The 112133-nt window shown below is 63.7% G+C and carries 118 protein-coding genes, 3 tRNA genes and 1 pseudogene (2 of these 122 cut by a window edge); 50 read left to right on the top strand and 72 right to left on the bottom strand.

Annotated elements, in window-relative coordinates; translation table 11 throughout:
• The 6 genes from B5X69_RS03055 to B5X69_RS03085 all read left to right on the top strand — a co-directional run.
• Positions 1-456, top strand: partial view of an NAD(P)H-dependent flavin oxidoreductase gene (locus B5X69_RS03055; RefSeq protein ID WP_079637244.1) — the final stretch only. The gene continues 525 nt to the left of window position 1, outside the view; only the last 456 of its 981 coding nucleotides appear in the window; its start codon lies off the left edge, out of view; its stop codon occupies positions 454-456.
• 380 nt (positions 457-836) lie between these two features.
• A complete protein-coding gene (locus tag B5X69_RS03065) occupies positions 837-2834 on the top strand; it encodes a DNA cytosine methyltransferase (RefSeq protein WP_079637246.1) in 1998 nt (665 codons plus the stop codon).
• Positions 2831-3208 (top strand): hypothetical protein, encoded by a 378-nt coding sequence (locus tag B5X69_RS03070; RefSeq protein ID WP_079637247.1) that lies wholly within the window; start codon positions 2831-2833, stop codon positions 3206-3208. The genes B5X69_RS03065 and B5X69_RS03070 overlap by 4 nt, the downstream gene beginning before the upstream one ends.
• Complete coding sequence (locus B5X69_RS03075; protein ID WP_079637248.1) at positions 3205-3414, top strand: hypothetical protein; 210 nt, start codon at positions 3205-3207, stop codon at positions 3412-3414. Before B5X69_RS03070 ends, B5X69_RS03075 begins: the two co-directional genes overlap by 4 nt.
• 4 nt (positions 3415-3418) lie before the next feature.
• Positions 3419-4513, top strand: coding sequence for a DNA-methyltransferase (locus B5X69_RS03080; protein WP_079637249.1), 1095 nt, complete (start codon positions 3419-3421; stop codon positions 4511-4513).
• Between the two features lie 288 nt (positions 4514-4801).
• Positions 4802-5371 (top strand): MT-A70 family methyltransferase, encoded by a 570-nt coding sequence (locus B5X69_RS03085; RefSeq protein ID WP_217699094.1) that lies wholly within the window; start codon positions 4802-4804, stop codon positions 5369-5371.
• Here the strand turns inward: B5X69_RS03085 and B5X69_RS03090 are convergent.
• The 30 genes from B5X69_RS03090 to B5X69_RS03235 form a co-directional block, all read right to left on the bottom strand.
• The gene (locus B5X69_RS03090; RefSeq protein ID WP_079637251.1) at positions 5361-5666 is read right to left on the bottom strand and encodes a hypothetical protein; all 306 of its coding nucleotides are present in this window, start codon (positions 5664-5666) and stop codon (positions 5361-5363) included. The genes B5X69_RS03085 and B5X69_RS03090 overlap by 11 nt on opposite strands.
• A 47-nt stretch (positions 5667-5713) precedes the next feature.
• A complete protein-coding gene (locus tag B5X69_RS03095; RefSeq protein WP_079637252.1) occupies positions 5714-18763 on the bottom strand; it encodes an LPD3 domain-containing protein in 13050 nt (4349 codons plus the stop codon).
• Positions 18760-19599: a hypothetical protein gene (locus B5X69_RS03100; RefSeq protein ID WP_079637253.1), complete on the bottom strand. Its 840-nt coding sequence runs from the start codon at positions 19597-19599 to the stop codon at positions 18760-18762. The genes B5X69_RS03095 and B5X69_RS03100 overlap by 4 nt, the downstream gene beginning before the upstream one ends.
• Position 19600: 1 nt before the next feature.
• Positions 19601-20215 (bottom strand): hypothetical protein, encoded by a 615-nt coding sequence (locus B5X69_RS03105; protein WP_079637254.1) that lies wholly within the window; start codon positions 20213-20215, stop codon positions 19601-19603.
• A 2-nt stretch (positions 20216-20217) separates the two neighbouring features.
• Positions 20218-21057 carry a hypothetical protein gene (locus B5X69_RS03110; protein WP_079637255.1) on the bottom strand — a complete coding sequence of 280 codons (840 nt, stop codon included), beginning with the start codon at positions 21055-21057 and terminating at the stop codon, positions 20218-20220.
• Positions 21057-21569, bottom strand: coding sequence for a GNAT family N-acetyltransferase (locus B5X69_RS03115; RefSeq protein ID WP_079637256.1), 513 nt, complete (start codon positions 21567-21569; stop codon positions 21057-21059). The genes B5X69_RS03110 and B5X69_RS03115 overlap by 1 nt, the downstream gene beginning before the upstream one ends.
• Positions 21566-22141, bottom strand: a complete 576-nt coding sequence (locus tag B5X69_RS03120; RefSeq protein ID WP_079637257.1) for a hypothetical protein — start codon at positions 22139-22141, stop codon at positions 21566-21568. Before B5X69_RS03120 ends, B5X69_RS03115 begins: the two co-directional genes overlap by 4 nt.
• 164 nt (positions 22142-22305) lie before the next feature.
• Positions 22306-22638, bottom strand: coding sequence for a hypothetical protein (locus B5X69_RS03125; RefSeq protein WP_079637258.1), 333 nt, complete (start codon positions 22636-22638; stop codon positions 22306-22308).
• Positions 22639-22938: 300 nt separating this feature from the next.
• Entirely contained in the window at positions 22939-23127 is a 189-nt protein-coding gene (locus B5X69_RS03130) for a hypothetical protein (RefSeq protein ID WP_079637259.1), read from the bottom strand.
• Positions 23128-23167: 40 nt separating this feature from the next.
• Complete coding sequence (locus tag B5X69_RS03135) at positions 23168-23410, bottom strand: hypothetical protein (protein ID WP_079637260.1); 243 nt, start codon at positions 23408-23410, stop codon at positions 23168-23170.
• A 2-nt stretch (positions 23411-23412) separates the two neighbouring features.
• Complete coding sequence (locus B5X69_RS03140; protein WP_079637261.1) at positions 23413-23721, bottom strand: hypothetical protein; 309 nt, start codon at positions 23719-23721, stop codon at positions 23413-23415.
• Between the two features lie 16 nt (positions 23722-23737).
• A complete protein-coding gene (locus B5X69_RS03145) occupies positions 23738-24364 on the bottom strand; it encodes a TIGR02594 family protein (protein ID WP_079637262.1) in 627 nt (208 codons plus the stop codon).
• A gap of 1 nt (position 24365) precedes the next feature.
• Entirely contained in the window at positions 24366-24788 is a 423-nt protein-coding gene (locus tag B5X69_RS03150; protein ID WP_079637263.1) for a hypothetical protein, read from the bottom strand.
• Positions 24785-25039, bottom strand: coding sequence for a hypothetical protein (locus tag B5X69_RS03155; protein ID WP_079637264.1), 255 nt, complete (start codon positions 25037-25039; stop codon positions 24785-24787). The genes B5X69_RS03150 and B5X69_RS03155 overlap by 4 nt, the downstream gene beginning before the upstream one ends.
• Complete coding sequence (locus B5X69_RS22205) at positions 25036-26481, bottom strand: hypothetical protein (RefSeq protein WP_079637265.1); 1446 nt, start codon at positions 26479-26481, stop codon at positions 25036-25038. The genes B5X69_RS03155 and B5X69_RS22205 overlap by 4 nt, the downstream gene beginning before the upstream one ends.
• Positions 26478-28574 carry a hypothetical protein gene (locus tag B5X69_RS03165; RefSeq protein WP_079637266.1) on the bottom strand — a complete coding sequence of 699 codons (2097 nt, stop codon included), beginning with the start codon at positions 28572-28574 and terminating at the stop codon, positions 26478-26480. The genes B5X69_RS22205 and B5X69_RS03165 overlap by 4 nt, the downstream gene beginning before the upstream one ends.
• Before the next feature lie 3 nt (positions 28575-28577).
• Positions 28578-29270: a phage adaptor protein gene (locus tag B5X69_RS03170; RefSeq protein WP_079637267.1), complete on the bottom strand. Its 693-nt coding sequence runs from the start codon at positions 29268-29270 to the stop codon at positions 28578-28580.
• A 2-nt stretch (positions 29271-29272) separates the two neighbouring features.
• Positions 29273-29899 (bottom strand): hypothetical protein, encoded by a 627-nt coding sequence (locus tag B5X69_RS03175; protein ID WP_079637268.1) that lies wholly within the window; start codon positions 29897-29899, stop codon positions 29273-29275.
• On the bottom strand, positions 29896-30423 hold the full coding sequence (locus B5X69_RS03180; protein ID WP_079637269.1) for a hypothetical protein: 528 nt from the start codon (positions 30421-30423) through the stop codon (positions 29896-29898). Before B5X69_RS03180 ends, B5X69_RS03175 begins: the two co-directional genes overlap by 4 nt.
• An 85-nt stretch (positions 30424-30508) precedes the next feature.
• Entirely contained in the window at positions 30509-30829 is a 321-nt protein-coding gene (locus B5X69_RS03185; protein ID WP_079637270.1) for a hypothetical protein, read from the bottom strand.
• Positions 30830-30892: 63 nt separating this feature from the next.
• Complete coding sequence (locus B5X69_RS03190; protein ID WP_079637271.1) at positions 30893-31912, bottom strand: N4-gp56 family major capsid protein; 1020 nt, start codon at positions 31910-31912, stop codon at positions 30893-30895.
• A gap of 44 nt (positions 31913-31956) precedes the next feature.
• Positions 31957-32946 carry a hypothetical protein gene (locus tag B5X69_RS03195; RefSeq protein WP_079637272.1) on the bottom strand — a complete coding sequence of 330 codons (990 nt, stop codon included), beginning with the start codon at positions 32944-32946 and terminating at the stop codon, positions 31957-31959.
• A 26-nt stretch (positions 32947-32972) separates the two neighbouring features.
• Positions 32973-33173 carry a hypothetical protein gene (locus B5X69_RS03200; RefSeq protein ID WP_079637273.1) on the bottom strand — a complete coding sequence of 67 codons (201 nt, stop codon included), beginning with the start codon at positions 33171-33173 and terminating at the stop codon, positions 32973-32975.
• Positions 33170-35533 carry a coiled-coil domain-containing protein gene (locus B5X69_RS03205; RefSeq protein WP_079637274.1) on the bottom strand — a complete coding sequence of 788 codons (2364 nt, stop codon included), beginning with the start codon at positions 35531-35533 and terminating at the stop codon, positions 33170-33172. The genes B5X69_RS03200 and B5X69_RS03205 overlap by 4 nt, the downstream gene beginning before the upstream one ends.
• Before the next feature lie 3 nt (positions 35534-35536).
• Positions 35537-36289 (bottom strand): phage terminase large subunit family protein, encoded by a 753-nt coding sequence (locus tag B5X69_RS03210; protein ID WP_079637275.1) that lies wholly within the window; start codon positions 36287-36289, stop codon positions 35537-35539.
• Between the two features lie 37 nt (positions 36290-36326).
• Positions 36327-37622: a hypothetical protein gene (locus B5X69_RS21300; protein WP_079637276.1), complete on the bottom strand. Its 1296-nt coding sequence runs from the start codon at positions 37620-37622 to the stop codon at positions 36327-36329.
• Positions 37619-38002, bottom strand: coding sequence for a hypothetical protein (locus B5X69_RS03220; RefSeq protein ID WP_079637277.1), 384 nt, complete (start codon positions 38000-38002; stop codon positions 37619-37621). Before B5X69_RS03220 ends, B5X69_RS21300 begins: the two co-directional genes overlap by 4 nt.
• Before the next feature lie 81 nt (positions 38003-38083).
• Complete coding sequence (locus tag B5X69_RS03225; RefSeq protein ID WP_245798557.1) at positions 38084-38902, bottom strand: terminase large subunit domain-containing protein; 819 nt, start codon at positions 38900-38902, stop codon at positions 38084-38086.
• Positions 38903-38914: 12 nt separating this feature from the next.
• Entirely contained in the window at positions 38915-39478 is a 564-nt protein-coding gene (locus B5X69_RS03230; protein ID WP_079637278.1) for a DUF2280 domain-containing protein, read from the bottom strand.
• 1 nt (position 39479) lies between these two features.
• Positions 39480-40082: a putative metallopeptidase gene (locus tag B5X69_RS03235; protein WP_079637279.1), complete on the bottom strand. Its 603-nt coding sequence runs from the start codon at positions 40080-40082 to the stop codon at positions 39480-39482.
• 63 nt (positions 40083-40145) lie between these two features.
• On the opposite strand from B5X69_RS03235, the gene B5X69_RS03240 reads away from it, so the two are divergent.
• Together B5X69_RS03240 and B5X69_RS03245 are read left to right on the top strand one after the other, a co-directional pair.
• Positions 40146-40219 (top strand) — tRNA-Met (locus tag B5X69_RS03240).
• A gap of 239 nt (positions 40220-40458) precedes the next feature.
• A complete protein-coding gene (locus B5X69_RS03245; protein WP_139375649.1) occupies positions 40459-40731 on the top strand; it encodes a hypothetical protein in 273 nt (90 codons plus the stop codon).
• A 79-nt stretch (positions 40732-40810) separates the two neighbouring features.
• Here the strand turns inward: B5X69_RS03245 and B5X69_RS03250 are convergent, their stop codons facing one another.
• The 14 genes from B5X69_RS03250 to B5X69_RS03310 all read right to left on the bottom strand — a co-directional run bounded on the left by B5X69_RS03250 (position 40811) and on the right by B5X69_RS03310 (position 48337).
• Entirely contained in the window at positions 40811-41080 is a 270-nt protein-coding gene (locus B5X69_RS03250; RefSeq protein WP_079637281.1) for a hypothetical protein, read from the bottom strand.
• Positions 41081-41082: 2 nt separating this feature from the next.
• Entirely contained in the window at positions 41083-41616 is a 534-nt protein-coding gene (locus tag B5X69_RS21855) for a hypothetical protein (RefSeq protein ID WP_245798558.1), read from the bottom strand.
• Positions 41613-41747 carry a hypothetical protein gene (locus tag B5X69_RS22210; RefSeq protein ID WP_281250915.1) on the bottom strand — a complete coding sequence of 45 codons (135 nt, stop codon included), beginning with the start codon at positions 41745-41747 and terminating at the stop codon, positions 41613-41615. Before B5X69_RS22210 ends, B5X69_RS21855 begins: the two co-directional genes overlap by 4 nt.
• Positions 41748-41765: 18 nt before the next feature.
• On the bottom strand, positions 41766-42605 hold the full coding sequence (locus B5X69_RS03260; protein WP_079637282.1) for an adenine nucleotide alpha hydrolase family protein: 840 nt from the start codon (positions 42603-42605) through the stop codon (positions 41766-41768).
• Positions 42602-42892 carry a hypothetical protein gene (locus B5X69_RS03265; RefSeq protein ID WP_079637283.1) on the bottom strand — a complete coding sequence of 97 codons (291 nt, stop codon included), beginning with the start codon at positions 42890-42892 and terminating at the stop codon, positions 42602-42604. The genes B5X69_RS03260 and B5X69_RS03265 overlap by 4 nt, the downstream gene beginning before the upstream one ends.
• Entirely contained in the window at positions 42885-43163 is a 279-nt protein-coding gene (locus tag B5X69_RS03270; protein WP_079637284.1) for a hypothetical protein, read from the bottom strand. Before B5X69_RS03270 ends, B5X69_RS03265 begins: the two co-directional genes overlap by 8 nt.
• 466 nt (positions 43164-43629) lie before the next feature.
• Positions 43630-44262, bottom strand: coding sequence for a hypothetical protein (locus B5X69_RS03275; RefSeq protein WP_079637285.1), 633 nt, complete (start codon positions 44260-44262; stop codon positions 43630-43632).
• Positions 44262-44507, bottom strand: coding sequence for a hypothetical protein (locus B5X69_RS03280; protein WP_079637286.1), 246 nt, complete (start codon positions 44505-44507; stop codon positions 44262-44264). The genes B5X69_RS03275 and B5X69_RS03280 overlap by 1 nt, the downstream gene beginning before the upstream one ends.
• Positions 44508-44517: 10 nt before the next feature.
• Complete coding sequence (locus B5X69_RS03285; protein ID WP_079637287.1) at positions 44518-44952, bottom strand: hypothetical protein; 435 nt, start codon at positions 44950-44952, stop codon at positions 44518-44520.
• Between the two features lie 165 nt (positions 44953-45117).
• Complete coding sequence (locus tag B5X69_RS03290; protein WP_079637288.1) at positions 45118-45600, bottom strand: hypothetical protein; 483 nt, start codon at positions 45598-45600, stop codon at positions 45118-45120.
• Positions 45554-46456 carry a hypothetical protein gene (locus tag B5X69_RS03295; protein WP_079637289.1) on the bottom strand — a complete coding sequence of 301 codons (903 nt, stop codon included), beginning with the start codon at positions 46454-46456 and terminating at the stop codon, positions 45554-45556. The genes B5X69_RS03290 and B5X69_RS03295 overlap by 47 nt, the downstream gene beginning before the upstream one ends.
• 83 nt (positions 46457-46539) lie before the next feature.
• On the bottom strand, positions 46540-47628 hold the full coding sequence (locus B5X69_RS03300) for a DUF2303 family protein (RefSeq protein WP_079637290.1): 1089 nt from the start codon (positions 47626-47628) through the stop codon (positions 46540-46542).
• Between the two features lie 35 nt (positions 47629-47663).
• Positions 47664-48092: a hypothetical protein gene (locus tag B5X69_RS03305; protein WP_079637291.1), complete on the bottom strand. Its 429-nt coding sequence runs from the start codon at positions 48090-48092 to the stop codon at positions 47664-47666.
• Positions 48089-48337 carry a helix-turn-helix domain-containing protein gene (locus tag B5X69_RS03310; RefSeq protein ID WP_079637292.1) on the bottom strand — a complete coding sequence of 83 codons (249 nt, stop codon included), beginning with the start codon at positions 48335-48337 and terminating at the stop codon, positions 48089-48091. Before B5X69_RS03310 ends, B5X69_RS03305 begins: the two co-directional genes overlap by 4 nt.
• Before the next feature lie 97 nt (positions 48338-48434).
• Between B5X69_RS03310 and B5X69_RS03315 the strand changes: the two genes are divergently transcribed.
• The 17 genes from B5X69_RS03315 to B5X69_RS03390 all read left to right on the top strand — a co-directional run bounded on the left by B5X69_RS03315 (position 48435) and on the right by B5X69_RS03390 (position 58966).
• Positions 48435-49034 carry a LexA family protein gene (locus B5X69_RS03315; RefSeq protein WP_079637293.1) on the top strand — a complete coding sequence of 200 codons (600 nt, stop codon included), beginning with the start codon at positions 48435-48437 and terminating at the stop codon, positions 49032-49034.
• 85 nt (positions 49035-49119) lie between these two features.
• The gene (locus B5X69_RS03320; protein WP_079637294.1) at positions 49120-49467 is read left to right on the top strand and encodes a hypothetical protein; all 348 of its coding nucleotides are present in this window, start codon (positions 49120-49122) and stop codon (positions 49465-49467) included.
• The gene (locus B5X69_RS21305) at positions 49464-49625 is read left to right on the top strand and encodes a hypothetical protein (protein ID WP_176141500.1); all 162 of its coding nucleotides are present in this window, start codon (positions 49464-49466) and stop codon (positions 49623-49625) included. Before B5X69_RS03320 ends, B5X69_RS21305 begins: the two co-directional genes overlap by 4 nt.
• Positions 49622-49948: a hypothetical protein gene (locus tag B5X69_RS03325; protein ID WP_079637295.1), complete on the top strand. Its 327-nt coding sequence runs from the start codon at positions 49622-49624 to the stop codon at positions 49946-49948. The genes B5X69_RS21305 and B5X69_RS03325 overlap by 4 nt, the downstream gene beginning before the upstream one ends.
• Positions 49945-50334 carry a hypothetical protein gene (locus B5X69_RS03330; RefSeq protein ID WP_079637296.1) on the top strand — a complete coding sequence of 130 codons (390 nt, stop codon included), beginning with the start codon at positions 49945-49947 and terminating at the stop codon, positions 50332-50334. The genes B5X69_RS03325 and B5X69_RS03330 overlap by 4 nt, the downstream gene beginning before the upstream one ends.
• An 18-nt stretch (positions 50335-50352) precedes the next feature.
• Positions 50353-51135 (top strand): hypothetical protein, encoded by a 783-nt coding sequence (locus B5X69_RS03335; protein ID WP_079637297.1) that lies wholly within the window; start codon positions 50353-50355, stop codon positions 51133-51135.
• 27 nt (positions 51136-51162) lie between these two features.
• On the top strand, positions 51163-51729 hold the full coding sequence (locus B5X69_RS03340; protein ID WP_079637298.1) for a 3'-5' exonuclease: 567 nt from the start codon (positions 51163-51165) through the stop codon (positions 51727-51729).
• A gap of 2 nt (positions 51730-51731) precedes the next feature.
• Positions 51732-52985 (top strand): recombinase RecT, encoded by a 1254-nt coding sequence (locus B5X69_RS03345; RefSeq protein WP_079637299.1) that lies wholly within the window; start codon positions 51732-51734, stop codon positions 52983-52985.
• Between the two features lie 195 nt (positions 52986-53180).
• Positions 53181-53846 carry a hypothetical protein gene (locus tag B5X69_RS21860; RefSeq protein ID WP_079637301.1) on the top strand — a complete coding sequence of 222 codons (666 nt, stop codon included), beginning with the start codon at positions 53181-53183 and terminating at the stop codon, positions 53844-53846.
• Entirely contained in the window at positions 53843-54238 is a 396-nt protein-coding gene (locus B5X69_RS03360) for a hypothetical protein (RefSeq protein ID WP_079637302.1), read from the top strand. The genes B5X69_RS21860 and B5X69_RS03360 overlap by 4 nt, the downstream gene beginning before the upstream one ends.
• A 40-nt stretch (positions 54239-54278) precedes the next feature.
• Positions 54279-54920, top strand: a complete 642-nt coding sequence (locus tag B5X69_RS03365; protein ID WP_079637303.1) for a hypothetical protein — start codon at positions 54279-54281, stop codon at positions 54918-54920.
• Positions 54917-55237 carry a hypothetical protein gene (locus tag B5X69_RS03370; protein ID WP_079637304.1) on the top strand — a complete coding sequence of 107 codons (321 nt, stop codon included), beginning with the start codon at positions 54917-54919 and terminating at the stop codon, positions 55235-55237. The genes B5X69_RS03365 and B5X69_RS03370 overlap by 4 nt, the downstream gene beginning before the upstream one ends.
• Positions 55237-56283, top strand: a complete 1047-nt coding sequence (locus B5X69_RS03375; RefSeq protein WP_079637305.1) for a DUF5131 family protein — start codon at positions 55237-55239, stop codon at positions 56281-56283. Before B5X69_RS03370 ends, B5X69_RS03375 begins: the two co-directional genes overlap by 1 nt.
• Positions 56280-57095, top strand: a complete 816-nt coding sequence (locus tag B5X69_RS03380) for a hypothetical protein (RefSeq protein WP_079637306.1) — start codon at positions 56280-56282, stop codon at positions 57093-57095. Before B5X69_RS03375 ends, B5X69_RS03380 begins: the two co-directional genes overlap by 4 nt.
• Positions 57088-57489, top strand: a complete 402-nt coding sequence (locus tag B5X69_RS03385; protein WP_079637307.1) for a hypothetical protein — start codon at positions 57088-57090, stop codon at positions 57487-57489. Before B5X69_RS03380 ends, B5X69_RS03385 begins: the two co-directional genes overlap by 8 nt.
• A 51-nt stretch (positions 57490-57540) precedes the next feature.
• Complete coding sequence (locus B5X69_RS20855; RefSeq protein ID WP_139375650.1) at positions 57541-57789, top strand: helix-turn-helix domain-containing protein; 249 nt, start codon at positions 57541-57543, stop codon at positions 57787-57789.
• Positions 57782-58966 carry a tyrosine-type recombinase/integrase gene (locus B5X69_RS03390; RefSeq protein ID WP_139375651.1) on the top strand — a complete coding sequence of 395 codons (1185 nt, stop codon included), beginning with the start codon at positions 57782-57784 and terminating at the stop codon, positions 58964-58966. The genes B5X69_RS20855 and B5X69_RS03390 overlap by 8 nt, the downstream gene beginning before the upstream one ends.
• 59 nt (positions 58967-59025) lie before the next feature.
• On the opposite strand, the gene B5X69_RS03395 is transcribed toward B5X69_RS03390, so the two are convergent.
• Positions 59026-59101, bottom strand: a tRNA-Lys gene (locus B5X69_RS03395).
• A 43-nt stretch (positions 59102-59144) separates the two neighbouring features.
• Positions 59145-59681 carry a 2-amino-4-hydroxy-6-hydroxymethyldihydropteridine diphosphokinase gene (gene folK / locus B5X69_RS03400; RefSeq protein ID WP_079637308.1) on the bottom strand — a complete coding sequence of 179 codons (537 nt, stop codon included), beginning with the start codon at positions 59679-59681 and terminating at the stop codon, positions 59145-59147.
• 23 nt (positions 59682-59704) lie between these two features.
• Here folK and B5X69_RS03405 point away from each other — a divergent pair, with 23 nt between their 5' ends.
• The gene (locus B5X69_RS03405) at positions 59705-60394 is read left to right on the top strand and encodes a uracil-DNA glycosylase (protein ID WP_079637309.1); all 690 of its coding nucleotides are present in this window, start codon (positions 59705-59707) and stop codon (positions 60392-60394) included.
• Here the strand turns inward: B5X69_RS03405 and B5X69_RS03410 are convergent.
• Positions 60355-60831, bottom strand: coding sequence for an RNA pyrophosphohydrolase (locus tag B5X69_RS03410; protein WP_079637310.1), 477 nt, complete (start codon positions 60829-60831; stop codon positions 60355-60357). The genes B5X69_RS03405 and B5X69_RS03410 overlap by 40 nt on opposite strands.
• Complete coding sequence (locus tag B5X69_RS03415; protein ID WP_079637311.1) at positions 60828-61769, bottom strand: alpha/beta hydrolase; 942 nt, start codon at positions 61767-61769, stop codon at positions 60828-60830. Before B5X69_RS03415 ends, B5X69_RS03410 begins: the two co-directional genes overlap by 4 nt.
• Before the next feature lie 199 nt (positions 61770-61968).
• Between B5X69_RS03415 and B5X69_RS03420 the strand changes: the two genes are divergently transcribed.
• Genes B5X69_RS03420 through B5X69_RS03440 form a run of 5 tightly spaced genes read left to right on the top strand, consistent with a single transcriptional unit; the run spans position 61969 to position 68408 of the window.
• Complete coding sequence (locus B5X69_RS03420) at positions 61969-63831, top strand: 2-oxoacid:acceptor oxidoreductase subunit alpha (protein ID WP_079637312.1); 1863 nt, start codon at positions 61969-61971, stop codon at positions 63829-63831.
• Positions 63828-64865 carry a 2-oxoacid:ferredoxin oxidoreductase subunit beta gene (locus B5X69_RS03425; RefSeq protein WP_079637313.1) on the top strand — a complete coding sequence of 346 codons (1038 nt, stop codon included), beginning with the start codon at positions 63828-63830 and terminating at the stop codon, positions 64863-64865. Before B5X69_RS03420 ends, B5X69_RS03425 begins: the two co-directional genes overlap by 4 nt.
• Before the next feature lie 40 nt (positions 64866-64905).
• A complete protein-coding gene (locus B5X69_RS03430) occupies positions 64906-65931 on the top strand; it encodes a metal-dependent hydrolase (protein ID WP_079637314.1) in 1026 nt (341 codons plus the stop codon).
• Complete coding sequence (locus B5X69_RS03435; protein WP_079637315.1) at positions 65928-67208, top strand: SAM-dependent methyltransferase; 1281 nt, start codon at positions 65928-65930, stop codon at positions 67206-67208. Before B5X69_RS03430 ends, B5X69_RS03435 begins: the two co-directional genes overlap by 4 nt.
• Positions 67209-67226: 18 nt before the next feature.
• Positions 67227-68408, top strand: a complete 1182-nt coding sequence (locus B5X69_RS03440; protein WP_139375652.1) for a serine hydrolase domain-containing protein — start codon at positions 67227-67229, stop codon at positions 68406-68408.
• Positions 68409-68490: 82 nt separating this feature from the next.
• Here the strand turns inward: B5X69_RS03440 and B5X69_RS03445 are convergent, their stop codons facing one another.
• From B5X69_RS03445 to purF, 3 genes are all read right to left on the bottom strand, one after another.
• Entirely contained in the window at positions 68491-68877 is a 387-nt protein-coding gene (locus B5X69_RS03445; RefSeq protein WP_079637316.1) for a hypothetical protein, read from the bottom strand.
• Positions 68878-68938: 61 nt separating this feature from the next.
• Positions 68939-69673 (bottom strand): SDR family NAD(P)-dependent oxidoreductase, encoded by a 735-nt coding sequence (locus tag B5X69_RS03450; RefSeq protein ID WP_079637317.1) that lies wholly within the window; start codon positions 69671-69673, stop codon positions 68939-68941.
• A 4-nt stretch (positions 69674-69677) separates the two neighbouring features.
• Positions 69678-71135, bottom strand: a complete 1458-nt coding sequence (gene purF, locus B5X69_RS03455) for an amidophosphoribosyltransferase (protein ID WP_079637318.1) — start codon at positions 71133-71135, stop codon at positions 69678-69680.
• A 132-nt stretch (positions 71136-71267) separates the two neighbouring features.
• On the opposite strand from purF, the gene hisI reads away from it, so the two are divergent.
• From hisI to B5X69_RS03480, 5 genes are all read left to right on the top strand, one after another.
• Entirely contained in the window at positions 71268-71648 is a 381-nt protein-coding gene (hisI, locus tag B5X69_RS03460; protein ID WP_079637319.1) for a phosphoribosyl-AMP cyclohydrolase, read from the top strand.
• Positions 71635-72174, top strand: coding sequence for a hypothetical protein (locus tag B5X69_RS03465; protein ID WP_079637413.1), 540 nt, complete (start codon positions 71635-71637; stop codon positions 72172-72174). Before hisI ends, B5X69_RS03465 begins: the two co-directional genes overlap by 14 nt.
• 68 nt (positions 72175-72242) lie before the next feature.
• Positions 72243-72674 (top strand): MerR family transcriptional regulator, encoded by a 432-nt coding sequence (locus B5X69_RS03470; protein WP_053554452.1) that lies wholly within the window; start codon positions 72243-72245, stop codon positions 72672-72674.
• 56 nt (positions 72675-72730) lie between these two features.
• Positions 72731-74530: an acyl-CoA dehydrogenase C-terminal domain-containing protein gene (locus tag B5X69_RS03475; RefSeq protein ID WP_079637320.1), complete on the top strand. Its 1800-nt coding sequence runs from the start codon at positions 72731-72733 to the stop codon at positions 74528-74530.
• Between the two features lie 46 nt (positions 74531-74576).
• Positions 74577-76064: a phospholipase D-like domain-containing protein gene (locus tag B5X69_RS03480; RefSeq protein WP_079637321.1), complete on the top strand. Its 1488-nt coding sequence runs from the start codon at positions 74577-74579 to the stop codon at positions 76062-76064.
• A 15-nt stretch (positions 76065-76079) separates the two neighbouring features.
• Here the strand turns inward: B5X69_RS03480 and B5X69_RS03485 are convergent, their stop codons facing one another.
• Genes B5X69_RS03485 through B5X69_RS03510 form a run of 6 tightly spaced genes read right to left on the bottom strand, consistent with a single transcriptional unit; the run spans position 76080 to position 81609 of the window.
• A complete protein-coding gene (locus tag B5X69_RS03485) occupies positions 76080-76931 on the bottom strand; it encodes an HpcH/HpaI aldolase/citrate lyase family protein (RefSeq protein WP_079637322.1) in 852 nt (283 codons plus the stop codon).
• Entirely contained in the window at positions 76931-77383 is a 453-nt protein-coding gene (locus B5X69_RS03490; RefSeq protein ID WP_079637323.1) for a MaoC family dehydratase, read from the bottom strand. The genes B5X69_RS03485 and B5X69_RS03490 overlap by 1 nt, the downstream gene beginning before the upstream one ends.
• Positions 77383-79224 (bottom strand): acetyl/propionyl/methylcrotonyl-CoA carboxylase subunit alpha, encoded by a 1842-nt coding sequence (locus tag B5X69_RS03495; protein ID WP_079637324.1) that lies wholly within the window; start codon positions 79222-79224, stop codon positions 77383-77385. The genes B5X69_RS03490 and B5X69_RS03495 overlap by 1 nt, the downstream gene beginning before the upstream one ends.
• Positions 79221-79526, bottom strand: a complete 306-nt coding sequence (locus tag B5X69_RS03500; RefSeq protein ID WP_079637414.1) for an antibiotic biosynthesis monooxygenase — start codon at positions 79524-79526, stop codon at positions 79221-79223. Before B5X69_RS03500 ends, B5X69_RS03495 begins: the two co-directional genes overlap by 4 nt.
• Entirely contained in the window at positions 79523-79999 is a 477-nt protein-coding gene (locus B5X69_RS03505) for a hypothetical protein (protein ID WP_079637325.1), read from the bottom strand. The genes B5X69_RS03500 and B5X69_RS03505 overlap by 4 nt, the downstream gene beginning before the upstream one ends.
• A gap of 11 nt (positions 80000-80010) precedes the next feature.
• The gene (locus B5X69_RS03510; protein WP_079637415.1) at positions 80011-81609 is read right to left on the bottom strand and encodes a carboxyl transferase domain-containing protein; all 1599 of its coding nucleotides are present in this window, start codon (positions 81607-81609) and stop codon (positions 80011-80013) included.
• A gap of 148 nt (positions 81610-81757) precedes the next feature.
• Between B5X69_RS03510 and B5X69_RS03515 the strand changes: the two genes are divergently transcribed.
• Positions 81758-83845, top strand: coding sequence for a M13 family metallopeptidase (locus B5X69_RS03515; RefSeq protein ID WP_079637326.1), 2088 nt, complete (start codon positions 81758-81760; stop codon positions 83843-83845).
• A 21-nt stretch (positions 83846-83866) separates the two neighbouring features.
• On the opposite strand, the gene B5X69_RS03520 is transcribed toward B5X69_RS03515, so the two are convergent.
• The 4 genes from B5X69_RS03520 to B5X69_RS03535 are packed head-to-tail and all read right to left on the bottom strand — an operon-like array spanning position 83867 to position 86083.
• On the bottom strand, positions 83867-84154 hold the full coding sequence (locus B5X69_RS03520) for a hypothetical protein (RefSeq protein WP_079637327.1): 288 nt from the start codon (positions 84152-84154) through the stop codon (positions 83867-83869).
• Positions 84151-84564 (bottom strand): VOC family protein, encoded by a 414-nt coding sequence (locus B5X69_RS03525; protein ID WP_245798567.1) that lies wholly within the window; start codon positions 84562-84564, stop codon positions 84151-84153. Before B5X69_RS03525 ends, B5X69_RS03520 begins: the two co-directional genes overlap by 4 nt.
• Positions 84565-84566: 2 nt before the next feature.
• Positions 84567-84917, bottom strand: coding sequence for a hypothetical protein (locus B5X69_RS03530; RefSeq protein ID WP_079637329.1), 351 nt, complete (start codon positions 84915-84917; stop codon positions 84567-84569).
• Positions 84914-86083, bottom strand: coding sequence for an isovaleryl-CoA dehydrogenase (locus B5X69_RS03535; protein WP_079637330.1), 1170 nt, complete (start codon positions 86081-86083; stop codon positions 84914-84916). The genes B5X69_RS03530 and B5X69_RS03535 overlap by 4 nt, the downstream gene beginning before the upstream one ends.
• 101 nt (positions 86084-86184) lie before the next feature.
• Between B5X69_RS03535 and B5X69_RS03540 the strand changes: the two genes are divergently transcribed.
• The 5 genes and pseudogenes from B5X69_RS03540 to B5X69_RS03560 all read left to right on the top strand — a co-directional run bounded on the left by B5X69_RS03540 (position 86185) and on the right by B5X69_RS03560 (position 92019).
• The gene (locus B5X69_RS03540) at positions 86185-87087 is read left to right on the top strand and encodes a LysR family transcriptional regulator (RefSeq protein WP_079637331.1); all 903 of its coding nucleotides are present in this window, start codon (positions 86185-86187) and stop codon (positions 87085-87087) included.
• Between the two features lie 82 nt (positions 87088-87169).
• Positions 87170-88075: pseudogene (gene cysD, locus B5X69_RS03545) on the top strand (sulfate adenylyltransferase subunit CysD).
• Positions 88075-89976, top strand: a complete 1902-nt coding sequence (gene cysN / locus B5X69_RS03550; RefSeq protein WP_079637332.1) for a sulfate adenylyltransferase subunit CysN — start codon at positions 88075-88077, stop codon at positions 89974-89976. The pseudogene cysD and the gene cysN overlap by 1 nt, the downstream one beginning before the upstream one ends.
• Before the next feature lie 86 nt (positions 89977-90062).
• Positions 90063-90806 carry a 3'(2'),5'-bisphosphate nucleotidase CysQ gene (locus B5X69_RS03555; protein WP_079637333.1) on the top strand — a complete coding sequence of 248 codons (744 nt, stop codon included), beginning with the start codon at positions 90063-90065 and terminating at the stop codon, positions 90804-90806.
• A 76-nt stretch (positions 90807-90882) separates the two neighbouring features.
• On the top strand, positions 90883-92019 hold the full coding sequence (locus B5X69_RS03560) for a zinc-binding dehydrogenase (protein WP_079637334.1): 1137 nt from the start codon (positions 90883-90885) through the stop codon (positions 92017-92019).
• 32 nt (positions 92020-92051) lie between these two features.
• On the opposite strand, the gene B5X69_RS03565 is transcribed toward B5X69_RS03560, so the two are convergent.
• From B5X69_RS03565 to B5X69_RS03585, 5 genes are all read right to left on the bottom strand, one after another.
• Positions 92052-92543, bottom strand: coding sequence for a GNAT family N-acetyltransferase (locus tag B5X69_RS03565; RefSeq protein WP_079637335.1), 492 nt, complete (start codon positions 92541-92543; stop codon positions 92052-92054).
• Positions 92544-92685: 142 nt separating this feature from the next.
• Complete coding sequence (locus B5X69_RS03570; RefSeq protein WP_079637336.1) at positions 92686-93837, bottom strand: cell wall hydrolase; 1152 nt, start codon at positions 93835-93837, stop codon at positions 92686-92688.
• A 9-nt stretch (positions 93838-93846) separates the two neighbouring features.
• Positions 93847-94767: a cysteine synthase A gene (cysK, locus tag B5X69_RS03575; protein WP_079637337.1), complete on the bottom strand. Its 921-nt coding sequence runs from the start codon at positions 94765-94767 to the stop codon at positions 93847-93849.
• On the bottom strand, positions 94764-95435 hold the full coding sequence (locus B5X69_RS03580; protein ID WP_079637338.1) for an RBBP9/YdeN family alpha/beta hydrolase: 672 nt from the start codon (positions 95433-95435) through the stop codon (positions 94764-94766). Before B5X69_RS03580 ends, cysK begins: the two co-directional genes overlap by 4 nt.
• A 130-nt stretch (positions 95436-95565) precedes the next feature.
• Positions 95566-96870 carry an MFS transporter gene (locus tag B5X69_RS03585; protein ID WP_079637339.1) on the bottom strand — a complete coding sequence of 435 codons (1305 nt, stop codon included), beginning with the start codon at positions 96868-96870 and terminating at the stop codon, positions 95566-95568.
• A 127-nt stretch (positions 96871-96997) separates the two neighbouring features.
• Between B5X69_RS03585 and B5X69_RS03590 the strand changes: the two genes are divergently transcribed.
• A complete protein-coding gene (locus B5X69_RS03590; protein ID WP_079637340.1) occupies positions 96998-98728 on the top strand; it encodes a DUF885 domain-containing protein in 1731 nt (576 codons plus the stop codon).
• Between the two features lie 29 nt (positions 98729-98757).
• Here the strand turns inward: B5X69_RS03590 and B5X69_RS03595 are convergent, their stop codons facing one another.
• Positions 98758-100050 carry an RsmB/NOP family class I SAM-dependent RNA methyltransferase gene (locus tag B5X69_RS03595; RefSeq protein ID WP_079637341.1) on the bottom strand — a complete coding sequence of 431 codons (1293 nt, stop codon included), beginning with the start codon at positions 100048-100050 and terminating at the stop codon, positions 98758-98760.
• An 82-nt stretch (positions 100051-100132) separates the two neighbouring features.
• Between B5X69_RS03595 and B5X69_RS03600 the strand changes: the two genes are divergently transcribed.
• Positions 100133-100339: a DUF1674 domain-containing protein gene (locus B5X69_RS03600; protein ID WP_176141501.1), complete on the top strand. Its 207-nt coding sequence runs from the start codon at positions 100133-100135 to the stop codon at positions 100337-100339.
• A 17-nt stretch (positions 100340-100356) separates the two neighbouring features.
• On the opposite strand, the gene B5X69_RS03605 is transcribed toward B5X69_RS03600, so the two are convergent.
• From B5X69_RS03605 to B5X69_RS03615, 3 genes are all read right to left on the bottom strand, one after another.
• Positions 100357-100917, bottom strand: coding sequence for a cytochrome b (locus B5X69_RS03605; protein WP_079637342.1), 561 nt, complete (start codon positions 100915-100917; stop codon positions 100357-100359).
• Between the two features lie 13 nt (positions 100918-100930).
• Complete coding sequence (locus B5X69_RS03610) at positions 100931-101710, bottom strand: SapC family protein (RefSeq protein WP_079637343.1); 780 nt, start codon at positions 101708-101710, stop codon at positions 100931-100933.
• Positions 101711-101818: 108 nt separating this feature from the next.
• Entirely contained in the window at positions 101819-103243 is a 1425-nt protein-coding gene (locus tag B5X69_RS03615; protein ID WP_079637344.1) for an FAD-binding oxidoreductase, read from the bottom strand.
• A gap of 183 nt (positions 103244-103426) precedes the next feature.
• Here B5X69_RS03615 and B5X69_RS03620 point away from each other — a divergent pair, with 183 nt between their 5' ends.
• Together B5X69_RS03620 and B5X69_RS03625 are read left to right on the top strand one after the other, a co-directional pair.
• Complete coding sequence (locus B5X69_RS03620) at positions 103427-103954, top strand: hypothetical protein (RefSeq protein WP_079637345.1); 528 nt, start codon at positions 103427-103429, stop codon at positions 103952-103954.
• A gap of 114 nt (positions 103955-104068) precedes the next feature.
• A complete protein-coding gene (locus tag B5X69_RS03625) occupies positions 104069-105430 on the top strand; it encodes a DEAD/DEAH box helicase (protein ID WP_079637346.1) in 1362 nt (453 codons plus the stop codon).
• A 14-nt stretch (positions 105431-105444) separates the two neighbouring features.
• Here B5X69_RS03625 and B5X69_RS03630 read toward each other — a convergent pair whose 3' ends face one another.
• The gene (locus tag B5X69_RS03630) at positions 105445-106461 is read right to left on the bottom strand and encodes an NADP-dependent oxidoreductase (RefSeq protein WP_079637347.1); all 1017 of its coding nucleotides are present in this window, start codon (positions 106459-106461) and stop codon (positions 105445-105447) included.
• A gap of 95 nt (positions 106462-106556) precedes the next feature.
• Between B5X69_RS03630 and B5X69_RS03635 the strand changes: the two genes are divergently transcribed.
• A tRNA-Ala gene (locus B5X69_RS03635) sits at positions 106557-106632 on the top strand.
• Between the two features lie 224 nt (positions 106633-106856).
• On the opposite strand, the gene B5X69_RS03640 is transcribed toward B5X69_RS03635, so the two are convergent.
• A complete protein-coding gene (locus tag B5X69_RS03640; RefSeq protein WP_079637417.1) occupies positions 106857-109190 on the bottom strand; it encodes an ATP-dependent helicase in 2334 nt (777 codons plus the stop codon).
• Between the two features lie 632 nt (positions 109191-109822).
• Here B5X69_RS03640 and B5X69_RS03645 point away from each other — a divergent pair.
• The 3 genes from B5X69_RS03645 to B5X69_RS03655 form a co-directional block, all read left to right on the top strand.
• Complete coding sequence (locus B5X69_RS03645; RefSeq protein WP_079637348.1) at positions 109823-111019, top strand: mechanosensitive ion channel; 1197 nt, start codon at positions 109823-109825, stop codon at positions 111017-111019.
• Positions 111020-111501: 482 nt separating this feature from the next.
• Positions 111502-111972, top strand: coding sequence for a DUF2269 family protein (locus tag B5X69_RS03650; RefSeq protein ID WP_079637349.1), 471 nt, complete (start codon positions 111502-111504; stop codon positions 111970-111972).
• Positions 111966-112133 carry the start of a saccharopine dehydrogenase family protein gene (locus tag B5X69_RS03655; protein WP_079637350.1) on the top strand. It continues 948 nt past the right edge of the window, so the window shows 168 of its 1116 coding nt (coding positions 1-168); the start codon lies at positions 111966-111968; its stop codon lies beyond the right edge, outside the window. The genes B5X69_RS03650 and B5X69_RS03655 overlap by 7 nt, the downstream gene beginning before the upstream one ends.

Here is a 112133-nt window from a genome sequence, read left to right on the forward strand (position 1 = left end):
CTCGCCTCGGGCGGTTTCGGCGATGGCCGCGGGCTCGTTGCAGCACTGTCGCTGGGCGCGGAGGGCATCAACATGGGCACCCGCTTTTGTGCGACCAAGGAAGCGCCGATCCACGACAATGTGAAGCAGGCCTATATCGACAATGACGAGCGCGGCAGCTTTCTCATTTTCCGTAGCCTCAAGAACACCGCGCGCGTCGGCAAGAGCTCGGTATCGGAAGAGGTAGTGCGCCGGCTGTCGGTCCCGGGGGCGACCTTCGCCGACGTTGCTGAACTGGTGAACGGGAAGGCTGGCCGCGAACTTCTTGAAACCGGCGATCTTTCGAAAGGCGTCTTCTGGGCGGGCATGGTACAGGGGCTGATCCACGACATCCCAAGCTGCCAGGAACTGATCGACCGGATCATCGCCGAAGCAGACGCCATCATCAACGAGCGACTCGCGGGCTTTCGACGGTAAATGGGGAAAGTTTGATGGTGAGCCCTGCTGGGTTCGAACCAGCGACCTACTGATTAAAAGTCCACCGGAAATCGTTTATTTTCAACGCGCGTTCCGACAAGTTTCCCGTTTGTTCGGCAACGCATATCTGCCGCTCCGAGCGCTTTGTCGGAATGGCGGTGGGGCATGAGCCGCGACCCATGCGCCATCTGCGCGAACTGCACTTGGTGGTTGCTCGTCCCCGAGATCACGACGAAGGATGATCGACGGCTAGGCCAGTGCCGGGAGAAGTCGCCCCACCTCTTCGTTCGTGGCGATGGCCAACCTCTTACCCGCTGGCCCTTGACCATAGAGGATGATTTCTGCGGACAGCACGCCGTCGGCAACGAGGAGGCGCGGCCATGAAGCTCCCCGGCCTCTTCATCGACGGTTTCGCTGGCGGCGGCGGCGCCAGCACAGGCATCGCGCAGGCGATCGGCCGAGACCCCGATATCGCCGTCAACCACAGTCCGACGGCGATTGCGATCCACAAGGCGAACCACCCCGACACCGATCATCACTGCTGCGATATTCGCTTGCCCTTCCTGCCCCGCACCGCGACGCGCGGACGGAAGGTCTGGGGCGTCTGGTTCTCCCCGGATTGTAAGGAATACAGCAAGGCGAAGGGCGGCCCGGTCAAGGATCGCAGCATCCGCGCGCTGTGCTGGGAAGTGATCGAGTGGGTCAGGGAAACCCAGCCCGAATGCGGATTCCTCGAAAACGTCGAAGAATTCCAATATGCGGCCCCGCTCGACGGCGAAGGCGTGCCGATCGCCCATCTCAAGGGCCGCGAGTTCAAGCGGTTCGTCCGCGCGCTGCGCGGTCTCGGCTTCCGGGTGCAATGGCGCATCCTGAAAGCCTGCGATTACGGCGCGCCGACCAGCCGCAAGCGTCTCTACATGATCTTCCGGCGCGACGGCCTGCCGATCGTGTGGCCGAAGCCGACGCACGCCCCGGCGAACGATAAGCGCGTACTGAGCGGCAAGTTGCTGCCATACCGCACCGCGGCCGAGTGCATCGATTGGACGATCCCCTGCCCGTCGATCTTCGAGCGCGACCGCGAACTCGCGGAGGCGACCAAGCGCCGCATCGCGCATGGGGTGATGCGCTATGTTGTGAATGCGGCGCATCCCTTCATCGTTGGCCGCGCGTTCACGAACACGCGCGCGTCTCGTGTCTTCGATCCTCAGGATCCATTGCGAACCGCGACGACACAGCCGGAATATGGCGTCGTCGACTGCGAGATTGCGCCGCATGTGACCAAGTTCCGTGGCGGCGCGGTGGGCAGCGACATGACGGAACCGATGCCGACGGTCACCGCAAACGGCGTTCCCGCCCGCCCCGCTGGCGCTACGCCGCTAGGGATGGTCGACGCGAAGCTGGCGCCCATCGTCTCGCACGGCCAGCATGGCGGTCGCAGCCACCGCGCCGATCAGCCGCACCATACGATCGCCGCGTCGGCGAAAGACACCAACCAGGTCATAGGCGCAACGCTTGTCGGCATCGGCGGTCGGCGGGGGCAGAGCCCGCCAATGCCAGTGGACGGGCCATATCCCACGACGACGGTGAAGGCCGACAACGCCATCGCCTGCGCCACGATGGTCAAGATGGGCAATGGCGAACGGGAAGGTCAGGATCCTCGCGCGCTCGATCTCGGTAGGCCATATGGCACTGTCACCGCGAAGGGGTCGCAGGCGGCCGCGGTGACCGCCTTCCTATCCAGCTTCTATACCAGCAACACGAACGGCGGCCGGGGCGACCCGCTGCAGCCCTTGAAAACCGCCTGCGCGGGCGGACAGCATCACGCTGTCGTCGCCGCCCATATGGAGCAGGCGAACACCGGCATGGTCGGTCACACGCCGCGCAAGCCCCTCAGCACCATTGTAGGAAAAGGCTGCACCCAGCGCATCGTCGAGACGACGATGATCGAAGAGGGCGCGCTGCCGCCCGACATTATGGAGCGTGCAGTTCGCACGGCCGCCTTTCTGGTCAAGTACTACGGCACGGACGGCGAGAATGAGACGGCGCAGATCCAGCCAGTCGACCGCCCGCTCGACGTCGTCACCGTCAAGGCGCGCTTTGCCGTCGTCACGGTCACGATCGACGCCACGACCTATGTCATCGTCGATATCGGCCTGCGCATGCTGAAACCCCGCGAGCTCGCCCGCGCGCAGGGCTTCCCCGACGATTATGTGCTCGATCCCGTGGTGCGCAAGTTCGTGCGCGGCAAATGGGTGGAGAAGCCCTTGACGATCGCTGAGCAGATCAGCGCGATCGGGAACAGCGTCTGCCCGCCCGTCGCCCGCGCGCTCGTGGCCGCGAACCAGCCTGACAGCGAGGACGAGAGGATGGCAGCATGAACTGGTTCCGCCGCCTATTCGACACCCCGCGAAACGACCAGCGGCCACGCCCTCCGCGCGACATGCGCAAAATGAACGAGGACTGGAAGGCCGGCGACCTCGCGATGTGCGTGGTCCCCTTCTTCTTTCCCGGCAGTGCCTTCGACCCTCGCTTGGGGGAAATTCTCCGGGTCTCTGAGGTGACGGAGGGGCCGGTGGCACTGGTCAATGCCGTGGCCTATGGGCTCCGCTTCCACGGCAAGCCAGCTAACCACGCATGGGTCTGCACCGCCTTCATCAAGATCCGGCCCGAGGCCACGGCCGACGAGGTCGAAGAGGGGATCATCGCCAAGATCAAGCGCGCTGCCCGCAAGGGCGCGGGGGTGGATGCGTGAGCACGACGACCCACCCCGACCGCATTCACAAGAACGTGAGGCAGCCGCCCCTGACCGACGAGGAAATGGGCCAGATGTGGCGCAAGGGCGAGCCGATGAGCTACATCGCGCACGCCGCGCGACGCCGGAACGGGCTGAGCATCGCCGAGGTGCGCGCGATCGTGCATCGCGTGTGCGGCCTCGTCGACATGGGGGCAGGGCGGTGACAGCATGACCGTTCAGATCATCATCGGCGACGCGCGCGAGCAGCTTAAGGGACTCTCGGATTGCAGCGTGCAGACCTGCGTCACCAGCCCGCCCTATTTCGGCCTCCGCGACTACGGCGTCGACGGTCAGATGGGCCTTGAGGCGACGCCAGACGAGTTCGTTGCCGGAATGGTCGATCTCTTCCGTGAGGTGCGGCGTGTGTTGCGCGATGATGGCACGCTGTGGCTCAATCTCGGCGACAGTTATGCCGGGTCGGGGCGCGGCATTGGCGACACGAAGACGTCGAACAAGGGGAACGCGACCTCGCGCGACATGCATGACCGCATGGTCGAAGCGGGCTCGATCGGGCGATTTTGGGTGAAGCCGCCGCAAGGATTGAAACAGAAAGACCTTATCGGCATCCCCTGGCGCGTCGCCTTCGCATTACAGGCCGACGGCTGGTATCTGCGGCAGGATATCATCTGGTCGAAGCCGAACCCGATGCCGGAATCGGTGCGCGACCGCTGCACGAAGGCTCACGAATATATCTTCCTGCTCAGCAAGGGGCCGAAGTACTATTACGACCAGGATGCGATCCTAGAGCCGGTCAGCCCGAACACGCATGCTCGCGTGTCTCAGGATGTAATCAATCAGGTCGGCAGCGCCCGTGCCCATGCTGGCGGCAAAACGAACGGCAATATGAAAGCCGTCGTTCGCAACCCGAAGCAGGCGCAGCCGGGCAGCGGGATCAAGAACAATAGCAGTTTCGCCGATGCCGTCTGTTTGCCGGTGAGTGAGCGCAACAAGCGCTCGGTGTGGACGGTCGCGACGCAGCCCTTCAAGGGAGCTCATTTCGCGACCTTCCCGCCCGCGCTCATCGAGCCTTGCATACTCGCCGGAAGTCCTGTCGGCGGCATGGTGCTCGATCCCTTCGGCGGCGCTGGCACAACTGGTCTGGTCGCCAATCGGCTCGGCCGCAATGCCACGCTGATCGAGCTTAATCCCGAGTATGCCGAAATGGCCCGGCGCCGCATCCGCGCCGACCTCGGCCGCGTCGAAAGCCAGATGCCTGACCGCCACGACGACGCAGGCCCCCTCTTCGGGTCGGTGTCCGCATGACCAATCCTCACCGGACTCTGAGCGAAGGGTCGGGGCAATGACCTGCGAACCCATCACCCTCCCAAACGGCGCGCGGGGCTTCATCTGCGGTCCGCGCCGTCGGAAACAGACATGCGCCTGCGGCCGAACCGCTGACCTGCTCTGCGACTGGAAGGTGCCGAGCAAGAAATCCGGGACATGCGATGCGCCGCTCTGCGGCCGCTGCACCTCTTCCCCCGCGCCGGGAAAAGACTTGTGCCCCAAGCACGCGGCAGAGTGGGCCGCGCGGCTCAAGGCAAAAGGTGCAGGATGACCGCACCGCCTCCCTTCACCGGTCTGCGCATGTTCGGCTATCGGCTCATCTACGCCGATCCTGCGTGGGCATTTGAGAACTGGTCCGAGAAGGGCGAGGATCGGAACGCGAATCAACACTATGACACGATGACGGTGGAGCAGATTGCCGCACTGCCGGTCGGTGAGCTGGCATCGGGTGACTGCGCCCTTGCTATGTGGGTCACCGATCCGCTGCTCGACCGCGCCATCGACGTGATGAAGCATTGGGGCTTCCGCTACACCACGGTGCTTTTCACCTGGACCAAGGAGAAGCCCAGCGGTGCTGAACATATCGGCACGGGCTATTATACCCGCGCCAATCCCGAAATGTGCCTCCTGGGCATGATGGGCAGCGTGCCGCGGCGCAGTGCAGCGGTGCGGCAGTGGCGCCACGCCCCCGTGCGCGAGCACAGCCGCAAGCCCGACGAATTCGCGGACGATCTGATACGGCTCTTCGGCGATGTCCCGAGGGTCGAACTCTTCGCACGGACCAAGCGTCCCGGCTGGGACGCATGGGGCAACCAGGTCGAAAAGTTCATGGCTTGATAGAGCGCTCCGCCTCGGCGCGGTCGTACGCCTCGATGAGCGGGTTTTCCTCGCCAGCCGCGGCGGCGCCGGCGCTCAGCCGCCCGATCATCTCCTTGCGGCGCTCGTCGGACAAGCCCTTCATCAGGCGAGGCTCAACGCACTCCTGCGCATCGCACAAGCGTACGGCGCCGGTGATTCGATCAAGGCGCACAACCTGCGCCTTGCTCATGGGTTCGACGTCATAGCGGAAGAGCCAGCCCGCGAAAGCGAGCAGAGCGAAGGCGGCGAAAAGCCAAGCTGCCGTGCGGTTCATGGCGCCGCTCTATAGCCGCGTTTAGCGATTCATGCCAGTCGCTTCGATTACTGGCCTAGATAGGTTTCCGCATACCACTCTTCGGCGCGCGCGAATTTGTCGAGCTCTTCGTCGGTGAGCTGATTGAGGAACGCGGCGCGATCCTTCTTCGCGATCGGCCCGAGCGGATGGGCGCGCTTGATGCTCGCGGCCAAATCCTTGTCGTCGATGCCGAGCGCGATCATGCGCTCGATCGCCTTCTCAAGCGCGTCCTCGTCGCCATAGCGGAGAGCCTGCCGATAATCGCGCAGCGCCTCCGAGCGGGGCGAGCTATAGCCGCCCTCCGAGGTTTGGCCCTTCACCCCCTTGAGCCAGTCGTAAGCGATGCCGCGCGCTTCGTCGTAAGCGATCTCTCCGGGGGAGCGGCGATAGACGATGGCGTCGACCCACGACCCGCCATATCCGCGCGAGGGCTTCGCGGTGGCTGCGTCGTACTCGTTCTCAAGGCTGAACGTCTGGAACAGGTTGCGCCAGCGATCGCGCAGAACGCGGGTTGCGAACAGATCCGGCCACAGCTTCTTGCCCGTCGCGCTCTCGAGCGGGAGCGTAACCGCCGGCGATAGGGCCGTGCCGATCTTGTTGACCGGCGCCTTGAACGGCGCGGCGACGACCGACCAGAACGACCCGCGGCCCTGCTCATAGGCGTGGAGCGCGCTCATCGCATCGCCATAGCCGAACCAGGACAAGGCATCGGACAGCGCGCCTTGCGTGCGCAGCGTGACAATCTCGCCGTCGGCATTGCGGCCGAGGATGATGTGGAGCTGGCGCTTCTGCTCGTCGGAAAGCTCGTCTTCCTCATCGCCGAAAAAGAGCCAGTTCCAGAGCGTGATGGCCCCGAACACCATCATCGCGCGCATCGCGAGCCACGCCGTCATGCGCGTACCCGAGGCTGCGGCGAGGAGGGAACCGGTCGCGATACCCTTGCCGACCCCCTGCGAATAGGCGTTCGACGTCAGGCGCCAGTAGCGCTTGGTGTTGATTTCGAGCCACGACCAGAACGGAATCATATGCGTGCGCAGCCAGGCGCCGCCGTCGGAGATTGCGCCATAGTCGCCTACCAGATCGCGAGCGAGCAGCGCGGCGCGATCCTTGGGGTCCGTGACCGCGTCGACCATGCCGGGAACCGATGCCCCATAGCCGATCTTCGCCTGGCTCTCGCCCGCCTCGATGCGCTCGACGTAATCGAGATAGGCCGCATAGCGAAACACGTTCTCGCGCCACTGCGTGAAGCCCTGCAACCCGCGCCAGACCTTGCCGAGCGCGGCCATCGTGACCTTGTCGGGACGGTAGGACTTGTCCTGCGTCAGCGCCTCGAAGGCCGACAGGCGGTTGATGTCAGGGATTTCCTGCACCGATAGCCCCGAATCGAATACGCCCCGCTCAACCGCTTCCTCATATCGCGGCGAGGGAGCGGCCTTCTCGCGCATCACTGCGGCCAGTTCGCGGGCCGCGATCGCCGTCTTGCGCAGCAAGCGCGGATTTCCGGCGAGAACGGCGTCAAGGTCGCCGGTCAGGTTGTTGACGTTGTACTTGATGACACGGCGCGGGTTGATGAGAACCCAGCGCTTCCACGCGCGGAGCGGCGCGGCCAGTGCCTCGCCGAGCAGGCCCTCGACGTCTTCACGGCGGAGCTGGTTCAGCGTGTCGGCCACCTCTTGCGGCAGGATCATCGAATATTTCTCGCCACCCATCGCGAGCGCGTTGCGCGCCTGGGCGAGCGCGGGCAGCATCGCGTCGGCCTTGATCCCCGGGGTCTGCATGATCTTCTCGACCATGCCGTCGAGCACATGCTCGGGCAGCGTCTTCACGGTGAACAGGAGCTTGCCCTCGTCGGGCTGCCAGGTCGTATAGCCCTCGGGCGCGAGCTTGCGAACCAGGTCTTCCGCGTCCATCGGATCAACGAAATCCTTGCCGAGCACGCGCTTCTGCCATGCCTTGCGCTGAGACACCGCCTTGAGCACCGTCGCTGCGCCCGGAGCGCCCGGCGCATCGTGATCGAGCAACCACGACAGGAGCCGGAACACGCGCGGATCGTCGGCGTCGTTCGCGATGTTGTCGGCAATTTCCGCAATCTCGCGCGGCATCGGAAAATCGTTGTTTTGCAGCGCTTCACGGACCGTCTTGAAACCATATGCGATGTTGCGGCGGAAACTCTTTTCGGTCTCGATGAAGGCCGCGGCCGCTTCCTTCTCAGCGTCGCTCGCCTTTGCGTCGGCTAGGGTTTCCTCTGCCGCGCTGAGCCGGTCGGCGATGCCGCTGGCGATGCGGCGTTTCGCCTCGGAGCGAAGGCGGTCGAGGATGTTGTGCTCGCTGCGCTTGATCCAGTCGATCGCACGCGCAACGGGAATATCGGTCAGGGCCTTCGCCAGCCAATCGAACTCGGCTTCGAGCAGGTTGGCGTTGATGTCGAGGCTCGACCCCATACGCTTTGCCCACTTGGGCGAGCGCAGCCGCTTCTTCCCCGACGCCGCAATGCGCTGCTGCGTGCGCGCATATTCGAGAACCTGGTGGCGGAAATAGGCCGGGTTCTTGATCCGGTCGGAGGTCAACACGCCGGCGTCAATGAGATCCTGTGCGATCTTGCGGTTGACGACCTTGCGGCGCATCGCGGCTTTCCACACCTTCTGGTCCGGCTGCGCCTGCAAAATCGCGTCGATCTTCGCCTTCTCGCTCTGAACCGTCTCGGGTGTCAGGCCGAACGGCAGTTCGTGCTCGGACTCGGCTTCCCACATGAGATCGTCGAGGATGACCTTGCGCGCCAGCATGTCCATGTCCTCGCGTGTGAAGCCCTTGACCATGTCGGACAGCATCCGAACGGTCTGTTCCTTCGCGGCCTGCGGCGCAGCTTCGAGTGCGCGGAGCTTCTGCTGTAGGGCCGCATATTTGGGGAGGTTGGGCAGGGCGACCCAATGGCGGGTCATCCGATCGCGGAACGCCGCCATTTCAAGGCGCAGGCGCGACAGCATGCCGTCGCCCGTTCCCAGCCCTTCGGTCGCCGCGCGGAAACGCTGCTCCGTCTCGTCGCTATCGAAACGATGGCGAGGCTCGACGACGCTATAGCGCGTGCGAGCATCGGACGGATTCGAGGCGTCCGGGCTTCGAGCGCCGATCTCGCCCTCGGCGAGCGCTCGCATCACGCTATCGGCCGTCACGAAGCCATTGCCGCGCAGTGCCTCGCCGACGGCGCGGAGCACGTTGCGCAACCGCTCGAACGCCTTGGCAACGAAACCCCGTTCCTTGTCGCCGCGCTGCCAGCGCGCGAAGCGATCGGCGATAGCCTCCTCGACCTGCTGCTCCTCGGTGAGATTCGGATAGCGCTTGCGCACCGAGCCCATCATCGCCTTGTCGCTGCGCGCCGCCGCTTCGAGGCTTCGCCATTCCGCGGGCAGGAACAGGCCCATGTTGCGCACCGCGTGGATCACCTCATGGTCGAGCGTCGCGGCCGCGTCAGGCGAGGTGTCGAGCGCGATGGTAATGAAGCGGCCGACGCCAGGCTCAGCGACATACTCGCCCGCCGTGCGCGGCGGCAGGATGGCGGTGCCAACGGTCAGAGCGACGCGATCGGCGATGCCGTAGCCCGCAAGCCGCTTCTCAAGATCGGCGCGCGCCGCGTCGATGTCTCCCGCCGACACGGCGTTGATTTCCGACTCGACAAGGCGTAGATTGAGACCGGCAGAGGGTGACATCTTATCCGGGTCGCCTGTCCCTCGGGACACCGCGCCGTCGGTCAGCGATGACCGGCCCTCTGCGCCACCATTCCGTGCCCCGTTGTCAAAGGTCAGATCGTACTGCCGGCGCTGCGTATCGGTATGCTCGCGCACGATGACGTAGACATTGAAGCTGCGATCCCCGAGCAGCACGCGCGCGGCGACCTCGATCCGCTTTTCAATGCCGCGGCGATCGCCCGGGCCCGAATAGACAATCTCGCCCTTTTCGAGGATCGCGGGAATCGCCGGGACCAGCCGCAACAGGATGTCGCCCTTGAGCGATGTGCTATGGCGCAGCCCGCGGCTCGTGAAGGTGACAGGCTTGCCGTCGGACATGGTGACGCTGCGCCCCACCATTTCCCGCTTATAGTGCCTGATAGCTGCAGTGCGCAGAGCGGGAACGTCCGACGGCCCGTTGAACTTGACGCCGAGTTCGTCGCCGGTGAGAACGGCAACGGGTTCCCGCTCGTCGAGGCGGCTCTGTTTCGAGACGGCCTCTATATCATCGCCGGCCGAGCGCTTCTCAGCCGCCGCGGTCTCCGCTTCGAGCTGCTTTTCAAGGGCGTCGATCCTGCCGCGCAGATTCTCGATCCTGTCCGTCTCGTTGAAGGCCACGCCCAGCCGCGGGGTGTAATCAGCGATCGCCTTTTCCGCGCTGGCGATCGACTCCCGCTGGCGCTCAAGCTCGGTGTCGAAGCGCTGGATAATATTGAGAAGCCGCGTCGTCAGGCCCGTGCCGCCCGTGACCTCATCGACCGGCGACATATAATCGCCGTTGCGCAGGATGCCGACCTTCGGGCTCGCAGTATATTCGACATCGGCGACGACCTTGAAGCCAGCCAGTTCCCCGAGGGTGACAAACTCCCCGCGGTCTCCGGTCTCCCGGGCGAGCGCATCATCCAGCGCTGCGATGAGCGCGTCGCCGAACTCGTCGCGCTTCTCGAACGCTGCATCGCCAACCTTGCCGGTGAACTCGCCTGCGGCAGGCAACTGGCGCTGGGCAATATCCTGCTCGATACGCGGGATGCGTTCCTCTGCGCGCGCCTTGCGGCTCTCGGCCGATGCAATCTCGCTGCGGATGCTCTGCTGCGATCGCGTATGCGCCGCGCGGCGGAGCATCAATTTCTCAAGCTCCTGCTTCCATTCGGTCAGCTCAAGAATGCGGGGGTCGCTGGTGGTGAGCGCCTTGGCCTGCTCATAGGTCGAGGACTCGCCCAGGTCTTCCATGTCGCGAACGCCGGGGTCGCCGCGCATGAAGCCCTCGATGAACCGCGCCTTGCGGGCCATGATGCCCCACATCTGGCTGTCATAAGTTCCCTTCGCAGCGTAATCGAAAATCTCGACAACGGGGTTCATGTTCCCCTGGCGAATGATGCGGCCGTTGCGCTGCTCGTCGTTCGCCGGATACCACTGCGGGTCCATGTTGTGCAGCGCGTAGAGGCGCCGCTGCGCATTGACGCCGGTTCCCATCTTGGCGGTCGAGCCGATGAGGAAGCGCACCTTTCCCTCGTTGAGGTCGTTGAAAAGGCGCTGTTTGGCGACATGCGACTTGTAATCGGAGATGATGGCGATTTCGCTCTTGGGCACGCCGCGGCGCGCGAGCTCGGATGCGATGTATTTCTGAACAGGGAAATCGCCATTGATACCGAAATCGCTGAAAATCATCTGCGCGGCTGGACCGTGCATCACCGGCTCGGCGCTGTAACCTTCGGCGCTGATGGCGTGGAACGGCTGGTTCTTGGTTTCCTTCCAGATACGAAAGGCGTTGTCGATCATGCGCTCGAGCTTTGATGGCTGCTTCGGCGCCGACGCGTCGATCAGGCGATAGTCGATTGCGCTCTTGCGGCCGTCGCCGATGACCGAAAGAATGATGTCGTCGCCGGGCTTCGGTGGCCCGCTGCGCTTCTTGATCGCATCCATGCGCGCGGCCAGGTGGTGCTGGTATGCCTTCTGGTTTTCGGTCTGCTCGACATTGATGAGCTGGCGCTGTCCCCCCTTCAATTGCGGTCGGGTGACGTACTGCTCAAGGTCGGCGCCGGTCACAACGTCCATGACCTGCCGCACCATCACCGAAAGCTCGGGCACGTTCACGAACTTGGAGAAGCGGGTCACGGACTTGTACCCGCCGGCGGGGTCTTGCTCGAGGTCGGTGGAGACAGTGCCGAACGATCCCGCCCACGCGTCGAACTGAGCGAGGTTGCGCGCTTCCAACTCGTCGTTCTGCAGATAGCGCGACACGCTGAACAGCTCGGCCATAGTGTTCGTGATCGGCGTGCCAGACGCCAGCACGACGGCCCGCGAAGGGCGGCGCTTGTTGAGATATTTGACTTTCGAGAACAGATCGTACGCTGCCTGAGACCCGTTGGGGTCGACGCCTTTGACGTTGCCCATGCCGGTCGCAAAATCGAGTTTGCGGAACAGGTGGGCCTCGTCGACGAACAGGAAATCGACACCCATTTCCTCGAAGGTAAACACCTGGTCGCGGCGGCGCTCGGTCAGACCGCGGAGGCGCTGCTCGAACTGCTCGATGCGCTGCTCGATGTTCCGGCGCGTAATGCGTTCGCCCTTGTCGACCTCGCTCAGAAGGTCGCGATATTCGTCAATGTCGGCCTGAATCTCCGCCGCCATGAAATCATCGGACATCGGGATGAAGCCGAAGCTGCTATGCGTGATGATGACCGCATCCAGCTCCTGCATAGCGACATCTGCAATGAACTGTTTGCGGCGGTCGGTATGGAAGCGGCGCTCGTCCGCCACGGCGATACGAGCCGTCGGATATTGCTCGTAAAACTCCTTGGTGAACTGGCCGAGCATGTGGTTCGGCACGACATACATCGGCTTGTTGACCAGCCCGAGCCGCTTCATTTCCATGCCGGCGCCGATCATCGCCGATGTTTTGCCGGCGCCCACGGTGTGCGCCATATAGGTATTTCCGGACTGGATGATCCGCGCGATCACGCGCGTCTGGTGCGGGCGCCACGACCAGGCCGACGAAATGCCGGGGGTCGTCAGATAGCTGCCGTCATAGGTCGGCGCGACGTGCGAATTATATTGCTCGTTGTAGAGCGTCACGAGTTCCTGCGCGCGCGCGGGGTCGCTCCACACCCAATTGCTGAACTCCTTTTGGATCGCGGCCATCTTGTCCGCGACGGCGATGGTCGCGGCCTCGTCGAGCACGCTCTTATCGCCCTCCATCGTCCTGATTTTGCGATAGACCTTGTGGCTCTGGCGGCGCAGCGCGTCCTGAATAATCTCCGGGGCGCTGCGATCGTCGGTGCCCCATTCCGAACGGGACGCGGCGCTATAGGCGTCGCCGCTGACATTCCAGATGGCGAGCTTTGGCAGATACGAAACGGTCAGACTGCTTAGGCCCAGGTGGCGACCGAAATCCTCGATGACCTTCGTCGGCAGCCACGGCATGCCGAGATTTGCGGCAATGTCGTTCGGCGTGAGCGGCGTTGGCATAACCGCTTCGAGCGCGGCGACGTTCCGCTCGAACGCCGGATCCTTCGCTGCTGCTTCCTTCGCCTGCTGCAGTTTGATGCGTACATTGCCGGACAGATATTGTTCGCGCGTCTGGTAGCCAGAGCCGTCGGGATTGAGGAATATGGCGTCGCCCAGCGCCTCGATGGCCTGTGCAGGGGTGGTGTTCGCAAGCGCGGCGATTTGCGGAAGGTCGGGGCGACCCGTCCGGTTCATCACATAAAGCAGTGCATCCTGCGGCGAGGAAATCTTGGGGTCGGCCTCGCGGGTGATGGCGCTGCGGAAGAAGACAATACCCTTCTGCGCTTCGCCCGTGTCGTCGTTATAATGCTCGATCGAGCGCAGCCGGTAGGATTCCGGGTCATCCATGAACGGCTCGATGTTAGGCCGCTTGTCGATGACGATGTCGGGCATATCGTCGGGGTCAAAGCTCCCCTCATCCCACGCCTCACCGCGGGCCTTGGCTGCCTCGCGTGCATCGGCGCGGGCGCGCGCAATCTCGGCGAGTTTCGCGCCTCTTTCGATCAGGGGGGTAGGATCGAAGCTCCCTTCGTCCCACGGGCGACCGGCAAGCCGCTCCTCCTCACGCGCAGCGGCGCGTGCCGATTCCTGCTGGATGATCGTCGGGCGCCGGAAACTGAACTCAGCCTTGTTGATCGGCCCGAACTTGGCGACGAATGCGTCATAGTCGCGGTTCAGGCGCTCGCGCGCCGCTGCCGCCTCGTTGGCGTTTCCAGCCAACTCGGCCGCAAAGATGTCGCGTAGTGCATCGCGGACGGGAACGAGACCCTTGATCCGCTCCATTGCGGCTTCGGTCTGCCCGCCAGTGACACCCTTGCCGCGCCGCTGCACCTCCTGCCCCTGACCGAAAGCTCCGACCTGCATGAGCTTTCCGGACTTGGCGATGTAGAAGGAACCGGGTTTGCGCTCGGCGTGGCGCTCGTCCTCGAGTTGGGTGGCTGCCTTGTCGGCGTCGATCTTCGCGGACCCCGGAGCCATGATGCCGACGGGAAGACGCTCGATCGCCGAGGCCAGATCTTTGCCGAGGTCGGCGCCCGGCCGCGACCGGACGGCATAGCGCTCGCCCGCCACCAATTTGTCAAAGAAGCCCTCTTCGCCCAGCACCATGTCGCTGTTCGACGAGAAATAAGCGTTCACGGCGCCTGACTTGGTGCCGCCGCCCCGCGTCGGCAGGCTGCGGCTGACCGTGTCGACCCAGCCCATATCGCCGGCAGCTTCGCCAGGCAGGCGCTTGCGAAGAATGACAATGTCGGTTGTGACGCTCGTACCGGCGTTCTTCTCGAAGGCGTCTCCGGGCAGCCGGATGGCGCCGACCAGGTCGGCCGTCTCGGCGAGGCGCGCGCGGGCCTTGGTGTCGATCTTGTTCATCGTCCCGGCCGACGTGACGAACATGAGCAGCCCGCCGGGGCGCACCGCGTCGAGCGACTTGGCGAAGAAATAATCGTGCAGAACCATCCCCTTGTAGGCGGGGTCTGCCGTGACGACGGTTTCGGAGAACGGCGGGTTGCCGATGACCAGGTCATAGGCGCCCTGCGGCACGCTCAGCGCGGTATAGTCGGCCTGCGCGACGTCCCACTTGGGATAGAGCGCCTTTGCGATCAGCGAAGTGATGTGATCGTACTCGATACCGCGATAGGTCGACGAGCCGCGCAGCGCGTCCGGCATCATGCCGGCGAAGTTGCCCACGCCCATGCCGGGCTCGAATACCTTGCCGCCCGAGAAGCCGAGCCGCTGCGCAATGCGCCACATCGAACGGACGATGGTTTCGCTCGTGTAATGGGCGTACTGGATCGACCGGCGCGCCGTCTCATATTCGGCGTCGGTCAGTATCTCGCGCAGACGCGGGCCGATCGTCTCGAACCCCTTGCCATACTGCCCGCGGCCGTCAGGGAACGCATTCTTGAGACCGCCCCAGCCGACGTAGCGGGCGAGGGCGGCACGCTCTTCGGCGGTCGCAACACGGCCTTCGGCGTCGATCGCCTTGGCAATCTCGATCGCGCGAATGTTGTCAGCGGCCTTGCGTGCCGGCCCGCGGGCCTCGTCGAGCGCCCCCTCTTCGATGCGGTGATTTACGCCGCTTTCGCGGCTTCGTCCGTCCTGCTCTCGGGTGGCGGCGGAAACTCGACCAGCGTTTCGAGAACCTGTCGCTCCGCGTTCTGCCTCAGCACCGGATCGGCTATCGCTCCGCTCGGCAGTTTCTCCGCGCCCGCCGTCAGGCTGGCGAACAACGCCGCTGCCTCGGTCGCCTTCTTCTGCAGATGCGCCTCGAGCGCGCCCGTCTTGCGCAGCTCCTTGAGCATCGCCGGAGCCTGTTCGGCCATCGCCGCCAGATAGGGTGCCTTGAACTCCATCGGCCCCCTCCATAGCAGTTTCAGGCGCGGATGTCACCGGTGCGGCATCGGCCCATTGGTCGAGGGTCCGCATCGCCCTTGCGACCTCGTCGGGGGTATCCATGCCGGCGACGGATTCGCCCATGTCCTCCATCATGTCGCGGGCGCCGTTGTACCAGCCGCGTAGATATTGACGAAGGTCGCGCACGGTGGAGCCGAGATCGGATGCGATCGCCTGGGCAAAGGCAGCAAAGCGGCGCGCGCCCTTCTCGATGTGATAGACCGCCAGCTCCGTGCCGATCGCGATGATCTCGGGGTCGATACCCGAATTGATGCGGTTCGGATTGAGCTTCGCCTTGAGGCGTTCGCGCAGCTCGGCCGCGCGCTCGTCCGTGACGAGGCGGTTGGGGGAGGGTTGGTTGCGCGCGCCCTCGAGGGTCTCCCCGGTCTGATCCCTTGCCGGAGCCGGCTCGGTCCGCTGTGATTCTATTTGGGGGGGCGGGGTCGGAGTCGGGGTTGCGGCTCGCGTAGGGTCATAGAGCAGGCGGGCGCTCTTCCCCTCACGATAGAGGCGGTCAAAGTCTTCCGGTGCGCCCGCAAAGACGCGCCCGTTGTAGGCTATGTACCCGACGACATTGCCGTCTTGGTCCACCAGTCGTGCTTGCGGTGTCTTCGAGCCGCCGACGCCCATCGTCTCGATCGCTTGACGGTAGGCGCGCGACGCATCGGCAAAGGACTTGCCCGTCATCGGGAAGCCGCTTTCGCCCACAATAACGCGGTCGACCTCCTCCGGCTTCAATTTATGCTGCGAGCGATCCGGTGCGGCGGGAGAAGTAGCTGCACGATCGCGTTGGCTTTTGCCTGGTTCAGTCGCATCCCGGCCCGGGACCAGGTTGGAAACCTCTGTTCCATTCCGGGACACTTGCACCAGGTCGACGCTGCCGCCTCCCTTCGGACGCTGCACCGCCGCGATCGCAGCGTCGCGTTCCGTATCGCCGACCCGCCCACCGGTTTCCAGAGCAGTTCGGATGTCCTGCTCATACTTCTTTGAAAACACGAGCGCTCCGTCAGCGCGACTCACGGCCTTTGCCCTCGGCACCTTGGCGCTGATCGCCGCGCGCTGCGCGTCGGAAAGGCCCGTAACCGCGATGCCCTTGCCGCTCGGCGTGTCAGAGATATTGACCGATGACTGCGCGCTCGCCGAGCCGTCATCCGTCGTCGCGCTCGGAAACTCCGGCACGATGTCGAGCAGCTCCTTGGCGGTGGCGCCGAGACGGATGACCCGCACGTCTTCGCCTGCATCGCGTTTGGCGAGCCACTGGTGATGGCCGTCGATGACATGGTCATCGCTCGAGACGAGAATTGCACGATCGCCGCCGGTGAAATCGCGAGCCTTTGCGACCTTGGCCGTGCTGAACTCGGCCTGCGTCGGCTTGAGGCTCTGCGCTGGAACACTCTCTTCGGTGTGCGATACGCCGCGAGCATTGAGGAAATTGACCATCGCGCCGCGATTTTCCGCCGCGATCTGCGGCATTTGCGCGCGCGGGATGCCAAGGCTCCCCGAGGTGTCGGCGAAGCGCACCCACTCGTCGTCGATCGGCTCGCCGCGCAGGTCGCCGCCCGGCTCGGGCAACTCGACCGTGGCAACAGGGCTGGCCTTGAACCCCTCGCGCGCTTGGCTTTCATCGGCAAACGGGTCGCCGACGTCGATACGAGCGGTGGTGCCCCCCGCTGCCGGCGTTCCGCCCGTCCCGAGCACGACGTGCCAATGCGGTCCGGTGGCGCCGGTGCGCTTCATCGTCGCTGGGTCGGTCTCGTCGAGCGCTTCTATGATCGAATAGCCAGCGTCGCGGTATCGCTGAACAAACTGGTCGAAGGTCATGCCCTTCACGGGTGCGACATCGACCGCCGCGCCGCTTTTGACGTGCCATGACTTGCTCCCCGCCTTGCCAGCGGCGCCCGCTGCACGCTTGGACGAGGTGACGCGGACTCCGGGGAACAGCTTTTCGGTGAGCGCCTTTGCGTCCGCTACCGGTGCGATCTTGCCCCCGTCCGCAATCTTCCCGACAGACCCCTGCGAAGGGGCAGGGGCGACGGGGATGACCGAATCTGTCACCCCTTGAGGGGTAGGGGGAACGCTGGTTGCGAGCCGCGTGTCGATCGCATCGGCCGCCGCGTTCAGTTCCTCGATCGAAAGCGGCGCGAGGCTCACGCCGGCGTCGGCGAGCGTGGAGATATGCTCGTCCAGCGTGCCGCCGCCGTCGAGGTTAATCTTCACGCCGGGCTCGCGCCCCGCGATGCCGGCGTCGGTCACGAATGCGTCAGCGACTGTGCCCGTCATGGTTCGACCGTCGGGGTATCTTACCGCAACGCGCTCGCCCACGCCGGGAAGTCCAGCCTCGGAAAGAATGCCGGACGCCTCGTTTGTGGCCGCTGCATCAGCCACCACGCCCTTGCCCTGCGCAATAAGGTCGGTGGGGAGGGGGCTCGCGCGATCGGCCTCACTGACCTGCGCAGGCGCTTCCTGAGCCTGTTCGCGCACACCCTTGGGGATAGGCGCGCCAGTCAGACGCGAACGCGCCGCACGCGTACCCGAAGCGCCAATCTCCATCGTCGCGCGAATTCCAGCGCCCATGCCAGCGCCGCCAACGGCGCCGCCGAGCATCTGGTCCGCCATTTCGGCGGCGCTCCAGCCGCGCTCGGTGCCCGCCGCGCCGCCGGTGTACTCAAGGCTGCTCTGCGCCGCCTCGGTCAGCGCTTCCTTGCCGCCCGCGCGCGCGACGCGCGAAACCGCGTTCTTGCCCGGAGCCTCGAGGATGCCGAGCACGCCGGTGCGTTCCAGAACGGCGGAGCCGATTCCGAACGGCGCGGCAATCAGCACGTCGCCAAGGGTCGGGTCTTCCTGACCGTTCGCCTCGGCACGCTGCTGTGCGATCGAACCGGTCTGCGACGCCGCTACAGATGGGATGCCGACATAGGGCGCGGCAGCCGAAGCCATGAGGGGCAGGCTCTCCACCGTCGTGTCGAGCACGAAATTGCCGATTGAGCCGATGCCGGGATTGGCCTTGACGTCTTCCCAGCCCGTACTGCCCTCGATGTCCATATTCGATTGGGGGCGGAGGGTGCGCGCGCGCTGCTGGATTCTCGGCGAGCCGGTGAGGGCGCCGACCGTGGTAGCCATGCCTGCGTTCGCGGACGCGCCGCCGCGCTCGAGCAGCGAGCTGGCGCGATCGAAAAAGCCTTCATTGACGGACGCGTCGAGGGCGCCGCGCCCCGTGCGAGCGCGCTCTTCCTGCCAGCGATCCGATGCGAAGTTGAGGCCCATGCTCTCGGCGAGGAAATCGCCGACCTGGCCCACCTTCTCCATGACAGTGTCGACGAAGCCGGAAGCCGCCTTGGGGGCTTCGGTGCGGTTGACGCGGTCCCATTCGCCGAGAAGGGGGTTGCTCCTATCCCCTGCGCCGGCGCGGCGCTGCTGGTCCCGATCCCATGCGTCGAGCAGAGGGTTGTCAGTCACCTTCCGCTTTGCCCGCTAAGGCCCTTCCTCCAACGCTCTTCAACAGAGGGCGCAGGCTTCGCCGGCGCGGTCTTCGCAACGGCGTAGCCCTGGCTCTCGGCGAAGCGGAGCGCTTCGGCCCGGGTGAGACCGCGATCGCGTGCCAGAGCGTCGACCTGCGCCATCGTAACCGTGCCCTTTGAGCCCGGCTTGACGGGTGCAGGCTTTGCAGCGGCAGGCTTTGCAGCGGGCTTCGCGGGTGCAGGCGATGGGGCAGGCTTCGCCGGCGCGGTGGCAGCGGCCGAGCCGATTCCGCCGCCGCCACGCGCGGCGCGCGCATTTGCAATACTGCCGGTCCCGTCTTCCATCGCCTTGGGCGGAACCTTCACCCCGGTTGCGATCTGCGAACCGTCGCCGCGGATCGCGTAATATTGGCCGTCGCCGCTTTCGACGATCTGCCTTATCTCGCCCCGCTCGATCTGCGCCCTGAGTTGGAGCGTCGCTGCATCCCGGCCCTGCGCGAGCGCGGATTCGAGGCGGGTCCGCTCAATGTCGTTGGCGAAATCCATCTTCTTGAGCTGGACCTGGTAGCCAAACTTGCGCGCATCGCTCTGGGCATCGACGCTCGCGCCGCGCTCGGTCTTTCGGGCGTCGTAATAGTCGCCGCGTGCATCGCTCTTGGCCGCGTTCGTGTCGTTGAGTTCCGCCTGCAACCGCATATTGCTCTGCGCATTCTGCTGTCGAAGGTTCTCAAGCGCCATCTGGCGGCGCTCTTCGGCGTCGCTCTGCGCCTGCTGTGCCATGCCGGAGCCGATCCCCTGCAGCGCGCCGCCGACGATATACCCCAAACTGCCCATGTCACGCGCCCCCGCGCTGCTGCGAATATTCCTCCGCTCCGGGAAGGATCTTGTTCAAGTCACCGGACCGGTCGGCCGCGATGATCTGCTCGAACTCGGCGCCCAGCGTTTCCGGATCGACCCGCGGGCTGGCGAGGCGATATAGGTCCATTGCGCGCAGCGCGATGTCATCGACCTCGCTTTGCGCAAAGCTCGAAATCCCAAGGCTCTCCGATAGTTCGACGAGTAGCTCGATGATCTCGGTCCCGGCGTGGAACACAACATCGTCGGGCACATCGGTGCCCTGCTGCGCGAGCGCCGCCTCGGTCATCATGGTGAGGACAACCGCTGTAACGGCAACGGCGTCCTGCGGCGTCTGCTGCACCGGGGGCTGCGCTTCGGCAAACATCTGCGTGACCTGGGGGTCAAACTCGCCGCGCAGGTTCTCGACGATCTGCGCGCGAGGTTCGCCGGGGGTTTCAGCGGGATAGATGATGCCCAGCGCTTCGCGCACCATCATGTCGTAGTTTGCCTGTTCCTCGGGCGATACCGCGTCAGAACCGCCCGTGTCCTGCTGCGCGGGCTGCTGCTGGCCCGCCGCGCGCGGGGCACCTGGCGTAGGGGTCGGCTGAATCATGGTCAGGCCCTCGCAACGACGCGACCCGTATTCGGGTCATATTTGACACGGCCATAGATCGCGCCGTCATAGCGCTCCGCGGCGGGCTGACCCGTGGTGGTGTCGAACCCCTCGGGCATGGTGAAGAGACCAGACATATCGCTGTAATTCGCGGCGATCGCTTCGCGGTCCCGCTTGAGCTGCTTGGCCTGCTCGCTCGCCACCAGACCCGAGCCGATCCCCTGGACCAGACCTGCGGTGAGCATCGGGTTGCGATTGAGGAAGCCGAGAAATCCGCCACCGCTCGCAGCGCTCGGAACCGTCGCGACGACCGGGGCAGTGGCAACGCCAGTCGCAGCGGCAGGGGTCACGGCTGCGACAGCGGGCGATACGCCCGCCGCGCCGATGCCTGCGCCGCTCCCAGCCGTTGCCGCGCGCGCCGCCTGCATCGCGTCCAGCCCGGCGACCGCTGAATCGACGGTCGTTGCCGCTGCACCGCCGGCTGCATTGCCCGCCGCGCCAGCAGCGGTTTTTGCGGCAGGAACCGCGCCGAGCGCGCCGATCCCGCCCAACACGCCGCCCGTGATAAAGCCTGCCGTGGCGCCCTTGATCGGGTTCTTGCCCATGAGGAGGGAGCCAATGGCGCCGAAGGTGGCGCCACTGGCGGCGGTACTTAATATGCTTGTCAGCCCTGCGCTTAGCCCAAGGCTGCTGCCGAGCGCGCCGATCGAGGGCAGGACACCAAGGGCTGCGCCCCCCGTAAGGACCACGGCACCGATCGCCAGCGCGGGAAGCGCCACCTTCTTGATGACCTTCGTGACCTTTTTGAACACCTTGCCGATGGACTTGAGCACGCCGGACACTATGCGGCCTCCTTCATGGTGACGGGTGCGGCGACCTCGCGCCGGTAGCTGCGGCCGAAGGGAACGAACCCCTTGCGACGGTAGAGTTTCGCGATGCGCTCCGAACCCGGGATCGCAGCGGTGTGGGAAAGCTGTATCTCGCGCACCTTGGGCGAAGCCTCGGCCCATGCGAGATAGGCGTCGAGCAGTTGCAGCACGGCCGCGCCAGGCGCGCCGCGCGCCACGACAAGAAACGCGTCCTGAGCCATAAGCTCCGTACCGATCATGTAGACGCGGTTGAGCATCCCGGCGCAGAAGCCCGCGATGGCGCCGTCGCTCGCCTCGCAGACAAAGACGCATGTTGCGCCGTCGTGCGTCCCGCCGTGGCGCTGGACCATATGCGCGAGCAGCTTGCGCGCGTGATCGCGGTCGACGTTGACTGTCTCGGCGTAGATCGACGTTTTCTGTTGATCGACCAGCATGTCGACCAGCGCTGGGACATCGACGAAGCGCGCGGGGCGAAGCTGGGTCATTTTGCCCCCGGCACGGTCACGCCGTAGAGCTTTTGCATCCACGACAAACCATAATTGAGTTGGTCGCGCAGCGAGTTCTGGACCGCGCTGCGCGACCCCGACGGAATCTTGTCGTTGGCAAGCGTGTTGGAAAGCGACTGCTGATAGGCGCCCATCTGCTGGGTGAACGCGTCGAGAAGCTGGCCACGCTCCTGTGCCGCGAGCTGCGCGGCCGAAACGTCGCGCTGCAACCGCTGCTGCGATTCCTGGCTCGCGATCGGGGCGGCGGCGCTGATGGCCTCGCGCTGGGCCGCGCCAATGCCGATCGAGGAATTGACGAGTCCGCGGCGGTTTGCCTGCTTCATCCCCTCGGTACGCGCGCCGCGCATCCAGGCACTATCCTTGCTGGTCAGCTCATTGATGCGACCCGCAATATTGTCCGTTCCGGTGGAGAGGGAGGCAGCCCCCGGCGCCGTGTTCGCTGCCGCGGGAAGATATGCCGTCGCGCCCGGTGCAACGCCCGAAGCCCCGCTGCCGATCCCGGCGATGACGGGCATCGCGTCGTCGGTGAGATAATCACGGATATTCGGCACCGAACCACCCCCTGCTAGCTGCCAATCTCATACCGCGATTAACGGAATACGACAATGCGCAAAAAGGGAGGCCCGCCGCAATCGAGGTCGCAGCGGGCCTAAAGTCTTGGGTCGCATGTCCGCGAGGAGTGCGACATGAACGGATAACGATAATCCGGGGCGGGTCAACCGCTATCGTCGGGGACGCCGGCAGGACGTGGGCCGCAATCGATGGGCGCGGTCGAGTAGCGGTTCCATATCGTGCACCACCGCCACGCGACAGCGTCGCGGCGATCGCCCCAATCGAAACGATCGCTGACCCAATTCTCGTAGGCTTCCTCCGACGTCGCCGCCGCCTCGGGCAGCACGGGCTTTTTCTGCTCGATCTGGTCAGCCGCCAGTCGCGCCGGTGGCGGGGGCAGGTGACGGACATCGCTTTCCTTGTTGCATGAGCTCGCGGCAAGCACGAGCCCGCTGGCGATCAGACAGGGGACGGTCAGGAATTTGGGCAGTCGCATCGTCAAGCTCCCTTCGGTTTCGGGCAATCTCATCCTCGACCGCGTCGGCCGCGGCGGCGTCCGCCGCACCGAGCGCGGCCATTGCCTCGTCGCGCTCCTGCTTGATCCGGGCCACCTCTTCGGCGTTTTGAAGGGCCTCGTGGGACCGACCCCGTTCCCATGCCCAGCTATAAGCGAACCAGAGCGCGGCAAGGATCACGGCCAGGGTGACGAGGCCAGACAGCCAGCCCGCCACCTTTTTCCCGAAGCGACCGGAAAGCCTTTGGACAAGCCAAGGGCCGAGCAGCGGCAGGAGCGGCATTATTCCGCCTGCCGCTTTAACTCGCGCACGTTCAGGATTTCCAAGCCGCTGTGAATGTAGAAGTCCTGCGCGGAGCCGGCTTCAACGATGTGAACGGAAACCGATTTGGGTTGGTCGGGCTCCCCGTAGCGAGCCGTGACCTCGACGGGCCAACCTGCATGGGCGTCAACAGTTACCTTGGTCGTCATTTCGCAACTCCTTTGCGATGGTGGTTAATGGGCTATCGGGTCAGCCCGCCCCCTCATCCGTGGGCGAACCCTCCTGCTTCTGGCGGAAATGAATCCACCCTGCCGCGCCCGCGAAAATCGCGGCGCAGCCCGTGCCTACGGCGATCGGGTCGAACCCATCGCCGCGCGCGATCGACCAGAAAACCCCACCCCAAAAGCTCAGCACGGAAAGGATCGAGCAGAGCCGCGCGATGTCGAGACTGACATTGCCCTTGCTGTAGAGCAGGTCTTTGAGGATTTTCATCGCTATGCGCCGAGGCCAATGGCGGAGACAAATTCCCCCTCGCGGATCACGCGCACATCGTGGCGTCCCTGCAGGAAGATCTCGGAATCCGTCGCGCTCGCCGCGTCTTCCTCGCCGATCTCGACCGCGCAATCCTCAGTCGCCGAAATGGACACGAGGCAATCGCACGGCGCGGCTGCGCTGCTTGCCGCCGCCTCTGCGGCGACGGTGATGTCATCCCGGGCGAGAAGCCGGCGCCCGAGGAGTGCGAGCGGCGAGCCGTTGGCCCCGCGGGCTGAGTTGGAATCGTGGAACGTCACGTAAACAGGCATCGACCTTCTCCTTCGCTCAGGCTTCGCTCGTCGAAACCGTGCCGCGGGGCAGCACGGGCAGGTAAATCGCCGACCGCGCGGGCAGCGGAACGCCGGCGGGCCAGCGAATGTCCGTGACCTCGCCAACCGCGATGTCGACAATGTTCACCATGTTCGACTGGTTTCCACCTAACGCTTTGTAATATCGGCGATCTTCGGTGATACCGACGATAAAGAAGACGTGGTTTCCGCCGGCGCGCTTCTTGACGCCGATCGCGCCGAGTTGGGCGGGGCAAGCCGTGCCATAGGCGGCAAAGCTCGCAGCGCGCGGAAACTCCTTGGGGTAGGTCAGGCCCGCGGCGTTGAGGCTCCATGCGACGAAAAGGCCGCACCAAGGGGTCTCGTCGTCATTGAACCAGGTCGCGCCGAGGCGGTGCCAGCTTTCGACGATCCATGTGTTGTGCTTCGGCCCGACAATCTCGCGCGTGCCGATCTTGCCGCGAGCAGCGACGATCCATTCCGGGTCGGCCGATGGAACGCCCTTCGGCTGGCGAGCGTCCCATAGCGCCGCGATCTGATTGATAAGCGGCACCTCGGGCTGCTTGAGCTTCTTTTCGGGCGCGTGAGGCCGGAGAATTTCGGCGATCCGGTCGGCGGTGGTCATTTCAGCCTCCCCATTTTCCGTTGGTGTTGAGGATCACGGCGACGATGGCGATCAAGCCGACGATCGCGGGCCAGCTCTTGCGAAACCAATCCCACAGTCCCATCGCGCCCTTGCGCTGGTTTTCGATGGCCTCGAGGGCCGCGAGACGCTTGTCGATCGCGTCGAGGTCTTCGCGGCATTTCTTGACGTCGCGCTCGATGCTGTTGTTTTCGATGACGGTCAGGCGCTTGTCGATCGAATGAAGCGTGCCGACAATTCCGTCGAGCTTACCGTCCTGCTTGTCGCCGCGCTCTGCGAGACGCCCCATCGCTTCCGTGTTCGCTTTGAGGGCCTGCAACAGAAAGCCACGCATCGCATCCTCATCACGAACGGGAACAAAGACTTCGGCGCTACCCGCCGCTTGTGGGTCGCTCGCCGAACTCATGATGTCGTCTCGAACGAATGAGGGATGGTCTCGACGATCTCGTACCGCACCGTTGCGCCATCCAGCGGCGCAAGCTCAAACGTCATGCGCCGGGGCTGCGCGTCGCTCTTCGCCACGAGCGTGCCGGTGAAATTGTGCGAGCGCCAGGCGCGCCAAGGCAAGCCGCCGACCTTCGACGGTTCCGGCATGCTGTCGCTGACCGAAATGACATCGCCAATCGTGAGCGCGTTCCAGGCTTCGGCGAAGTTCATCCCGCCGTCCCCGTCATCGACCCGTTGTTGGTCACGGGTACGGTGAAGCCGTTCTTGCGCACTGCGTAGCCCGCCGCGCCGCCCGACGAGGCACCCGCGCTGGCTGCGTTGCCGCCCGCTCCACCGGCCGTCGCGCCAGCGCCGCCGCCCGCACCCCCCGTGCCGCCGCCGGAAATCGTGGCATCGTTGCCGGGGCTGCCGTCGTTTATATCGCCGATGCCGCCAGCGCCGCCAGCGCCGTTCGGAAAGCCGCCGCCGCCGCCGCCGCCGCCGTTCTTGACCACGAATCCGGTAGCGAATGATCCCGAACCACCGCCGCCGCCGCCGCCCGCACCCCAAATCCCGCCGCCGGAATCGATGGTAATGTCGATGTCCTCGCGGCAATAGACCGCATCGCCGCCCGCGCCAGCAATTCCTCCGCCGCCATCGCCGCCGCGTCCGCCGCCACCATAGATTTTGCCGCCGTTCTGAACCACCAGCGCGAGATTGACGGCATAGCTGGTCGACGGCCACGACCCCGTATCGACCCCCTTACCACTCCCCGTGACTCCCTGAATCGTCACGCCGTTCGGGACGTTGAAGGTGATGGTCGCGTCGGACATGCCGGTGTAACCCGCCGCGTCTGCGATAGTGCGCAGGTTCGCGCCGGCCGCGGAACTGGTGAGGTCGATCGTGGCGGAAAATGCGCTCGGCGGCGTCGCGGGGGCGCCTTCGCTGCCCGGCGCCGCAACGACGTCCCAATAGGCGTTGGCCTGGCTGGTGCCGCTCGGGGCGTTGCCGGTGCTCGATTCGACCGTCAGCATATAGGTGCCGCCGTTGAAGGTGACCGTTTCATAATGATAATAGGTCGTTCCGGCGTCGTAGGGCCCGCGATTAACCGTAGCGTTCAGCCGTGCCGGGATCGACCATGTGCTGAGCAGCTCGCCCGCGGCGGACTTGGTCGCCACGGTGAACCACAACGCGGCCTCGCCGGTCGGGATCGCGTCGAACCACCCGGCTGGCGCGGCGAGGATCGGCGTGGCGGGCTGGCTCGACGCGCGCTGAAATTTGATATCACGGTAGTTGCCATCCTCGCCGTCGGTCCCGTCCGACCCGTTGGTTCCATCGCTGCCGTCCGTGCCGTTAACGCCATCCGCGCCGCGAAACCGGGTCCAGACATAATCGCCCGGGACGGCGCTCTCTTCGTCGGTGGCGCGGCCATAGGCGAGCCCGATATATTGCCGGTCGCCCGGCTCGCCCGTGGTGAAGTTCGCTGTGCCGTCCGCGCTGTCCGCGAACGCCATCCATGTATAGGACGCGAGCGGCGTCCCGGCCACGATCTGGCCGATCAGGATTTGCAGTGCGTCGATCGCGCCCTTGATTTTCGCCGTCTCGGCGTTGACCTGCTCCGCAGTGGCGCGGGTGAAGGGGGTCAGTTCGGTGCGGTTGTAGAGGCTGCTCATCGGCGGAGCTTTCGGCGGCTGTGATAGACGGTGTAGGCTTGCAGGATGTGCGGGTCTTCGAGCTCGTCGCTGTCGGCCGCGATGATGAAGGAGACGTTCCGTCCGATCCCGTCGACATAAGCCTCGGCGAGCCCCTCGACGGGCGATGACCAGAAAAATTCGTTCCAGGCCGCAATCGACCAGTCGCCGCCACCGCCCGCGACGAGGAAATCAATTCCGTCGCCCGCGCCCTGCACCGTGAAATCGCGGTTCCCGGCAATGGGCTGCTGGCCGTCGCCGTAATCGAACTGCGCCGTCACGCCGATGCGAGCGTTCGCCGGTGCCTGCATTTCGAGCACGAGCTTGAAAACGCGATCATCCTGCAACGGCGCGCCGAGCCCGTTGAAGGGGGTCATCACGAACCCCTTGATCGGCTCTCCGTCCTGCGACGTTCCGGAGTCGATGCGATAGACATAGCCGTCTTCGGCGCCGACGAAGATTCCCTCGGTGCCGTCGTCCAGCTCGGTCGTGACGGCGACATAGGGCTGCATCCCGAGTGCAAAGGGGATGGCCTCGGGCACCTTTCCGCCCATGTAGACCGAAAGGCCCGTGCCGTCGGACCAGATGAGGCGGTACTGGCTCTTGGTCCGCGAGACATATGAGAGCACGGTTGTCGCGCCGCTCCGGCGCTTCGAGCGGAAATAGGGCTCGATCAGAAGCGAAAGCGTGCCAGTCTTGAAATTGCCGAACGCCTGCGTCGCGGTGAGGCTGCGCATGCCGCGCCGGTCGATATAGATGGTCTGCCCGACCCGCTGTGCGGTGTCCGGCTCCGATCCGGCTTCCTCGGTCAGCTCCTCGAGCTGGAACGTATCGCTGTCGCGTCCGGTGAGGATGCCGATCTTCTGTTGGCCGAACAGCACGACGGCGGTTTCGTTGGCCTGGACAACGTCTGTGACCTCAGTGCCGAAGCCGATCTCGCTCGCGTCCTGGACCGCATCCCAAAGCAGGGGTTCGCCAATGCTTGAAATCTGCACCGATCCGCCGCGGAACACGAGGCCAAGGTGCTGCGCAATCTCGAACACGCGCACGGGCCGGTCGTCGTCCATCCCGGTGTCAATCGGGGTCAGGACCGTGCCGTCAAACTCGAACGCCGGCCCAACGCCGCTCGCCGCATAAATGGCGTAGCGGTCCGCCGACCCGTAGAAATTGTGCCCGATGGTCCGATATTTGCCGCCTGGGGGCAGGGTGACGGGGGCGATAGCGGTGAGCGTTGCGACCGTATCACCGCCGCGCTTCAACGCCTCGACCTCAAGCGTGCCGGTCAGCAGGGTCGCGATGATGTAGCCAGCCGCGTCGGTGCCCCAATCTCCTTCATTCTTGACCAGCCGGTCAACGCGAACCGTCGCGCCCGATGTGCCGCCGGTGAGCGTTTCCCCCTCGACAATCTCTAGCAAGCCCGTGGTGAAGGTGAGGCGATAGCCAAGAGTGAGCACCGTCCAGCCCGACGCTGTCGCCTTGTAGAGCTTTCCCTGCGTCGCGCCGACGTTGTCTCGGATCGCATAGGTATCTCCGAAGAGGCTGAACACGCCGCGAACCGGACCTTGCCCCGGAACCTTGTCGATCAGCGCGCGCCGATAGGCTTGCGCCGCCTTCAAATAGGTGGAGCGGGCGGTTTCCGTCGGAGCGGAATCCTCCGTCGACGGGCCAGCCGCCAGCGCGCGAGCGACGCCAGCGACCCGGATTTCCTCGTTATCGACGAAATCGCCTGAGACGTTGGTGAGGATCAGCGTTCCAGCGGCCGTGCCGCTGCCCCAGGAGCCGGTGAAATCGACGGGCTCGACGATAACGCGTCCCGTCGCCCCCGACGTGCCGCCGACTATGTCGGTGCCCGCAGTGATGGCGATCGCGCCGCCGTCGAAGGGCAGGAGCCAATAGGACGCCGTGGAAGGCGAGGGCCTGCCGTCGAAGCGCTCGTACCCGTCGACCCGCCCGTAGCCTTCGGCCAAGGGCTCATAGTTCATCCCGGCAATGAGGCGCGATGGCGGGACCGCAAGTGCGGCGCTGACCAGGTCGAGCCCCCCGGCAAATGCGTAAGTGCTGGCGCTCTGCGACACGGATCATGGCTCCATGTAATCGTCGCGATCGTTCGCGAGCGCACGGAAGCATGCGGCGTATTTCGCTTGCGCGTCGGCGAGCGAGAAGGTCGCCTCATCATGTCCCGCAAGGAGCATGAGGGCGCGCCAGACGATGATCATGTGATGCTCGAGGGGGCAGATCGGCTCGTCGGCGTCGGCCGCGAGTATCTGGGGGCGCAGCCAGTAGGCCGAGCGGAGCTTGTACTCCTTGTCGGGCTTCGGGCCGACGCACAGCTTGCGATCCGGCGCTACGCTGAAATAGCGGGGCCGGTTCGCATCGTGCGAGCCGAAATCATACTGGCGCGACCAGTCGTCATAGGGGAGCCAGAAGAGTTCGGACTCGTCCGCGCGGCCGATCGTGTCGTCATAGATGGAGAAGGGGGAGCGATGGCGCCGATCCGCGCCGCGCTCCCAGCGACCAAAATTCGAGATGGCCGGCACGAAATCCGCAGGGCCGTATGTGAGTTGGTCAATCGTAAGGTCGAGCGTCGCGGTGCGGCGCATCCACGCCCAATCGGTTCGCTCGCTCTGGATCAGCCGCCACGCCTCGATGACGTGCTGCACGATCTTTTCCTGCCTGCCGGTGGCACCCACAACCGTCGAGAGGCGGGAGGTCTGACTGACCGTCCCGCTCTCCCGTTCGGTGTGGTTCACCAGCTCAAGCAGGGTTGCCATGACTAGGCTGCAGCCCGGGCGGGCTCGGGCCCGGCGCGCAACTCGACATTATCCATGCGCTTGTGCCAGGCGGCGATTTCCTCCTCGCTCGGCAGCGAGAAGACCGAGAAGGGATAGCTCGGCTGCTCCACCCATTCCTTGACCGGCATGTGCGTGATCGGGTTGATCTCGTCGGTGTCGCGCGCGACCTTTTCGACCGCATCGACCAGCACGAGATAGTGGCGGTACGGGATTTTCACCCGCTTGCCGCGCTGGACCTGCAGCACGTCGCCGTTGCAGTTGATGTAGCAATCGCGCGAGCGGGTCTTGTCGTTGCTGTTCTGGATTTCGATCTCGACTTTGGGATCGTATCGAAAGTGGCGGCTCTCCGGACCAGCCGGGAGTCCGCCTTCGCCAGCGGGGGCAACGTCGAGGGCAGGGGCAGAGGTCGCGCCGAGGAGCTTCATAGTCGACGGCAGTTCGATCTGTTCGACTTCCTCGCCGAGGACACCCTTGATCTTGGAAATAAGGAAGGCGTTGCTCTGGCCCACCGGCTTGATGCCGTCGATGTTGAGCACGCCTTCGGCGTAGTAGCGGAGCTGGGCGTTGGTGGCGTCGCCGAGCGCCACCTTGAAGGTGTCGCCGCTCATGCGCCGTCTCCCGACTGCTCAGCCGCTTTGGCCTTGCGCTCCGTGATTTCGGCCTCGATCGCCTTGGTGACGCTGGAGCGCGGCTTTTCGCGGTCGATCTCCGCAGCCTTTACCGCAGCGAGTTCCGCGTCGCTCAAAGCCGCGAGGCGCGCCACGACGTCACCGACGTTGCCGGCGATGACGGCGTCGGCGTCAAAGGCGGGAGCGGAGTTGCCGGAGCCCGGCTCGTTCCCGCTCCCGCCCGCGCTCGCGTCCGATCCGCCCCCCAGCGTCTCGGCGGGCGCTTCCGGCGCCTCGGACGGTTCGTCGCCGTCCGAGAGAAGGGTTGCGTCAAAGCCCGCGCCACGCACGACGTCGAAATAGGAGCGGGGCAGGGTGACGGGGGTATTGTAGGGGATGACGACCTGGTCGCCTTCAACCGCAGGCTTGGGAACAGTCGTCGTGCCCTCGCCGCGAACGATGAAGGTCACAGCGGGATTTTCCTGCGTGACATGCTTCGCGAGAATGCTGTCGTAGTTCGGCATGGGGGGTCTCCTGCACGTCATTCAACGATGGCTCGCCCGGGCTTCCGGCGTGCAAAGGAGAGCCCGGGCGAGGATCGGCGCCGCGTCAGTCGACGGCGCGGAAGGCGGCGTAGCGGAACACCTTGGCCGATTCGGACAGGGCCGAACCGACCGTGAAGCCCGCGGACTTGTCGCCCGCGGTTCCGGTGAACGCGTCGATGCCGTTGCTCGTGATGAGACTGAGCTGCGTCGAATCGTGGTTCGCGATCGCGAGCGCGTCGGCCGCGCCCATGCCGTTGAACCATTCCCAACGGGCGTCGCCGTCGGTCGCGTTCCAGACGATCACGAAATCGGGCACCCAGCCCAGCTCGATAGTGATGGCAGCGCCGGTGCCGGTGTAGCTGCCCGCTTTGAAACCATTTGCCATGACAGGCTCCTTTCGGTTCGAGAAACCGAAACGGGGCGGGTCAGAGACGCCGCCCCGTCACGATTAGAGGGCGGTCGCCGCGACCTCGAGGCGCGTCATCCACGTCTCGTTGAGGCGGACGGCCGCGAACCAGGTCTTCCAGCCGACGTAGCCGCGCTGACCGAGCGGGTCCGACTTGTCGACGGTGTCCGGGTTGATGACGGTCGGCGTCATCGCCATGTTGCTCTTCATGTCCGGACCCTTGCTGTTCTTGAGCGGGGTCAGGCCGAAGGCGTGCATGCCGAAATAGAGCACCGGGTAGACGTCGGCGTTGGTGCCGCTGGTCGATTCGACCGAGCTGCCCGCAGTGCCGCCGGCGTCGGCGAAGGCTTCAAGGTCCGGCGACAGGATGTAGCGCACGTCCTCGACCGAGCCGATTTCATACTCGCTGATGACCTGGCGCTGGCCGTACTCGGCCACCGGGGTGAAGCCCGCGAGACCGCGAATATCGGCCTCGAGGTCGGTGTGCGCGACACCGATGTAGGCGGCCTCGATCGGCTTGGTGCCGATGTTCACCGACCCGCCGAGGATCTTGGTGAACTTCTTGGCCTTCATCGCCTTCAAGTAGCGCGTGACCTTGCGCTGCTTGTTGAGGCTGATCGCGGTGTTGACCGCGCCGCGGCTCGAGCCGTTGGCATAGAAGACCGAGGTGCCGCCCTTTACCACGCCGTAGATGATCTGCTCGAGCGTGCGGCCCGCGTTCTCGCCGGCCATTTCCGACGCGTCGCGCAGAACAGGGTCTTCCGAGAGGTCGTTGACCTTGTCGGTGATGACGACGAGGTCGCCATACTGTTCGAGCGTGACCGGCACGTCTTCATAGAGCATCTGCCGCGCATTGGGCGTGACGCCTTCCTGCAGCGGGGTCGTGGATGCGGTGAACGGAATCGGCCGACGGAACTTGACCGTCTCGGCCTTGTTGCGCGGGATCGGCTTGGTATCGCCGAATTTACCCAGCACGCACACCGGCTCGGCATGTTCGAGCATGGTGTTGTAGGCGTGGGCCGCGGTGCGCTGCGAAATATCGCCGTAAGCGGTGCGAGTCATGGGAAAACCCCCCGTTGCCGGAGGGCTTGCCCGCTCCGGCTAACCTATCGAGAAGACCCGCGCCGCTGCTTCAGAGCGGTGATGCGATCGAACTCGGCGTCGAAATCGTCGGGGATTTCATTGGTGACACTCGCGCCCCCATTGCCCCCTCCGTCTCGCGCGGCGTCCAATTGCTTCTGGCGGCGCGTGTCAGCGGGTGAAGGAGTTGGCGTCGGGGTCGGGGTCGGCGCTGGTGAGGATGATGCTTCGATCCCCATGTCGCGTTTAAAGAGGCCCATAACCCAAGCCGCTTCCTCGCCATCCGAGACGTCGATGTTGCGTTGGAAGGCTTCTTGGACCGCGCGCGGCTGCGTTTGGATCCAGCCCCCCCAGCGTTCATCGGTGGACAATTCGCGCCAGTCGGGGTGACGTTGGGCCAGGATGTCGTACTGCTGCGCCTTGAAGGTCTGGCTCTGCGCTTCCGCGAGAGACTGGACCGGCTGACTTAGCTGCTCCACCTGAGCCTTGAGGCCCTCGATGATCCCAAGCACCGGACCGGCAATCTCGGGATAATCTTCGGCGAACTGCGTCAGCGCTTCATCGGTTTGAGCCCCGGATTCAGAGCCTTTCCCGTCGTCGCTGGTCGCCTCTGCCGGGCCACCGCCCCCCTGACCACCGTTCAACTGCTTCATGAGCTGATCCAGCTTGCGATCGAGCGCGCTGGTCCTGCCCTTTTGAGATTCGAGCTTGAACGTGAGGTCTCGGACCTGCTGTTCGTGCGCGGTGCGCAGCTCTGGCGAAGCATTTGCCCAAATGTCGTCGGAAGGTTCGACCTTAGCCGGGGGCGCTTCTTGGCCTGCAGCCTGGGTCTCTTGGCCCGCAGCATCATCAGCCGGGGGCGGCGATTCCGGATCGGTGTCGGAAACCGGGTCTTGGTCGTCGCTACCCGCAGCATCATCAGCCGGGGGTGCGTCGCCAGACGCAATTTCGTCGAACGCCTTGTCGAAATCGTCAGCGTCGTCGCTGGGGTCAGTAATTGCCGAATTTATCGTCATGCGTCAAGATTCCTCGTGCTGGGGGGTCAATCTTCGGGGGTGTCGCCAATCATGTTACCGGATTGCGTGACGGTGCGATCGAGCGTCAGGATGTAGCGGAGGCCCGCGATCTGGCCCTGCAACATGGGCACGGCCTCGCCCGTCGCCTTTTCAAGCTGGTCGCGCAGCTCCTCGATGCGCTGCGTCGCCTTCGCCTCGACGACGCGCCAGGTCAGGGGGGCGCTCATGCCGCAACCGTCCCGGCACTGATCGCGCCGCCCGATCCGGTGGGCTCGCGTCCCATCGCTTCGGCGCGCGCGGCGTTACGGTCCTCGACCGCGATCTCGGCCGCGAGCTTACGCTCGTCGCTATCGGTTCGCATCTTCATCGAATCCAGCATGGCCTGCACCTTCGCCATGTCGACGCCATCCTTCTGGATGAGCTTGAGAATTTCGGTCTGCCGGTTCATCTCGGCGATCTCGCGTTGCAACTCGCCCTCGGAGCGGCGGGTCTCGGCGGTGATGGTGGCGACCTCGATTTGCGCCGCGGCCCGGATTTCCTCGGGCGATTGTGGCTGAGACTCCGCCATCTGCTTGACGCGAGCCTCGAACTCGTCTGGCTCGACCAGAACGTCGCCCGGGTTGATCGCCATCGCCTGCAACGTCATGCGCAGCGTCTCATAGACACGGATCGCGGGTCCGATGACGGGGTGCGTCGACCATTTGTCCGTGATCGCCATAAGCTGCTGCGACTGGATTTCACGGACCAGAAGCACGGACGTGCCGCGCGCCTCGGTCTGCATGTCGCCCTTGATTGCCTCCTTGTCGCTGAACTGCATGTTCCAGTCGAAGAAGCGCGTGATGAAGGGCGACGTGATGTCGTCGTCCCAATTCTTGACGACGCGGCGGAAGATGACGTTCGCGCTGTTGAACAGCATCGACATGCCGGAACTGGTCTGCGTGACGTGCGCGCCTTGCTCGCCCTGCGCGATGAGCGGCATGGAGACGACCTCGTCGATCATCTTGAGCGCGAAATCGACGATGACCATGAGCTGCTGCAGGTTGACCGGGATGTTGACGACCTGGAACGGGCCCTGTCCCTGCGGCGAGACGTCGCTCCCCTTTCGGATCCAGACCTTGCGCGGTCGCAGCTTCCAGTTGCCGTCTTCGGGTTCGACCTGCGACTTGTCGACGATGATCTGAGGCCCGGCGGACAAGCCGCCATTGTCCATCATCATGCGGATCGACGAGTTGAACATCGACTGGACCTGCCGCATGAGGCGCGGAACGCCGATCGCCGCCAGCATGGTGGCCTCGCCGCGCTCGAACGGGAACCAGCTATAGAGGCTTTCGCCGCTGTCGAGGGGATAGTCGGGCGCGATCTTGAGCAACCGGCCCTGGCAGAAATAGAGCACGACGCGGCGCTCGGCGAGGGTATCATCCTCCCGTTCGATCTCTTCGGCTTCGTCATCCTTGCCGATCGCGCGCAGTACGGTGGCGATCTGCTCCACCGAAAGCGCGCCGTGATACTCCCACACGATGTAGCGGTCGGGCAGGAGCGCGGCGTTGGGCGCGTCCATTTCGATGAGGCGCATGTCATTGAGATTGTTATTGGAAATTGCGCTTTCATGCCGCGGGGAGTCGCGCAGAATCTCGCGAACGACGTTTTCGCGGAACCCCATTTCGCGGGTCATCTTGCGCAGACGCATCTTGTTGACAGGGTGGCGCTCGAAGGTGAATTCGCACTCTTCCATGCACGCCGCCGACATGTCGGGGAACCAGTTGATCGGATGGACGCGGCGGCACCCGGGACGCGGGTCTGGGGCTCGCTCAAGGACATACTGGCCAGCGATCGGCGCTCCGTCCTCGCCAACGACCGGCTGCCACGAGCCGCGCTTCGCGCGCATCGTGACGGGCCCTTTGATGATGCCCGAGCCGAGCCGGCACGCGTCGCCGATCACGTCGCGCGCCACGGCGGCATAATTGGTTTCGGTGAGCTGGTCGTCGATCTCGCGCTGCATGAGCTCGGCGCGGCGCTTCGCCTGGTCGAGGATGCGCTGGGCGTCGGCGAACGCTTTCTTGAGCGGCACGAGCTGCTTTTCAAGCTCGGCCATTTGGGCCGCGACCTCCTGCTGCCGCGCGGCGTCGGGATCGGCCTGCTCGGGGTCAGCCTGCTGGTCGGCCATCGCGTTGTTCTGCTCGACCAGTTCCTTGATTTGCACTTCGGCCTGCTCGATCTGCGCCACAGCGTTCCTGGCCGCGTCGTCGAGGTCGGGCACCGGCGTGGGCTGAATGCCCCAGTTGCGGTCATCGGCGGGGAACAGGAGGTCGGTGAGCCGCGCCTCCCACGCCAGCGTCTTGGGCCGGGTCAGGTTGACGAAGACCTTGCTGCGCTCGGAATCATTCTCAAGCGCGCCTTGGATATTCGGCTCATAGATGCCGTGGAGCTGGCGCAGATCCTCCATCCACCGCGTCTCGATATTGACGCGCGCCGAAATCTGCTCGGCAAGCAGGCGCTCAAGCTCGAGGATCACGGCCTGCATTCCCTGTTGCAGCTTCTCCTCGCGCTCCTGCTCGGTCGCCGGGTCGGGTTTAGGGCGCTTCGCCATAGCTCAATATCCTGCGATCGGGTCGGCCGCGCCGCGCGCGCCGGGTTCGGTGGTGATGGCTTGCACCGGGCGGCGGATGCCGCGCTTGATCCCGCTCACGACGTAGTAGCGGGTCGCGTCCATCAAGTGATCGTTGGCCTTGACGACCTTCCCCTTCTCGTCGCGACGGTAGATGCGATACTCTGCGAGCCAGTTGGTGAGGGTGCGGAAGACCTTGAGGCGCCCGGTCGAAAGCCGCTCGAACACGTCGTAGATGCCGGCCTCGACGCTATTCTCGGCCGATATGAGGTGGAGCCCGAGATTGATGTAGTTCGCAAGGAGGCGCTGCCCGTCGATCTGGCTGCGCCCATTGGCGGCGGGGTCGATGACGCCGGGTATCCAGTCGCCGCGCGCCTTGATCGCCGCGGCATGAACCGACGGCTCGGCCTGTCCGCGATAGTGCTCGGAGTAGAGGTAGACGACGTCCTGATCGGGATCGCGCGCACCCCATATGGCGGCGGTTCGATTCCAGCCCACGTCGAGGCCGTAGCTGCGCAGCCAATAGTGCGGGATCTGGAACGGATCGACGACGAAGACCTCTTCCTCGATCGGATAGATCGCGCCGGCGCCGAGCGAGGGGATGCCTTCCATGCGGGCCTTGCGCTGGTGCGGCGGAGTTTCCTTCTCAAGCTCGAGGCGCACGGCTTCGGAAAGATGGGGCACGTCGCGCCACCCTGCTTGAACGAGATAGCGGGAATTTGTGATGGCCCCAGCCATCACCGGCCTCCTTTGGTGTGGAGGTCGGGTTGAGCGGTCATGTCGCGATAATCCCGTGCGCACGAATGGCCGCGAGTATCTCGTTGATCTTCGCCTGCTCGTCGCCGCCAGCGCTGTCCGCAATGGCTGCCTGCTGCGCCCCCAGCACCTTTGTGCTTCCGACATAAACCGCATCTGTATAGACACGCAGCCAGTTTGCCGCTGACGTCCCGAGGTAGTAGCTGTTGTTGGCGTCGGGGACAGCGCGGCCTCGCATAGTGATCGGCTGGTTCGCCGCGGGCGCGAGGTCGATCCCGCCCGCCGTTGCCTGAAAGCGCATTCCGCTGGTCTGGCCAGCCGGCGTGACGAAGTCGGTGCGCGTCCCGCTTACCGCGTCCTGGATTGTCAGCACCTGCCCCGATGCCGAGGTCAGCGATAGGAGGAACTGCTGCTCGTTGCTGGCGGTCAACTGGAAAGCATAGCTCGCGCCGTTAGCCTTCGCTGTCGTCATCTTGGCCGGATCGGTAGACCAGCCGAACCCTCCAGTCTGATCAACGTAGAATGCCAAGACTTCCGATTTCGTCTTACCGGTCAGCGTCGTGCTCGCGACCGTCTGCGCGGCGGCGGAATTTCCCCGAACCGCGACAGTGTAGGTTCCGGTACCGCCAGTTCCGGTACCAAGTGCAGCAATCGTCGTTCCTTCTTCAACCCCCGAGCCCTCGACGAAACTACCGACCGCGAGCGCGCCCGAAGCCACGTCTGTGACGGTGAGGACATTACCGCTGATTGAGCCGGTAACCTCAGCCGTCTCCGTGAACCGGTCGTAAGAGCAGCGCAGGAAGCCCGCCTCGCTGACATAGGTCCCCGGCTTGTCGGGGCGGCGGATATGATTATTCGCTCGGCGCAGGCCCAGCACATAGCCACCGGTTCCGATGCTACCACCGACTTTATCGAGCTGCCACGTCCTGCTTGCATCAGTGTAATCGTGGATTGTACCAGCGACAGGCGATGTTCCTCCTTGGCCCGCTCGAAAATCCATATCGAAACCGGAGACCGTCGAACTCGTCGGCGCCTGATAGTGCAGACTATCGGGGAGACCTGATAATGCGTCCTGAACGGCGTTAAGGTCCGCGATCTTTGCGCGGGCGTCCATTTCGGCCTGTGCGTCCAGCCCGCTTTCCGTGCCGATCAGCGAAAGCCCCTCGTTTTCTGCGGTGCTTTCAAGCTTATCCATCGTCTCGGTGGCGAGTTCGCCAGCGTCGAGCAGCTTCTGCGCGATGAGGCGGTCGATGCCGCGGCCGTCGACCTCAAGACCTCTGGTTTCGAGCAGGCCGTGGCGTAGCGCGACGGTCACTTGGGCTGCTCCCCGGTCAGCACGACGATGATGTTGCCGCCCTCAAGGGTGACGACGCGAACGCGCCAGTAAGCCCGGCAGGGCTCGGAGAAGCGGAAGGGGGCGATGCCGGCCGACAGGTCGCCCGATATAGGTTCGACGGTCGTGGGAGCCCAATTCGGATTTGGGCCGTTGGGATCGTTGGTCGAGCGCTCCACCACGATCTCCATTTCGGTGGCCGTGCCCGAGATTTGCAGGTGCACGCCATCCTCGGGCAGGCGAGAACGCTGGAATTTCATCGGCTTGGTCATGCCGGGCTCTGTCAGCGTCTCGGTATATTGAACGAAGACGTCTTCATCGGCTTCCCGATTGAAGATAATGCGCTCAGTCTGCCCCGCCATACTGCCCTCCGTGTCCCGCGCCTCTGCGTCGGGGTATCGGAATACGATAATTCGCGGAATCGGGAAAGGGTCAAATATCCGTTAACCGCCCGGGCGCATGTCGCTGGGCATGAACTGCATCACGGTTTCGCTGAGCCCGAGCAGCGGGGTGAAGGTCAGCATGACGAGCCCGTTGGTCGTGACGGTGCGGTAGAGACATTCCTCGTACACCCCGAGCGGGCATTCCTCGTCGAGCCAGATGACGTGCTTCGCGGTGCCCTGGAAGACGCGCCGGCCCTGGTCATAGGATTTGAGCGAGAGCCGCGACCATTTCCCGGAGCGATGCTTGACCAGCACCGTGTCCACGAGGTCCTGCACGCCCTGCTTCCATGTGATGCGGCCGATCCGATCGCGCGGAATCATGCCGGTTCCGTCGAACCGCTTGGCGCCGCTGGTATAGTCGATCTGCCCGAGCAGCTCCTTCTGGATAATGTCGCGCGTCGTTTCGTTGGTGTCGCCGGCCGCCCAAATGTCGGTAGGGGTCCGGAAGGTTCTCCCCTCCCACCAGTGCGGGTAGGCGCCGGTGAGGTGCGCGCAGACCTCGTACGAGCCTGCGACCGTCTTGCCGACGCGATTGGCGGCCATGAAGCACCGCTGGCGGTGCGTCGCGCCGGCGCGGAAGAACTCGAGGTGCCTTGGGTATAGCTCGCGCCGGTACTCGCCCTCGTCGGGAAAGAGCAGGTCGAACTTGTGGGTCCGCTCCCATTCCATCGCCGCCATGACCGGGGCGACGAGACGGCGCACTGTGTCCTCGGGCAACTCGCTTATCAGGCGGTCGATGTCGAAGACGGCGGGATCGAAGCCCTCGATCGCGCGCAATCCGTTCCCGAGCTCTGCGAGGGCGTCTTCGACCCGCGACACGTCGGGCCCGACCTACTGCTTCGTCGAGGACGTCGGGGCGTTGGCCGACTTGTTCAGCGCCGTGACGATCGCGTCGCCGAGGATCTGGCGCATCGTGTCGACCTCGACGTCGGCGCCATCGTAGCCCGCGCCTTCGTCCGGGGCCTGGTCGTCCTGCGCGCCGCGGCCCTTGCCCTGCTTCGCGCCGGGCATTTCTGCCATTTCGTCCGCGGCTTGCTTGAGCAGGTTCGCGGCGAAGGGGTGATTGCCCTTGTCGTATGCGCGCTCGAACATGCTGCCGAGCTTGTCGATGCGATAGATCCGCTTCGAGATTGGGTGCATCCCGAGCAGGCTGTTCTCGTAATTCTTGCGCGTCGTGTAGAAGAGGTTGGTCAGGGCTTCGCTCAGCTCCCGATTCCACGAGCGTGTTGGATCGTATCGGCCGACCAGGTTGCGGCTGACTGCGAAACCGAAGGTCTTTTCAAACTCTTCCATGACCTCGGGGATGCGCACGTAGCAGGCGAGCTGGCCCACGATGAAATGCTTTTGCTCGGATGTGAGCCGCACCTTGTCGGGTTTGTTCGCCTTGCCCGCCATGTCACGCGGCCCGCTTCATCAGGCACGAGCCGCAGGCTTGTGCGATCGAGGCTTTCGCCACGGTCGGTCCGCGCTCGGCCGCGGCGACGAGGCGCGCAACGTCCCACGAGACGGCGCCGTAGCGCTCGACAACGCCGATGAACTCTTCGACGTCATGCCCGCGCATCTCGAACATGGGGCGGCCGTCGCGCGAGAACTTGGGTTCGCCGTACTGGTCGCGGGCCTGAGCGCAGTGGAACATTTCGTGTTCGATCAGCGCGCAGAAATTCGCGTCGTCGAGGTCGCGGGCCCATACCGCCGATATGGTGATGATGAAATCGGGCGCGTGGCCGAACCAGTTTCGTATTTGGTGGTGCGCCATAGCGCTGCCCCAGCGTTCTTGCGGGGGAGGGACGAGCCGGGCCTCGCCGAGGATGATTCGGCCGCGGTGCGTCGCGGGCTCGTCGGTCCAGAGCCAGCCGATCGAGGCGTCGCGAAGATGGGCGTGATCCGGATTGTAGAGCTCGGCGTCGTCCTCGAGGAAGGTTTCGTGCACCCACGCGCCAAGACCGTCCTGGTCCGGCGCAAAGCCGAAATTGCTCTCGGAAGGCGGTAGGGGGCGCATGCACTTCCTCTGCCAGATTTAACGGATTGCGTAAATAGTCGGGGCGCGATAGCCTCCGCCGCTCGCAGGGTAGAGCAGTCCGGTAGCTCGCTTGGCTCATAACCAAGAGGTCGCGGGTTCGAATCCCGCTCCTGCATCGAGATACCCGAGAGGGGCGTCTGGTACGGCTCGCAAGGCCCCCAGCGGCGATTATAGGGTCGCCATCAGGTGCTCAGCACGCGCCCCGCCAGCGCACCCGGCAGGCCACCGAGGTTCCTAGCCTCCGTGGTCAGGGATCGAGCCAGGCGAAAGCCTCGACGAGACGGCGAGCCGTTCGAGCGTGGTGGGAGGCCCGCAACACCCCGACAATCCCGCCGGGGCGATCAAGGAGAGAGACATGCGTTCTTTCAGTTTCCGAGTGCTGATTGTCAGCGCGGTGTTCGCGGTTGCGGCGAGTTTCACCGAGCATATCGTCGCCCCGATCGAGCGCGCCGCGGCGCGCTTCTTCGAGTTCGTCGCTTCGGTGTTCAAGGTCGAGCCGATGCGTCTCGCGGCCGATGGCCCGAGCCTTGTGCTCCGTGAAGATCGCGATCCGCTCCCCGCATCGCTGCTCGAGCGGCTGCGCCACGAAAAAGGCGTCCCGCGGCTCGGCGCTGCGCGAGGCTGTTAATCGACGTCTCGGCCCACAGGGACGAAGAGGAAGGGCGTCGGGGAAACTCGGCGCCCTTTTCCTTTGGCAAGTCCTATGATCAGGATTCCTCCAAGGCGGCGTCGATCATAGCTGTGTAAATCCCGCCAATATCGGCTGGATTGCATTCCCACACGTTGCGCTTTGCAATCTGCCGGGCATGTTCATCATCCGGTTCGCGGATCGCTTCGAGGACGGCGCGGGCGCATGCCAGATAGCCCGCCCTGTCATGCTCAAACCGGAATTCATCGATTGATGCGATTTCCGGAACATCGACCTGCCTAGCATCATGGTTCGCGAGTGCAACGGCGGCGCGCTCGAGCGGGGTCATGTCTATTCCCTTCCAAACAGATCGGCTTCGGGCGGGTGGTTCGCCTTGATCCAGTCCTGGGCCGCGCGCGCCGCTTCGACATATTCGCGGCTCGGAGTCTTGCTCCGCTCCTGCCCGGGGCGATAGGTCGCCCATATCCGATCGCGGATCGGCTTGGGCAGGGCGTACCAGTGCTGCTTGCAGCCCCATGCCGCTGGTGGCACGTCGGCGTTGCAGCCGGGCCAATGGCAGTGATGACGATGCGCGCCGGTGTCGGCCGCGATTTCGTCGCGGACGTGCTCGACCTTCTCGGCGATCCGGCTACGCCGGACCCGGTACGCCACCGCGCCGCGCCACGACAGCAGATGCGCCGGGCCAGCTCGGCGCGCGGCGTAGGCCCATGCAAGAGGGGTCTTCATGCCCCATGAGAGGGCGACGATGTCGTTGGGTGCGACGCCGGCGGGAACGTTGGGGCTCAGGTCATGCTCATGGACAGGAGACCAGTCCGCTTCGACGATCGGCTTGGGCAAGGCGTCGATGGTGTATCGGCGTGTCATGGCGTGGTTTCGGCGGCGCGGCGCTGCTCCTTCTCGGCGCGCTTTTCTTGGCGGCGGCGTATCTCGCGCATCCTGCGCTTGATTTCCTCGGCCCTGACACCGAACCTGGGCAGTCCGTCACCGCGTGGCATGGCAATCTCCTGTCGTTCTCACGCCGCCTCTCCTGCGCACCAGAGGCCGCATTCGGCGTCCGCATAGTCATCGGGAATGAGTTCTGGCGATTGAGCGACCATGCCGAGGATTTCGACGACGCTTTCGCGGCCCATCGCAAAATTCCGATCCTTCTCGTGCTTGGCCCACCAGAAGGTGCCCGCAGGATCAAAGCGCGCGCGAGCGACCCGGTTTTTCAATCCGACAAACGGGCAATGATCGCAGTTGCCGTAGCCGCGCGGCAGTTGGAGATCGAAGTCTTGCCTCTTCCAGAAGCCGAGAACGTCATCTTTTCTGATTCCAGCGGCGATAAGAGGGGTCTCAATCTTGCGGCTGGCATTGCGCTCCTTTTCCCGGAGCCTGCGAGCGCGGTCGGCTTCGTCGGCGCGAATGCCGATGACTTCGACATATTGGCCGGGCCCAAGGCCGTGCAGAGCCATGAAGTCCTGCAAGGTGCGGACCTTGAGATAGTCAGTGCACCACCGGCCCCGGATCGTCGACGGGACTGCCTGCTTTTCAGCAATGAGCCGATCGAACGGCTCACCCTCCCGGCTAGCGCTATTGTATCCAACCTCCTGGATTCGACCTTCTGGCCCGGCACTCTTACGCTCCGTCACAAATTCCAGCCACCGCACCCGGACACCCCATCGCGTCGCACACTCATGGACGAAGCGCAGCGTTTCCTCACGCTCCTTGCCGGTGTTGGCAAAGCACACATGCACGTCATCGGGCAGCGTCCCGCCGTGCGCCTGTAGGATGCGCCAGAGCATGTAGGCGCTGGTCCTGCCGCCGGAGAAACTGATGAGCGCCGGGCCCTCGATCAGGAACGGATCGGTCACGCCGGAGCGCCTTTCGCGCGCGATCGCTGCCAGGCCCGTGCGGCCCGTCGAATCTTCCAGCGATTGATGAGGTGGGGCCGGAAGCTGAAATATGTTCCGTCCTCGTGCCATCCGCTCACGCGCTGGCCGTCGAGGCGCACATAGGTCAGGTGTAGTTCAATCCAGACCTCGGGCGGGTCGACCGGGGCGCCGGCGCGCTCGCCGGTTCTGTGCAGGACAGGCGCGGCTAAGTCCGGGATGGTCTCCATCACGAAGAGGGCCGGGCCGACGATCGCGTATTCACCCATGATCGCCTCCCTTGAGGGCGTTGTGCGCCGCAATGATTTCGATGAAGGCTTGCGTGATGCTCTCGCCGACTGCGCCGATGATCGTTGGCCGCGAGCCACGGGGGTGCAATTGGCGCTCGATCCGCTCCAACTCCTGCGCGATGCAGCATTCAATCGCCGGGATTTCGGATTCGGCGCCTGTGCGCGGATCAATTCGGACTGCTTCCTCATAGGAAAGCGCTGCGATTGCGGCGTCGAGATGTGCGAGAGCGGTGGGAATAGCGTCAGTCACTGCGCCTCTCCCCTACAAGTTGCACGAGGGGCATTGCCGCTCAATGATGAGCTTTCCGCTTTGCGTCGTTCCGGACCGGCGCCACCCGGCATGTAGAAAGCAGGCCCCAGCGTTAGTTGACCGGACTTTCGCCGCATCGACGTAGGTATAGTGCCGCGCACCAGGCCAGATGAGGTCAGCAATGGCGTCAGCCTGTCGGATAAGCTCGGATGACAGGAGCGGGCCCTCGTTGCGGAAGATCGCACAGTTGACGCCCCGCTGCTTCGGAATGGCGTCATCGATGAATCGCCGCCAGACAAACAAGGCATCGCCGTCGAAGGAGCGGAGAACGATGCTTTCGCCTGGGCCGACGAACTGATACCGCTCGCGCCCGTCGACATAGCGATAGGCGCTGTAGTGGCGCTCGTAGAGTTCAAGGCACGACTTGTCGCCGTCCTTTGTGAGCCACCAAAAGGGACGGGGCGGCTCACCGCGCGTCTCCTTCGGGTTGAGCGAGGGCGGCGTCGATTTGTGCCATCAATCGATGATAGGCCTTGGTTTCCGCTGGCCCCATCGGTGAGTTTTCATAGTCCAGCCATTCACCGGCTTTCGTCAGGGCATCTTCGAGCGTTCCGATCCGGGCCCGCAACCGCTCCACCTCGCCTTGGGGAGCGGAGAGGGCGGCGAGGCGGGCGAAGGCATCCCGGATGATGCGCTTGCACTGGACGATGCCATTGTCAGCGCTTTGAAAGCTGTCGAAGCCGGTTTCATCGATCACGGCCTTAATATGCTCGTGGAGCGGCTTGAAGGTGCCCGACCACAAGAGGCGACCTACCGCCCTGCTATCCTCCATCGTCTGCCCGCGAAGGGACAGGCCGAACGCATACCCCATGTCGAAAGCGGCGAACCCGTCGACATCCTCCCCCGCCCCATTGCTGCGGCCCTCGGCAGACTGTCCCGCGTCAAGCGCCTGCATATCGGTGGCGTCGGGGTTCGCGGCCAGATGGCGCAGGGCCTTCGCGCTGACCTCGTGCAATTCCTGCTCGAACACGTCGGGGCCTTTGCAACGCGCGTCATGCCATTGGGCAGCACGTTCGAGACCGGGGGCTAGATCGCCCATCACGCGCCATCCTCGGCCGGCACGCGTTCGGCCTCGCGTTCGGCGTCCAACTCCTCGACTGCCTTAGCGAGGCGCCAAGCGAGATCGACCGTATAGCCCTGCTCGGGTGCGGGCTTCATGCGGGTCACCGCTGCAATCGTGTCGTAGGCGTGCGCCTTCGGGGCGAGCTCCGCGATCTCGTGGCGAAGGCTCATGATTTCGTTATGAGCCTGCTGAAGAAGGCTGATCATTTCGTGGCGGTCCATTGAAACTCTCCTATCGTTGCTCGGCTTGGGGGTTCGTGATGCTGCGGACCCACTCGGCGAACTCGCCGGTTTCCCGGCAGGCTCGCTCGTAGATCTCGTCAAAATTCTGGTGGTGGATGGTGATCGTCGACGACTGCCGCTCGCCCTGCGCCCTCAGGTCCTCGACCTCTTTGCGCAGCGCCGCGAGCTCGTCGGTGCCCGCATCGCCATCCCAGTGCTTTTCGAGGATGCCGGCGACCTTCTCAGCCACCGCTTGCTGCTCTTCGAGATAGAAGGCGAGGATCAGCATCGGGAACCGAAGCGATATGCTCGTGCCGGTTTCCGTCTTGCGCGGCGGATCCTGATAATGGACCGCGAGGGTTTCAGCGAACAGGTCCTCGCGCGACAGGTTGCGCAGATAGCTCGTCGTGGAGACGGTGAAGCGCTGGTGGGGTTCGTCGGTCATAAAAGGTTCCTTTCTTGGTCTCGGGATTCCGCCACTGGCGCACCACGGCGCTTCGCGATCGAGGTCAGCGCCATTCCGCCGCCGGGCGTCGTGACCCAGCGCAGCGAGGATCCGGAGCGGGAGAGCCGGTCGTTGTAGAGGCGGCACACGTAGGAGGCGGGGTGCTCATGCCGCATCGCTTTGCTCCGCGTCGGCCGCGTCGATCTGCGCTTGGGTGAGCCAGCCCTGCCCGATCGCCATGCTGCGAAGAGCGGGGGAGAGGGCGCGGATTTCTTCCGGGGGCATGTCGAGCGGCGAATTGTCTTCGAGGGCCCGCGCGGCGGTCGCGGGAGCGCGCTGCGCGTCGTTCGCCAATCGCTCGAGCCGGGCCAGGTGAGCGCGGCGGGCGTCCCATTCCTCCTTGATCCGGCTGCCGATGAAGCGGAGCACCTTTGCAGGATGATCGACCTCGAAGCGGGCCTCGCGGCACGAGGATGCGAGCAGGTCGACCGGGACGCCGCTGAGCGTGTCGGCTGCTACCCTTAGCCACTCGGTGCGGTCCTGCTCGGTCATGCCGGTCGGCGCGATAAGGGTGAGGAGGGGGCCAAGGTGCGCGAAGAAATCATCGTTCGTCGCCGGCATGAGGAAGCGCTGCGCGGTTTCGATCACTGCGGGGAGCTTGTCGCGCTGCGTCGGAGTGAGGGGGGTCGTGCCCCAGCTCCGGGTCGAGACCAAACGCAGCCATAGCCGCTCGCTCGGTGCGGCCGCGGGGGTCGGCAGGGGGGCCGGGGGTTGAGGACTCGTCATTCAACCTTCCTTTTTCGCTGGCGATCGCCGCGATCATCCACGCGACGAGGTCTGAGGGGTTTTCGGATTGGGCGCGGGAGAGGCAGGAGAGCACGATGCCGTCGCTCGCCGCGAGTTTGCGCCACTTGCCGACGATCTCGCGGGCCTTCGGCTCCCTGAAGCCCTGGCGTCTGAGCATGGCGACGCCGCCGTCGAAGATGGATTTCGCTATGTCGATCGGGGCTGGGGGCTGGTGCTGGGGCGGATCGTCGCCACGCGGTTCCGAAGGAACCGAAGACTCCATCCTCCATCCTCCATCCTCCATCTGACGAGGCTTTTCCCCTTTTTGGGGAAATGGGTCGGGCTTACGGCGCTTCTTTTCCGAAATGGGCGCAGCTAACGCGACGAAATCGAGGATTTCATCGGGCGCTGGATGGATGTCGTTGGGGGTTTTGGGCTTCTGGTGCTTGCGGAAATTCCGTATCGCACCGTAGCGGCGACCGTCGAAATCATAGTCCCGGACAAGACCAGCCTCGACCAGCTCGTCGAGCAGGGCGGCCATGTCGACCGCATCGACAGGAAAGAGCCGCATCTTGAGGCGGACCGGCTTCCACTCGAAGACGCCCTTGTCGTCGGCTTCGATCCCGAGGCCGATCAGGCACAGGCGCGCGGCCATAGACACCGTGACGATGTCCTCATCGGTGAAAAAGCCCGGGTGAACGGAGCGTATGCGGCTCATGCTAACGCTGGCTCCTCGGCAGCCATCTGGAAATCCTCGGGCAATGAGGCGCGGCCCCCGTCGCAGAGAGCCGCGCCAAGGGGTCAGAACACCGGGGCGGGCTCGCCCGGATTGCTGAACGTCGATTGCTCGCCCTCGTCGACGCCGACGAACAGCGGGCACGCGGTCTTCTCGCGGACCTGGTCCAGCGCCTCGTCGAAGGCGTCGGTAAAAACCCGGTCGGTGCGCCAGAGGTCGAACCAGAACTGGATCCCGGCGCCCTTTCGGTACCGAAGCCGCGCGGCGATCCGGTAGAAGACGTCCGAGCGCGCGAAGACGGGGATGCAGATGATGAACATGTTGGGAATGTTCAGCGGCTTGCCGTCGCCGTCGGTGTGCTCGGATTCGAAAGCAATCTGCGCCTCGCCGGTCGAGAGGTTCCGCGCGTCCTTGACGACGGAGTTCTCATAGATGCGAAGACCGCGCGACAACTCGATGAGTTTCGACGGGGTCGCGATCCTTGCACCGGTCGCATTGATGAAGTCGCGCGTTGCGTCGCTGAGCTGTTCCAGCGGCGTCGCCGCCTCGACGTCAACGATGCGGTTCTCGAGGAACTCGGCGAACTGCGCCATGTCCATCTTCTTGCCGTCGAACTCCCGCCAGGCCTGCCACTCCTCCGAGAGCGGGAAACTGTACTCGGCGCGGTGCTGAGCGAAGGCGGGGCCGGGTTCCAGCGCTTCCTCGGTGTCGCCGTGATAGTCGAACACGGCGGAGAGTTTGGGCGTCGCCGGGTTGTCTATCGCGAAAAGGGCGGTGTTTATGCCCTTGAACCGGTTGACATGGTCGATGAAGCTGTCGAGGCGCGTGTGAACCGCCGTGCCGCGCACGCGCAGCGGAGCGTCGCGATAGTCGGCGAACTGGTCGGCGCGGATTGGATTGAGCCCACCGCGCGCCTGCACGAACGGGACGCTGATGCCGGTGATGGGGTCGTTGATCAGCATGGCTCCGGCGCGAACGAAATTCTCCGCCGCCTTGAACGATGCTTCCATCAGCTCGCCGGTGCGGTCGACGATATGGTCGTGGTGCGCGTGGCTTTCCGAGCGGTACGTACCCTCTCCGTTCCCGGTCAGGGTGCTACGGGTCGAGGGCTCTTCTGCGCCGGCGGATTCGGGCGCATCATCTTCGTTGGACATGGATTTCCCTTTCGTGTGGGGGGTGGTGGCGCGGCTCAGCCGCGGACTTCACGCGTCGAATTGACGTCGCGAATGGTGCCGAACAGATTGCCCTGATTGGGCTTGTTCGGGGTGAAGCGGTTATCGTCGGTGGCCCAGCCGATCGTGCGCGGCGCCTTTTCCTTCGGCAGTTTGATCGCGAGGTCGGGGGTGAAGAAATAGAGGCCGTCGTGCTGGCGCTCGACGTCGATGGTCAGGACGATCTTGCCCTTGATCTTGCCGCCCGTGTCGATGCCGAGCTGCTCCATCTTCTCGGTCATCGCCTGCAACTCGTGCGCGCAGTCGGCATTGAACTGCCCGTCGTTCAGCATGTGAACCAGGTCTGTGAGGGTGGTGACGGAGGGGTAGCGCTTGCCGCCGTCCGCGGCGCGGGTTTCTAGGATTTCCCCGGTTTCGGGGTCATGGGATGGCAACAGGTCGCTCACGGTACGGTCTCCTCTTTGGGTGGAGCTTGGGCCGCGCGCGCCTTCTGGATTTTGAGGTAGGTCGCTCTGATTTCCTCTTCGGTAACGTCCCCGTGATACAGGGCGAGATAGCGATCGAGGGGATCGGGGCGGGGGAAAGACTGTCCCGTTTCGTGCCGCGAGACGGACATCGGCGTTGTGCCGACAAGTTCCGCAACGCGCTCGAGGGTCCAGCCTCTTTTCTGACGGGCTTTGCGCAGGTCCATAGCGGCGCGGGTTATCGGATAACGAGAATTGAGCGTCAAGGATATTTTTATCGTTTGACGTTAGGACGGGATAGCGCCAACCTAGTATTTAACGGCAATGGCAAGGAAATATGCACCAAATCGAATCCGCGAAATCCGCACGTCGAAGGGCATGTCGATGGAGGAGCTCGGCGCGCTGCTCGAGCCTCCCTTGTCTCATTCGACGATCGCCAGGATCGAAACCGGCGTCGCTGGCCTCACGCTCGACACGATGCAGCAGGTTGCCCAAGCGCTGCGCGTCACGCCCTACGATATTATCTCTGCAAAGACGCCCCCGGTGCGTTTCGCGCCCGTCATTGCCGAGATTCCTGCGGGCAAATGGATCGAGGCGGTCGCCGTGACTGAAGAATATCTCCCGATCCCTACAGACGTCGCAGGCCCGCGCTCTTTCCTGGTTCGCGTGGACGGCAAGAGCATGGCCGACCTGGGAGACAGCGAGGGCTACGCCCTTGTTGATCCCGACGAACTCGATCTGATCGAGGGCAAGCCCTACGCCATTTTGAACGAGCGGCGCGAGACGACCTTCAATACCTACGCATCCGATCCGCCTTCGCTGGTACCGATGTCTTCGGAACCGAATCAGAAGCCAGTCATTGTTGGACGCACCCCGTTCGTGGTCATCGGCCGTGTTCGCATGGTGATGAAAAGGACCGATTAGCGCCATTGTGCGGAATACGATAAATTCCCGCTTGACGTGAACTAACGTAAAACGATAAAAGCGCCTCCGTGCAAAGGAGGAAGCTATGTCGTTCAACGATCACGCAACGGGTCAGAAGACCCTGCCGCGCTACGATCTCGCCCGCCGTCGCCTCGATCCCGGTAACGCTCGTCCCTCCGCCCCCCCGCACAGCGAGCGCGCACCTTTCCGGCCCGTCCCCCAGCAACCCCTGCCGACGAGGCGGACAGGGGTTGCTGCCTTCATCGCAGAGCGCTTTCCCGCTGCGCTGATCGGTAACGATCCGCACGGTCGCGCGGTCCGCGCCAAGCTCGCCGAACGGCTCGAAGACCTGCAAATCGGTGCGGTCATCGCCGCAACTGTCGTGCTGTTCGATGTGCTGGCGCTCTACGCCATCTTGGGGCAGCAGCCATGACGCGCGGCAAAGGTCCGCGCCGGTCTCATGCCGCGCTCGCCCTCTCGGCCGTCTTCGTCTTTTCCGTTGTGCTCGGCGCCGCGGCATTGCTTATCGCGCGTAGCGTCGATGCCATCCCGTGCGAACTGTGCGACCAATCCTTGCCGGTCGCGCCATGAGCCGCGTTGTTCATCGCACCCCGGCAGGGTTTGACCGGCTCGAAGCGCGGATTGACGAAGCGCTCGAACGCCGCGCGTTTCCCGAGGTCGAGGGGCCAGACCCCATCAGCGCGGAAACGCGGCGGCTCTGGAACTGCGCCGACACGCTTGCGGCGATCGACGCCGCAGAAGCTATCCTCGCCCGCGGCTATATCACTCTCGCCGACTATCCCCGTCTCGCCGTGCTGGCGGGGCGCATCCCTCGACAGGCGCGCGCAGAGGCGCAGGCGCTTTATGAGCAGGCCCATGCCGCCGCCTTGGATGCGGAAAGTCGGGCGGCATGACGCGCTCGTCTCGCCCCTATGCCGCCGGCGCTGCCTCGAGGCGCACGTTTGCGGGCTTCAACACCGATATACCGACCGCTGGCTTCTATCGCCTCGCGCTCCGCGGTGGCGCGGCCCCGGCCGCGATCCGCGTCTGGTACGGTCCGCCGCACGATCCCGTCACCGGCGAGGAAATGGACCGTAGCTGGCGCTGGCAAGCCGAGGCCAACGGAGAGCCGATCGACCTTGAGCAGGTCTGGCCGCGCTGCGCCCGGCAAATCATCACCGAGGCCGAGCACGACATGATGTGCCGCAAGGCGCGCTGGGCCCGCGAGCATGCGCCCGACAGCGCGCTCGCCGATCCCCGACGCGTCGTCGACCCCCTCAATTCCCCGCTGCCGTTCTGAACTTGAAGGAGAATTTCCGTGTCGCAGCAAACCGCATTTCCCGACGTCAAGCCCTTCCCCGAGCCGCGCAGCGGCCCTGCGCCGATGGGCGATAACCGCCCGCCCGTCGACGTTCAGGCCGGAATTGATTTCGACGAGGCGCTTGATGCAAAGCTGCGCGCGAAGGGGCTGACCCGCGCCAAGTTCGACGAGCTGGTCGCCTCGTCCGAGCGCGCCCAGGCCACCAACGACGAAACCCTCGGGCGGTGCGGCGACCTCGTAAAGCAAATCCGGGCCGCGACCGGGATGATCGGTGAAACCCATACCGAGGTGAAGCGCCCCTATCTCGACGCCGGGCGCGTCGTTGACGACCGCAAGAACAGTCTCATTGCGCCGCTCGACGCCGCGAAGCGCCATGTCGAGGGGCTTCAATCTAAATTCCTGCGCGAGCGCGAAGAAGCGCGCCTCGCCGAGGAACGCCGCCGCCGCGAGGAGGAAGAACAGCGCCGCCGTGAAATGACCGAAGCCCGTGCCGCCGAGGCGGGGGAGGCTCCGGCCGAAGCGGAGGAACCGTTCGAACCCCTCGCGGTGGCTGCTCCCAAAGACGAAGGCATCGTGCGCGGCAGTCTCGGCTCGGCCGTTTCGGCGCGCCGCGAATGGGTCGCCGAGATCGTCGATTATGACGTCGCCTACATTCAGGTCGCGAGCAACGCGAAGGTTCGCGAGGCGATCGAGGCCGCGGTGAAGGCGCGCGTCCGCGCCGGCGAGCGCCAGATCGAAGGCGTCAAAATCTATCAGGCCGTCAAGGCGAGCAACCGCTGACACCCACCGAAACCAAAGGAATCTACGATGAAGGTGCTTATTTTTGACACGGAGACGACCGGCATTCCCTTGTGGGGCGAGCCCTCGGACGATCCGCGCCAGCCCTATGTGATCGAGCTTGCCGCCGACCTGGTCGATTTCGAGAGCCGCGAGATCATCACCAGCCTCGATTTTCTCATCAACAATGACGTCGACATTCCCGAAGAGGTCATCGCGATCCACGGCATCACGCGCGAAATGTGCGCCGAGCAGGGTATCTCACCCCTCGAAGCGCACGAGCAATTCGTTGAATTGATCGGCCAGGCCGACGAGGCGGTCGGCCACCAAGTCAAATTCGACATTCGCATGATGCGGATCCACGGCGCCCGGGTCACGGGCGACAAGTGGGAAAATCTCGTGCCGACCTACTGCACCATGCAGAAGGCGCACGCTCACGTCAAAGCGCTGCCGCAAAAGCCCGACGGCTGGGCTTGGCCCCCGACGCTGGCCGACACGCACCTTCATATCGTTGGCGAACCCTTCTCCGAAGCCCACCGCGCCCGCCCCGACTGCGACGCCGCGCGCCGCATCTATTTCCACATCCGGAGTCTCTGACAATGAACGCTCAAACCCAAGTCGCGCCGCGCGACCCCGAACAGACCGCGGTGCGCGCGCCCGACCCGCAAACTCCCGCTGGGCTCGCCTATCAGCTCGAAAAGGGCGCGCGCGAGCTGCGCAAGGCGCTCCCCTCGCACATCGACCCGGAGAAGTTCCAGCGCACGATCATCACGGCGGTGCAGGCCAATCCCGAGTTGCTGCGCGCGGATCGGCAATCGCTTCTCTTGTCGGTGATGAAGGCGGCGCAGGATGGCTTGCTGCCCGACGGGCGGGAGGCCGCGCTTGTCATCTTCAACAACCGCGTCAACCAGGGCGGCAATTGGGTCACGGTCAAGACCGTCCAGTATATGCCGATGGTCTACGGGCTCAGGAAGAAAATCCTGCAGTCCGGCGAAATTCGCGACATCACCGCCAAGGTTGTTTACCGCGCCGAATATGAGCGGGGCACCTTCCTTTACGAGGAAGGGACCGAGCGGATGCTGCGCCACAAGCCCGACCTGCTGCTGAGCGACGAAGAGGCGACCGACGAGAACATCGTCGCAGCCTATTCGATCGCGACCTACATGGACGGCACCATGTCCTACGAGGTCATGTCGCGCGCCGAGATCAACAAGGTTCGCCAGGTCAGCAAGACCGGTGCGCTCGGCATGGTCGACAGGCGCACGAAGAAGCCGATCGAGCCGAAAGGGCCCTGGGTCGACTGGTTCGGCGAAATGGCGAAGAAAACCGTGATGCGGCGCCACGCAAAGACGCTGCCCATGTCCGGCGACCTCCTCGACGTCGAGGGCCGCGAGGATGACGACGCGTTGCTCGCGGAATCGACCGGGCGCGTGCTCAGTGTCGAAGCGGACGAGCCCGAGCCAGTCGCGCTGCCCAGCGCCGACGAACTCTCTGAAGGCGAAGAGGATGGCGACCCCACGGACCACGACCCCGACACCGGCGAGGTGATTGAGCAAGGCAAGGGTGACGACGCTCCAGCCGAAGAGAAGAGCGAGCAAAAGCCGAAAGGCGAGGGGAAGGGCGGCAAGCCGGATAAGGCGCCGGACCCCGAGCCCGAGCCGAGCGGGGAGAACAACGACGGGCCGAGCCTCGCCGACGAGCTTGTGCATCGCTTCGACACCGCAACGACGGCGGTGGACCTCAAGGCGGTTCACGCCGACTGGCTGCGGCACGTTCAGGGGCTCAGCGACTTTGACAACGACCGCTGCGACGCGGCGCACCTCGAGGCCAAGGACCGTCTCGGAGTGAAGTGATGTTCGGCTGGTTCAGACGCTCGCGCCCCCCGACCCCCGCGCTCAGTCTGGATCAGCTCGTGGCGAGAGGGCGGGCGCTCAACGCCGATTTTGCCCGTCGGCGCAGCGCAGCCCTCTCGCCCGAACGCCGGAGACATATCCGGCGCCTCATCGACGAGGGGTTTATCAGGCCGCGCGGCGGCACGGAGGAATGACATGCCGAAATTCTGTAAAAAGCCGGTCGTGATCGAGGCGAGCCAATGGTACAAAAACGGCGACCATCCCGCCGATTATGCGGCCGATGTCGAGGGATTCGAGAACGATGAACCTCGCACATGGTCCAGCGAAGAGGCCAAGGCAAAGGGCTGGGAGGGGCAGGTTGTCCGCTATTACCGCAAGCCCGGGGACAGCGGCGAACGTCACTGCGAACAGTGCAGCAACAAAATGCGCGCTCACGGGTGGATCGATACCCTTGAAGGGGGGCATGTCGTATGCCCCGGTGATTGGATCATAACTGGCGTTGCGGGCGAGCGCTACCCGTGCAAGCCTGACATATTCGAGGCCACCTACAATGCGGCCGCGGACGGCGAGCAGGAGGTTCATAGCCACTACAACCCGCCGGCATTCCCCCATGTCTTCACCGATTCCTTCGGGGACGCGATGCTGTTTCCCGGCATGTCGCTGCGCGACTGGTTCGCCGGTCAGCTCGCCGCGGCAGAAGTTGCGTCGGCAGGCGCCAATGAATTTGCCGCCGAAGCTCTGTCAGACGCTGCAGCGCAGGCCGGGCAGACCATCGAAGAGCGCATTGCGTTCAACGCCTATCGCGTCGCCGACGCCATGCTCGCCCTGTCCTACGAGGCCATCAAGGATCGGCAGTCGTGAAGCGGTCCCGGAAATCCAGCGGCCCCGTCGGCGAGGTCGGTATCCTCAACGTCGGCGCGGGCGATACCAAGCTCGTGTTCGACCCGACGAAGCCCGACGAGGTCGAGCGATCGGCCCGCATCGTCAAGGACATGATCCGTCGCGGCTTCGTGCTGCTGATCGAGGTCGGCAGGGACGAGCAGGGCCCGATCTACCGCCGCGCCCACGATTTCGACGAGACCACCGCCGAATATATCATTGCTGGCACGACCAGCGAACCGGAGCAAAAAGATGAGCAAATCCCGGCAAGCGCGCCGCGCCGAAGCGCGAAAGGCAAAGCAAAGGCAAAACCAACCCGCGTCCCGGCCCACCGCACCAAGGCGGTCGCAGTCTCGCGCACTGCGGGCGGTTAAGTCGGTCGACCCGCTATCGCACACGCGGGATGCGCTTGCGATGCTCGCGGACAAGGCGTCTGAATGGGCCGGCATTCCCATGCCGCTCGACGGCGAACGCCTCATCGTCGAACCGAGCTACCCGCTCGCCGAGATCCTGAACCGCAAACCCGCGGAAGAGGATGCGGAGGGCTGGAAATGGCGCAATAGCTGGCACTCCCGGCGCTGGCGCTGCACCATCGTGGCGCTTGAGCGGCCAGACGGGAAGGTCGTACACTCGAAGCTGCCCGCGTTTCACCATATCTCCTACGACCTGCGCACTATGGGATGCTCCGATGTGTGGGGCATCGAGCAGGAGCACAACGCGCTCAAGTTGCTGGGGGAAATGCTGCGGCACCGCCAGTTCAAGCAATATCTCCTGACCGGCATGTTCTTGGAAACGAGCAAGCGGAGCGGCGTGACCTACATTTTCCGCAAGCTGAAACCGACGGTCGCAATCAGGCCCTCGTCGGAGCGCGAAGAAATGCACATCCTCGCGGCGCTCTGCATGCACCCGATCGCCTACTATGCCGAAAGTTGGGCCGGGGCGATGTGCCCGACCGACGACGTCATCGCCCATTTGTCTATGATGCGCGGCGACGAGCATATGTACTGGAGGCGCGCCAATCAGCATGCCCCTTATCTGCCGGAGGCGGGGCTATGAGCGACGACACCCCCCTCAAGCCGCAACCGACTCCGGAATATCAGGAGCTTAGCAACACGGCCTCGCGCTTCGGCCCGCGACTGGTCCAAATGCCCCAAGGTGTCGTGCTGATTGAGGACGCCCCCGGCTTCACCACCGCTTTGGTCGACCATCCCGAACCGAGCCAGCGCCGGGTCGCCGTAATTGTCTATGATCCGGACAATGACGGAGGCGTTGGGAGGGGCTTTATCAGCCAACTCCCGGCCGACAGCGCGCGCGTTCTGGCCGCCTCTTTGATGAGGCTCGCGGCTCAATTGGACCCGGGGGCACCAAACTGATGGCTCACCTCCTTGCCGACCGCCCACTGCCGCAAGCCGTCGCGCACCTTCTCGCCCGCGAGGGCACTGGCATTTCGTGGGCTGACCTCACCATGAATTTCTGGATCGGCTGCCAAGAGGTGAGCCGGGCCTGCGATCATTGTTATGCGCGCGAGTTCACGAACGCCCGCGTCAACGCGGCGCGCGAGAAGGCCGGAAAGCCGCCCATCATTTGGGGTCCGGGCGGCGCGCGTGAGCAAACGACCGCGGCCAACCGCAAGAAGCCGCTCCGCTGGAACCGCATCGCCGAGGCCAACGGCGAGCGCCTGCGCGTCTTCTGCAGCTCGCTGTCTGATTGGGCCGACAAGCACGTTCCCGACGAATGGCGCGCCGAGATCGCCGATACGATCCGCGCGACGCCCTGGCTCGACTGGATGCTGCTGACCAAACGGATCGGCAATGCGCTCGACATGCTCGGCGCGATGTTCCCCGATGGCGTGCCTCCGAACGTCTGGATCGGCATCACGATCTGCGACCAGGCCGAAGCCCAGCGGGACATTATCAAGCTGCTGCAGGTCAAGGGGATGTGCAGTATATCGAAGGTGTTTCTTTCGATCGAACCGATGCTCGGTCCCATCACGCTGAACAATATCGCGCTGAAACACAGCGTACTCGACGCCTTCACCGGCCTTGAAGAAGATGAACTCGGCGAGTGTGGCTGGGGGGTCGGGATAGACCTGGTCATTGTCGGCGGCGAAAGCGGCTCGAAGGCGCGGCCAATACACCCGGACTGGGTTCGCAGTTTGCGCGACCAGTGCGCCACGGCGGGCTGCGCGTTCCATTTCAAACAGTGGGGTGAGTATCTCCCTGTCTATGACCGCGATCGCGACGATCCCGATTGGCAAAATTGCGACGTGATCGCGCGCCAGCATCCCAAGGGCCGCTGGCTTAACCTTGCTGGCGGATACGGATTTCACGGCGAGCGCGTCGTTTACGTCGATCGCGTTGGCGTGCGCCGTGCGGGGCACCTCATCGACGGCGTCGAACACCGGGAGATTGCTGCATGACGGATCGGCCCATCCTCTTTTCCGCCCCGATGGTTCGCGCGCTGATCGAAGGTCGAAAGACGAAGACGCGGCGGATAATCAAGCCGCAACCGCCTGCTACCGTGACCAGCGCAGGCGTTATTTCACGCTCAAGCGAAGGGCAGACTGACGAATGGTCTTGGCTGTCCGGCGATCCCCGCGACATCGACACTTGGGGATTCGAGGGCGACTTCAAGACGCGGTTCGTCCCCGGTGATCGGCTCTGGGTCAAGGAAACTTGGGCGTGCCACTGGGCGAACGACAATCTGAAGCCTTCAGAAATCATCGACGATTTGTGGAGCGTTCGTTATTTCGCCAACGATTACGTGCGCCCTGCGGCACGCGACGGCAGTGCTGCAACGCTCGATCAGTTCAAGAAGAAGCGTGTAGCTATCTTCATGCCCCGCTGGGCGAGCCGACTGACCCTTACCGTGACCGACGTCCGCGTCGAGCGGCTGCAGGCTTGCAGCGAGGCCGATGCGCTCGCGGAGGGGGTTTGCCGCCAATACCCGACCGCCGAAGACCATGAGTGGCTAAGGGCTCATCACGAGGAAAATTACGGATCGCCTCCGTCTCAGGCCGATATCGACCAGTTCGATGAGGGGGTATTTGTCGTTCCGGGAACCGACTGCGGGTTCGGGCCTAAGCCGCGGCAGCCGATTTGGGGGCCGACGGCGACGAGCTGCTACGCATCCCTCTGGAACAGCATCAACGGCGCCGGCGCGTGGGAGGCGAACCCTTGGGTTGTCGCCATCACCTTCACCGTCGAGCAGGGGAATATTGATCATGGCTAAGCGCTTCGGGCGAAATCAGCGCCGCAAGATGCGCGCCGACATTGCAGCAGTCGAAGAAGCGCGGGTAGCAGCCCATCGCACGGCAGAGGAGGCGCTGAACGCGTTGCGCGCCGCGCGGCGTCGGTTCGAAGAAGACATTGCCGCCGCGCGGCGGGCGCGGGACACGATCAGAATCACGGTCGACGCCCTGCTGGACGATAGGGAGGACCACGCACACATTTTGGCTTCCTTCGAAATGGCGCGGAAGGCGCCGCTGCACGCCGCCTATGCAACCTCCGAAAGATCTATCCGCTCGTTCAGCGAACGGGAGCGCCAGGCGTTCATTCAGCACGTCGGAACGATGATCGCGGAGCAGGCCTTAGAGCAGATCGTGCGGCATTGGAGGTCGCGATGACCGACACCCTACACCAACGCCTCATCGTAGAGTTGGGGGAAAGGGGCTGACGTGTCTCTGCCGCTTAGCGATCTTCCTGACTGGCCCGCGGCCCTCGACGCCGACGAAGCGGTGAAATACACCCGCGTCGCGCCGGCGGAGATAGCGCGCGCGGCTCGCGATGGGCGGCTGACGTTCAGACCGATCGGCCCGAACGGGCGCAAGGTCGTGCGCCGTGAAGAACTCGACAAGTTTCTCGCCGCCCTGTTCGCGAAGGGGGCGCCGAGCCTCCTGGGAGACATGGATTTTGGCCGTGATTAAGCTGCCGCGATACACAAGGCCCATTCGCCTCAAGTCCGGGCAAACCGCCTTCTATTGGGAGCTGCCGCCGTGGGCGCGCCCCGACAAGAATGGCGTCCCGAAGATGCGGGATGGCAGGCCGTGCCCGGTCGAGAGCGCCGCTCTTGGTACGGATATAGGGCTGGCGAAGGATCGCGCCGACATTCTCAACGAGACCCTCGACGCATGGCGAACCGGAATCCGAAAGGGGCCGGAGAAGGGAACCGTAAGCTGGCTCTTCGACTGGTATCAGGAGCAGGATCAATTCAAAAAGAACAAGGCGATCACGCGCAAGGAATATACGCGGCTCATGCTGCGCCTGGCGGAAGAAAAGATGAAGTTCGGCACGTTCGGCCAGCGATCCGCTGCCCTCGTGACCGCCTCCGCGGCCGACGCGCTCTACAAGATCTGGCTCGATCGCAACGGCAAGCGGCAAGCGACCTACGCCATGCAGGTTTGCCGACTCGTCTGGAATTGGGCGGCGCGGCATCACGATGTCACGGGGGTGCAGTTTAACCCGTTCGCCAAGATGCGGCTCTCGACGAAAGCCGCGGTCGGAAACCGGCCCACGACCCGCGCCGAATATGACCTCTACCGCAAGACCGCGCGGGACATGGGCTATCAGTCGATGGCGACCGCGGCGGCGCTCTGCTTCGAGCTCTGCCAGCGCGTATGGGACGCCTTCGGCTTTGTCGACGAGGACGGGAAAGAGCGCCGAGGATTCCGCTGGTCCGACTATCACCCGGGCGAGTCCATCACCGTGATCCAGTCAAAGACCGGGAAGGAAGTTCCCGTCCCCTTGTCAGAAATGGTCGACGGCGAACCGTTCCCGCTCTTCCCGACGCTCGAGGAGGAATTGAGCCGGACCGAACGCAAGGCGCTCGTGATTGTGGTGGACGAGAAGACCGGGCTCCCGCTGACCTATGACGCGATGAACAAGCGGCACCGGGAAATCTGCGACCGGGCCAAGCTCCCCAAGAAGATGACGTTCACCGGCTTTCGGCATGGTGGAATCACCGAGCTGGGCGACGCCGGCGTTGATGATGTTCGGCCCATCAGCGGACACATCACCCTCAACACGACGGCGATCTACAACAAGGCGAACCAGGTCAAAGCGGTACGGGCCGCGCGAGCGCGCCTTGCGCATTTGTCGGAATGAGGATCGGAATGTATGTCGGAACAGACCAGAGCGAGGAGCGCTAAGATGTTGAAAAGGGATGGTGAGCCCTGCTGGGTTCGAACCAGCGACCTACTGATTAAAAGTCAGTTGCTCTACCGACTGAGCTAAGGGCCCGTCGCCTCACCGTAATTCCGGTGTGCGAAAGTGAGCCGCCGCCCTAGTGCGGTGCGGCGGCGTGGTCAACCGGCTTTGGACGGCGAAGATGCGCGGCGAGCTGGCGGACGCTGCGCGTCGCAATCGGGTGGCGCCAGGCCGCAGCAATGGCGGTGAGCGGACCAAGAACAAAGCTGCGTTGCGCCATTCCTGGATGGGGTATCGTGAGTGCGCCGTCGCTCCACGCGCCCCCTGACCAGAGGAGAATGTCGAGATCGAGCGTGCGCGCGCTCCACCGCTGGCCGGTTCGACGACCGAATGCCGCCTCGATTGCCTTCAGCCGCGCGAGCATTTCGGGCGGACTGAGGCGCGACGCCACGAGAGCTGCGGCATTAGCGTAGCGCCTCCGCGATGGGCCGAGGGGCGCGGTCACGATGATCGGACTCGCGTCGACCGGCTCGATGTCGTCAGCCTCTAACGCTGCGAGCGCTGCCATGAGCACCCGCCGAGGATCTCCGAAGCGCGCATGGCGGCGATTCGATCCAAGCCCGATGGCGTAAAGGGCAAGCGGGTCGCTGCGAGTGGGCGTTGCGCCGGTCATGCCGCTGCGCCTATCGCAGCGGCATGGAGATTTCCAGTCCGCTTCCCGGCACCGAGCCATCGCGCGATTGCCCGCGCTGCCCGAGGCTCGTCACGCTGCGAGAGGCCTGCCGCGCCGAACAACCCGGCTGGTGGAATGCGCCGGTTCCTGCATTCGGCGATCCCGATGCGTGGCTCGCGATTGCGGGGCTTGCGCCTGGAAAGCATGGGGCCAACCGCACTGGGCGACCCTTTACCGGCGATCATGCAGGTGATCTGCTGTTCGCGACGCTCTCCGCTTTTGGGCTGAGCCGAGGGGAATATGGCGCGCGCGCCGACGATGGTGTGACGCTGGGCGGAGCGATCATTGTGAACAGCGTCAAATGCCTGCCCCCGCACAACAAACCGCTCCCGAGTGAAATCGCCGCATGCCGGTCATTCCTGGAGGGACAGCTCGCCGCTTTGTCCAACGTGCAGGTCGTGATCGCGCTCGGCCGTATCGCGCATGACGCAGCGCTTCGCGCTGCCGGGGTGCGACTTGCTGCCTATCGCTTTGCGCACGGCGCCGTGCACCGCCTTCCCGACGGGCGCCACCTCGTCGACAGCTATCATTGCTCGCGCTACAACTTGAATACCGGGCGCCTGACGCCTGAGATGTTCTCCGACGTGTTTCGCGTAGCGCTCGCGATCAGGGCTCAGACGAGCGGCCCGAACTCCTCGACGAGCCCGCGATAGAGCGCCCGCTTGAAGGGGACGATCAGTTTTTCGATCTCGTCGAGCTCCGCCCAGCGCCAGGCCCGAAATTCCTGGTGATGGGTGTGGATGTTGACGTCCGTGTCTTCGCCCATGAAGCGCATGAGGAACCAGTGCTGGCGCTGACCGCGATATTTGCCGCCCCACATCTTGCCGACAAGATGGTCGGGCAGGTCGTAGAAATATTCCTGCCGGCTGCGCGCAATGATCTCGACGAGCCCGCCGTGGACGCCGGTTTCCTCGCCGAGCTCGCGGATAGCCGCCTCCTCGGGGTCTTCGCCGGGATCAATCCCGCCCTGCGGCATCTGCCAAGCCTCGCTCGTCGTATCAAGCCGCTGGCCGACGAAAATACGCCCGTCGCGGTTGGCGAGCATTACCCCGGCGCAGGGGCGATATGGGAGGTGCCTTGTATCGGTCATTCGCCGGCTTCGGTGATCATGGCTTTCAGCACAGCCAGATTGCGTCTGACGTCCTCGGCGGCGCTGGGAATCGCCTTGGTGAGACAGATGTAACCATGGATATTGCCCTTCGCCTCGCGATAGGTCGTGGGTACCCCCGATTCGATCAGCTTTGCAGCATAGGCGCGGCCCTGATCGCGCAGCGGGTCGAGGCCGGCCGTGACGAGCAGAGTGGGGGGAAGGCCCTCGGCGGGAAAGTCGATCGGTGCGGCGCGATAATCCGCAGGATCCGCGGCATATTGGTCGCCGAACCATTTCATCCCGCCCTCGGTGAGGAGATGCCCGTCCTTGAAGTCGCGATAGCTTTGCCAGTCGTGATGCGTGGTCACCGCGGGATAAATGGGGTGCAGCGCAATCACCGGCCTCGACGCCGGTTTGTCGCGCAGTGTCAGCGCGGTTGCGATAGTCAGATTTCCGCCGGCGCTGTCGCCCGAGAGGACGAGGCCGGTGCAGGCGATATTGTCGGCGACCCAACGCGTCGCGGCCTCGCAATCCTCGGGCGCAGCAGGGAAGGGGTGTTCGGGCGCCAGGCGATAATCGACCGCGATCACCGGCATGTCGAGCTGGCGCGCAGCCTCGGCGCAATAGGGATCGTGCGTCTCAAGATCGCCGATGACCCAGCCGCCGCCATGATAGAAGACCATGACCGGACCGACTTTCCGGTCCGGACGGTTGTCATAGATGCGGATTGCAATGTCGCCCGCCGGACCCGGTATCGTCCGGTCCTCGACGTGCGCGATTTCGCCGCGCGGCGCGTCGGCAAGCTCGCCCATTGCCCGCATCATCGCGCGTCCTGCCTCGGGGGGCAGCTCTTCCATCTTGGGACCTTCCTGCGCAATGAGGAAGGCGAGAAAAGCGGCCACGTCGGGGCGCGTATAATGGGTCGTGCCGTCGGTCATCCTGTCGGGTCCCTCTCTTTTTCGATCTTCATTTTCTGAGTTCAGCTATTCGGCATCGGTGCTCAAACTTCAATCGCGAAATGAAACTCACCGGGGGCTTGCGCTTTGCAGCGCACAATTTTTTCTGAATTGCGGCTTGCGGTCGAGGGGCCTAGGCCCATCTCGCAAATTGGCAATCTTGGTGAAGGCAGAAGACATAATGGCGACAGCGGTTGAGGACCGGGCCGACAAGCGGCAGTCCCCCCTATCCGACGCGGTGGTGGTGCGGTTCGCCGGCGACTCCGGCGACGGGATGCAGTTGACGGGCGGCCAGTTCACCCTTTCTACCGCGCTTGCGGGAAATGATCTTGCGACCTTCCCCGATTTCCCCGCCGAAATCCGTGCCCCGCAGGGGACTTTGTTCGGCGTCTCTGCCTTCCAGATCAACTTCGGGTCGAGCGAAATCACGACCGCGGGCGATGCGCCTGACGTACTTGTCGCGATGAACCCGGCAGCTCTTAAGACCAATGCCCCCTCGCTCAAGCCGGGCGGACTGATCATCGCCGACTCCGGCGAGTTCAACGACCGCAATCTGGCCAAGGCGAAATATGAGTCGAATCCGCTCGAGGATGGCAGCCTCGCGAAATGGCAGCTTCTGAAGCTCAACATCAGCCAGCTGACAATGGACGCAGTGAAGCCCTTCGGGCTGGGGAACAAGGAGGCGCTGCGCTGCAAGAATATGTGGACTCTGGGGCTTGCGCTCTGGATGTTCGACCGTGATCGTGCACCGCTGATCGATTGGCTGAAGGCGAAGTTTGCCAAGGCGCCCGAGCTTGCTGACGCCAATATCGCCGCGCTGAATGCCGGCCATGCCTACGGCGAGACCGCTGAACTGGCGGGCCCGCTCAAACAGCATCACGTCGCCCCGGCGCCTGTCGCGCCCGGCCTCTATCGCACGCTGACGGGTGCTGAAGCTATAGCTCTCGGTCTCGTTGCGGGCGCGCAGCTCGCGAAGCTGCCGATGTTTTTCGGCGGTTATCCGATCACGCCGGCCTCGGCTATCCTCCACCATCTCTCGCGGCTCAAGGAATATGACGTCACGACGTTCCAGGCCGAGGATGAAATCGCTGCGATCTGCGCCGCGATCGGAGCGAGCTATGGCGGTTCGCTCGGGGTGACAAGCTCGTCAGGTCCGGGCATCGCGCTGAAGGGCGAGGCGATGGGCCTCGCGATCATGACCGAACTGCCGCTCGTCATCGTCAATTCGCAGCGCGGCGGCCCGTCGACGGGCCTGCCTACCAAAACGGAGCAATCGGATCTATACCAGGCGGTCTACGGCCGCAATGGCGACGCGCCGATGCCGGTGATTGCTGCACGCTCGCCAGGCGACGCGTTCGAATGTGCGATCGAGGCGTGCCGCATTGCGACGCAATATATGACCCCGGTGATGCTGCTCACCGACGGTTATATCGCCAACGCGGCCGAGCCGTGGGCGGTGCCCGATCTGGCGACTTATGAGGCTTTCCCGGTCGAATTTCTGACCGAGGTGCCCGAAGGTGGTTTCAGACCCTATAGCCGCGACGAAAAGCTGGCGCGGCCTTGGGTCAAGCCGGGGACGCCGGGACTGCTCCACCGGATCGGCGGCATCGAGAAGGAGGTCGACACCGGCCACCTCAACTATAATCCTGAAAACCATCAGGCGATGACCAATCTTCGCAAGGCGAAAATTGACGGGATCCGCATGCCGGACCAGGTCGTCGAACTCGGAGCCGAGGGTGGGAAGCTCGCGGTGGTCGGCTGGGGTTCGACCTTCGGGCCGATCCACCAGGCGGTACGCCGCAAGCGCGCCGAGGGCCTTGACGTCAGCCATATTCACATTCGCCACATATGGCCGCTCCCGGCCAATTTGGGCGAACTGCTCAAAAGTTATGACAAGGTGATCGTGCCCGAAATGAACACGGGGCAGCTCAAGACGGTGCTGCGCGATCAGTATCTGGTCGATGCAAGGCCGCTCAACAAGGTTTCGGGGCAGCCATTCCGCATTGCCGAAATCGAAGCCGCCATCGAGGAGGCGCTGCAGTGAACGAGATGACCACCATAGCCAAGACGACCACACTCAAGGACTGGGAAAGCGACCAGGAGGTCCGCTGGTGCCCGGGTTGCGGCGACTATGCGATCCTCAAGGCCGTGCAGCGCACAATGCCCGAAACCGGGACCCCGCCCGAGAAAACGGTATTCATCAGTGGTATCGGATGCTCGTCGCGCTTTCCCTATTATATGGAAACCTACGGCTTCCACACGATCCACGGCCGCGCCCCCGCCTTTGCGACCGGGCTGAAGCTTGCCAATCCGGAACTCGACATCTGGATCGTTACCGGTGACGGCGATGGCCTGTCGATCGGCGGCAACCATACAATGCACCTCATCCGCCGAAATCTCGATTGCCAGATCATGTTGTTCAACAACGAGATCTACGGCCTGACCAAGGGGCAGTATTCACCGACCAGCCGCGTTGGCACCAACAGCCCTTCGACGCCCTTTGGCTCGGTCGATCGGCCCGCGCAGCCCTGTGCCTTCGCGCTCGGCTCCGGTGCTCGCTTCGTCGCGCGCGGGTTCGACGTATCGAAGGAGCTGCCGACCGTGCTCAAGGCAGCGCATGCGCACAAGGGCGCGGCGTTCGTCGAAATCTTCCAGAACTGCATTGTGTACAACAAGGACGTGTTTCAGGACTTTGCTGCCCCCAAGGGCGCTGAGGACCGTCAACTCTGGCTGGTGAACGGCGAGCCGATGCTGTTCGCAAAGGGCACCAAGGGTATCGCGCTCGACAGCGAGGAATTGACGCTGAAAGTCGTCGATGTCGTCGATGGCGACTGGAAGGCCGCGGGCGTCATCGTTCATGACGTCACCAACCGCAGCGTTGCGCACATGCTTGTCGAAATGCGCTTCGGGGAGTTCCCGATGGCGCTCGGCGTGCTCTACGACGATCCGCGTCCGACTTTCGAGGCCGATGTCGTGCGCCAGAACCAGGCAGCGAGCGAAGGCAAGACCGCGGATCTGCAGGGGCTGCTCAAGAAGGGGCAGACCTGGACGGTCAAGGAAGGCGGCCCCGAGCTCTGATCGCTTGCAGCCGGCGCGGGCGTCGGCTCTATAGGCAGCGATGGACAATCTGACGCACAGCCTTGTCGGCGCGGTGCTTGGGCAGATGGGGCTCAAGCGGAAGACCGCGCTGGCGATGCCGACGCTGATCCTCGCCGCGAATCTTCCCGACATCGATGCGGGCTGGGCCCTTTACGGGATCGAGTCGCTCGCGATGCGGCGCGGTTTGACCCACGGGCCGATTGCGCTGCTGGTCCTGCCGATCCTGCTCTGCGCTGTGATGATCGCCTTTGATCGCTGGCAGCAAATGCGCGGCAAGCGCCCCCCGACGCACCCTCCGCTTTGCGTGGGCTGGCTGCTTGCGCTCGCTTACCTTGGCTGTCTCAGTCATCCGGCGTTCGACTGGCTCAACAATTATGGCATTCGTCTGCTCGAGCCCTTCAGTCATCGCTGGTTCTATGGCGATATGATTTTCATCATTGATCCGTGGATGTGGATTGCGCTCGGATCGTCCGTGTGGCTGTCGCTGCGCCATGAACGCGCCGGAACTGCCCGATGGACGCGCCCCGCGTGGATCGGTTTTGCCGCCGTTTGCGCTTATATTCTTGCAAACGGCCTGATCACCGAGCAGGCTGAGGCGCAGGTTCGCACTTTGCTGCGCGAGCAGGGGGTGGACGATGCGCTCGTGGTGGCGAGCCCGGTGCCGCTGGCCTTCTGGCGCCGCGACATCTTCTGGCGCGATGGCGTGCGCTATGGCAGCGGTACTTATGCGCTAGGCAGAGGCGGGGCGGCCGGGCCGGGGGCGCCGACCGGAATGGACGATGCGCGTCTTCGCCTCTGCGCTCAGGCCAGTCCGGCGGCGCGCGCCTTTCTCTTCTGGGCACGCATGCCAGTGGCGACCCGCGAGGGCGATGCGTTTGTCGTGCGCGACCAGCGCTTCATGCAATCTTTCGCAAAAGACCGCTTCATGGTGCGCGTCGAAGCACCCAAACCTGCCGGCTCCGACGAACAGGCAGCATGCGGCGGAATGACGTCACGCGAGAGGCAATTGTCAGGCTGCGGTATTTGCGGCACAGAGACGCAATGAACACGCATGTCAGTTCGCGGCGCGGCAAGGAGTTGCTGCGCGCCGACCGGGTATTCCGCTCGGGAGGCGGGCTGGCGTGGTTGATGGCACATGCGCCTGCGGGCCTGTTCCACCATATGCTCGACCGTATCGACCACGGTCTCGATCACGGTACGCTGGAGGGGCATCTTCCCGATGGAAGCGTGCGAATTTTAGGGGCTCGCGGCGCAGGGCCCACCGCGACCGTCCATCTTCACAGCTGGTCAGCGCTGGCGCGACTTGCGCTATCGGGATCGGTCGGCTGGTATCGCGCGTGGGAGCATCGTGAGTGGTCGTCGCCCGACCCGGTCCCTCTGTTCGACCTGTTTATGCGCAACGGAGAGGCGCTCGGCAGCGTCGGCCGCGCCCACGGACCATGGCGCTGGGTGAATAGCGCGGTTCACGCCCTTCATCGCAATAACCGTCGGGGCGCAAAGCGGAACATCCATGCCCATTATGATTTGGGTAATGATTTCTATCGCTTGTGGCTCGATTCTAATATGAACTATTCGAGCGCGCTGTTCGTCAGGCCTGACATGTCGCTCGACGAGGCGCAGACCGCCAAGGTCGACGCGATTCTCGACCGGCTTGATCTGCGCTCGGGCAGCCGCCTGCTCGAAATCGGCTGTGGTTGGGGCGCCCTCGGCGAGCGCGCCGTCGAGCGGCACGACGTCCTTTATACAGGGATCACGCTGTCGCCCGCGCAGGCAGAGGTGGCTCGGTCACGCGTCGCCGCGGCCGACCTCACAGTACGATCGCGTGTCACGCTTTGCGACTATCGCGATGTCGAGGGACCGTTCGACGCGATTGCGAGCGTGGAGATGGTCGAGGCCGTCGGACAGAGCTATTGGCCCGCCTATCTCGATGCCATCGCGCGCCTGCTCCGCCCTGGCGGCAAGGCGGCGATCCAGTATATCATGATCAAAGACACGCTATTTAAGGCCTATGCGGCGGGCAGCGATTTCATTCAGGCCTACATCTTTCCAGGTGGCTGCCTGATCTCTGAAAGCCGTTTTCGTGCGTTGGCGGAGGCGCGCGGCCTCGCATGGTGCAACAGGCAGGCCTTTGGCCGCGACTATGCCGAAACCCTGCGTCAGTGGTGGGAGCGCTTCGATGCCGTTGTTGCGGCCGGCAAGCTCCCTGCGGGATTCGACGATCGCTTTGTGCGCCTTTGGCGCTACTATCTTCAATATTGCGAAGGGGGTTTTCGGGGCGGCGGTATCGACGTCGCGCAAGTGACACTCGTCAAAAAAGGCTGAAAAAAAGGGAGAGGAAGGTTGGTGCGACGATATTTTGCAGCGGCGCTGCTTTGCGCCGCTGCAGCGGGCCATGGAACGCTCGCTGCAGCCCAGGTCACCGATAGTCTGCCAGAGGATCTGAATGTGCTGTTCTGGAGTCAGGATCAACGCGACGTCGCCTTCCGTACAATGGAAACCGTTCCCAAGGTCGCGGTTCACCCGGTTAAGGCGGGTGGAACGGTCTATCCGCTGCCTGTCGGCGCTCCGCTCGCGATCGGTGCCGATGTCGAGGCTTATATGGCCAAGCAGCGCCACGCGGGACTGATTATCGTCCAGGATGGCAAGGTCCGGCTCGAGAAATATGCGCTCGGCTATGGCTCTGATGGTCGTTGGACCAGCTTTTCGGTCGCAAAGAGCTTCACCTCTACGCTCGTGGGCGCCGCCGTGAAGGATGGGCACATCAAGAGCCTCGACGATAAGGTGACCGCCTATATCCCTGGGCTTAAGGGATCGGCCTACGACGACGTCAGCGTGCGGCAGCTTCTCACGATGACCTCGGGTGTCAGGTGGAACGAGGACTATACCGATCCCAAGTCCGACGTTGCCCAGTTCAATTTGCAAAAGCCCGTGGCAGGCGAGGATGTAACCGTCAGCTATATGAAGACCTTGCCGCGCGAAGCGCCCGCAGGATCAAAGTGGGTCTACAAGACCGGGGAAACCAACCTGATTGGCGTTCTCGTCTCGAGCGCCACGGGCAAAACCCTGTCCGATTATCTCTCGGAGAAGATCTGGAAACCCTTCGGGATGGAGCAGGACGCGGTATGGATGCTCGGGCCGACTGGCCATGAGATCAGCGGCTGCTGCCTGTCGGCCAGCCTGCGGGACTATGCGCGTTTCGGACAGTTCATCCTCGGAGGCGGCGTGGCGGACGGCGAGAAAGTGCTGCCGGATGACTGGCTCGCTGCGGCAACGACTAAGCAGGCAGACATAGACGTGCCGGGCCGCGGATACGGCTATCAATGGTGGACCAATGACGACGGAAGTTTCGCCGCACAGGGCATTTTTGGCCAGGGTATTTTTGTAGACCCGAAACGAAAGCTGGTGATCGCATCGAACGGCAATTGGCCCACCGCAACGGATCCTGAGGGTGTCGGGGCCGAACGCGAGGCCTTTTACAAGCTGGTACAGGCAGCGGTGGACCGCGAGGCGCCCTCATCCTGAACGCCGCCCCGGTTGAGGCCGGGGCGGCAATCGAGCCGATAATAAAGCGAAGCGGCGGCGCCTGCGCAGTGGCGACAGCCCATCAGGCCGATGCGAGGCTCGCTGTCCGCTGCGCCGCCCATCCGGCGACGAGCGGCACGGCAACCCCGAGGGCGATCACCCACCAGGCGTCGGCCAACGTCACCGCGCGGTAGAGGCCAGCACCGATTACCGCGCCCGCGACAATCCAGCCCGGTCCCGTGCGTCCCGAGACACGCATGGCGACCCATCCGCCCGCAAATGCGCCCACAAACCAGCCGATGATCAGCGCGGCGGTGGCGCCCGCAGGGATCAATATCTCGCCCGCCAACGGGTCATAGGCCTCGGGCGAGACTTCGCCGCCAGCATATTGCGCGATGAGAATGAGGGCGAAAGCGACGAAGATCCCGACCGCAGTTGCGACGAGCGAACGGAGAAATGTGCGGGCCATGGCGGTGCCTCTTGCAGATGCGAATGACCTGCTTGCTACTCGGAAGAAAGCAAAGATCGCGTTAAGCGTCGGCCATCACTTTCGGCAGCGCATGGTAGGCGGTACTGTCGAACCCCTCGGTCATCAATTTCGCAACAAACTCGCCGACCGCTGCCGGTTCCTTGATCCTCTGCGGATCCTCGCCCGGATAGGCGCGGGCGCGCATCTGGGTGCGCGTGCCGCCCGGATCGAGGATAGCGGTACGGACATTGGAGATATTGCGCATTTCCGCGCCATAGCTCGTCACCAGCACCTCAAGCGCCGCCTTCGATGCGGCATAGGCACCCCAATAGGCCCGGGGTTCGCGCGCAACGCCGGTCGACAGCGCGATCAGGCGGCCGCTTGCCGCGCGGCGAAGCAGGGGATCGAAATTAGCGATCAGGGCCTGCTGCGCGACCAGGTTCAAGGTCAAGAGCCTGTTGAATTCCTTGCCATCGATCGCGCCCACGGGAGTGAGCGTGCCGAGCATTGCGGCGTTGAGAACGAGCATGTCGAGATGCTGCCATCGTTCGGCCATCGCACTCGCGAGGCGGGCGATGCTGTCGCCGTCGGTCAGGTCGAGCGGCGCAATGGTCGCGCTGCCGCCATTGTTGTGGATGCGGTCCTCAAGCGCTTCGAGTCCTCCCGCGGTCCGCGCGGTAATAACGACGTGGGCACCGCGCGCTGCGAGTGAAAAAGCAATCGCTTCGCCTATGCCGCGGCTCGCGCCGGTGACGAGCGCGACCTGACCCGCCAGCTCTTCAGACATCTTGTTCATTCTGTCAGACTACCCGTTCAGCAAGCAGCGAAAATTGGTCTTCCAGCGCATGCTCGTCGAAATCGGTCAGCGTCGTTGGATAGTCGCCGGTAAAGCAGGCGTCGCAATATTGCGGAATATCGTCGTTGCGCTTCACTTCGCCAAGGGCGCGATAAAGACCATCGATGGTCAGAAAGGAAAGGCTGTCGGCGTTGATGAAATTCGCCATCTGGCCGATCGTCATCTGCGCTGCGAGGAGCTTCGCGCGCTCGGGCGTGTCGACGCCGTAGAAGCAGCTGTGCTGGGTCGGCGGGCTGGCGATGCGCATATGGACCTCGGCGGCGCCTGCATCGCGCATCATCTGCACGATCTTCAGGCTGGTCGTCCCGCGCACGATCGAATCGTCGATCAGCACGATACGCTTGCCTGCGATCAGCGCCTTGTTGGCATTATGCTTGAGCTTGACGCCGAGGTGGCGGACCTTGTCGCCCGGCTGGATGAAAGTCCGTCCGACATAGTGCGAGCGGATGATGCCAAGCTCAAAGGGAATACCCGATTCTTGTGCATAGCCGATCGCCGCCGGAGTGCCCGAATCGGGGACGGGGATGACCAGATCGGCCTCGACAGGATTTTCGCGCGCAAGCTCCGCGCCGATCGCCTTGCGGACTGAATAGACGCTCGTGCCGTCGACGATCGAATCGGGACGCGAGAAATAGACATATTCGAAGATGCAAGGGCGCGCGGGCCGATCGGCGAAGGGATGGTGCGAGGTCAGTTCGCCATCGCGAATGATGACAAGTTCGCCAGGTTCGACCGAGCGGACAAATTCGGCGCCGACGACATCGAGGGCCACGGTCTCGGACGCGAGAATGAAGGCGTCGTTGAGTTTGCCGATCACAAGCGGGCGGATGCCGAGCGGGTCGCGGCAGCCGATCATGCCCTCTGCGGTGAGGACGATCAGCGAATAGGCGCCCTCGACCTGCTTCAGCGCGTCGATGAAGCGGTCGAGCAAGGTGCGATAGCTCGAGGTTGCGACAAGGTGGATGATGACCTCGGTATCGCTGGTCGATTGGAAGATCGAGCCGCGGCGAACAAGAATTTTCCGCAACGCCGTCGCATTCGAGATATTGCCGTTGTGCGCGACGGCGAAGCCGCCGGTTGCAAGGTCGGCAAACAGCGGCTGGACGTTACGCAGCGCGGTTTCGCCGGTCGTTGAATAGCGGACATGGCCGATCGCAGATGCGCCGCCGAGCTGACGCATGATGTCGTCGCGGTCGAAATTGCCCGCGACATGGCCCATCGCGCGGTGCGTCTGGAATTCCTTGCCGTCAAAGGCTGTGATACCTGCGGCTTCCTGCCCGCGATGCTGCAGCGCATGAAGACCAAGAGCAACCACTGCGGCGGCGCTGTCGGCGCCATGAATGCCAAAGACGCCGCACTCCTCGCGGAGTTTGTCGTCGTCGAAGGGATGGGTCGTCAGCATGATGATCCGGGGCGTTGGGGGCGGCAACTGGCGCGCATATAGGAGCGCCGGAGGCAAATGTCGCCCCCTTGTTTGGACTCTTTTCGGCAATGGGCCTTTTCAGGCGCCTTCCGCCTGTCCTAAAGCGGCGGCATGGCCGACGCGCGCGATATCACCGACCGCTTCCTTCCCCGCTTCGATGCCGCAGGGCTGGTGAGCGCGATTGTCATCGACGCCGACACGCACGCACTGCTGATGGTCGCCCATATGAACGCGGACGCAATCCGGCTGACGCAGAATACGGGGCAGGCACATTTCTGGTCGCGCTCGCGCGGCGCGCTTTGGCGCAAGGGCGAGACTTCGGGCAACGGGCTGGAGGTGATCGAGATGCGCGTCGATTGCGATCAGGACGCTCTGCTTCTCATCGTGCGACCCGCGGGGCCGGCGTGCCACACGGGGCGTCGCTCCTGCTTTTACCGCCGCGTTGAGTGCGACGGGAGTCTCGCGTTCCTGGAAGATGATGCGCAAGCTTAGCTGGCTCTTTGCCCTTGGCGTTCTTTTCCTGACCGGCTGCACTCGGCCCCAGTCAGAGCAGCAGGACCGGTCCGTAGACGAGGCAAACCCGCTCGAAATTGCAGCGCGGGAGCGCGGCGTGGTCCGGCTTGGTGCGGCTGAGCCGACCGGCGTGTTCGAGCGCACGCACGAGCTTGGCCGGGACGCGCTTTGCGTCGTTCCGGTCGGCACGGGGTCCTGGCGCTTTGCTGTCAGCGCCGCATTCGGCCCAGGCCTCTCCTGCCACGCCGCCGGTTCTGTGGCGCGCGAGGGGGAGGGGTGGCGCTTCACCTTCGCGAGCGCCGAGGATTGCAGCATCGTGCTGCACGAGGAAGAGGATGAGTTGCAGCTGCCCGGCAAGCTCCCGCTGCAATGCGAGGGTCTTTGTCCGGGCCGGACATCGCTCGCGGGACTTCGTTTGCCGCGTGCGAGTTGGTCGGCCGCCGATGCGAAACGCTTGCAGATGCGCAACCGAGAAGGCAATATGAGCCGGCCGTGCAGCGATTGAGCCCCCGCGGACACCTCCAGATTCTGCGAGACTTGACGTTCACGTCAACGGAAACTAATCCTGTCGCCATGACCGACGAATACGGCCACGCTCACATTGATACGCCCGACCATCTGGGACGCGAACAGTTCAGCATCACTGATCTGTCGACCGAATTCGGCGTGACGGCGCGCGCCCTGCGGTTCTACGAAGATGAAGGGCTGATCAGCCCTTCCCGCAAGGGACTGTCGCGCATCTATTCCAAGCGTGATCGGGCGAGGCTTGCCTGGATCCTTCGCGCCAAGCGCACCGGGTTCAGTCTCGCGGACATTCGCGAGATGATCGATCTTTACGACGTCGGTGATGGCCGCAAGCTGCAACGCCAGGTGACGATCGAAAAATGCCAGGAGCGCATTGCGCTTCTGCGTCGCCAGCGCGACGATATTGACAGTGCTGTCGATGAGCTGTCACGCTTCATCGAAATGGTGAAGAAGGTCGACGCTGGCCAGAAGGCCGACTGAGCGCCTCCCAGGCAAGACCTGATCGCCCTGTAACCCGATTCCCGGAAGGATACCCCATGCCCGTCTATCGCGCTCCTGTTCAGGATACGCTCTTCCTCATCAACGATGTGCTTGGCATCGATCGCTATGCGAGTTTGCCGGGCTTTTCCAACGCCACGCCCGACATGATCGAGGCGGTGCTGAGCGAAGCTGGAAAATTCTGCGAGGAAGTGCTCTTTCCGATCAACTATTCGGGCGATCAGCAGGGCTGCACGCGGCATGCGGACGGGTCGGTCACGACGCCGGACGGGTTCAAGCATGCCTATAAGGCCTATTGCGATGCCGGCTGGACGCTGCTGACCCAGCCTGAGGAATTCGGCGGGCAGGGACTGCCGCATGTTGTTGGCTTTCCGGTCGAAGAATTTCGCATGGCGGCAAATCAGGCCTTCGCCATGTACCCCGGGCTGACCCAGGGTGCGATCGCGGCGCTCCTCGCGAAAGGCTCGGATGAGCAGAAGCGGCTCTATGTTCCCAAGATGGTGTCGGGTGAATGGGGCGGTACGATGAACCTGACCGAGCCGCATTGCGGCACCGACCTTGGCCTAATTCGCACGCGCGCGGTGCCAAATGGCGACGGCAGCTATGCGGTGACGGGCACGAAGATCTTCATCTCCTCAGGTGAGCACGACCTTACCGAAAATATCATTCATCTTGTGCTTGCGAAGACCCCCGACGCACCCGACAGCGTCAAGGGCATCTCCCTGTTCATCGTGCCCAAGTTCCTCGTCAACGACGACGGGTCGCTCGGTGAGCGCAATGGCGTTTCGTGCGGCTCGATCGAACACAAGATGGGCATTCACGCCAATGCGACCTGCGTGATGAACTATGACGGTGCAAAAGGCTGGATGGTCGGCGAGGAGAATAAGGGGCTGGCCGCGATGTTCATCATGATGAACGCGGCGCGCCTCGGCGTCGGCATTCAGGGGCTGGGTCAGGCCGATGCCGCGTTCCAGAATGCCGTCCAATATGCACAGGACCGCCGCCAGGGCCGCGCGCTGACTGGGCCCAAGGACCCGCAGGAAAAGGCCGATCCGCTGTTCGTTCATCCCGACGTGCGGCGCATGCTGATGGATGGCAAGGCGCTCGTGGAGGGGCTGCGCGCGCTGTGCCTATGGGGCGCGCTCCAGGTCGATCTGTCACATGTTGCAAAGAGCGAAGAGGAGCGCCAGCTCGCTGACGACCTCATCAGCCTGCTCACCCCGGTCATCAAGGGCTATGGCACCGACAAGGGCTATGAGGTTGCGACCAACGCGCAGCAGGTATTTGGTGGCCACGGCTACATCGAGGAACAGGGCATGAGCCAATATGTCCGCGATGCCCGCATCACGATGATCTACGAAGGTGCAAACGGCGTGCAGGCGATGGACCTTGTCGGCCGCAAGCTCGCGCAGAACGGCGGGCGCGCGGTGCAGGCCTTCTTCGCAATCGTCGATACCGAATGCGCCGCGGCGAAGGACGGCCCGCTTGCTGACCTGGCCGCGCGGCTCGAGAAGGCAAATGGCGAACTCAAGGCGGCGACGATGTGGTTCATGGCAAACGGCATGGCCAACCCCAACAATGTCGGGGCTGGCGCGCATCATTATATGCACATCATGGGCATCGTTGCCTTGGGCCTGATGTGGCTGCGCATGGGAGAAGCTGCCCAAAGTGCATTGGCTGAAGGCCGCGGCGACAGAGGCTTCCTCGACGCAAAGCTCGTGACGGCGCGCTATTTTGGTGAGCGCTTCCTGCCCGACGCGGGCGCACTGCGGCGAAAGATCGAGGCAGGCAGCGAGGCGATGATGGCGCTCGCTCCCGAGCAATTTTTCGCCGCCTGAGGGGGCGCCCACGCAACCTTCGCCGCTGCCGTGCGTGGCGTCGGCGATGAGCGAGGCCGATCCCATCCCGATCGTCGAAGCGGGGCGTAATTGCTGGCGGATCGAGCGCGCCGGCAAGGCGCGCATGATCGTCGACGCGGCGGATTATTACGAACTGCTCGCGCGGCTGATGGCCGATGCGAAAGAGCGGATCCTGCTGATTGGCTGGGATTTCGATCCGCGCATTTCGCTGACGCCCGATGCCGATGGCAGCGGCGAGGCGCTCGGCCATTATATGCTGCGCCTCGCGAAGAACTGCCCCGGGCGCGACATCGACATCCTGCGCTGGAATTTCGGCGGGCTGAAGCACTTCTTCATCCCGAGCATTCTTGCGATGATCGTGCGCTGGAAGGCCACGCGCTCGATCAGTTTCCGGCTCGATAGCGCGCATCCCGCAGGGTGCAGTCATCATCAGAAGGTTGCGGTGTTCGATGATCATCTCGCGGTATGCGGCGGGATCGATGTGGGCGCGCGCCGCTGGGACACGCGCGAGCATCAGGACGACGACCCGCACCGGCTGGCGCCCGACGGCAAACCCTATATGCCGTGGCACGATTCGACGATGATCCTGTCCGGGCCGGTCGGCGAAGCGCTTGCCGAACTTGGCAATGAGCGCTGGCAGCGCGCCACGAAAAAGCCGCTTCGCGACCTCAGCGGGACCGGCGAGCGCTGGCCCGCCGACCTTGAGCCCGATTTTCGCGACGTCGATGTGGCGATCTCGCGCACCCGCGCGGACTATGACGGCTGTCCCGAGGTCCGCGAGATCGAGCAGCTCTATCTCGACCTCATCGCGAACGCCAGGCGCTTCATCTATCTCGAAAATCAATATTTCACCTGCGGCAAGATTGCCGCCGCCATCGCCGAGCGTCTGAATGGGGATGATCCGCCGGAATTTGTCATGGTGATGCCGAAGACCGCCGACGGCTGGCTCGAACAGGTGGCGATGGATGCGGCGCGGGTAAAGCTGGTACGCGAGATCGCGAAGGCGAAGCACGGTGACCGGTTGCGGGTCTATTATCCGCGCACCGCGCGCGGGGACCCCATCTATGTTCATGCCAAGACCGCAATCGTCGATGACCGGCTGATCCGCGTCGGGTCGGCCAATTTGAATAATCGCTCGATGGGGCTCGATAGCGAGTGCGACGTGACGATCGACGCAGCCCTTTCGGCGAACCGCGGGATCGAGCCGTCGATTGCCCGGCTACGCGAGACGCTGATCGGGGAGCATCTCGGCGTGGAGCCCGGCGAAGTGGCACGACACTTCGAGCGCACCGGGTCGCTCATCGAGACGATCGAGGCGTTACGCGGCGAGGGACGTTCGCTTGAACGTCTGGATCTTGCCGCACCTGGCCCCTTCGATGACTTCATCGCCGAAAATGAGCTGCTCGACCCAACGAGCCCCGATGCGATGTTTGAAAGCCTGACTGAGCGCGGCCTCAGGAAAAGCTGGCATCGCGGCAAAGCGTGGATGAAACGGCGGCGCCGGTCCAGATAGAAAACAGGCGCCGGCTCAGTCCGCAAGCGACAGCAGATGGCGTGCCTGCTTGAGATGCGGGGCATCGACCATCTTGCCGTCCACCTGCAACACGCCGGCGCCCGGGTTGGACGCAAAGGCCTCGACGATGGCCTGCGCGCGCGCGACCTCGTCCGCGGACGGAGTGAAGGCGTCATTGATCGGCGCGACCTGCGAGGGGTGGATCGCCATCATGCCATTAAAGCCGTCGCGCCGTGCCCGTGCGGCATAGGCGGCAAGACCTGTCTCGTCCTTGATGGCCGGGAAAACCGTATCGATCGCGGCGACGCCCGCTGCATGGGCTGCGAACAATGTCAGTGCACGCGCGACCTGATAGGGCTCGGTATAGCGGCCGTCGGACTCGCGGCTCGTTGCAGCACCGATCGCGGCGGGAAGATCCTCTGCGCCCCAGGTGAGCCCGACAAGCCGCTCCTGGACCTCGCGGTAGCTGCCGAGCGTGAAGATCGCCGATGGCGTCTCGGTGGCGATTGGCAGAATGGCCGGTAACGACGCATCGGGGGCGGATTCGCTCCGCAATATGGTATCGAGCTGTGCGATGCTCGGCGCGCCTTCGGCCTTCGGTAGCATGATCGCATCGGGCCGGGCGCCGATGACGGCCGCGACATCAGCGGCGGTCATATGACCCTCGAGCGGGTTGACGCGCACGAGCGTCACGACTTCGCGCGGGCCCGCGAGATAATCCGCAATTTCGCGGCGCGCCGCCTCCTTGTTCGCGGGCGAAACCGAATCCTCAAGATCAAGGATGATCGCGTCGGCCCCCGACGCCGCGGCCTTCGCAAAGCGTTCGGGCCGGTCGCCCGGGACGAAGAGAAGCGAACGAAGACGCATCAGACGTCCCTTTTCTTGATCAGCGCCGATCGTTCGCACTGGCAAACGACCTCATCGCGCTGGTTGATGCAGCGGTGGTGGAAGGTCACGATACCCGCATTGGGCCGCGATTTCGATTCCTTGAGACCGACGACTTCGCTCGTGGCGCGCAGCGTGTCGCCGATGAACACCGGCTTCGGCATGACCAGCTTGTCATAGCCAAGGTTGGCAACGAGCGTGCCGAGCGTGGTGTCGCCGACCGACAGCCCCACCATCAAGGAGAAGGTGAAGGTGCCGTTGACGAGTATCTGCCCGAATTCGGACGCTTTCGCCGCCTCAATGTCGAGGTGCAGCGGCTGCGGATTGTGCGTCATCACCGTGAAAAGCAGATTGTCGGTCTCGGTGACCGTGCGGCGGATGTCGTGCGTCAGCGTGTCGCCGAGGGTCCACTCTTCGAAATATTTGCCGGCCATTATGCCTTTTCCTTCTCGATCTTCACCAAGAGTGCCTCGACCTCGACCTGCGCGCCAGCGACGGCATTGAGTTCGGCAACGATCCCGTCGAATGGCGCGATGAGGCTATGCTCCATCTTCATGGCTTCAAGCGTAAGCAATTTCTGTCCCTTGCTCACCGTCTCGCCCGCTGCGACATCTACCGCGATGATCTTGCCCGGCATCGGCGACAGGATCGTCCCGTCGCTCGCGGTGCCGCCTGCACCGCCAGCCGCACGCCAGGGCGTGAGCTGCCAGACTGCGCCGCGCTCGGCGATCAGCATCGCGGGCGCAGGCTTTTCGGCTCCCGGGCCATGAAGCCTCACATCGACACGCTTGCCATCGAGCAGGAACGGGGCGCTGCGCACCTCGGATGCATTAAGACGAAAGCCAGCGTGCTCGGAGCGCGGTACCATCGCCGTTGCAGCATTGGTGAGCGCCTGCTCGGACGGCATCGGCTCCGCGGTCAGGCTGTCGCCGTCGCGGCCGATCAGGCCGGTGTCAACCGCGCCCGCCACAAAGTCCGGGTGATCGAGCGCGGCGATGAGAAAGGCCGAATTGGTCTTCACCGGCCAGATCGCGCTGTCCTCGAGCATCTCTTGCAGAAGCTCGCGTGCCTCCTCGCGATCTTCGCCATGGGCGATGAGTTTCGCGATCATTGGATCGTAAAAGGGTGAGACCTCGGCCCCTTCATAGACGCCGGTGTCGACACGGCCGAGATGTTCGGGAAGCTGGAACAGTTCAAGCATCCCGATCGAAGGCAGGAAACCCCTGGCGGGGTCTTCGGCATAAAGCCGCGCTTCCAGGGCCCATCCGTTGATCGCAAGCTCCTCCTGCGTCAGCGGGATCGGCTCGCCGCTTGCGACGCGAAGCTGCCATTCGACGAGGTCGACGCCGGTGATTTCTTCGGTCACCGGATGTTCGACCTGCAGGCGGGTGTTCATCTCCATGAACCAGATGCGATCGGCGCGCAGCCCCTCGCTCGCGTCGGCAATAAATTCAATGGTGCCCGCCCCGACATAGTCGACGGCCTTGGCCGCCCGAACGGCGGCGGCGCAAAGCTCGGCGCGCGTCGCCTCGTTCATGCCGGGGGCAGGGGCTTCTTCGATGACTTTCTGGTGTCGCCGCTGGAGCGAGCAGTCGCGCTCGAACAGATGGACAACATTGCCGTGGGTATCGCCGAAGACCTGAACCTCGATATGACGCGGGGTCAGAATATATTTCTCGATGAGGACATGATCATTGCCGAATGATGCCGCGGCCTCGCGCTGGCATGAGGCGAGAGCATCGGCGAAATCTGCCGCCGCATCGACTTTGCGCATTCCCTTGCCGCCGCCGCCCGCAACGGCCTTGATGAGGACGGGATAGCCAATTTTTGCCGCCTGCTCGGCGAGAAACGCCGGATCCTGATTCTCGCCCATATAGCCTGGTGTCACTGGCACCCCGGCGTCGGCCATCAGCTTCTTCGCCGCGTCTTTGAGCCCCATTGCAGTGATCGAGGAAGCTTTGGGACCGACCCAGACGAGGCCGGAGTCGATAACGGCCTGGGCGAACTCGGCGTTCTCGGAGAGAAATCCGTAGCCGGGATGGATGGCCTCTGCCCCCGAGCGCTTCGCCGCGGCAATGATCTTCTCGCCCACGAGATAGGATTCGCGCGCCGGCGACGGCCCGATATGCACAGCCTCGTCGGCTTCGCGCACATGCATCGCCTGCGCATCGGCATCCGAATAGACCGCTATGGTCCTGATACCCATGGCCCTTGCGGTGCGGATGATACGGCAGGCAATTTCGCCGCGATTGGCGATGAGAAGGGAGGTGATCATTTGGCTTCGCTAACCTCGAAGTGCAGAACATGCGGCTCCTTCTCGATCAGGAAGTCCGCGTCGAATTCATAATATTTTGCGGCGTCGACCGGCGTTCCGGCGAAGGCCTCGATGGCCGCAAGATCATCCCAGAAGGTCAGCATTTCGAAATGCACCATCCCCTCGGATTCGCGGTGGAGGCACCATGCGCCGCGATTGCCGGGCACCGACCTGTAATCGGGAATGGCGACGTCGAGCATCAGCTGCCGGTAGGCCTCGGCCTTTGGCCGTGGGACAATGCCATGCCAGCGCCGCGCGATCATGGCTTGGGGCATCCTGTTCTGCGCTGAGTCCAGGTGATGTTGAGGACGCGCCAGGTCCCATCCTGCTTCAGGAGGTCGACATGATTGATTCCGCAATGCGACAGTTTGCCGTCGAGTGTGAAAATATAGGGCGACCAGACCATCGCGATGGGCCCATCGACATGAACATGCGGGTCGACGAGCTTTTCCACCGGAGCGCCCGGAATATCGGGCAGCCGCTGCGCGAATTCGCTCCAGCTACTGAAATGGAATTTTTCCGTGCCGTCGTCGCCGATCGAGGCTGCCGTGGGCCGGCCCTCAGGCACGGTAAGCGCCGCGATGGCAGCGGGGTTCTTCGCTGCGAGCGCTTCGAACATCTGCTCAAGGATGGCAAGCACCGCCCGGGATTCATCGTCTGATCCGTGCATCGCATGCTGCGCAAGGGCAGGGGTAGCGGCGCAAAGCGCAAGCGCGGCAGCTGCCTTTCGATACATTGTTTCTCTCCTCACATCCGGAACACCCCAAAGCCGCGGTCCGAAAGCGGGGCATTCAGCGTCGCCGCAAATGCAAGCCCCAGGACATCGCGTGTTTGGGCCGGGTCGATGATGCCGTCGTCCCAGAGCCTCGCGGTGGCATGATAGGGATTGCCTTCATCTTCATATGTCTGGCGGATCGGCGCCTTGAAGGCTTCGGCCTCTTCCGCCGTCCATGTGTCGGCGTCGCGGTGGACGGTCGCCAGCACCGACGCGGCCTGCTCGCCGCCCATCACGCTGATCCGTGCATTGGGCCAGGTGAAGAGAAAGCGAGGGCTATAGGCGCGCCCGCACATGCCGTAATTGCCTGCCCCAAAGCTGCCGCCGATGAGCACCGTGATCTTTGGTACCGTCGCAGTCGCGACGGCGGTCACCAGTTTTGCACCATGTTTGGCAATGCCCTCGGACTCATATTTTCCGCCCACCATGAAGCCGCTGATATTCTGGAGGAAGAGGAGGGGGATGCGGCGGTGCTGCGCCAGTTCGATGAAATGCGCGCCCTTGACCGCGCTTTCGCTGAACAGCACGCCGTTGTTTGCGAGGATCGCGACCGGAATTCCCCAGATGTGCGCAAAGCCGCAGACGAGCGATGCGCCATAATTCGCCTTGAACTCGTGAAACTCGCTGCCGTCGACGATGCGGGCGATGACTTCGTGCACATCATAGGGCGCGCGGACGTCCTGCGGGATGATGCCGTACAGCTCTTCGGAATCATATTTCGGCGGCCGCGGATCCTTCATCTCGACCCTGAAACCTTCGTCGGCGCCGAGATGACTGACGATATCGCGGACGATCGTCAGCGCATGCTCGTCATTCTCGGCGAGATGATCGACGACGCCCGATTTTTTCGCGTGGAGATCGCCGCCGCCGAGCTCCTCGGCGCTGATTTCCTCGCCTGTGGCTGCCTTGACGAGCGGCGGACCGGCAAGGAAGATTGTGCCCTGATTGCGCACGATGACGGTCTCGTCGCTCATCGCGGGCACATAGGCGCCGCCCGCGGTACAGCTTCCCATCACGCAGGCGATCTGGGGAATGCGCTTGGCACTCATATTCGCCTGATTGAAGAAGATGCGCCCGAAATGGTCGCGGTCGGGAAAGACCTCGGCCTGATGCGGAAGATTTGCGCCGCCTGAATCGACGAGATAGATGCACGGCAGACGGTTTGCCTCGGCGATCTCCTGCGCGCGAAGATGCTTCTTCACGGTCATCGGGTAGTAAGTGCCGCCCTTCACCGTTGCATCGTTGCACACGATCATGCACTGGCGGCCTGAAACGCGCCCGATGCCGCAGATGAGGCCTGCACCTGGCACTTCGCCCTCATAGAGGTCGCACGCGGCAAGCTGGCCGATTTCGAGAAATGGCGAGCCGGGATCGAGCAGCCGTTCCACGCGTTCGCGGGGGAGCAGCTTGCCGCGGCTCGTGTGGCGCTCGCGCGACTTCTCATTGCCGCCTAGCGATGCTTGCGCCACGCGCGACCAAAGCTCGTCCCTCAGCGCGCGATTATGTGCGGCATTGGCACGAAAGGTCTCGCTATCGATCTGGACCATGCTTTGCAGGACCGGTGCGCTCACGTTCTTCTCTCTCCTGTCGCGGGCCGCTTGGGTAATCCGGCGCTTGTCGATTGAGAAGCGCCGCAGGCCGAAATTGGTTGGCATTGAAACCAAATCATCACAGGCCTATCCCCCTTGCATATTTCCCAAAGCTTGAGGTTATCAGCCCATGAAAAAGACCGTTTTCACTCTTTTGCTGTCCACGGCCGTGATCGTTGCGGGTCCTGTTGCCTGCACGAGCGGCAAGGATGATAGCTCGGCCGCCTTCTCCGTCGGTACCGAGCTCGGGATCGACAAGGCCGCGATGGACACCAGCGTGAAGCCGGGTGACGATTTCTATGCCTATGCGAATGGAAACTGGCAGAAAATAACCGAAATTCCCGCCGACCGTTCCTCGACCGGCGCCTTCTACGCCGCCTTCGTCGAGACGGAGAAGCGCAACCGCGAACTGGTCGACGCGATCGTCAAGGGTACGCCCAAGGAAGGCAGCGACGAAGCGCGCATCGCCAATTTCTACAAGGCCTATATGAACACACAGGGCATCGACGCCGCGGGCATGAAGCCGGTCGAAGCCGATCTCGCGCGCTTCGCCGCGATCAGCGACAAGGAAGAGCTGTCGAAAGTGCTCGGCGAGCAGATCCGCGCCGACGTTGACCCGCTCAATGCGACCGACTTCAATACCGAAAATCTTTTCGGCATCTTCGTCACCCAAGGCCTCGCGACCCCCGGCGAGGTGCTGCCCTATATGCTGCAAGGGGGGCTCGGTATGCCCGAGCGGGAATATTATCTCTCCTCCGACGCCAAGATGGCGACGCTGCGCACGGCCTATCAGGCCTATGTTGCCAAGCTTCTGACCGCTGCTGGCATTGCCGACGCTGACGCGAAGGCAAAGCGCATCTTCGATCTTGAGATGAAGATCGCCAAGGCGCATGCGACGCGCGAGGAGAGCGAGGATTTCACCAGGTCGGCGACCGTCTGGAACAAGGAGGAATTCGCCAAGAAGGCGCCAGGCATCGACTGGCCGGCCTTCTTTGCGGCGGCGAAGCTCGACGGCGCGACAAAGTTTGCCGCCTATCATCCAGGCGCCATCACCGGCCTGTCGGCGCTCGTGGCCTCGCAGCCGCTCGACGCCTGGAAGGACTGGCTGACGTTCCACCAGATCAACAGCCATGCCGATGTGCTGCCGAGCGCGATCGATCAGGCGCATTTTGCCTTCTATGGCACGACCCTGTCGGGGACGCCCCAGCAGCGCAGCCGCGACAAGCGAGCCCTCGCGGCGCTCGACACCTATCTCGGCGACGCGGTTGGCCGCGCCTATGCGGAAAAATATTTCCCCGCCTCGGCCAAGGCCGAGGTCCGCGACATGGTCGAAGGCATCAAGGCTGCCTTTGCAAAGCGGGTTGAGGCGATTGACTGGATGGCCCCCGAAACCAAGAAGGAGGCGCTGAAGAAAGTCGAAACAATCGCGGTAGGCGTTGGCTATCCCGATAGCTGGCGCGACTATGGCAGCTATTCGGTCAGCGCGGACAATGCCTATGCAAACGCGGTCGCGGGTGAGAAGGCGGAATATGCGCATCAACTCGCCAAGATCGGCAAGCCGATGGACAAGGGCGAATGGTGGATGGTCCCGCAGACGGTCAACGCGGTCAACCTGCCGGTTCAGAACGCGCTGAACTTCCCTGCCGCGATCCTCCAGCCGCCCTTCTTCAACCCGCAGGCGGACCCGGCCTATAATTATGGCGCGATCGGCGCGGTCATTGGCCACGAGATCAGCCACAGCTTCGACAATAATGGCGCGGCCTTCGATTCGACCGGCGCGCTGCGCAACTGGTGGACCGCCGCCGATCTCAAGAAGTTCGAGGAAGCGGGCGCCGCGCTTGCAGCGCAGTATGACGCGTACAGGCCGTTTCCCGACCTTGCGGTCAACGGCAAGCTGACGCTCGGCGAGAATATCGCTGATGTGGCAGGACTTCAGGCCGCCTATGACGCCTACCGGGCGTCGCTGAAAGGCAAGGAGGCGCCGGTGATCGACGGCTTTACGGGCGACCAGCGTTTCTTCATTGCCTATGCGCAGACCTGGGCGACCAAGATGCGCGACGAGGCGCTTCGCGCGCGGATTGCGACCGACGGACACGCACCCGGCATGTACCGCGCGCTGACGGTGCGCAACATCGATGCGTGGTACAAGGCTTTCGACGTCAAGGAAGGTGACAAGCTCTACCTCGCGCCCGACAAGCGCGTGCGCGTGTGGGGATAATGGCGGGCAGGGGCGGGGCACTCAGTCGGTCCCGCCCTTGCTGCCCGGCTCACCCGGCTTTTCCTTCAGGATCAGATAGCGATAGACGCCGACGCAGTTGATGCCGAGAAGGGCAATATTCTGCCACCCGATGCCCTCGCTGTCGGATTGCAGAAAGCCCCAGGCGATCAGGGCGAGACTGCTCGTCACGAAGATGACGAAGGCCCAGCCTGTCCAGCGCCGCCCGAGATTGAGCGAGACGAGGAGCGCGGCGAGCGTTGCCGCTCCGGCGCCATAATATTGCAGTGCGTCGAGCAGCCTGTCGCTCATTTCCCGGTCTTCCCGAAAACGAACTCGAGCTTCAATCCGTCGGGATCGGCGAAGAAGAGCGCATAATAGGTCGGGCCGTAACGCGGATAATCGGCGGGCGCGTCGAATTTTGTCGCTCCGATGTCGCGCAGGAGTTTGTGGAGCGCATCGACGTCCTCGCGGCTGTCCGCGGCCCATGCAAGGTGATGGAGACCGGGAGAGTAGCGATCATGCACGCGGGCCGCACCCTCGCCGCGCGCTTCGATGATCCCGAGCGAATGGAACGGTTCCCCCGCGCGATCCCAATCGCTGCCATGGTCATGGTCGGCAACGCGGCGATAGCCGAGGAAGCCGAGAACCGCGTCGTAGAAGAGACGGAAGCGATGCTTGTCGGTGACCGTGAGGTCGATATGGTGGAGAAATCCGCGCATGGTCAAGCGAACGCGCCGATCAAGGCAAGGATGCCGGCGCCGCTGAGCGCTGGCCAGGCAATGTGACGGCCTTGTGTGTAAACGGCATTGAACAGGCCGGTCGCAAGCCAAGCTGCGCCGATCGCTGCATTCAGCCTGGCGGGCACGCCTGGCCAGGCCACCGCCATCGCGGAAATCAGCATCAGCACCGAGGTTGCATGCCAGGCAAAGCGGACGATCCGCCGCGATAGCGGATCGGCGAGCGGCCCGGCTCTGCTCTGCAGCAGGGGCAGGATCAGCCTGCGGTAACCGAGAAGCGAATGAAGGAGGGCGGCCGCGACCATGAGGGCTGCTGACAGCCAGAGCCAGATCACGCGCCGGCGCCGATGAGTTCGCGGCCGATCAGCATGCGGCGGATCTCGTTCGTCCCTGCACCGATGTCGAGAAGCTTCGCGTCGCGCCAGTAGCGCTCCACCGGCCAGTCTTTCGTATAGCCCGCGCCGCCCAGCGCCTGGATCGCCTCGCCTGCGACCTTCACCGCATTTTCGCTCGCGAGCAGGATCGCGCCTGCTGCGTCGAAGCGTGTCGTCTGTCCGGCATCGCAGGCTTTCGCAACATTGTAGACATAGGATCGCGCCGACTGGAGCGCGACGTACATGTCGGCTATTTTTGCCTGCATCAGCTGAAACGAGCCGATCGGCTTGCCGAACTGCTTGCGCTCGCGGACATAGGGAATGACCGTGTCGAGGCAGGCCTGCATGATGCCGAGCTGGAGCCCGGCGAGGACGACGCGCTCATAATCGAGCCCCGACATCAGAACGCCGACGCCGCCATTTTCAGGGCCCATGACCTGCTCCTCGCTGACCTTGCAGTCGGTGAAGACGAGTTCGGCAGTAGGTGAGCCGCGCATGCCGACCTTGTCGATCTTCTGCCCGATGGCAAAGCCCGGCATGCCCTTTTCGATCAGGAAGGCCGTGATGCCGCGCGATCCCGCGTCGGGCGACGTCTTGGCATAGACAACCAGCGTGTCGGCATGGGTCGCGTTGGTGATCCAGAATTTCGTACCGTTAAGCACATAGCCGCCCGCAACCTTCTCGGCCTTCAGCTTCATCGAAACAACGTCGCTGCCCGCGCCAGCTTCGGACATGGCAAGGCTGCCGACATGCTCGCCCGAGATCAGCTTTGGCAGATATTTTGCTTTCTGGGCGTCGTTGCCCCAGCGGCGGATCTGATTGACGCAAAGGTTCGAGTGCGCGCCATAGCTGAGGCCGATCGCCCCCGAGGCACGCGACACTTCCTCGACCGCGATCACATGCTCCAGATAGCCAAGCCCGAGCCCGCCCCATTCCTCTTCCACCGTGATGCCATGGAGCCCGAGCTCGCCCATCGCGGTCCAAAGCTCATCGCGCGGAAACCAGTCGTCGCGGTCGGCCCTGTCGGCAAGCGGCGCGATCCTCTCATTGGCGAAGCGGGCTGTGGTATCGCGGATCATGTCGGCAGTTTCGCCAAGGGCAAAGTCGAAGTCGGGGGTGGCGCGCATGGGGGTACCTTCGCTCAAAGGCGGTTGAGGTCCATGATTGTGCCTCAAAAGCTCAGCATATGGAAATTGAAAGTCGCCTCGGTATATCATAAGAATTATTTATGATAAAACGTGCGCACATCCGGCAATTCCTTGCTGTCGTCGATGCTGGCAGCTTCACGCAGGCGGCGCTGCGCATCCGCGTCACGCAGCCGGCACTCTCGACCGGAATCGCGGAACTTGAAAAGCTCGTGGGCACATCGCTCTTCATCCGTAACCGGCGTCAGGTCCGGCTGACGCAGGCCGGCGGCCGCTTTCTGCCGATCGCGCGCGACCTTGAACGCGGATTCCAGACCGCGGACGCATTTGCCGAAAACGCCCCGGTCCCCGCGAGTGAACTGAAGCTCGGGATCATCCGTTCGGTACCCGGCGAGCTGCTCCAGACCATAGTTCGGATCCTGCGCCCTGGCTTTTCCATCGAGCTTGTCGAGAGCCGCGATTCTGAGCTGCGCGCCGCGCTCGGCAGCGGTCGTCTCCAGATGGCGTTATTGCCGCTTCGTGCCGGCGAACGCGGTACGCATGTGACACCGCTCTATGAAGAGCCGCTCAGCTTGTTCGTCGCAGCAGACCACCCGCTTGCGGGACGTATCGAGGTCGCGCCCGAGGAACTGGCGGCCGAGACGATGATTGCGCGCCGCTCGTGCGAATTTCTCGACGCGACGAGCCGCTTCTTCACCCGCCATGGCGTACGCCCGCGCTTTGCGCTGCGCAGCGAAAGCGACCAGCGGTGCCTGCGTATGGTCGCGGCGGGAATCGGGATCACGACCGCGCCCGTGTCCCTCGCGATCGAAGGCGTCGTGCCGCTCGCGGTTGCAGGATATGATTTCCGCCGCGAACTCGGATTGCTCGTCGATCCTGCATGGAGCGGACTCGCGGGCGTTGCCCCGCGGCTCAGCGAGGCGATGGAGGCGATCCGCGCCGCCGGCGCCGAATGGCGTACCGCGCGGGTTGACGCCGCGGCATGAAGCTTGCGGGGCAAGTCTGGTTTGCATGGGCAAAAGGCCATACAGTTTGCGCAGCGTCGCGGCTCACGGCAAGGGCGGGGGCATGATCGATACGCTGACTCATCTCGACCGGCTCGAGGCCGAGAGCATCCATATCATGCGCGAAGTGATGGCCGACGCGGTCAAGCCCGTGATGCTTTACAGCGTGGGCAAGGACAGCGCGGTGATGCTGCATCTTGCACGCAAGGCCTTTTATCCATCGCCGCCGCCCTTTCCCTTGCTTCACGTCGATACGACGTGGAAATTCCGGGCGATGTACGAGTTGCGCGACCGCATGGCCGCGGAGAGCGGCATGGAATAGATCGTCTATCAAAACCCCGAGGCGCTGGAGCGCGGGATCAATCCTTTCGATCACGGACCCTTGCACACCGACATGTGGAAGACCGAGGGGCTGAAGCAGGCACTCGACCTTCAGGGCTTTGACGTGGCGTTCGGGGGCGCGCGGCGCGATGAGGAGAAGAGCCGGGCGAAGGAGCGCATCTTCTCGTTCCGCACCGCGAGCCACGGCTGGGATCCCAAGCGTCAGCGGCCCGAGCTTTGGAACCTTTATAATGCGAGGAAGGCAAAGGGTGAGAGCATCCGTGTCTTCCCGATCTCGAACTGGACCGAGCTCGACATCTGGCAATATATCGCGCGCGAGAATATCCCGATTGTTCCGCTCTATTTTGCGGCGCCCCGTCCCACTGTGATGCGCGATGGTCTGCTGCTGATGGTGGACGACGATCGTTTTCCGCTGAACGAGGGCGAAGTGCCGGCCCTGCGCTCGGTGCGCTTCCGAACGCTCGGCTGTTATCCGCTCACGGGCGCCGTCGAGAGCGAGGCGGCGACGCTTTCCGAAGTCATCCAGGAGATGCTGCTCACGACCACCAGCGAGCGACAAGGGCGCATCATCGACAAGGACGGCGGCGACGCGAGCATGGAAAAGAAGAAGCAGGAGGGGTATTTCTGATGACCGACCCCATCTACGTCACCGACGCGCTGATCGCCGAGGATATCGACGCCTATCTCGCGCGCCATGAGCAAAAGTCGCTGCTCCGCTTCATTACGTGCGGCTCGGTCGACGACGGCAAGTCGACGCTGATCGGACGCCTCCTCTATGACAGCAAGATGATCTTCGAGGACCAGCTTGCGGCGCTTGAAGCCGACAGCAAGCGCGCCGGCACGCAAGGGCAGGAGATCGATTTCGCGCTGCTCGTCGACGGCCTGGCCGCCGAGCGCGAGCAGGGGATCACCATCGACGTTGCCTATCGCTTCTTCACGACCGAGAAGCGCAAATTCATCGTCGCCGACACGCCGGGCCACGAACAATATACGCGTAACATGGTCACCGGCGCGTCGACTGCCGATCTTGCGGTGATCCTGATCGACGCGCGAAAGGGCGTCCTCACGCAGACGCGACGGCACAGCTTCCTCGCGCATCTTCTCGGCATCCGTCACATCGTGCTCGCGGTCAACAAGATGGACCTCGTCGGATACGATAAGACGGTGTTCGACCGCATCACGCTCGCCTACCGCGCCTTCGCAAGCGAAATCGGCATCACGAACTTTACCGCCATCCCGATCTCTGGCTTCAAGGGTGACAATATCACCGCGCCGAGCGTGAACACGCCGTGGTACAAGGGGCCGACACTCATCGAGCATCTGGAGAATGTCGAGCTTACAAGCGCGAGCGATGAGGCAAAGCCGTTCCGGCTGTTCGTGCAGTGGGTCAATCGCCCCAATCTCGATTTTCGCGGCTTCGCGGGGCAAATTGCGAGCGGCAGGGTAAGACCCGGCGACGCGGTTCGCATTCTCCCGAGCGGCAAGACGACGACAATTGACCGGATTGTGACGCTCGCAGGGGATCTTCCCGAAGCCGTCGCGGGTCAGTCGGTGACGCTGACGCTTGCCGAAGAGATCGACTGCTCGCGCGGCGACGTGATCGCGGCGGCCGAGAGCCCGCCCGAGGTAGCCGATCAATTCGAGGCCACGCTCGTCTGGATGGCCGACGAGGCCATGATCCCGGGGCGCGCCTATTGGCTGAAGCTTGGGACGCAGACGGTCTCGGCGACGGTGCAGGCCCCAAAATATGAGATCAACGTCAATACGCTTGATCATCTCGCGGCCAAGACGCTCGATCTGAACGGCATTGGCGTGGTCGAACTGACAACCGACAAGCCGATCATTTTCGAAGCCTATGCCGACAACCGGACGCTCGGCGGGTTCATCCTCATCGACAAGCTTACCAATGCAACCGTCGCTGCAGGGATGCTGCACTTCAGTCTGCGCCGAGCGCAGAATGTGCATTGGCAGGCGACGGACGTCAGCCGCGAGGCGCGCGCTGACCTCAAGAACCAGAAGCCCGCCTTGCTGTGGTTTACCGGCCTTTCGGGGTCGGGCAAGTCGACGATCGCCAATCTCGTCGAGAAGAAGCTGTACCGAATGAACCGGCACAGTTTCCTGCTCGACGGTGACAATGTCCGCCACGGGCTCAATCGCGATCTCGGCTTCACAGAGGCTGACCGGATCGAGAATATCCGCCGCGTCGGCGAGGTTGCAAAGCTGATGACCGACGCCGGGCTCATCGTTATCACGGCCTTCATTTCGCCGTTCAAGGCCGAACGCGACATGGTGCGCGCTCTGCTTGCGCAAGGCGAGTTCTTCGAAATCTTCATCGACACGCCGCTCGAAGAAGCCGAGCGGCGTGACGTGAAAGGCCTTTACAAGAAGGCCCGGTCGGGACAGCTCAAGAATTTCACCGGAATCGACAGCCCCTATGAGGCACCGGCCAATCCCGAAATTCACATCGACACCACCCGGATCACGCCCGAAGAGGCTGCCGACCTGATCGTCGAACGGCTGCTAGGCTAAGGACGGCGAGGAGTTTTTCAGGACGAGGGGTACGCGCAGGGCCGGCGGCGATGGAGCGCTGGACAAAGAGGGGTTGAAAGCCTGGCATGGCGGAAAATGACGATCAATTGGCCGCGCGGCTCGCGGCGACGGCAGGCGAGATATTGCTCGACTTGCGCCGTGCGGGCGATCTGGAGGGCAAGGCGCTCGGGCAGGCCGGCGACGCGGCGGCGAACGCGATGCTGTGCCGCGAACTGCGCGCTGCGCGCCCCGGCGACGGGCTGTTGTCGGAGGAAGAAAAGGATAATCTGACCCGTCTCGCGCAATCACGCGTCTGGATCGTCGATCCGCTAGACGGCACGCGCGAATATGGCGAGGGTCGCAGCGACTGGGCGGTGCATGTCGCGCTTGCGATCGACGGCATCGCGGCGGTCGGCGCGGTCGCGCTGCCGGGCCTCGGTCTCACGCTGACCTCTGGCGCGCCTCTTGCGCTCGCCAAAGCGAACAGTCCGCCAAAGATGCTTGTCAGCCGCACGCGGCCAGCGGCCGAGGCGGTCTTTGTCGCCGAAGCGCTCGGCGCCCAACTCCTGCCGATGGGCTCAGCAGGCGCCAAGGCGATGGCGGTCGTGCGCGGCGAGGCGGATATCTACCTCCACAGCGGAGGCCAATTTGAATGGGACAATTGCGCACCCGTCGCGGTCGCAGCAGCGGCCGGACTCCACGTCAGCCGCGCGGACGGTTCACCGCTACGCTACAATAATGCCGACACCTATCTTCCCGACCTGCTTATCTGCCGCAAGGAATTGGCGTCTGATGTACTGCGCCTGGCGGCAGAATATTCGCCCGCGTGAACGGACCCCCATTGCCAGCTTCAGCGTTGCGCCGTAACCCGTTGCATCAAGAAACCGAATAACTGGGAGATGCGCGATGACTGACCTGCCTGACACCAATCTCGTCATGCTCACGCTGGTAAAGCCCGAAGGCGAGCTTGAAGTCTTCCTCGAGCGGCGGCCGATGCCCAACCCTGCGCCGCACGAGGTGCTGGTGAAGGTGCTCGCAACGCCCATCAACCCATCTGATCTTGGACTGCTCCTGGGCGCGGCAGACATGTCGACGGCGCGCGCCTCGACCCGCGACGGGCTGCCCCTTGTCACGGCCGATATTCCCGCGCCCGGCATGCGCGCGATGGCGGGGCGCATCGGCGATGCGCTTCCCATCGGCAATGAAGGCTGCGGACTCGTCGTCAAGGCCGGTTCCTCGCCCGAGGCGCAGGCACTGCTTGGCAAGACCGTCGCGCTCATTGGCGGCGAAATCTATGCCGAATATCGCTGCCTTCCGGCGCAGATGTGCATGCTGCTCCCCGATGGCACCGACCCGCGCGACGGTGCCTCCTGTTTCGTCAATCCGCTCACCAGCCTGGCTTTCACCGAGACCATGCGCATGGAGGGGCACAGCGCCCTCGTCCACACCGCCGCCGCTTCGAACCTCGGCCAGATGCTGGTCAAGATTTGCGCAAAGGACGGCATCCCGCTGGTCAATATCGTGCGCAGCGAGGCGCAGGTCGCTCTCCTCAAGAGCATCGGCGCGGCGCATGTGATCAACAGCAGCGATGAGGATTTCATGGACCAGCTCACCGCCGCCTTGACCGAGACCGGCGCCACCTGTGGTTTCGACGCAATCGGTGGCGGCAAACTGGCAGGGCAGATCCTGGCTTGCATGGAGGCAGCGGCGGTCAAACGGATGGCGAGCTACAGCCGCTATGGCTCGGATACCTTCAAGCAGGTCTATATTTATGGCGCCCTCGATCTTGGTCCGACCATCCTCAACCGCAGCTTCGGCCTGACCTGGTCGCTCTCGGGCTTCCTCTTGACCCCCTTCCTCCAGAAAGCGGGTAGGGAGGTGAACATGCGCCTTCGCCAGCGCGTGGTCGATGAACTCACGACCACTTTCAAGAGCCATTACAGCCACGAAATCTCGCTGACCGATGCGCTGGCGCTCGATATCATCGCTGAATATAATGCAAAGCGGACGGGCGAGAAATATCTGATCCGCCCCCACGGGTAAGGGGTACCGGGGGTTCGACCGGGGCCCTTCGCTCAGACGAGCTTGCGATACATCACGAACGCGTCGACATATTCCCCGCTGGGAAGGCGAAAGGCCTCGGGCAGCCCGCCCACGATCTCGAAACCCAGCGATGTCCAGAGACGCACGGCGCGCTCGTTCGTGCTGACAACGAAATTGAACTGCATGGCTCGATAGCCGCTGGCCCGGGCACGGTGGATGGAATGCTCGCACATCTGGCGAGCAATGCCGCGCCCTGCGGCATCGGCGCGCGTCATATAGCCGCAGTTGCAGACATGGCCGCCGCCGCCGCCCTGGTTCGCCCGCAAATAGTAAGTGCCCAGGATTTCACCCTTTTCCTCCTCCTGGGCAGCGAACACCTGCTTGTCGGGGGCAAACCACATCGCGAGGGCTTCGTCCTCGCTCATCCCCGGGTCGCAGGAATAGGTCGAGCCTTCGCGGATCGTCGGCATGATGATCGCGGCTATGGCGGGAACATCGGCCGGCACGGCAGGTCGGATAATCATCCCTTCCTCTTAGCAGCCCGCCGCGCGATGCAAATCATGCCGCGACAAGGAACAGGGGATGAAGAGATCGCCCCGGGAAACAAGCGGCGCGGCGCGCCTCCTCTCCTCGTTGTTCCCTGCGATGGCGCGCGGGGCGCCGCCGCTACCGCTTCATGCATTGGCGTGCGTCGTCGCGCTTATACTCGCCGCAGTTCCACAGCGCCTTTTCGAACCCTGCCTTGTCGTCGCGAAGGTAGGAAAAGCTCATTGCCGCGCGCTGGGTCTCGTTCATCGCGTCGCTCGCCGGCTTCAGCGTCGGGTTGGTCCAGCCCATGAACTTGCAATAGGGTTTTTCGCCGCATAGCCGCAGGGCGAGTGTGACGAAGCTTTCGGGCGGTGCTCGGCGTTCTAGCTGGACGTAGAGCGTATCGCGGCCCGCCGCCTCGCCTGCACCCGGCACGAGGCGCACCTCCTTCGCGAGCGTATCGACCTCGGCATCGGCGAGCGCGCTTGGAAGGGAGAGTGCAAGCGCGTGGAGCGGGGAAATCGCGGCGAGCTTGGCGACCGGTGCGTCCTGGCCCGACACAGCACCGCGAAAGGCGCCCGGAGTCCCCCAATAGCCGGGCCAGCGGAAAAAGAGGTGCGTGTTGGCGATTGCGATCTTCTGGAGGCTGTCGCTCCAATAGGGCCGTACCCAGTCGGTATGGTAATGGGTTGCGAGCCCGACGCGCGGGTCCGTGATCCCCGAGAGCATCATCTCCGCAAGCACCTGCGCGCGGCTCCAGGCTGCGTTAGAATAGCGGCGGTTCAGCGCGCCATCGCAGGTGAAGGTGAACTGGCACCCGGTCGCACGCTCGGAGCCTTGGAATACCACGGCACAAATCGACTTGGGAAAGGCGGGGTGCCTGACCCGGTTGATGACGACCTGTCCGACGGCTTGCTGGCCTTTCGCATCATCGCCCGCTTCATAGAGCATCGCCGCGGCGAGGCAGTCCCGCGCGCGGCCGCGGTTCTCCGTGTCGCCGGGATAGGTAAAGGGGCGCGCCGCGGCGAAACCCTTGAGAACGAGAGGGATGCGCGCATTGGCCGCGCGCGCGTCCTCGGGCGCGACCGGTGCGAGTTCGGTGGGCAGGACTTCGGGCACTATTTCGGCGGGCGGCGCCGCAGGGCGGGGGAGTGCAGCAGCGTCCATTCGGCCGCCGGGTGCGCTCGCATAAAGAACGGCGACGATGGCGGCCACCGAGAGCAGGACGAACAGCCACCCCGGCCATTCGCGCCGCGTCGGCAACGTCTCCTGGCGCGCGTTGAGGCGCATGGTGCAAAATCAGATCTCGGGCAGGAAATCGGGCACCGACAAATAGCGTTCGCCAGTGTCGTAGTTGAACCCCAGAATGCGGGTACCTGGCGGCAGATCGCGCAGCTTCTGCGCGATCGCGGCAAGCGTCGCGCCCGACGAGATGCCGACAAGCAGGCCCTCTTCCGCCGCCGACCGCAACGCCATCGCCTTGGCCTCGGCGGCGTCAACCGTGATCACCCCGTCGAGCAGATCGGTATGCAGGTTGCGCGGAATGAATCCTGCGCCAATGCCCTGGATCGGGTGCGGACCAGGCTGGCCACCCGAAATGACGGGGGAGGCCACGGGTTCGACTGCAAAGACCTTGAGATGCGGCCAATGCTCCTTCAGGAACTTGGCGCAGCCGGTAATGTGCCCGCCGGTCCCGACGCCGGTGATCAACACGTCGATGGGTGTGCCCTTGAAATCGGCGAGGATTTCAGGTCCGGTCGTGCGGTAGTGGATGTCGACGTTGGCGTCATTCTCGAACTGCTGCGGCATCCACGCGCCGGGCGTGGTCTCGACGAGCTCGATCGCGCGTTCGATCGCGCCCTTCATGCCCTTTTCGCGCGGCGTCAGGTCGAACGTCGCGCCATAAGCGAGCATCAGTCGGCGGCGTTCGATCGACATGCTCTCTGGCATGACGAGGATCAACTTGTAACCCTTGACCGCGGCGGCCATCGCAAGGCCGATGCCGGTGTTTCCCGAGGTCGGTTCGACGATGGTGCCGCCGGGCTTCAGGCTGCCGTCCTTTTCGGCCGCCTCGATCATGGCAAGGCCGATACGATCCTTGATCGAGCCCCCCGGATTGCTCCGTTCCGACTTGATCCAGACTTCTGCGTCCGGAAACAGATTGGCCATGCGGATGTGCGGGGTATTGCCGATGGTTTCGAGGATCGAATGGACTTTCATCGTCGCTGTGCACCTTCTTGATATGCGAACCGTGGATCGCGCCGCGCGAAGCGATGCGGCCAGTCCCCCGAGCGGGTCCAGAGCGCCTCATCCGCGAGGGCGGGTGTTGGCGCGGGTTGTAACGATGCGAGCAGATACTGTCCATAAGGCCAGTCGCCGAGTGCCGAATCCGCGTTGATATGCCCGAACGGACCGGCGTTGACGAAGCGCGCCCCCCAGTTACGCGCGAGGCGCCAGACATGCGCGGTGGAGGCATAAGGATCATTCTCGCTTGCGACCGCGATGAATGTCTGGCGCGGCATCAGCATTGGCGACGGGGTGAAACTTGCGATCCGCCCCTGGCGGGGCAGGCGCGCAAGGTCGGGCGGGGCGACGAGCAGCGCGCCCGCCACCCTTGCGCGAGCAAGGCCGTTGGCGGCGGCGAACCAATGGGCAAAGGCATGGCACCCGAGGCTGTGCGCCGCGATGAGCACCGGTGAGCCCTGAGCATCGATTGCGTCGGCTATCGCGGCCACCCACTCATCCTGGTCAGGATCGTCCCAATGGCCAAGTTCGACTCGCTCGGTGGACGTGAACTTCTGCTCCCAGAGGCTTTGCCAGTGGGCGGGGCCACTGTTGTGAAGCCCCGGAATGGTCAGGATCTTATAGTGAATATTGGACGCTTGCATGGCGGTCACTCCATATCGGGATGAAGGGAAGGCCGCGGTGACGGGTGAGTCCGATATAATTCAACTAAACAAATAGACAATAGCCATTTGACGAACCGGGGCCGGGGTGCGGCGAGCGGTGAGGCTCAGATTATCTGAACTGCGACTCGAAGGTTTTGGCCCGTCGCAGCTCGGGGAAAAGCCACGACCAGAGCGCCGTGACCCCGATTGCCGCAGCGCCGCCCACGGCGACCGCGCCGACCGGGCCGATGAGCGCCGCCATGGCGCCCGCGCGCATTTCGCCAAGCTCGTTCGAGGCCGAAATCGCGAGCCCGGAAGCGGCACTGACCCGCCCGCGCATATGATCGGGTGTGTTGAGCTGAATCAGCGTGCCGCGCACGAAGACCGAGAACATGTCGGCCGCGCCCATGATCACAAGCAGGCCCAGCGAGAGGAAAAAATGTGTCGAGAGTCCAAAGCCGAGCGTCACGGCCCCGAATACAGCGACCGCCCAGAGCATCTTGACGCCGACATTGCGCTCGATCGGCCGGATCGCAAGACCAAGCGCGACCCCCGCTGCGCCAACGGCAGGCGCCGCGCGCAAGAAGCCGAGACCCTCTGACCCCGTATGAAGAATATCGCGCGCATAGACGGGCAGCATTGCGGTGGCGCCCGCGAGTAGCAAGGCAAAGAGGTCGAGCGTGATCGTGCCGAGGAGAAAACGTTCGCTCCACACGAACTGCAACCCGTCGACCATCTCGCGCAGCGGATGACGCCGCACTTCGGCGGGAGGCGGTTGAACGGGGCGAACGCGGCTGATTGTGAACGCCGAGAGCGCGAGGAGGATAGCAGCAAAGATATAGACCGACGCGGCATCGGCGGCATAGATGAGCCCCCCCGCGGCAGGACCGATTACGGATGCGGACTGCCATGCGATGCTGCTCATCGCAATCGCGCGCGGCAGGACCGCGGGCGGAACGATGTTGGGCGCGATGGCGCTCATCGCGGGGCCGGAAAAGACGCGCGCCACGCCATGAAGGGCAGCGAGGCTGAACAGGAGCGGTAGCGTCAGCGCATCCTGCGCGGTGAACCACCAGAGCGTTGCCGCGATGCAAAGATCGATAAGGTTCGAGAAAATCGCCACGCGGCGCCGCTCGAAGCGATCTGCCGCCCAGCCCGCAACCGGGGTCAGCACTGCAAGCGGAGCGAACTGGAAGAGGCCGAGGAGGCCGAGCTGAAAAGAGGCCTCCTTGATGGACATGCCATAGTCGGTACGTGCGGTGTCGTAGAGCTGGTAGCCGATGACCACGACCATCGCGATCGTCGCCATTACCGCGGTGAAACGCGCGAACCAGAAATATCTGAAGTCGGCAAATCGAAGCGGGGAGATGGGTTTGCCGGGGGCGGCGGGCGGCAAGGCCGGGTCAACCGATGGTGGAGGGGGTATCGTCGCCATGTGCCCTTCGCCCTAACGCGCTTTATTGCACCGCACCAGATGGCACGCCCGTTGTTCGTCGATTAACGGATGCGCGCCGGGGCATTGGGTGGCAGAAGCGCCAGGACGGACAGAGGGAGAGACTGGTATGACACGCAAATTGACCAGCTTCGGCGGGGCTGCGCTCGCGGGTGCACTCCTCATTCTCGCCGGCTGCAACGCGAGTGACAACAGCTCCGTCACCGCTCCTGCGACGTCGACAGCCACGAGGTGGAGCGCATTTCGCGATGCCTTTCTCGCCGGCTATTTTCCTCTCAGCCCGACATTTGCTGTCTATCAGGGCAAGCATGAATATGATGGCCAATTACCCGATTGGTCGCCGGAGGGGATCGAAAAGCAGGCGGCATTCCTCGAAAAGGCGATCAAGGACGCCAAGGCGTTCGACGGCGACATGTCGGATGCGGAAAAATTCGAGCGTGACTATCTGGTCCGGGTCGCCGAGGGGCAGCTTTTCTTTCTGCGCGATACCGATTTTGCACAAAAGAATCCGGCCTTTTACGTCGGCGCTCTCGACCCCAATGTCTATATTGCACGCCACTATGCAGACCCTGCAACGCGGATGAAGGCGTTCATTCAATATGCCGAGAAAATCCCGGCCGCTGCAGCGCAGATCAAGGCGAACCTCAAGCTGCCGCTGCCGGCGACCTTCGTGAAATTCGGCACTGCGGGGTTCGGCGGCTTCGCCGAATATTATACCGGCGATGCCAAGGCGGCCTTCGCCGCCGTGAAGGACCCCGCGCTCCAGAAACAGTTCGACGAGGCGGCCGCCAAGGCGGCGGCAGCGATGCGGGACCTTGCCGCCTATGTCGGATCGCAGCCGGGCACGGCTGACGGCTATGCGCTCGGCGCCGACAAATTTGCAAAGCTGATCCTCACAAACGAGGCTGTCGACACGCCGCTCGATGAGCTTGAACAGATCGGCGAGGCCGATCTCAAGCGCAATCAGGATGCTCTCAGGGCGGCGTGTGCGGCCTATGCTGCGGGGGCGACGATTGCAGACTGCATGAAGCGGATGAACGCGGACAAGCCCGCCGACGGCCCCGTCGCCGAGGCGCGCCGCCAGCTGCCGCAACTCCGCGCGTTCCTCATTGAAAAGGACCTGGTTTCGATCCCCGGCACCGAACAGGCCGAGGTCGAGGAATCCCCGCCTTACAACCGCCAGAATAGCGCCTACATCGATATCCCCGGTCCCTATGAGAAGGGTCTGCCGTCGGTCTATTACATCTCGCCGCCTGACCCCGCTTGGGACAAGGCAACGCAGGATGCCTTCGTGCCGGGCAGGAAGGACCTGCTCTTCACCTCGGTTCACGAGGTATGGCCGGGTCATTTTCTGAACTTCCTACACTCGAACCGCGCCGAGAGCATCTTCGGCAAGCTTTTCGTCGGCTATGCCTTCGCCGAGGGCTGGGCGCATTACACCGAGGAGATGATGTGGGAGGCGGGCCTTGGGGATGGCGATCCCGAGACGCACATCGGCCAGCTGTCGAACGCGCTGCTTCGCGATTGCCGTTTCCTGTCGGCGATCGGGCTCCACACCAAGGGCATGACCGTTGCGGAGAGCGAGAAGATGTTCAAGGAGCAGTGCTTTCAGGACGAAGGCAACGCGCGTCAGCAGGCCGCCCGCGGAACCTACGACCCGCTTTATCTCAACTATACGCTCGGCAAGCTGATGATCCGCAAACTGCGCGATGATTGGACCAAGGGCGACCGATCGAAGTGGAAAGCCTTCCACGACGAATTCCTGTCCTATGGCGGCCCGCCGATTCCGATGGTGCGCGCAGCGATGATGAAAGAGAGTGCGCCGAGGGCGATTTTCTGACCGGACGGCGCGGCCCGCTGCCGCGCCGGTTACCCGGGCGCGCGCAGCCGCGCGACGAAAAAGCCGTCGAGACCGCCGGCATTGGCGAGCATGGAGGGCAGGGTGCGGACGAATCCGCGCCTGTCGGGGACCACGCCTCGCGGCAATTCTTCTGGCTGCGCTGCCACGATCGCCCAGGCCGGATGGTCGGCGTGGAAGGCCGCGATCTGATCCTCACCCTCGGCCTGCTCGAGCGAGCAGGTTGCGTAGACCAGCAAGCCGCCGGGTTTCAACCAGCGCGCGGCGCGCTCCAGCAGTTCCCCCTGCAGCGCCGCCATTGCTGCAATCTGCGCGGGTTCAATCCGGTGCAGCACGTCAGGGTGACGGCGAAAGATGCCGGTCGCCGAGCAGGGCGCGTCGAGCAGTATCGCGTCAGCGGGAGCATCGGGCTCCCATGCGCGGATGTCCCCTTGTGCGATGTCAGCCAAAAGGCCGGTGCGGTTGAGGTTGGCTTTCAGCCGTTCGAGGCGCTTGGCGCTTGAATCGACGGCCGTGACGTTCCAGCCCGCGGCAGAAAGCTGCATCGTCTTGCCCCCCGGTGCGGCGCAGAGGTCGAGCGCGCGCCGGCCATGTCCCGCTCCAAGCAGCCGCGCGGGGGTGGATGCGGCAAGGTCCTGTACCCACCAGCCGCCTTCGCGAAAGCCTGGCACTTCTTCGATCGCGCGGCCGCGGGGCAAGCGGCGATGTCGCGGTGCGAGCGCGGGAAATTCGCCCCATTCGGTACCGTCCGGTTCGGCCGCAAAGCTGAGATCCATGAGGGGCGGGCTGCTCCATGCTGCCGAGGCGGCTGCCGCCGTCGCTTCGCCCCACTGAGCGTTCCAGCGCGCCGCGACCTCAGACGGCAGGCTGGCGGTCGCAGGCAGGTTCCAGGCCTCCTGCTGCGCGCGCGACAGGAGCGCGTGGACGAGGCGACGCGGCCCGCCGTCAACGAGCGGCAGTGCGGTGGCGACTACCGCGTGCGGCGGGGATTTGAGCACGAGTAATTGCGCAAGGGCGATGCGGAGGACGGCGCGCGACTTGACGTCATCGGGAAGTGGCTGGGCCGTTGCCTGGTCGATCAATATGTCGATATCGACCATCCAGCGCAGCGCCTCGGACACGATCGCGATCGCAAAGGCCCGGTCCGCCGGCGCGAGGCCTTGCGTCGCTGCATGAGCGGCGATGTCGAGCGGGTCGCCGCGGCGCAGCACGGCGTCGATCAGGCGCAGCGCCGCGCGGCGCGGCGCGGTACCTGCCGGCTCGCCGGCGGGAGACCGGCGCCGAGCGCGCCGACGCTCAGTCATTGGGGCCACGATGCGAGAGGTTGGCGTGAACGCGTAAAGTCATTATCTGGCTCTCATCTTTCATACTATCCAGGATGGTCGGATGACCCAAGAGAGCAAGTCCAACATTGGCGGCACGCCGCGCGCCATGAAGCGCCCCGCTCATGTCAAGGCGCCCGCTGACTGGACGAACGAACCGATCCCGGCGCCGAAGGCGATCGTCCCCGAACCTGACGAGGCCCAGCCGGGCGGACGCAATCCGGTGCGCTATGGCGACTGGGAACTCAAGGGTCTCGCGATCGACTTTTGACGTGCCGCGCAGCGCGGTCAAAAGGGATTCATCCGCGCCGGGATCCCCGAGCGATCGACAAACTGATGTTTGAGCGCCGCCGCAATATGGATCACAACCAGCGCCAGCATTGTGAGCCCCAGTAACTCGTGCCGCTCATGCATCAATTCGGCGAGAGCCTTGTCCGGCGCCGCGATTGATGGAACAGTGAATAGCCCGAAGACATCGATCGGGCGATCCGCGGCCGACATCCACACCCAACCCGAAAGCGGTAGCATGAGCAGCAGCGCATAGAAAAGAAAATGCACAATCCTGCTGAGCGACCGCTGCCACCTCGAAATGCTTTCGGGAAGTGGCGGCGGCTTGTGCAGTAGCCGCCAGACGATCCGGACCATCGTGAGCGCGAGGATCGCGATGCCGAGCGCCTTGTGAACGCCCATCGCGGCGCGGTGCACGTCGCGGGGCATCCCTTCGGTCAGCATCGCGAGGCCGATGTTCGCAATAACCGCGAGGCCGATCAGCCAATGAAGCCATATGGCCACCTTCGTATAGCGTGGTTCCCTGGTCGAACCGGCGAAGGGGCTTGCGGCGGTGGCCATAGGTTCGAACTCCTCAGGCGCTCGGAGCTTCCGTCACCAGTTGCATCTTGCCGCTTTTCACCTGTTCGGCAAACACTTCGCGCATCAGCTGCAGCGAGAAGAGGTGGGCGAAGATGAGGCCGAGCATTCCGTTCTGCATCATCTTGCGCAGCACGTCACCGCGCAGTTCGCGCAGTTTCGCCTCATCCACCATCTGGAAACCGCGATAGATATAGGGCTGACTGCTCCCCTCAGGGGTAATGCTGACCTCGCCGTCCATCAGCAAGTCGGCCTTCTTCAGTTCCTCCATGAACATGCCGGTGCGCTGGCCCGCTTCCTCAAAATTCTTGCAGAATTCCAGGATCGCGTTGGTGGCCTCGGTAGGCTTGCCATCTTCGAACAGCTGGTCGCCCTCGTCGAATTTGCCGATCGCGCCTGCGGTCGGGTCGAAGCAGAGCGACAATTCGTCCGAATCCGGGCGAAGACGCGCGAGAAGGAAAGGGTAGCGGCGGATATAGGCCGGGATATAAACCGGATTGATCAGTTTGCCATCCGCGTCGACGAAGGTGTTCATGCCCTCGTTCATACCCATCAGCGCGAGCGGGACAGGGTTGTCGCCCGCAGAGAAGACGATCGGGAAAAAGCGGCACGCCGACGAAAATTCGTCAGTGGTCAGCGGCACGGCGTGCTGGTCGACCAGGAAGTCGGCGCTATCCATCGAGCGAGCACGGAAATCGGCATGATCGACGCTCGAAAGCGGTGCAAGGTCCTTGTAGAAAAGCGGCAGATTGGCGTTGGCGGGCGCAGTGGCCATGGTGTAGCTCCGAAGCGGGGACCCGAGGCGGGCCGAAAAAATGACAATGGCGCGCCTTATTGGCCCGCGCGCCGCGACGCAAGGGCCGATGCCAGCTGTGCCGCCCCTTCACTCAATCAGCTTGCCCGGATTGAACAGGCGATCCGGATCGAGTCCCGCCTTGACACCGCGCAGCGCTGCGAGCCGTGCGGGACTGTCGAGTTCGGCGAGCAAGGCGCGTTTCATCTGCCCGATGCCATGCTCGGCGGAGATCGATCCGCCAAGTTCAAGAACATGGCGGTAGACGAGGCGGCTCAGCCCCTCGCCATGTACGGAAAGCCAGTGCGCGCCGTCCACATCAAGCGGGGGCTGGACGTGGTGATGTACGTTGCCGTCACCCAGATGCCCGAACGACAGTGCGCGCGCGCCAGGGTAGGCGGTAGCGAGCCGCGCTGGGTTCTCGGCGATAAAACGCGGCATAAGATCGACCGGAACGCTGACGTCGTGCTGGAGCGCAGGACCTTCGGCGCGTTCGGCTTCGGAAATTGAATCGCGCAGTCGCCAGAAGGCCTCGCATTCGGCCTCGTTCTTGGCGATCACGACGTCAGAGATCAGTCCCGCCTCGAGCGCCTCGCCAAGCTGCGCCTGAAGCGCCCCGCCGAGATCATGATCATTATCGCCTGCCAGCTCGACCAGCGCGTACCAGGGATGAGGCGCATCGAGAGGCGCGCGCGTTTGCGGAATATGGCGCAGCACTGCGGTGAGGCAAGCGTGCGGAATGATCTCGAACCCTTCAAGCTGGCGGCCGAGCGCGGCATCAAGACAGCGCAGTAGCCTCAGCGCGGTTTCGGGCGATTCGAGGCCGATCCACGCGGTCGCGCGCGCGGCGGCAGCAGGCACCAGCCGCAGGCAGGCGGCAGTGACGACGCCGAGCGTCCCCTCGGCGCCGCAGAGAAGATGTTTGAGGTCGTAGCCGCGGTTGTCCTTCTTGAGCGGTGCCAGCCCCCCGAAAATGCGGCCGTCGGGCAATATAGCTTCGATTCCAGCTACGAGGGCGCGCATCGTGCCGTGCCGCAGGACCTGCGTCCCGCCCGCGTTGGTCGACACAAGACCGCCAATCGTCGCCGACCCCTTGCCGCCCAATGTCAACGGGAAGCGAAGGCCCTGCTCGAGCACTGCATTGTGGAAGACCTCGAGGATGACGCCAGCTTCCACCACCGCAAGTCGCGCCGCCGCGTCAATCGAGCGGATGCGGTTCAGGCGCCGCAGGCTGAGCAGGAGCTGATTGCCACTGGCGTCGGGCGTGGCGCCTCCGACCATGCCGCTGTTCCCCCCCTGGGGGACGAGCGCCGCGCGTTGCGCGGCGCACAGGCGCACCACCGCTGCTACCTCTTCGGTCGTTGCGGGCGAGAGCATTGCTGCTGCGCGCCCGTGATATTTCCCGCGCCAGTCGGTGAGCCACGGCTCCATTGCCTCCGGATCGTCGCTATACCCTTTGGCGCCGAGCAGGGCTTGCAACTGGTCAAGCAGGCGAGGGGACGGGGGCAGCGTCATGGTTGTTCGATCCGGTTGGTCACGCCCGGCTTGACAGCAAGGCCTGAAAGCAATTCATTTGTGGTTCAATCGCAGGCGTTAAAGGGGGCGATGGACGAACAGGACCGTTTCGTCCAGCCGGCATTGGGAGCCAAGGGTGAGTAGCTTTATCGGGATCGGCGCGAAAAGCGCGATATTGCGCGCGTGTTGACGGCAGCTGCCTTGTTTCTCGCCGCAGTGCCCGGCGCCGATGCGGAAATTCCCTTACCGCAGCCAGCGCCGCTCGTCGCGATCGCGCCTCTGCCCGAACTGCCATTGGCACCTTTTTGGCAGGTGATTATCGAGGAACAAATCATCATTCGCGTCCCGGCAAAGCGCACGCCGCTGACCAATTTTACGGCTCCCCCGGCGCCGCGGGCACGGCTGCGTGACGATCAGCCCGTCGTGTGGAAAGAGAAAAAGGCCCCCAAATGCATCGCCATGCGAGACATAAGGGGCATGCAGGCAGTGCAGCGCGACAGTATCGATCTGATTACCCGTCAGAGCCAGCGCCTCAGGGCACAGCTCAACCGCGGCTGCCAGGCGCTCGACTTCTACGCGGGCTTCTACATGAAGGGAAACAAGGACGGACGACTCTGCGAGGATCGCGACGAGATCCATGCACGCAGCGGCGCGCGGTGCGAGATCGACAAATTTCGCTTGCTGGTGGCAGTGCCACGGGGCGACGATTGAGGCGGGTAATTCACCGCCTTCCTTGACTTTTCGTTGCGATTTGCCCAAGGGCCGCGGCAGCAATGGCGGACGTGGGCGCTGTGCTGACCCATTTTTTCCGGACATGATGACCTTATGAAATTTGCCGACCTCGGCCTTTCCGATGAACTTCTGCGCGCCGTTACCGAAGCGGGCTATGACGAACCAACACCGATCCAGGCGGGCGCGATCCCGTCCGTGCTGATGATGCGCGACATGATCGGCATCGCCCAGACGGGAACGGGCAAGACCGCCTCCTTCGTGCTGCCGATGATCGATATCCTTGCCCATGGCCGCGCCCGGGCGCGCATGCCGCGATCGTTGATCCTCGAGCCGACCCGGGAACTTGCAGCGCAGGTGGCGGAGAATTTCGAGAAATATGGCAAATACCACAAGCTCTCGATGGCGCTTCTAATCGGCGGCGTGCAGATGGGCGATCAGGTCAAGGCGCTCGAAAAGGGCGTCGACGTTCTCATCGCGACGCCCGGCCGCCTCATGGACCTGTTCGAGCGCGGCAAGATATTGCTGACCGGCTGCGACCTGCTCGTGATCGATGAAGCCGACCGGATGCTCGACATGGGCTTCATCCCCGACATCGAGAATATCTGCACCAAGCTGCCCGCGAATCGGCAAACCCTGCTCTTCTCGGCAACGATGCCGCCGCCGATCAAGAAGCTGGCGGACAAGTTTTTGTCGAACCCGAAGACGATAGAGGTCGCGCGCCCGGCAAGCCGGAACGAAAATATCGAGCAGTTCCTGGTGAAGACCAGCGAGCGCGGCAAGCGCGAGGCGCTACGCAATCTGCTCGATGCCGAGGACGTGAGCACCGCGATCATCTTCTGCAATCGCAAGACGACGGTTCGCGAGCTTGCAAAATCGCTCCAGCGTTCGCGCTATGCGGCGGGCGAGATCCACGGCGATATGGACCAGTCGAGCCGCATTGCTGAGCTCGACCGCTTCAAACGCGGTGATATCAACATCCTTGTTGCCTCCGATGTCGCAGCGCGCGGGCTCGACGTAAAGGGCGTTACCCACGTCTTCAATTTCGACGCGCCCTGGCACCCGGATGACTATGTCCACCGGATAGGCCGCACCGGTCGCGCGGGCGCAAAGGGGCGCGCTTTCACGCTCATTACGCCGTCCGACGATGAAGCAATAGATAATATCCAGAAGCTGACCGGCTATAAAGTCCCTTTCCACGACGCGGGCAAAGGCGGAACCACACCAGCGAAGGACGAAGAGCGCGAAGCTTGCGAGCCGCGCCGTGAAAAATCGGACCGCGGCGGTCGCGGCAAGGCGAAGCGCGCCGAGGGGGCGGAGAAGCCATCGGCGAATCCCAAGAAGGCTGGCGAGCGCAAATCCGCTCCGGCGCCGCGTCGCTCACAGGACGATGACGGTCCCGACGATGGATGGAATGGTCCGATGCCCGACTTCTTGTCGGTGGGCTTCGGGAACTGAGAACGCAGCCCCGGTCAGAGCCGGACCAGCATCTTTCCGATATTGGCGCCTGCGAAGAGCCCGAGGAAGGCGTCGGGCGCCGCCTCGAGGCCGTGGTGCACGGTCTCGCGCATCGTGACCGCCCCGCTCGCGATCAATCCGCCCATGTCGGCATAGAATTCTTCCATGCAGTCGAAGAACTGGTCGGTGTAGATAAAGCCTTCCATGCGGATCCGCGCCGGAATAGTGCGAATAAGATGATGCATCTGTTGCGGATGACCGTCATTGTAGACGTCAATCATGCCGCAGATGGCGAAGCGCGCGAAATCGTTGGCGCACGCGAACGCTGCGTCAAGATGCTCGCCGCCGACATTGTCGAAATAAATGTCGATCCCCGGTTTGCCGAGCGAATCCAATGCCGCAGCAAGGCCATCCAGGACCGGTCCAGCCTTGTAATCGACCACAGCATCGGCACCCAATTCACTGATCCAGGCGCATTTTTCGGCGCCGCCGGCTGATCCGATCACAATCATCTCGCGCGCCTTGGCGATTTGCACCACCGCCGATCCCACTGCGCCTGCTGCCGCGGAGACGAACACGGTGTCGCCAGCTTTGGCGGCCGCGACGCGCAGGAGACCAATCCAGGCGGTGCCCCCCGTCAGTCCCATATTGTGAAGAAACGTCTGTGGAGGCATTCCTCCGGCGAGAGAGTCGGCGGGAAGCTTGAAGGGCGACATGTCGAGTCCGATCACACCGCCATCGCGCCAGCCCCCCATGTGCAAGATGAGGTCGCCGGGCGCGAACCCATCCATATGGCTCTCGATCACCTCGCCGATCGCACCGCCGGTCATCGGTTGGCCAAGTTGAAAGCTCGCGGTGTAGCTTTTCGCGTCATTCATTCGCCCGCGCATATAGGGATCAACAGACAGCCAATGATTGCGAACGCGAAGCTGGTCTCGTGCGAGCGGCGCTTCGGGTAGCTCGCGCAATGCGAAATCGTCCATCGTCGGCAGTCCTTGCGGACGATTGAGCAGATGCCAGGCCTTTGCCATATATCCTCACCCCCACTTTTTGTCCGGCCGAGGGCTCTTGGGTCAGAAAAGCCGTTGCCACTGTCAAGCTTGCTGGCTAAGAGGCCGCCGGTCGCGGGGCCGTAGCTCAGATGGGAGAGCGCTGCAATCGCACTGCAGAGGTCAGGGGTTCGATTCCCCTCGGCTCCACCACGACCCTTCACCTTCCATGCCGAAGCGTGCCGTCCGTGGACAGAATGCGTCCCCGGCCGTAGCTCTCATGCCGCGCGAGGTAGAAGCGCTGCGCCGACCACGAGCATGATGGAAAGAGGAGAATTGCGCTGCGGACCAGCATGTTCGCAGCTTCGCTGAACGGGGTTGCCATAGCTGGCGGCGAGCGATCTCGCCTTCCAGATCAGCTCCGGCGACAAAAGGATTCAGGCGAGCTTCACGAATCCGTCTAGAACGCGCTTGGTGCCCGCCTGCTCGAACTCGACCTCGAGCTTGTTGCCATCGATGTCCGTGATCGCGCCGTACCCGAATTTCTCATGGAAGACCCGCATGCCGATCGCGAGATCGGAACGCGGCTTGGCGCCGACTGAGGCCGCAGGCGCCTTTTCGCTTGGTGCAGGGGCGCGCGTGATCGTCGACGCGCCGGCCACCGCGCGCTGCCAGGCCGGACCGCGCGTCATCGTTCGCGCAGGGTTTCGCTCGGCGACATGTGCAAAGGGATCGCCCTGAGCCGACCAGTTGGCGCGCCACAGACTCTGACCGCCGCCGAAACTGTTCTCGCTCTCGACGAACTCGGGCGGGATCTCCGCGATGAACCGGCTTGGAATGCTGCTCATCCACTGGCCGTAGATGCGACGGTTCGCGGCGTGATAGATGCTCGCGCGCTGCCGCGCGCGGGTGATTGCCACATAGGCGAGGCGCCGTTCCTCCTCGAGGCTTGCGGTGCCCCCCTCGTCCATCGCCCGCTGGGACGGGAAGACGCCATCCTCCCAGCCGGCAAGAAAGACATAGTCGAATTCGAGCCCCTTGGCGGCATGGATCGTCATGATCGTCACAGTCTCGCTCTGGTCGTCATTGTCGCGGTCCATGACGAGGCTGACATGCTCAAGGAAGGCTTCGAGCGACTCATATTCCTCCATTGCCCGAACGAGTTCCGAGAGGTTTTCAAGCCGCCCCGCGGCCTCGGCGCTGCGGTCGGCCTGAAGCATTGCGGTATAGCCCGATTCGTCGAGGATCAGCTGGGTGAGCTCGGGGTGCGACAAGTCGTTCGCCTTGGCCTGCCAGCTGCGCATCCGGGCGATGAAATTGGCAAGCTGGCGGCGTGCCTGCGCCGTCAGCTCGTCGGTCTCGGTGATCCGCGCTGCCGCATGGAACAGCGGAGTGCGTTCATGCCGAGCGAACTGGTGAATCCGTGACACGGCCTTGTCCCCAAGCCCGCGCTTGGGGACGTTGACGATGCGCTCGAATGCCAGATCATCGGCGGGCGACTGGACAAGGCGCAGATACGCGAGCGCATCGCGGATCTCGGCGCGTTCGTAAAAGCGAAACCCGCCGACAATGCGGTAAGGCATGCCTATCGCGATAAAGCGATCCTCGAACTCGCGCGTCTGAAACTGAGCGCGGACGAGGATCGCGGTTCGATCGAGGCTGATCCCGCGGCGCTGAAGGCTTTCAAGTTCCTCCCCAATCCGCCGTGCTTCCTCAGGACCGTCCCACACGCCCACAACCTCGACCTTGTCACCTTCGTCGAGCTTGGTCCACAGCGTCTTGCCAAGCCGACCGCTGTTCTGCGCGATCAGCGCGGAGGCGGCCGCGAGGATCTGGGGTGTCGAACGGTAATTCTGCTCCAGGCGGATCACTGTCGCGCCCGGGAAATCCTTCTCGAAGCGCAAGATATTAGCAACCTCAGCACCGCGCCACGAATAGATCGACTGGTCATCGTCGCCGACACAGCAGATATTCTTGCGCGCCTGCGCGAGCAGCCTGAGCCATAGATACTGGCTGGCGTTGGTGTCCTGATACTCGTCGACGAGAATATATTTGAAGCGCTGCTGATACTGTTCGAGCACGTCGCGGTGGGCCCTCAGGATAACGAGCATGTGGAGCAGCAGGTCGCCGAAGTCACAAGCGTTCAAGGTCTTCAGCCGCGCTTGATAGAGCGCATAGAAATGCTGTCCTTTGCCGTCGGCATAGGCTTCCTTGTCTGCCGCATCGAGGTCGGACGGGGTGAGGCCGCGGTTCTTCCATTTGTCGATGAGCCCCGCTAGCTGGCGCGCCGGCCAGCGTTTCTCGTCGAGACCTTCGGCCTGGATCAGCTGCTTGAGAACGCGAAGCTGGTCGTCGGTGTCGAGAATCGTGAAATTGCTCTGTAATCCCACCAGCTCGGCGTGGCGGCGTAACATTTTTGCCGCGATGCTGTGGAAGGTGCCAAGCCACTGCATGCCCTCGACGGCGTCGCCGATCATCCGTCCGATACGCTCACGCATCTCGCGAGCCGCCTTGTTGGTGAATGTCACCGCAAGGATTTCGGACGGCCATGCGCGACGCGTCGCAATGATGTGCGCGAGTCGGGCGGTGAGCGCCGCGGTCTTGCCGGTCCCGGCTCCCGCGAGCATCAGCACCGGTCCCTCGGTCGTCAGCACCGCCTGCCGCTGCGGGCTGTTCAATCCCTGCAGATAGGGCGGGTCTGAAGGATCAGGCGGCGGATTATCGGACGAGGAGGCGGGGAGGCTGTTCACGCGCGAACGATTAGGGAACATCGGCGCCCCTGTCCAGCGCGGCGCGTGTGGCTTGGGCTGGATCACGCCCGCTCGCATTCGGAACGTCGCAGAACAGCTTTTGCAGAAATTCGGCACCGAAGCGGTGTCGCTGAGGAAAATTGCAGCGACAGGGAGCAACAATATTCTCCCGTCTCATTCTGGTGACAAGGCAGGGTTGGCGAGGGCGCTTATCGAAGGCCGCCTTGCTGCGCATGTAAAGGGATGGCGCTCGACATCGAGACGCGCGGCGTGAAAATGCTCGTCATGGGTGCCATGGCCACCGCCTCTTTCGCGCTATGCTCGGCGGCGCGGTGACCGAGATGCTGGGATCCTGCGATGCTACTTCGCCCCGCCCATGGGGCTCGCGCCCGACATGCGCGACGGGCCATCGACGATCGCGCCATTCTTCATGGCGCGCTCCTGGGAATGGCCGGCAAGCTGCGTTTTAAGCGCGAAAGTCGCATCCGACGATGACCCGCCCTTGCCGAAGGCGCAATGACGCGAGGCTTGATGGTCCGATCTTCACCGGCTGGAGCTTCGGCCGCAGGGCCGTATCGAACGGCGGCCGATTTGGCCAGAACGCATGTTCATGTTACTCCATGTATCGATTCAACAGAGGGAGTGAATGCCAAGTGCAAATTGGAAGCTATGTATTTGATCCGGATATTGCGGTTGCAATTGTTGAAAAGATTGCGCTCGCCGCTCTGATCCTCGTTGTAACCTGGATCCTTGCCAAAGGCGCAAAATGGGCTTTTGCCAAGCTGGTCGACAGGTTGCAATTCTTCCGACGAAGCACAGCATCCGGAGAAACCGTAGGAATTTCTCTCGGCAGGATCGTTTCGCTGCTCATTTGGCTGTTCGGCCTTCTGGCAATTCTTCAATTGTTCAATCTTGCCGGCGTGATGACGCCGGTCCAGACACTTCTCAACAACATCATGGACTTCATTCCCAGGCTGATCGGCGCGGGGCTGATTTTCTTCATCGGCGCAACCGTGGCGCGGATCATTCGCGATATCGTCGTGACCGTCCTGCAAACCGTCGACTTCGACAAATGGGTCAACCGAGGCGGAGCCGAGGCGCTGACCGGCAATTCCCAGATCAGTAAGACCATCGGCGTAATCGTATATGTGCTGATCATCATTCCCGTTGCCATCCTCGCACTCGACGCGCTCGGACTGGAAAGCATATCGGCGCCCGCAAGCGATATGCTGAGGTTGATTCTCGATGCCCTCCCACGGATCGTCGGCGCCGCGCTCCTTCTCGGTATCGGCTATCTTGTGTCGCGTTTCGTCGCGCAGATTCTGGGCGAGATTCTTCCCGGTCTCGGCGCCGACCGTGCCATCGGAGCAACCGACCTCCTGCCCGCGGGAACCGCCGTATCGGGCGTGGTTGCACGGGTCGCGCAGATCGCGATCATTCTGTTCTTCGCGATCGCGGCGACGCGGCTGCTCGGCTTCCCCGAGTTGACCGCAATTCTGGACCGGGTTCTCGAGCTCGGCGGTCGGGTTGTGTTCGGCGCTGCGGTCATCATCGTCGGTTTCCTGATCGCGCGGCTGCTGGAGCGGGTCATCGGGGGCGCCGGTGAAACCAGCCTCGCCGCGGGCATCGTCAAATGGGCCGCGACGATCCTGTTCACCTTCATGGGGCTTCAGTTCATGGGCGTGGGCGAGGAAATCGTGCAATTGGCATTTGGCGCGCTCGTCGTCGGAGGCGCGGTTGCCGGGGCTCTTGCCTTCGGCCTTGGGGGGCGTCACTGGGCGTCACGGCAGCTCGAGAAATTGGACGGTGCGCCGAACGAGGGGGCGGATCACATCCCTCCCGCCGTTTGAGCGCGGAGCGGCTTGAAGCGAGTAGGGGGGGACGCCGATCCCCCTCGCTCACACCGCCGGGCACAGGTGCGGCATCGCAAAGTACGACGTAATCGCCGGCAAGGCCGACAAACCCGTGCCGGTTGAGCCCTGCGAGGGCTGTGACTCGGGAGTCTGCGGTCTACCGGCGAATGGTAAATCTTGCCTCGGCCCGGATGAAAGGGGTGAGAGAAGCCGACGACCCGAATGGGCAGAATGATCGAACAGATCTGGATCAGGAAAACCAGTTCAGGACAATGAGTGAGAAGCTCACCAATGAGATTTGGGCCTGATCGTCGGATCAAAATACGGACCAGCGACCTTCGAAAGGGCCGCAATCAAGGCCTGACAGAAGACCGCACTCGATCACCCGTTCAAAAGGTCAGAACCCTCTTGCATGCCGGGCGGCAACCACAGAAGTCCTGACCCTAGCGGCGAAGTGCGCAGTGCTCTAGCGACATTCCATGGACCTCTATTCCTTCGTCAAAACGCTGCACATTGTAAGTGCAACAATCCTATTCGGAACCGGGATCGGCATCGCCAATTTCATGTTCTTCGGAAGTCGCAGCCCCGTTCCGGTCGAGCGCGCCTTTGCCGCGCGCATGACGGTTAAGGCCGATTTCCTTTTTACCCTGCCTTCGGTGATCGTGCAGCCGCTGAGCGGCGCATGGCTGGTATGGCAGGGCGGCTTCCTGTGGAGCGATTATTGGCTGGTCGTCACCTATGGTCTCTATCTGCTGGCGGCGCTGTGCTGGGTGCCGGTCGTCTTCATCCAGATACGCATGAAGTCGATGCTGGAAGCGCACGCGCACGGCGAAGCAATTGATGAAGCCGCCTATGATCGCCTGTTTCGCAGATGGTTCGCGCTGGGCTGGCCCGCGTTCGGCGGACTGGTCGTCATCTTCTGGCTGATGGTGACCAAGCCCACATGGTAGCGCGCGTCCTGATCATCGGCGGCTATGGCAATTTCGGCAGCTATATCGCGCGCAGCCTTGCCAATGACGGGAGCATCCGCCTGCTGATCGGTGGACGATCGGCGGACAAGGCAAATGCGTTTTCGGCATCGCTCGAAGTGGCCAATGCGGCCGAGGGTCAT

Source organism: Sphingopyxis flava, from assembly GCF_900168005.1.
Classification (GTDB): domain Bacteria; phylum Pseudomonadota; class Alphaproteobacteria; order Sphingomonadales; family Sphingomonadaceae; genus Sphingopyxis; species Sphingopyxis flava.

Coding starts and splice junctions, on each gene's coding strand:
- B5X69_RS03065 (WP_079637246.1), top strand. CDS start 837: ATGAAGCTCCCCGGCCTCTTCATCGACGGTTTCGCTGGCGGCGGCGGC.
- B5X69_RS03070 (WP_079637247.1), top strand. CDS start 2,831: ATGAACTGGTTCCGCCGCCTATTCGACACCCCGCGAAACGACCAGCGG.
- B5X69_RS03080 (WP_079637249.1), top strand. CDS start 3,419: ATGACCGTTCAGATCATCATCGGCGACGCGCGCGAGCAGCTTAAGGGA.
- B5X69_RS03085 (WP_217699094.1), top strand. CDS start 4,802: ATGACCGCACCGCCTCCCTTCACCGGTCTGCGCATGTTCGGCTATCGG.
- B5X69_RS03090 (WP_079637251.1), bottom strand. CDS start 5,666: ATGAACCGCACGGCAGCTTGGCTTTTCGCCGCCTTCGCTCTGCTCGCT.
- B5X69_RS03100 (WP_079637253.1), bottom strand. CDS start 19,599: ATGGGCAGTTTGGGGTATATCGTCGGCGGCGCGCTGCAGGGGATCGGC.
- B5X69_RS03105 (WP_079637254.1), bottom strand. CDS start 20,215: ATGATTCAGCCGACCCCTACGCCAGGTGCCCCGCGCGCGGCGGGCCAG.
- B5X69_RS03115 (WP_079637256.1), bottom strand. CDS start 21,569: ATGACCCAGCTTCGCCCCGCGCGCTTCGTCGATGTCCCAGCGCTGGTC.
- B5X69_RS03125 (WP_079637258.1), bottom strand. CDS start 22,638: ATGCGACTGCCCAAATTCCTGACCGTCCCCTGTCTGATCGCCAGCGGG.
- B5X69_RS03130 (WP_079637259.1), bottom strand. CDS start 23,127: ATGACGACCAAGGTAACTGTTGACGCCCATGCAGGTTGGCCCGTCGAG.
- B5X69_RS03135 (WP_079637260.1), bottom strand. CDS start 23,410: ATGAAAATCCTCAAAGACCTGCTCTACAGCAAGGGCAATGTCAGTCTC.
- B5X69_RS03140 (WP_079637261.1), bottom strand. CDS start 23,721: ATGCCTGTTTACGTGACGTTCCACGATTCCAACTCAGCCCGCGGGGCC.
- B5X69_RS03145 (WP_079637262.1), bottom strand. CDS start 24,364: ATGACCACCGCCGACCGGATCGCCGAAATTCTCCGGCCTCACGCGCCC.
- B5X69_RS03150 (WP_079637263.1), bottom strand. CDS start 24,788: ATGAGTTCGGCGAGCGACCCACAAGCGGCGGGTAGCGCCGAAGTCTTT.
- B5X69_RS03155 (WP_079637264.1), bottom strand. CDS start 25,039: ATGAACTTCGCCGAAGCCTGGAACGCGCTCACGATTGGCGATGTCATT.
- B5X69_RS22205 (WP_079637265.1), bottom strand. CDS start 26,481: ATGAGCAGCCTCTACAACCGCACCGAACTGACCCCCTTCACCCGCGCC.
- B5X69_RS03170 (WP_079637267.1), bottom strand. CDS start 29,270: ATGGCAACCCTGCTTGAGCTGGTGAACCACACCGAACGGGAGAGCGGG.
- B5X69_RS03175 (WP_079637268.1), bottom strand. CDS start 29,899: ATGAGCGGCGACACCTTCAAGGTGGCGCTCGGCGACGCCACCAACGCC.
- B5X69_RS03180 (WP_079637269.1), bottom strand. CDS start 30,423: ATGCCGAACTACGACAGCATTCTCGCGAAGCATGTCACGCAGGAAAAT.
- B5X69_RS03185 (WP_079637270.1), bottom strand. CDS start 30,829: ATGGCAAATGGTTTCAAAGCGGGCAGCTACACCGGCACCGGCGCTGCC.
- B5X69_RS03190 (WP_079637271.1), bottom strand. CDS start 31,912: ATGACTCGCACCGCTTACGGCGATATTTCGCAGCGCACCGCGGCCCAC.
- B5X69_RS03195 (WP_079637272.1), bottom strand. CDS start 32,946: ATGACGATAAATTCGGCAATTACTGACCCCAGCGACGACGCTGACGAT.
- B5X69_RS03200 (WP_079637273.1), bottom strand. CDS start 33,173: ATGAGCGCCCCCCTGACCTGGCGCGTCGTCGAGGCGAAGGCGACGCAG.
- B5X69_RS03205 (WP_079637274.1), bottom strand. CDS start 35,533: ATGGCGAAGCGCCCTAAACCCGACCCGGCGACCGAGCAGGAGCGCGAG.
- B5X69_RS03210 (WP_079637275.1), bottom strand. CDS start 36,289: ATGGCTGGGGCCATCACAAATTCCCGCTATCTCGTTCAAGCAGGGTGG.
- B5X69_RS03220 (WP_079637277.1), bottom strand. CDS start 38,002: ATGGCGGGGCAGACTGAGCGCATTATCTTCAATCGGGAAGCCGATGAA.
- B5X69_RS03230 (WP_079637278.1), bottom strand. CDS start 39,478: ATGGCGGGCAAGGCGAACAAACCCGACAAGGTGCGGCTCACATCCGAG.
- B5X69_RS03235 (WP_079637279.1), bottom strand. CDS start 40,082: ATGCGCCCCCTACCGCCTTCCGAGAGCAATTTCGGCTTTGCGCCGGAC.
- B5X69_RS03245 (WP_139375649.1), top strand. CDS start 40,459: ATGCGTTCTTTCAGTTTCCGAGTGCTGATTGTCAGCGCGGTGTTCGCG.
- B5X69_RS03250 (WP_079637281.1), bottom strand. CDS start 41,080: ATGACCCCGCTCGAGCGCGCCGCCGTTGCACTCGCGAACCATGATGCT.
- B5X69_RS21855 (WP_245798558.1), bottom strand. CDS start 41,616: ATGACACGCCGATACACCATCGACGCCTTGCCCAAGCCGATCGTCGAA.
- B5X69_RS22210 (WP_281250915.1), bottom strand. CDS start 41,747: ATGCCACGCGGTGACGGACTGCCCAGGTTCGGTGTCAGGGCCGAGGAA.
- B5X69_RS03265 (WP_079637283.1), bottom strand. CDS start 42,892: ATGGGTGAATACGCGATCGTCGGCCCGGCCCTCTTCGTGATGGAGACC.
- B5X69_RS03275 (WP_079637285.1), bottom strand. CDS start 44,262: ATGGGCGATCTAGCCCCCGGTCTCGAACGTGCTGCCCAATGGCATGAC.
- B5X69_RS03280 (WP_079637286.1), bottom strand. CDS start 44,507: ATGGACCGCCACGAAATGATCAGCCTTCTTCAGCAGGCTCATAACGAA.
- B5X69_RS03285 (WP_079637287.1), bottom strand. CDS start 44,952: ATGACCGACGAACCCCACCAGCGCTTCACCGTCTCCACGACGAGCTAT.
- B5X69_RS03295 (WP_079637289.1), bottom strand. CDS start 46,456: ATGAGCCGCATACGCTCCGTTCACCCGGGCTTTTTCACCGATGAGGAC.
- B5X69_RS03300 (WP_079637290.1), bottom strand. CDS start 47,628: ATGTCCAACGAAGATGATGCGCCCGAATCCGCCGGCGCAGAAGAGCCC.
- B5X69_RS03310 (WP_079637292.1), bottom strand. CDS start 48,337: ATGGACCTGCGCAAAGCCCGTCAGAAAAGAGGCTGGACCCTCGAGCGC.
- B5X69_RS03315 (WP_079637293.1), top strand. CDS start 48,435: ATGGCAAGGAAATATGCACCAAATCGAATCCGCGAAATCCGCACGTCG.
- B5X69_RS03320 (WP_079637294.1), top strand. CDS start 49,120: ATGTCGTTCAACGATCACGCAACGGGTCAGAAGACCCTGCCGCGCTAC.
- B5X69_RS21305 (WP_176141500.1), top strand. CDS start 49,464: ATGACGCGCGGCAAAGGTCCGCGCCGGTCTCATGCCGCGCTCGCCCTC.
- B5X69_RS03325 (WP_079637295.1), top strand. CDS start 49,622: ATGAGCCGCGTTGTTCATCGCACCCCGGCAGGGTTTGACCGGCTCGAA.
- B5X69_RS03330 (WP_079637296.1), top strand. CDS start 49,945: ATGACGCGCTCGTCTCGCCCCTATGCCGCCGGCGCTGCCTCGAGGCGC.
- B5X69_RS03340 (WP_079637298.1), top strand. CDS start 51,163: ATGAAGGTGCTTATTTTTGACACGGAGACGACCGGCATTCCCTTGTGG.
- B5X69_RS03345 (WP_079637299.1), top strand. CDS start 51,732: ATGAACGCTCAAACCCAAGTCGCGCCGCGCGACCCCGAACAGACCGCG.
- B5X69_RS21860 (WP_079637301.1), top strand. CDS start 53,181: ATGCCGAAATTCTGTAAAAAGCCGGTCGTGATCGAGGCGAGCCAATGG.
- B5X69_RS03365 (WP_079637303.1), top strand. CDS start 54,279: ATGCTCGCGGACAAGGCGTCTGAATGGGCCGGCATTCCCATGCCGCTC.
- B5X69_RS03370 (WP_079637304.1), top strand. CDS start 54,917: ATGAGCGACGACACCCCCCTCAAGCCGCAACCGACTCCGGAATATCAG.
- B5X69_RS03375 (WP_079637305.1), top strand. CDS start 55,237: ATGGCTCACCTCCTTGCCGACCGCCCACTGCCGCAAGCCGTCGCGCAC.
- B5X69_RS03380 (WP_079637306.1), top strand. CDS start 56,280: ATGACGGATCGGCCCATCCTCTTTTCCGCCCCGATGGTTCGCGCGCTG.
- B5X69_RS03385 (WP_079637307.1), top strand. CDS start 57,088: ATGGCTAAGCGCTTCGGGCGAAATCAGCGCCGCAAGATGCGCGCCGAC.
- folK (WP_079637308.1), bottom strand. CDS start 59,681: ATGACCGGCGCAACGCCCACTCGCAGCGACCCGCTTGCCCTTTACGCC.
- B5X69_RS03405 (WP_079637309.1), top strand. CDS start 59,705: ATGGAGATTTCCAGTCCGCTTCCCGGCACCGAGCCATCGCGCGATTGC.
- B5X69_RS03410 (WP_079637310.1), bottom strand. CDS start 60,831: ATGACCGATACAAGGCACCTCCCATATCGCCCCTGCGCCGGGGTAATG.
- B5X69_RS03415 (WP_079637311.1), bottom strand. CDS start 61,769: ATGACCGACGGCACGACCCATTATACGCGCCCCGACGTGGCCGCTTTT.
- B5X69_RS03420 (WP_079637312.1), top strand. CDS start 61,969: ATGGCGACAGCGGTTGAGGACCGGGCCGACAAGCGGCAGTCCCCCCTA.
- B5X69_RS03430 (WP_079637314.1), top strand. CDS start 64,906: ATGGACAATCTGACGCACAGCCTTGTCGGCGCGGTGCTTGGGCAGATG.
- B5X69_RS03435 (WP_079637315.1), top strand. CDS start 65,928: ATGAACACGCATGTCAGTTCGCGGCGCGGCAAGGAGTTGCTGCGCGCC.
- B5X69_RS03445 (WP_079637316.1), bottom strand. CDS start 68,877: ATGGCCCGCACATTTCTCCGTTCGCTCGTCGCAACTGCGGTCGGGATC.
- B5X69_RS03450 (WP_079637317.1), bottom strand. CDS start 69,673: ATGAACAAGATGTCTGAAGAGCTGGCGGGTCAGGTCGCGCTCGTCACC.
- purF (WP_079637318.1), bottom strand. CDS start 71,135: ATGCTGACGACCCATCCCTTCGACGACGACAAACTCCGCGAGGAGTGC.
- hisI (WP_079637319.1), top strand. CDS start 71,268: ATGGCCGACGCGCGCGATATCACCGACCGCTTCCTTCCCCGCTTCGAT.
- B5X69_RS03465 (WP_079637413.1), top strand. CDS start 71,635: ATGCGCAAGCTTAGCTGGCTCTTTGCCCTTGGCGTTCTTTTCCTGACC.
- B5X69_RS03470 (WP_053554452.1), top strand. CDS start 72,243: ATGACCGACGAATACGGCCACGCTCACATTGATACGCCCGACCATCTG.
- B5X69_RS03475 (WP_079637320.1), top strand. CDS start 72,731: ATGCCCGTCTATCGCGCTCCTGTTCAGGATACGCTCTTCCTCATCAAC.
- B5X69_RS03480 (WP_079637321.1), top strand. CDS start 74,577: ATGAGCGAGGCCGATCCCATCCCGATCGTCGAAGCGGGGCGTAATTGC.
- B5X69_RS03485 (WP_079637322.1), bottom strand. CDS start 76,931: ATGCGTCTTCGTTCGCTTCTCTTCGTCCCGGGCGACCGGCCCGAACGC.
- B5X69_RS03490 (WP_079637323.1), bottom strand. CDS start 77,383: ATGGCCGGCAAATATTTCGAAGAGTGGACCCTCGGCGACACGCTGACG.
- B5X69_RS03495 (WP_079637324.1), bottom strand. CDS start 79,224: ATGATCACCTCCCTTCTCATCGCCAATCGCGGCGAAATTGCCTGCCGT.
- B5X69_RS03500 (WP_079637414.1), bottom strand. CDS start 79,526: ATGATCGCGCGGCGCTGGCATGGCATTGTCCCACGGCCAAAGGCCGAG.
- B5X69_RS03505 (WP_079637325.1), bottom strand. CDS start 79,999: ATGTATCGAAAGGCAGCTGCCGCGCTTGCGCTTTGCGCCGCTACCCCT.
- B5X69_RS03515 (WP_079637326.1), top strand. CDS start 81,758: ATGAAAAAGACCGTTTTCACTCTTTTGCTGTCCACGGCCGTGATCGTT.
- B5X69_RS03520 (WP_079637327.1), bottom strand. CDS start 84,154: ATGAGCGACAGGCTGCTCGACGCACTGCAATATTATGGCGCCGGAGCG.
- B5X69_RS03525 (WP_245798567.1), bottom strand. CDS start 84,564: ATGCGCGGATTTCTCCACCATATCGACCTCACGGTCACCGACAAGCAT.
- B5X69_RS03535 (WP_079637330.1), bottom strand. CDS start 86,083: ATGCGCGCCACCCCCGACTTCGACTTTGCCCTTGGCGAAACTGCCGAC.
- B5X69_RS03540 (WP_079637331.1), top strand. CDS start 86,185: ATGATAAAACGTGCGCACATCCGGCAATTCCTTGCTGTCGTCGATGCT.
- cysN (WP_079637332.1), top strand. CDS start 88,075: ATGACCGACCCCATCTACGTCACCGACGCGCTGATCGCCGAGGATATC.
- B5X69_RS03555 (WP_079637333.1), top strand. CDS start 90,063: ATGGCGGAAAATGACGATCAATTGGCCGCGCGGCTCGCGGCGACGGCA.
- B5X69_RS03560 (WP_079637334.1), top strand. CDS start 90,883: ATGACTGACCTGCCTGACACCAATCTCGTCATGCTCACGCTGGTAAAG.
- B5X69_RS03565 (WP_079637335.1), bottom strand. CDS start 92,543: ATGATTATCCGACCTGCCGTGCCGGCCGATGTTCCCGCCATAGCCGCG.
- B5X69_RS03570 (WP_079637336.1), bottom strand. CDS start 93,837: ATGCGCCTCAACGCGCGCCAGGAGACGTTGCCGACGCGGCGCGAATGG.
- cysK (WP_079637337.1), bottom strand. CDS start 94,767: ATGAAAGTCCATTCGATCCTCGAAACCATCGGCAATACCCCGCACATC.
- B5X69_RS03580 (WP_079637338.1), bottom strand. CDS start 95,435: ATGCAAGCGTCCAATATTCACTATAAGATCCTGACCATTCCGGGGCTT.
- B5X69_RS03585 (WP_079637339.1), bottom strand. CDS start 96,870: ATGGCGACGATACCCCCTCCACCATCGGTTGACCCGGCCTTGCCGCCC.
- B5X69_RS03590 (WP_079637340.1), top strand. CDS start 96,998: ATGACACGCAAATTGACCAGCTTCGGCGGGGCTGCGCTCGCGGGTGCA.
- B5X69_RS03595 (WP_079637341.1), bottom strand. CDS start 100,050: ATGACTGAGCGTCGGCGCGCTCGGCGCCGGTCTCCCGCCGGCGAGCCG.
- B5X69_RS03600 (WP_176141501.1), top strand. CDS start 100,133: ATGACCCAAGAGAGCAAGTCCAACATTGGCGGCACGCCGCGCGCCATG.
- B5X69_RS03605 (WP_079637342.1), bottom strand. CDS start 100,917: ATGGCCACCGCCGCAAGCCCCTTCGCCGGTTCGACCAGGGAACCACGC.
- B5X69_RS03610 (WP_079637343.1), bottom strand. CDS start 101,710: ATGGCCACTGCGCCCGCCAACGCCAATCTGCCGCTTTTCTACAAGGAC.
- B5X69_RS03615 (WP_079637344.1), bottom strand. CDS start 103,243: ATGACGCTGCCCCCGTCCCCTCGCCTGCTTGACCAGTTGCAAGCCCTG.
- B5X69_RS03625 (WP_079637346.1), top strand. CDS start 104,069: ATGAAATTTGCCGACCTCGGCCTTTCCGATGAACTTCTGCGCGCCGTT.
- B5X69_RS03630 (WP_079637347.1), bottom strand. CDS start 106,461: ATGGCAAAGGCCTGGCATCTGCTCAATCGTCCGCAAGGACTGCCGACG.
- B5X69_RS03640 (WP_079637417.1), bottom strand. CDS start 109,190: ATGTTCCCTAATCGTTCGCGCGTGAACAGCCTCCCCGCCTCCTCGTCC.
- B5X69_RS03650 (WP_079637349.1), top strand. CDS start 111,502: ATGGACCTCTATTCCTTCGTCAAAACGCTGCACATTGTAAGTGCAACA.